At 67.8% G+C, this 114,883-nt stretch carries 96 protein-coding genes, 3 tRNA genes, 1 pseudogene and 1 riboswitch (2 of these 101 running past the window's edge); of the genes and pseudogenes, 31 read left to right on the plus strand and 69 right to left on the minus strand.

All coding sequences use genetic code 11. The annotated features are described in order from the left end of the window. Window positions 1-1,417, minus strand: the 5' portion of a protein-coding gene (gene dgt / locus D3226_RS09820) for a dGTP triphosphohydrolase (protein WP_202382366.1). It extends 197 nt beyond the left edge of the window; 1,417 of the gene's 1,614 nt are visible here — the first part of the coding sequence; it begins with the start codon at window positions 1,415-1,417; its stop codon lies off the left edge, out of view. Window positions 1,418-1,493: 76 nt separating this feature from the next. Here dgt and D3226_RS09825 point away from each other — a divergent pair, with 76 nt between their 5' ends. After that, window positions 1,494-2,066 carry a hypothetical protein gene (locus D3226_RS09825; RefSeq protein ID WP_202382367.1) on the plus strand — a complete coding sequence of 191 codons (573 nt, stop codon included), beginning with the start codon at window positions 1,494-1,496 and terminating at the stop codon, window positions 2,064-2,066. A 116-nt stretch (window positions 2,067-2,182) separates the two neighbouring features. Continuing rightward, window positions 2,183-2,896: a YceI family protein gene (locus D3226_RS09830; RefSeq protein WP_202382368.1), complete on the plus strand. Its 714-nt coding sequence runs from the start codon at window positions 2,183-2,185 to the stop codon at window positions 2,894-2,896. On the opposite strand, the gene D3226_RS09835 is transcribed toward D3226_RS09830, so the two are convergent. Further along, window positions 2,893-3,582, minus strand: a complete 690-nt coding sequence (locus tag D3226_RS09835; RefSeq protein ID WP_337248964.1) for a TetR/AcrR family transcriptional regulator — start codon at window positions 3,580-3,582, stop codon at window positions 2,893-2,895. The two genes, D3226_RS09830 and D3226_RS09835, sit on opposite strands and share 4 nt — an antisense overlap. A 143-nt stretch (window positions 3,583-3,725) precedes the next feature. Between D3226_RS09835 and D3226_RS09840 the strand changes: the two genes are divergently transcribed. Next, window positions 3,726-4,511, plus strand: coding sequence for an SDR family NAD(P)-dependent oxidoreductase (locus tag D3226_RS09840; RefSeq protein WP_202382369.1), 786 nt, complete (start codon window positions 3,726-3,728; stop codon window positions 4,509-4,511). A 75-nt stretch (window positions 4,512-4,586) separates the two neighbouring features. Here D3226_RS09840 and D3226_RS09845 read toward each other — a convergent pair whose 3' ends face one another. Then, window positions 4,587-5,783, minus strand: a complete 1,197-nt coding sequence (locus tag D3226_RS09845) for a RimK family alpha-L-glutamate ligase (protein WP_202382370.1) — start codon at window positions 5,781-5,783, stop codon at window positions 4,587-4,589. A 27-nt stretch (window positions 5,784-5,810) separates the two neighbouring features. Here D3226_RS09845 and D3226_RS09850 point away from each other — a divergent pair, with 27 nt between their 5' ends. The 3 genes from D3226_RS09850 (at window position 5,811) to D3226_RS09860 (ending at window position 8,078) form a co-directional block, all read left to right on the plus strand. After that, window positions 5,811-6,287 carry an ATP-dependent zinc protease family protein gene (locus D3226_RS09850; RefSeq protein ID WP_202382604.1) on the plus strand — a complete coding sequence of 159 codons (477 nt, stop codon included), beginning with the start codon at window positions 5,811-5,813 and terminating at the stop codon, window positions 6,285-6,287. Between the two features lie 71 nt (window positions 6,288-6,358). Beyond that, window positions 6,359-7,456 (plus strand): N-formylglutamate amidohydrolase, encoded by a 1,098-nt coding sequence (locus D3226_RS09855; RefSeq protein ID WP_202382371.1) that lies wholly within the window; start codon window positions 6,359-6,361, stop codon window positions 7,454-7,456. After that, a complete protein-coding gene (locus D3226_RS09860; RefSeq protein WP_202382372.1) occupies window positions 7,446-8,078 on the plus strand; it encodes a GNAT family N-acetyltransferase in 633 nt (210 codons plus the stop codon). Before D3226_RS09855 ends, D3226_RS09860 begins: the two co-directional genes overlap by 11 nt. Before the next feature lie 103 nt (window positions 8,079-8,181). Here the strand turns inward: D3226_RS09860 and D3226_RS09865 are convergent, their stop codons facing one another. After that, the gene (locus D3226_RS09865; protein ID WP_202382373.1) at window positions 8,182-9,525 is read right to left on the minus strand and encodes an anaerobic C4-dicarboxylate transporter; all 1,344 of its coding nucleotides are present in this window, start codon (window positions 9,523-9,525) and stop codon (window positions 8,182-8,184) included. A gap of 148 nt (window positions 9,526-9,673) precedes the next feature. On the opposite strand from D3226_RS09865, the gene D3226_RS09870 reads away from it, so the two are divergent. From D3226_RS09870 to D3226_RS09885, 4 genes are read left to right on the plus strand one after another with little or no spacing between them, the layout of a single operon-like run. Then, a complete protein-coding gene (locus tag D3226_RS09870; RefSeq protein ID WP_202382374.1) occupies window positions 9,674-11,317 on the plus strand; it encodes a SulP family inorganic anion transporter in 1,644 nt (547 codons plus the stop codon). A gap of 52 nt (window positions 11,318-11,369) precedes the next feature. Further along, complete coding sequence (locus D3226_RS09875; RefSeq protein WP_202382375.1) at window positions 11,370-12,641, plus strand: heparan-alpha-glucosaminide N-acetyltransferase domain-containing protein; 1,272 nt, start codon at window positions 11,370-11,372, stop codon at window positions 12,639-12,641. 54 nt (window positions 12,642-12,695) lie between these two features. Further along, on the plus strand, window positions 12,696-13,982 hold the full coding sequence (locus D3226_RS09880) for a MalY/PatB family protein (RefSeq protein WP_202382376.1): 1,287 nt from the start codon (window positions 12,696-12,698) through the stop codon (window positions 13,980-13,982). After that, the gene (locus tag D3226_RS09885) at window positions 13,979-15,394 is read left to right on the plus strand and encodes an O-acetylhomoserine aminocarboxypropyltransferase/cysteine synthase family protein (RefSeq protein WP_202382377.1); all 1,416 of its coding nucleotides are present in this window, start codon (window positions 13,979-13,981) and stop codon (window positions 15,392-15,394) included. The genes D3226_RS09880 and D3226_RS09885 overlap by 4 nt, the downstream gene beginning before the upstream one ends. Before the next feature lie 58 nt (window positions 15,395-15,452). Here the strand turns inward: D3226_RS09885 and D3226_RS09890 are convergent, their stop codons facing one another. Beyond that, on the minus strand, window positions 15,453-16,787 hold the full coding sequence (locus tag D3226_RS09890) for an MFS transporter (protein WP_202382378.1): 1,335 nt from the start codon (window positions 16,785-16,787) through the stop codon (window positions 15,453-15,455). 25 nt (window positions 16,788-16,812) lie between these two features. Then, complete coding sequence (gene speB / locus D3226_RS09895) at window positions 16,813-17,778, minus strand: agmatinase (RefSeq protein WP_202382379.1); 966 nt, start codon at window positions 17,776-17,778, stop codon at window positions 16,813-16,815. A gap of 129 nt (window positions 17,779-17,907) precedes the next feature. Between speB and D3226_RS09900 the strand changes: the two genes are divergently transcribed. Continuing rightward, window positions 17,908-19,257 carry a PucR family transcriptional regulator gene (locus D3226_RS09900; protein ID WP_202382380.1) on the plus strand — a complete coding sequence of 450 codons (1,350 nt, stop codon included), beginning with the start codon at window positions 17,908-17,910 and terminating at the stop codon, window positions 19,255-19,257. Window positions 19,258-19,351: 94 nt separating this feature from the next. On the opposite strand, the gene panB is transcribed toward D3226_RS09900, so the two are convergent. The 7 genes from panB to D3226_RS09935 all read right to left on the minus strand — a co-directional run bounded on the left by panB (window position 19,352) and on the right by D3226_RS09935 (window position 24,636). Further along, a complete protein-coding gene (panB, locus tag D3226_RS09905; protein ID WP_202382381.1) occupies window positions 19,352-20,203 on the minus strand; it encodes a 3-methyl-2-oxobutanoate hydroxymethyltransferase in 852 nt (283 codons plus the stop codon). A gap of 4 nt (window positions 20,204-20,207) precedes the next feature. Then, the gene (gene panC / locus D3226_RS09910; RefSeq protein ID WP_202382382.1) at window positions 20,208-21,086 is read right to left on the minus strand and encodes a pantoate--beta-alanine ligase; all 879 of its coding nucleotides are present in this window, start codon (window positions 21,084-21,086) and stop codon (window positions 20,208-20,210) included. Then, the gene (locus D3226_RS09915) at window positions 21,083-21,829 is read right to left on the minus strand and encodes a Rossmann-like and DUF2520 domain-containing protein (protein ID WP_202382383.1); all 747 of its coding nucleotides are present in this window, start codon (window positions 21,827-21,829) and stop codon (window positions 21,083-21,085) included. The genes panC and D3226_RS09915 overlap by 4 nt, the downstream gene beginning before the upstream one ends. Before the next feature lie 8 nt (window positions 21,830-21,837). Beyond that, window positions 21,838-22,980: a UDP-N-acetylmuramate dehydrogenase gene (locus D3226_RS09920; RefSeq protein WP_202382606.1), complete on the minus strand. Its 1,143-nt coding sequence runs from the start codon at window positions 22,978-22,980 to the stop codon at window positions 21,838-21,840. 65 nt (window positions 22,981-23,045) lie between these two features. Further along, window positions 23,046-23,474 (minus strand): MaoC/PaaZ C-terminal domain-containing protein, encoded by a 429-nt coding sequence (locus D3226_RS09925; RefSeq protein ID WP_202382384.1) that lies wholly within the window; start codon window positions 23,472-23,474, stop codon window positions 23,046-23,048. Continuing rightward, window positions 23,471-23,953 carry a MaoC family dehydratase N-terminal domain-containing protein gene (locus D3226_RS09930; RefSeq protein WP_337248966.1) on the minus strand — a complete coding sequence of 161 codons (483 nt, stop codon included), beginning with the start codon at window positions 23,951-23,953 and terminating at the stop codon, window positions 23,471-23,473. The genes D3226_RS09925 and D3226_RS09930 overlap by 4 nt, the downstream gene beginning before the upstream one ends. A gap of 56 nt (window positions 23,954-24,009) precedes the next feature. Beyond that, a complete protein-coding gene (locus D3226_RS09935) occupies window positions 24,010-24,636 on the minus strand; it encodes a DUF937 domain-containing protein (RefSeq protein ID WP_202382385.1) in 627 nt (208 codons plus the stop codon). A gap of 234 nt (window positions 24,637-24,870) precedes the next feature. Here D3226_RS09935 and D3226_RS09940 point away from each other — a divergent pair, with 234 nt between their 5' ends. Then, window positions 24,871-26,637 (plus strand): acetyl/propionyl/methylcrotonyl-CoA carboxylase subunit alpha, encoded by a 1,767-nt coding sequence (locus tag D3226_RS09940; protein ID WP_202382386.1) that lies wholly within the window; start codon window positions 24,871-24,873, stop codon window positions 26,635-26,637. A 159-nt stretch (window positions 26,638-26,796) separates the two neighbouring features. Here D3226_RS09940 and D3226_RS09945 read toward each other — a convergent pair whose 3' ends face one another. After that, complete coding sequence (locus tag D3226_RS09945; RefSeq protein ID WP_202382387.1) at window positions 26,797-28,065, minus strand: GNAT family N-acetyltransferase; 1,269 nt, start codon at window positions 28,063-28,065, stop codon at window positions 26,797-26,799. 130 nt (window positions 28,066-28,195) lie between these two features. Here D3226_RS09945 and D3226_RS09950 point away from each other — a divergent pair, with 130 nt between their 5' ends. Together D3226_RS09950 and D3226_RS09955 are read left to right on the plus strand one after the other, a co-directional pair. Beyond that, the gene (locus tag D3226_RS09950) at window positions 28,196-29,566 is read left to right on the plus strand and encodes an MFS transporter (protein WP_202382388.1); all 1,371 of its coding nucleotides are present in this window, start codon (window positions 28,196-28,198) and stop codon (window positions 29,564-29,566) included. A 101-nt stretch (window positions 29,567-29,667) separates the two neighbouring features. Beyond that, window positions 29,668-30,657 (plus strand): LLM class flavin-dependent oxidoreductase, encoded by a 990-nt coding sequence (locus D3226_RS09955; protein WP_202382389.1) that lies wholly within the window; start codon window positions 29,668-29,670, stop codon window positions 30,655-30,657. A 96-nt stretch (window positions 30,658-30,753) separates the two neighbouring features. Here the strand turns inward: D3226_RS09955 and D3226_RS09960 are convergent, their stop codons facing one another. The 8 genes from D3226_RS09960 to D3226_RS09995 form a co-directional block, all read right to left on the minus strand. Continuing rightward, complete coding sequence (locus tag D3226_RS09960; RefSeq protein WP_202382390.1) at window positions 30,754-33,420, minus strand: MucBP domain-containing protein; 2,667 nt, start codon at window positions 33,418-33,420, stop codon at window positions 30,754-30,756. 1,055 nt (window positions 33,421-34,475) lie between these two features. Beyond that, window positions 34,476-35,000 carry a hypothetical protein gene (locus D3226_RS09965; protein ID WP_202382391.1) on the minus strand — a complete coding sequence of 175 codons (525 nt, stop codon included), beginning with the start codon at window positions 34,998-35,000 and terminating at the stop codon, window positions 34,476-34,478. Window positions 35,001-35,007: 7 nt separating this feature from the next. Continuing rightward, the gene (locus tag D3226_RS09970) at window positions 35,008-35,967 is read right to left on the minus strand and encodes a class C sortase (RefSeq protein WP_237462675.1); all 960 of its coding nucleotides are present in this window, start codon (window positions 35,965-35,967) and stop codon (window positions 35,008-35,010) included. A 99-nt stretch (window positions 35,968-36,066) separates the two neighbouring features. After that, window positions 36,067-37,614 (minus strand): SpaH/EbpB family LPXTG-anchored major pilin, encoded by a 1,548-nt coding sequence (locus D3226_RS09975; RefSeq protein WP_202382392.1) that lies wholly within the window; start codon window positions 37,612-37,614, stop codon window positions 36,067-36,069. Window positions 37,615-37,705: 91 nt separating this feature from the next. Next, a complete protein-coding gene (locus D3226_RS09980) occupies window positions 37,706-41,560 on the minus strand; it encodes an MSCRAMM family protein (RefSeq protein ID WP_202382393.1) in 3,855 nt (1,284 codons plus the stop codon). An 87-nt stretch (window positions 41,561-41,647) separates the two neighbouring features. Then, on the minus strand, window positions 41,648-43,411 hold the full coding sequence (locus D3226_RS09985; RefSeq protein ID WP_202382394.1) for a sigma-70 family RNA polymerase sigma factor: 1,764 nt from the start codon (window positions 43,409-43,411) through the stop codon (window positions 41,648-41,650). Window positions 43,412-43,536: 125 nt separating this feature from the next. Further along, window positions 43,537-43,610: transfer RNA gene (locus D3226_RS09990), tRNA-Met, on the minus strand. Window positions 43,611-43,646: 36 nt separating this feature from the next. Further along, window positions 43,647-43,718 (minus strand) — tRNA-Thr (locus D3226_RS09995). Between the two features lie 123 nt (window positions 43,719-43,841). Between D3226_RS09995 and D3226_RS10000 the strand changes: the two genes are divergently transcribed. Next, window positions 43,842-44,315: a hypothetical protein gene (locus D3226_RS10000; RefSeq protein ID WP_337248967.1), complete on the plus strand. Its 474-nt coding sequence runs from the start codon at window positions 43,842-43,844 to the stop codon at window positions 44,313-44,315. A gap of 55 nt (window positions 44,316-44,370) precedes the next feature. Here D3226_RS10000 and D3226_RS10005 read toward each other — a convergent pair. The 3 genes from D3226_RS10005 to serS form a co-directional block, all read right to left on the minus strand. Further along, window positions 44,371-44,458, minus strand: a tRNA-Ser gene (locus D3226_RS10005). Window positions 44,459-44,504: 46 nt separating this feature from the next. After that, complete coding sequence (locus D3226_RS10010; RefSeq protein WP_202382395.1) at window positions 44,505-45,383, minus strand: HAD family hydrolase; 879 nt, start codon at window positions 45,381-45,383, stop codon at window positions 44,505-44,507. Next, window positions 45,380-46,660 carry a serine--tRNA ligase gene (gene serS / locus D3226_RS10015; protein WP_202382396.1) on the minus strand — a complete coding sequence of 427 codons (1,281 nt, stop codon included), beginning with the start codon at window positions 46,658-46,660 and terminating at the stop codon, window positions 45,380-45,382. The genes D3226_RS10010 and serS overlap by 4 nt, the downstream gene beginning before the upstream one ends. A gap of 59 nt (window positions 46,661-46,719) precedes the next feature. Here serS and D3226_RS10020 point away from each other — a divergent pair, with 59 nt between their 5' ends. Next, window positions 46,720-47,718, plus strand: coding sequence for a diacylglycerol/lipid kinase family protein (locus D3226_RS10020; RefSeq protein ID WP_202382397.1), 999 nt, complete (start codon window positions 46,720-46,722; stop codon window positions 47,716-47,718). Between the two features lie 30 nt (window positions 47,719-47,748). Here the strand turns inward: D3226_RS10020 and D3226_RS10025 are convergent, their stop codons facing one another. From D3226_RS10025 to pgm, 4 genes are all read right to left on the minus strand, one after another. Next, entirely contained in the window at window positions 47,749-48,957 is a 1,209-nt protein-coding gene (locus D3226_RS10025) for a hypothetical protein (RefSeq protein WP_202382398.1), read from the minus strand. Then, window positions 48,954-49,331 (minus strand): PadR family transcriptional regulator, encoded by a 378-nt coding sequence (locus D3226_RS10030; RefSeq protein ID WP_202382399.1) that lies wholly within the window; start codon window positions 49,329-49,331, stop codon window positions 48,954-48,956. Before D3226_RS10030 ends, D3226_RS10025 begins: the two co-directional genes overlap by 4 nt. 205 nt (window positions 49,332-49,536) lie before the next feature. Continuing rightward, window positions 49,537-50,496, minus strand: a complete 960-nt coding sequence (gene pheA, locus D3226_RS10035) for a prephenate dehydratase (RefSeq protein ID WP_202382400.1) — start codon at window positions 50,494-50,496, stop codon at window positions 49,537-49,539. Between the two features lie 69 nt (window positions 50,497-50,565). Beyond that, a complete protein-coding gene (gene pgm / locus D3226_RS10040; RefSeq protein WP_202382401.1) occupies window positions 50,566-52,206 on the minus strand; it encodes a phosphoglucomutase (alpha-D-glucose-1,6-bisphosphate-dependent) in 1,641 nt (546 codons plus the stop codon). Window positions 52,207-52,372: 166 nt separating this feature from the next. On the opposite strand from pgm, the gene D3226_RS10045 reads away from it, so the two are divergent. Beyond that, complete coding sequence (locus D3226_RS10045) at window positions 52,373-53,167, plus strand: HAD-IIA family hydrolase (RefSeq protein ID WP_202382402.1); 795 nt, start codon at window positions 52,373-52,375, stop codon at window positions 53,165-53,167. 5 nt (window positions 53,168-53,172) lie between these two features. On the opposite strand, the gene D3226_RS10050 is transcribed toward D3226_RS10045, so the two are convergent. The 4 genes from D3226_RS10050 to D3226_RS10065 all read right to left on the minus strand — a co-directional run bounded on the left by D3226_RS10050 (window position 53,173) and on the right by D3226_RS10065 (window position 58,732). Further along, window positions 53,173-54,504, minus strand: a complete 1,332-nt coding sequence (locus tag D3226_RS10050; protein WP_202382403.1) for a DegT/DnrJ/EryC1/StrS family aminotransferase — start codon at window positions 54,502-54,504, stop codon at window positions 53,173-53,175. A 186-nt stretch (window positions 54,505-54,690) separates the two neighbouring features. Then, window positions 54,691-56,175 carry a sodium:solute symporter family protein gene (locus D3226_RS10055; protein ID WP_202382404.1) on the minus strand — a complete coding sequence of 495 codons (1,485 nt, stop codon included), beginning with the start codon at window positions 56,173-56,175 and terminating at the stop codon, window positions 54,691-54,693. A 167-nt stretch (window positions 56,176-56,342) separates the two neighbouring features. Then, window positions 56,343-57,824, minus strand: a complete 1,482-nt coding sequence (locus tag D3226_RS10060) for an aldehyde dehydrogenase family protein (RefSeq protein WP_202382405.1) — start codon at window positions 57,822-57,824, stop codon at window positions 56,343-56,345. Then, window positions 57,821-58,732, minus strand: coding sequence for an NAD(P)-binding domain-containing protein (locus D3226_RS10065; RefSeq protein WP_202382406.1), 912 nt, complete (start codon window positions 58,730-58,732; stop codon window positions 57,821-57,823). Before D3226_RS10065 ends, D3226_RS10060 begins: the two co-directional genes overlap by 4 nt. Before the next feature lie 196 nt (window positions 58,733-58,928). On the opposite strand from D3226_RS10065, the gene D3226_RS15075 reads away from it, so the two are divergent. Beyond that, on the plus strand, window positions 58,929-60,176 hold the full coding sequence (locus tag D3226_RS15075; protein WP_202382407.1) for a helix-turn-helix domain-containing protein: 1,248 nt from the start codon (window positions 58,929-58,931) through the stop codon (window positions 60,174-60,176). A gap of 10 nt (window positions 60,177-60,186) precedes the next feature. Here the strand turns inward: D3226_RS15075 and D3226_RS10075 are convergent, their stop codons facing one another. From D3226_RS10075 to D3226_RS10095, 5 genes are read right to left on the minus strand one after another with little or no spacing between them, the layout of a single operon-like run. Beyond that, a complete protein-coding gene (locus D3226_RS10075) occupies window positions 60,187-61,695 on the minus strand; it encodes a carboxyl transferase domain-containing protein (RefSeq protein WP_202382408.1) in 1,509 nt (502 codons plus the stop codon). After that, window positions 61,692-62,912 carry a CaiB/BaiF CoA transferase family protein gene (locus D3226_RS10080; RefSeq protein ID WP_202382409.1) on the minus strand — a complete coding sequence of 407 codons (1,221 nt, stop codon included), beginning with the start codon at window positions 62,910-62,912 and terminating at the stop codon, window positions 61,692-61,694. The genes D3226_RS10075 and D3226_RS10080 overlap by 4 nt, the downstream gene beginning before the upstream one ends. Window positions 62,913-62,946: 34 nt before the next feature. Further along, a complete protein-coding gene (locus tag D3226_RS10085; RefSeq protein WP_202382410.1) occupies window positions 62,947-64,161 on the minus strand; it encodes an amidohydrolase in 1,215 nt (404 codons plus the stop codon). Between the two features lie 31 nt (window positions 64,162-64,192). Then, entirely contained in the window at window positions 64,193-64,936 is a 744-nt protein-coding gene (locus D3226_RS10090; protein WP_202382411.1) for a hypothetical protein, read from the minus strand. 18 nt (window positions 64,937-64,954) lie between these two features. After that, entirely contained in the window at window positions 64,955-65,710 is a 756-nt protein-coding gene (locus D3226_RS10095; RefSeq protein WP_025134435.1) for a DUF5058 family protein, read from the minus strand. Between the two features lie 215 nt (window positions 65,711-65,925). Between D3226_RS10095 and D3226_RS10100 the strand changes: the two genes are divergently transcribed. Together D3226_RS10100 and D3226_RS10105 are read left to right on the plus strand one after the other, a co-directional pair. Then, entirely contained in the window at window positions 65,926-67,341 is a 1,416-nt protein-coding gene (locus tag D3226_RS10100; protein WP_202382412.1) for an amidase, read from the plus strand. Window positions 67,342-67,389: 48 nt separating this feature from the next. After that, the gene (locus D3226_RS10105) at window positions 67,390-68,346 is read left to right on the plus strand and encodes an Lrp/AsnC family transcriptional regulator (protein ID WP_202382413.1); all 957 of its coding nucleotides are present in this window, start codon (window positions 67,390-67,392) and stop codon (window positions 68,344-68,346) included. A 21-nt stretch (window positions 68,347-68,367) separates the two neighbouring features. On the opposite strand, the gene D3226_RS10110 is transcribed toward D3226_RS10105, so the two are convergent. The 13 genes and pseudogenes from D3226_RS10110 to lysA all read right to left on the minus strand — a co-directional run bounded on the left by D3226_RS10110 (window position 68,368) and on the right by lysA (window position 81,788). Continuing rightward, complete coding sequence (locus D3226_RS10110; protein WP_025134438.1) at window positions 68,368-69,138, minus strand: sulfite exporter TauE/SafE family protein; 771 nt, start codon at window positions 69,136-69,138, stop codon at window positions 68,368-68,370. Between the two features lie 68 nt (window positions 69,139-69,206). After that, a complete protein-coding gene (locus D3226_RS10115) occupies window positions 69,207-70,751 on the minus strand; it encodes a gamma-glutamyltransferase family protein (protein ID WP_202382414.1) in 1,545 nt (514 codons plus the stop codon). 1 nt (window position 70,752) lies between these two features. Continuing rightward, window positions 70,753-71,457, minus strand: coding sequence for a FadR/GntR family transcriptional regulator (locus D3226_RS10120; protein WP_237462676.1), 705 nt, complete (start codon window positions 71,455-71,457; stop codon window positions 70,753-70,755). A 74-nt stretch (window positions 71,458-71,531) separates the two neighbouring features. Next, on the minus strand, window positions 71,532-72,254 hold the full coding sequence (locus D3226_RS10125) for an ABC transporter ATP-binding protein (RefSeq protein WP_202382415.1): 723 nt from the start codon (window positions 72,252-72,254) through the stop codon (window positions 71,532-71,534). Further along, window positions 72,251-74,110 (minus strand): branched-chain amino acid ABC transporter ATP-binding protein/permease, encoded by a 1,860-nt coding sequence (locus D3226_RS10130; RefSeq protein ID WP_202382416.1) that lies wholly within the window; start codon window positions 74,108-74,110, stop codon window positions 72,251-72,253. The genes D3226_RS10125 and D3226_RS10130 overlap by 4 nt, the downstream gene beginning before the upstream one ends. Window positions 74,111-74,112: 2 nt before the next feature. Continuing rightward, complete coding sequence (locus tag D3226_RS10135) at window positions 74,113-75,018, minus strand: branched-chain amino acid ABC transporter permease (RefSeq protein WP_202382417.1); 906 nt, start codon at window positions 75,016-75,018, stop codon at window positions 74,113-74,115. A 70-nt stretch (window positions 75,019-75,088) separates the two neighbouring features. Beyond that, window positions 75,089-76,243 carry an ABC transporter substrate-binding protein gene (locus D3226_RS10140; RefSeq protein ID WP_202382418.1) on the minus strand — a complete coding sequence of 385 codons (1,155 nt, stop codon included), beginning with the start codon at window positions 76,241-76,243 and terminating at the stop codon, window positions 75,089-75,091. 26 nt (window positions 76,244-76,269) lie between these two features. Further along, window positions 76,270-76,767, minus strand: a complete 498-nt coding sequence (locus D3226_RS10145; RefSeq protein ID WP_202382419.1) for an Atu1372/SO_1960 family protein — start codon at window positions 76,765-76,767, stop codon at window positions 76,270-76,272. Window positions 76,768-77,099: 332 nt separating this feature from the next. Then, on the minus strand, window positions 77,100-77,654 hold the full coding sequence (pyrE, locus tag D3226_RS10150) for an orotate phosphoribosyltransferase (RefSeq protein WP_202382420.1): 555 nt from the start codon (window positions 77,652-77,654) through the stop codon (window positions 77,100-77,102). A gap of 62 nt (window positions 77,655-77,716) precedes the next feature. Next, window positions 77,717-78,504: pseudogene (locus D3226_RS10155) on the minus strand (amino acid ABC transporter ATP-binding protein). 8 nt (window positions 78,505-78,512) lie between these two features. Next, the gene (locus D3226_RS10160) at window positions 78,513-79,496 is read right to left on the minus strand and encodes an ABC transporter permease subunit (RefSeq protein WP_202382421.1); all 984 of its coding nucleotides are present in this window, start codon (window positions 79,494-79,496) and stop codon (window positions 78,513-78,515) included. Window positions 79,497-79,500: 4 nt separating this feature from the next. Continuing rightward, window positions 79,501-80,427, minus strand: coding sequence for an ABC transporter substrate-binding protein (locus D3226_RS10165; RefSeq protein WP_202382422.1), 927 nt, complete (start codon window positions 80,425-80,427; stop codon window positions 79,501-79,503). A 50-nt stretch (window positions 80,428-80,477) separates the two neighbouring features. Further along, window positions 80,478-81,788, minus strand: coding sequence for a diaminopimelate decarboxylase (gene lysA, locus D3226_RS10170; RefSeq protein WP_202382423.1), 1,311 nt, complete (start codon window positions 81,786-81,788; stop codon window positions 80,478-80,480). An 82-nt stretch (window positions 81,789-81,870) separates the two neighbouring features. Between lysA and D3226_RS15080 the strand changes: the two genes are divergently transcribed. Further along, entirely contained in the window at window positions 81,871-83,496 is a 1,626-nt protein-coding gene (locus D3226_RS15080; protein WP_202382424.1) for a helix-turn-helix domain-containing protein, read from the plus strand. A 39-nt stretch (window positions 83,497-83,535) separates the two neighbouring features. Then, the gene (locus D3226_RS10180; RefSeq protein ID WP_202382425.1) at window positions 83,536-84,348 is read left to right on the plus strand and encodes a Sir2 family NAD-dependent protein deacetylase; all 813 of its coding nucleotides are present in this window, start codon (window positions 83,536-83,538) and stop codon (window positions 84,346-84,348) included. Between the two features lie 13 nt (window positions 84,349-84,361). Here the strand turns inward: D3226_RS10180 and D3226_RS10185 are convergent, their stop codons facing one another. Continuing rightward, window positions 84,362-85,399: a YeiH family protein gene (locus tag D3226_RS10185; protein ID WP_202382426.1), complete on the minus strand. Its 1,038-nt coding sequence runs from the start codon at window positions 85,397-85,399 to the stop codon at window positions 84,362-84,364. 82 nt (window positions 85,400-85,481) lie between these two features. On the opposite strand from D3226_RS10185, the gene D3226_RS10190 reads away from it, so the two are divergent. After that, window positions 85,482-86,405 carry a LysR substrate-binding domain-containing protein gene (locus D3226_RS10190; protein ID WP_202382427.1) on the plus strand — a complete coding sequence of 308 codons (924 nt, stop codon included), beginning with the start codon at window positions 85,482-85,484 and terminating at the stop codon, window positions 86,403-86,405. Here D3226_RS10190 and D3226_RS10195 read toward each other — a convergent pair. The 3 genes from D3226_RS10195 to ubiE form a co-directional block, all read right to left on the minus strand. Then, window positions 86,402-87,775 (minus strand): ferredoxin--NADP reductase domain-containing protein, encoded by a 1,374-nt coding sequence (locus D3226_RS10195; protein WP_202382428.1) that lies wholly within the window; start codon window positions 87,773-87,775, stop codon window positions 86,402-86,404. The genes D3226_RS10190 and D3226_RS10195 overlap by 4 nt on opposite strands. An 87-nt stretch (window positions 87,776-87,862) precedes the next feature. Further along, a complete protein-coding gene (locus D3226_RS10200; protein ID WP_202382613.1) occupies window positions 87,863-88,876 on the minus strand; it encodes a polyprenyl synthetase family protein in 1,014 nt (337 codons plus the stop codon). 41 nt (window positions 88,877-88,917) lie between these two features. Then, the gene (gene ubiE, locus D3226_RS10205) at window positions 88,918-89,877 is read right to left on the minus strand and encodes a bifunctional demethylmenaquinone methyltransferase/2-methoxy-6-polyprenyl-1,4-benzoquinol methylase UbiE (protein ID WP_337248968.1); all 960 of its coding nucleotides are present in this window, start codon (window positions 89,875-89,877) and stop codon (window positions 88,918-88,920) included. Window positions 89,878-89,968: 91 nt separating this feature from the next. Between ubiE and D3226_RS10210 the strand changes: the two genes are divergently transcribed. After that, entirely contained in the window at window positions 89,969-91,291 is a 1,323-nt protein-coding gene (locus D3226_RS10210) for an isochorismate synthase (RefSeq protein ID WP_202382429.1), read from the plus strand. A gap of 47 nt (window positions 91,292-91,338) precedes the next feature. Here D3226_RS10210 and D3226_RS10215 read toward each other — a convergent pair whose 3' ends face one another. Genes D3226_RS10215 through D3226_RS10225 form a run of 3 tightly spaced genes read right to left on the minus strand, consistent with a single transcriptional unit; the run spans window position 91,339 to window position 94,549 of the window. Beyond that, window positions 91,339-92,211 carry a PPK2 family polyphosphate kinase gene (locus tag D3226_RS10215; RefSeq protein ID WP_202382430.1) on the minus strand — a complete coding sequence of 291 codons (873 nt, stop codon included), beginning with the start codon at window positions 92,209-92,211 and terminating at the stop codon, window positions 91,339-91,341. 59 nt (window positions 92,212-92,270) lie between these two features. After that, a complete protein-coding gene (menD, locus tag D3226_RS10220; RefSeq protein WP_337248969.1) occupies window positions 92,271-94,115 on the minus strand; it encodes a 2-succinyl-5-enolpyruvyl-6-hydroxy-3-cyclohexene-1-carboxylic-acid synthase in 1,845 nt (614 codons plus the stop codon). Next, on the minus strand, window positions 94,112-94,549 hold the full coding sequence (locus D3226_RS10225) for a PLDc N-terminal domain-containing protein (protein ID WP_202382431.1): 438 nt from the start codon (window positions 94,547-94,549) through the stop codon (window positions 94,112-94,114). The genes menD and D3226_RS10225 overlap by 4 nt, the downstream gene beginning before the upstream one ends. Window positions 94,550-94,643: 94 nt before the next feature. Between D3226_RS10225 and D3226_RS10230 the strand changes: the two genes are divergently transcribed. Continuing rightward, window positions 94,644-94,994 (plus strand): DUF4229 domain-containing protein, encoded by a 351-nt coding sequence (locus tag D3226_RS10230; protein WP_337248970.1) that lies wholly within the window; start codon window positions 94,644-94,646, stop codon window positions 94,992-94,994. An 11-nt stretch (window positions 94,995-95,005) separates the two neighbouring features. Here the strand turns inward: D3226_RS10230 and D3226_RS10235 are convergent, their stop codons facing one another. The 3 genes from D3226_RS10235 to D3226_RS10245 are packed head-to-tail and all read right to left on the minus strand — an operon-like array spanning window position 95,006 to window position 97,685. Then, a complete protein-coding gene (locus D3226_RS10235) occupies window positions 95,006-95,779 on the minus strand; it encodes an ATP-binding cassette domain-containing protein (RefSeq protein ID WP_202382433.1) in 774 nt (257 codons plus the stop codon). Beyond that, window positions 95,776-96,618 carry an ABC transporter permease gene (locus tag D3226_RS10240; protein ID WP_337248971.1) on the minus strand — a complete coding sequence of 281 codons (843 nt, stop codon included), beginning with the start codon at window positions 96,616-96,618 and terminating at the stop codon, window positions 95,776-95,778. The genes D3226_RS10235 and D3226_RS10240 overlap by 4 nt, the downstream gene beginning before the upstream one ends. Beyond that, window positions 96,615-97,685 (minus strand): ABC transporter substrate-binding protein, encoded by a 1,071-nt coding sequence (locus D3226_RS10245; RefSeq protein WP_202382434.1) that lies wholly within the window; start codon window positions 97,683-97,685, stop codon window positions 96,615-96,617. The genes D3226_RS10240 and D3226_RS10245 overlap by 4 nt, the downstream gene beginning before the upstream one ends. A gap of 30 nt (window positions 97,686-97,715) precedes the next feature. Continuing rightward, window positions 97,716-97,826, minus strand: a riboswitch (TPP riboswitch). 55 nt (window positions 97,827-97,881) lie between these two features. Between D3226_RS10245 and D3226_RS10250 the strand changes: the two genes are divergently transcribed. After that, the gene (locus D3226_RS10250; RefSeq protein WP_337248972.1) at window positions 97,882-98,541 is read left to right on the plus strand and encodes a YkoF family thiamine/hydroxymethylpyrimidine-binding protein; all 660 of its coding nucleotides are present in this window, start codon (window positions 97,882-97,884) and stop codon (window positions 98,539-98,541) included. A gap of 27 nt (window positions 98,542-98,568) precedes the next feature. Here the strand turns inward: D3226_RS10250 and D3226_RS10255 are convergent, their stop codons facing one another. Beyond that, window positions 98,569-100,386 (minus strand): ABC transporter ATP-binding protein, encoded by a 1,818-nt coding sequence (locus D3226_RS10255; RefSeq protein WP_202382436.1) that lies wholly within the window; start codon window positions 100,384-100,386, stop codon window positions 98,569-98,571. Continuing rightward, a complete protein-coding gene (locus D3226_RS10260) occupies window positions 100,383-102,236 on the minus strand; it encodes an ABC transporter ATP-binding protein (protein ID WP_202382437.1) in 1,854 nt (617 codons plus the stop codon). Before D3226_RS10260 ends, D3226_RS10255 begins: the two co-directional genes overlap by 4 nt. Before the next feature lie 272 nt (window positions 102,237-102,508). On the opposite strand from D3226_RS10260, the gene D3226_RS10265 reads away from it, so the two are divergent. From D3226_RS10265 to D3226_RS10275, 3 genes are all read left to right on the plus strand, one after another. Next, window positions 102,509-103,741 (plus strand): sensor histidine kinase, encoded by a 1,233-nt coding sequence (locus tag D3226_RS10265; RefSeq protein WP_202382438.1) that lies wholly within the window; start codon window positions 102,509-102,511, stop codon window positions 103,739-103,741. After that, the gene (locus D3226_RS10270; RefSeq protein WP_202382439.1) at window positions 103,738-104,409 is read left to right on the plus strand and encodes a response regulator; all 672 of its coding nucleotides are present in this window, start codon (window positions 103,738-103,740) and stop codon (window positions 104,407-104,409) included. The genes D3226_RS10265 and D3226_RS10270 overlap by 4 nt, the downstream gene beginning before the upstream one ends. A gap of 104 nt (window positions 104,410-104,513) precedes the next feature. Continuing rightward, window positions 104,514-105,905: an acyltransferase family protein gene (locus D3226_RS10275; RefSeq protein WP_202382440.1), complete on the plus strand. Its 1,392-nt coding sequence runs from the start codon at window positions 104,514-104,516 to the stop codon at window positions 105,903-105,905. A 68-nt stretch (window positions 105,906-105,973) separates the two neighbouring features. On the opposite strand, the gene D3226_RS10280 is transcribed toward D3226_RS10275, so the two are convergent. From D3226_RS10280 to D3226_RS10290, 3 genes are read right to left on the minus strand one after another with little or no spacing between them, the layout of a single operon-like run. Next, window positions 105,974-106,930 (minus strand): 1,4-dihydroxy-2-naphthoate polyprenyltransferase, encoded by a 957-nt coding sequence (locus D3226_RS10280; protein ID WP_202382441.1) that lies wholly within the window; start codon window positions 106,928-106,930, stop codon window positions 105,974-105,976. Next, the gene (locus D3226_RS10285) at window positions 106,927-108,147 is read right to left on the minus strand and encodes an AMP-binding protein (RefSeq protein ID WP_337248973.1); all 1,221 of its coding nucleotides are present in this window, start codon (window positions 108,145-108,147) and stop codon (window positions 106,927-106,929) included. Before D3226_RS10285 ends, D3226_RS10280 begins: the two co-directional genes overlap by 4 nt. A 56-nt stretch (window positions 108,148-108,203) precedes the next feature. Beyond that, window positions 108,204-108,959 (minus strand): IclR family transcriptional regulator, encoded by a 756-nt coding sequence (locus D3226_RS10290; protein ID WP_202382442.1) that lies wholly within the window; start codon window positions 108,957-108,959, stop codon window positions 108,204-108,206. 100 nt (window positions 108,960-109,059) lie between these two features. On the opposite strand from D3226_RS10290, the gene D3226_RS10295 reads away from it, so the two are divergent. Further along, window positions 109,060-111,303 carry a malate synthase G gene (locus D3226_RS10295; RefSeq protein ID WP_202382443.1) on the plus strand — a complete coding sequence of 748 codons (2,244 nt, stop codon included), beginning with the start codon at window positions 109,060-109,062 and terminating at the stop codon, window positions 111,301-111,303. A 45-nt stretch (window positions 111,304-111,348) separates the two neighbouring features. Here D3226_RS10295 and D3226_RS10300 read toward each other — a convergent pair whose 3' ends face one another. Together D3226_RS10300 and D3226_RS10305 are read right to left on the minus strand one after the other, a co-directional pair. Beyond that, a complete protein-coding gene (locus tag D3226_RS10300; RefSeq protein ID WP_202382444.1) occupies window positions 111,349-112,263 on the minus strand; it encodes a 1,4-dihydroxy-2-naphthoyl-CoA synthase in 915 nt (304 codons plus the stop codon). 43 nt (window positions 112,264-112,306) lie between these two features. Next, a complete protein-coding gene (locus D3226_RS10305) occupies window positions 112,307-113,038 on the minus strand; it encodes a VIT1/CCC1 transporter family protein (protein ID WP_202382445.1) in 732 nt (243 codons plus the stop codon). A gap of 91 nt (window positions 113,039-113,129) precedes the next feature. Here D3226_RS10305 and D3226_RS10310 point away from each other — a divergent pair, with 91 nt between their 5' ends. Further along, window positions 113,130-114,152: an o-succinylbenzoate synthase gene (locus D3226_RS10310; RefSeq protein WP_202382446.1), complete on the plus strand. Its 1,023-nt coding sequence runs from the start codon at window positions 113,130-113,132 to the stop codon at window positions 114,150-114,152. Here D3226_RS10310 and D3226_RS10315 read toward each other — a convergent pair. Further along, window positions 114,149-114,883, minus strand: partial view of a cobalamin-independent methionine synthase II family protein gene (locus D3226_RS10315; protein WP_202382447.1) — the 3' portion only. Its footprint extends 468 nt past the window's final position; the window shows 735 of its 1,203 coding nt (coding positions 469-1,203); its start codon lies beyond the right edge, outside the window; the stop codon is at window positions 114,149-114,151. The genes D3226_RS10310 and D3226_RS10315 overlap by 4 nt on opposite strands.

A 114,883-nucleotide genomic window follows, 5' to 3' on the forward strand; every position in this document is an offset into this window, starting at 1 on the left:
GCGGCGCTCGCCCGGCGTCGACCGGGTCGGTGAGCCAGGCGTCGAAGCCGAGCGCGAGGTCGGCCATCACCCGCGCCTGCCCCCGTTGGGTTTGCCCCAGCTCGGGGCGTTCGAGCACGAAGTGCGCATGCACAAACTTCAGCACCATGACCTCGTGCCAGGCCCGGGTGTTCAACCGCACATGGCCGCTGCGCACGTGCGGTGCTTCTTCCACCACGATCGAGGTGCGGAGGTGCTCAATCCAGCGACGCGTGAAGCCGGACACGGCGCGCTCGCTGTCGATGCCGCCGTCATAGGGCGCGGCGAGCAGAGACTCTCCCACCTCCTCTGCCACGCGCGCGACCGCCTCCGTGAAGGCCGCGCGGTCCGCGATCCATGCATCCTTCAGCGCGAGCCTGCGCCACAAGAGCTCGAGCGAGTGGCCGGGTGCGCGCCAGCTACCGCCCAGTTCTTCGGGATCGGCTGCGGCGAGCGCGGCGGCGCGGCTCAACCAGGCGCGCAGTTCTCCCGTCACCGCGGACTGCTGCAGCACCCCTGCGCGCGCAAAGTCATCAAGATCGTGCACGGCGTAGGCGATGTCGTCGGCAAGGTCCATAACCGCGCACTCCACCGTCTGCATGCCAGGCGCAATGCTCGGGTATGCCGCTCGTGCAGCCGCCATCTCGATGGCATCGAGCGCGTAGGCGGAGAACTTCTCGGCCCCGTCGCGCTCATCAGCCCCCACGCCACGGGGGCGCTCGGCAACCGGACGCTCCGCGACCCCGATCCCAATCCATTCCGCGCGCGTCCACGGGTACTTGAGTGTCGCCGCCCGGGTCGCGGCGGTGAGGTTCAGGCCAGGGAAGTCGCGGCCCAGCGTGTCGAGCTGGGTGAGGATGCGGAAGCTCTGCGCGTTGCCCTCAAAGCCCTCCGGCAGCCCGAAGCGCTCGCGCGCCACACGGTCGAGCACGCGCTCGCCGAGGTGGCCGAACGGTGGGTGGCCGAGGTCGTGTGCATGGGCCGCCGCCTGCGCAACCACGGTGTCGCAGCCGCCGAGACGAGCGATGACTCCGCCCGCCGCGTCGTCGCGCGGCGCCTCCCCCCGCGTGAACGCGGCGTGCACCGCAGCCTGCCCGGCGAGCTGGGCCGCGATCACTCGCGCCACCGCGCTCACCTTGAGCGAGTGCGTGAGGCGGTTGTGCATCACCGGGCCGACGCCCGACTGCGGCACCACCTGAGTCACGTCGGAGAGGCGCGCGAAATACGAGGAGAAGCGGATCCGCTCAAGATCGATCCTGAACTCCTGTGCCGCGGGCGACTCTTCAAGCGGCCCGTCGGCGTCGTGAATCCCCGCGGATCGGTGCTGGGAGGACTCGTGTTCCACGTACCTCCGAGCACTGCGCGACACTGCACCTGCTGCAACCCCAGCCTCACTCATGTCCCCATTCAAGCAGCACCCGAGTAAATTTCAGGCCGCCGCTACACTGGGGCGCAGAACCGGGAAGGGGCGCATCGTGAGCAACGCCGCACAGGAGTCTGGAAATCGCACCCGTGGCGAGCGTGTGCGCGCCATTGAGCGGGCCTCCCGCAAGCCCTGGGACGAGTGGGTGACACTCTTCGAGGCCGCTGGGGCGGCACGGCTGCCCCACCCCGAGATTGTGCGGATCGCCCGCGCCGAGCTTCCCGCCGATCTGGAGAACCCGGATTGGTGGGCGCAGGGCGTGGCAATCGCCTACGAGCACCACGCTGGGGTGCGAGTGCCGGGCCAGTCGTCGACGGGCACGTTCCGCGTAAGCGCAAGCCGCACCGTGCCGCTCGACCGTGACGCGGCAATCGCGGCGTGGACCGCAGCCTACGGGGATCGCAGCGAACACCTCGGGCATGCGGCGGGTGAGCCCCGCCCGTCGCGCACGGAGAAGCGCAGTTTCTGGCGTTTCGACCTCGCCGACGCGGGCCGGGTCGAAGTGTCGGCCACCCCGAAGGGAGACGATCGCGCAACGCTCACCGTGAGTCTTGAGGGCCTCACGGATGGTGATCGTATCGAGGAGTGGCGTGCGCACTGGAAGTCGCTGCTCGCCGCCCTCTAATCGTCACTTCCAGGGTTTTCCCGAGAAGCTCGGAGGACGCTCATTGGCTGGGCTGCCACAGTAGTGATCAGTTCACCCACTCGAGGGTGTTCACCGGGTGGGAAAAAGGAGCCGCAGTGCAGAAATCGCAGAAGGTGCTCGTCGGAGTTGGAGCGAGCGTCCTCGCCCTCGCCGCGATAGCCGCGATCGCTGGCCCCATGGTGTACCGCGACTTCATCGCGGAGCCCGCGGCCGACGCGCCAGCGCTGTCCGGCAGCGAGCAGATCATGGGTGAGTCGAGCGGCGCACCACTCGATCCCGCCGTGCTTTCGGGGAAGTGGCAGGTCGCTGACGGTTCGGAGGCGGGTTACCGCGTCAACGAGGTGCTGAACGGCACCGATGTCACCGTCACCGGCCGCACGGCCGAGGTGAGCGGCACCTTCCAGATCAGCGCCGACGGCTTGACGCTCGAGCAGGCTGAGCTCACCGTCGACGTTGCCTCGATCGCCACCGACAGCGCCCCGCGCGACGCGTACTTCCGGGACGATGCGCTGCGCACGGATCAGTTCCCGGAGGCGAGCTTCTCCCTCACGGAGCCCGTCACCCTGCACGAGATTCCAAACTCGGGCGACACCGTGCGCACGGCAGCCGCTGGCGAACTCACCATTGCGGGCGAGACCCGCGCGGTGACCGCGACGGTCGAGGTGCGCAGCGACGGCGAGCGCACGGAGATCGCCGGCACGATCCCCATCACGTTTGCCGACTTCGGGGTCACCGCACCGAACCTCGGCTTCGTCTCCGTCGAACCCACCGGTCAGGTGGAGTTCCAGCTCGTGGCGAGCCGCGGCTAGCCCAGATCCCGCTCCGCGATCCCTAGCTCTTCGTCCTCAATCTCGATCCCCCGTGCGAGCTGGGCGAATGCGGAGCGAGCGAGTCGTGCGGGGGTCCCCGCCGAGCCATCGGGATCGGCGCCCAGCGATGCCCAGTGCTCAAGCCCCAGTCTGATCGAGTCAGTCGCGGCAGCGGCCAGTACTCGCACCCCAAAATTCGCCACGGGCGACTCCGTGAGCTCCGCGATGATTTCACGCAGCCGACGCTCGGACTCCGCGTTGACGCGCGCCCACACCGTGCGAAGCGCAGCGTCATCGTCCATCGCCCGCAAGACACCGCGCGACCAGCGGAGGCCCTCACGTTCTGCGTCGGTGGTGGGCAACAGGAGTGAGTCGATCAGCTCGGGCACCGCGCGACGCGGGTCTCCTTGCGCGGACGCGGCAAGCGCCCGCTGCCACTCCCCCGCGCCCACCGAGAGCAGCGGCGCGACCGCGTCCTCCTTCGTGCGGAAGTAGCGGTAGAACGTACGCAGCGAGACGCCGGCCGCAGCTGCGATCGACTCCACGGTCACCTGGCCAGCGCCGTGCTCTGCGAACAGCGTCGCCGCAGCTCGCGCGATGTCGAGCTGCGTCGCGGCTCGACGGCGCTCAGTCAGACTGAGGCTCGGGGCCGCCTCGGTCCCGGCAGGTTCTGGCACGTTTCCCACGTGTGAGAGCGTACTCGACCCAGACCAGCAGTGCACATCTTGACACACTGACACAACGTGCCACAATGGCACTGTATGCACAGACTCGCGCTGCGCCAGCCGCACCGCGGGCACCCAATCCACACCAGTGAAGGATGGACACTATGAACCGCTACGAAGGCCGCCGCGCGCTTGTGACCGGCGGTGGCTCCGGCATCGGCCAGGCCACGGTGCTTCGCATGCTTGCCGAGGGCGGACGCGTGGTCGCGGCCGATGTCTCGGACACCGGTCTCGCAGACACTGTCGCGAAGGCGGGCGCCGCAGCAGATCGACTCCACACCGTGATCGTCAACATCTCCGAGGAGGCGTCGGTGCGCGCTGGTGTCGCTGACGCGATCGCCTGGCTGGGCGGGCTCGACGTGCTCGTCAACGCCGCGGGCATTCTGCGCTCCTCGCACACGCACGAGACCAGCCTCGATTCCTTCGAGCAGGTACTCCGCGTCAACCTGGTGGGCACCTTCCTCATGATTCGCGAGACGATCCCCGCGCTCCTCGAGGGCACGGGCTCCGCCGTAGTGAACTTCAGCTCGACCTCAGCTACCTTTGCGCACCCGTACATGTCCGCCTATGCGGCTTCGAAGGGTGGCGTGCAGTCCATGACCCACGCGCTCGCGGCAGAGTATGCAAAGCAGGGGATCCGTTTCACCGCCGTGCAGCCGGGCTCCATCTCCTCGGGGATGACCGACGGCACAGGCGAAAGCAAGCAGAGCCAGGGCCCCGGCCTCCCGGAGGATGCCGACATGATGTTGTTCATGAAGCTGCAGCCAGCGCTGGGCGAGGGCTTCGCCGGCCCCGAGACGGTGGCGAGCGTCGTGGCGATGCTCGCGAGCGAGGACGGCAAATTCATCACCGGCACCGAGGTGCGCATCGACGGCGGCACGCACTTCTAAGCTGCCGCTCGCCGCGCCCTTGGCGGTGGGCCGGTCCACGCAGCGTGATGCGCGCACCGGCCTACGCCGTGGCGACTAGCCCTCCGCGAGCTCCTGCGCCTCTGGCGGGAGCTTCCGCACACGAGCGCGGCGCCGGCGGCGCTCCGGGATCATCGAGCGCATCTCCTCAAGCTTGCCGAAGCAGAGCAGCCGATCCTCCGCCTCAAGCACCACGTGCTTGCGCGGGTTGGGGATCACCTGCACGCCGCGATGCAGCGTCAGCACCGTGATGTCGCGGTCCCAGAGTCCGAGCTCCCCGAGCGGCTTGCCCACGTGCTCGGAGCCCGCGTGCATCGAGATCTCCGCAACGCCGTACCCGGTGGACACGCTGAGGCGCTGACGCACATCGATCTCGGGGAAGTTCACCTGGTTCGCGATGTAGTCGATGATCGCGCCCGCGACGTCGAGCCCCGTCGCTGCCTCAATGCCCTGCAGACCGGGCGAGGAGTTCACCTCCATGACGAGCGGGCCGTCGTCGCCCTCAAGCATGTCGACGCCGGCGACGCGGAGTCCCATGATCTGCGCGGCACGCACCGCGGCCTGCTCGTACGCGGGCTCGAGCTGCACGGGCTCAACCGTGCCGCCGCGGTGCACGTTCGAGCGGAACTCGTCGCCGCTCGCCACCCGGCGCATCGCCGCAACCACGCGGTCTCCCACCACGAGCGCGCGCACATCGCGGCCGCGGCTCTCCGAGATGAAGCGCTGGATCAGCACGTTCTGGCGGGTGGAGTGCAGCGTCTCAATGATCGCCTCGGCAACCTTCACCTGTGGGGCGAGGATTACTCCGATGCCCTGCGTTCCCTCAAGCAGCTTGATCACCACGGGGGCGCCGCCCACACTCTCGATCGCGGCGCGCACGTCGGCGCGGTTCCGCACGAACGCCGTTGCAGGCATCGCGATCGAGTGGCGCGACAGAATCTGAATCGCTCGCAGCTTGTCGCGCGAATTCGAGATGCCGTTCGCGGTGTTCGGCGTATACACGTCCATCTGCTCGAACTGGCGCACCACTGCCGTGCCGAAGTATGTGATCGAGTTCCCGATCCGGGGCAGGATCGCGTCGTAGTCGCTCAGCTGCTTGCCCCGGTACAGCAGGTCGGGTTCATCGCCGGCGAGGTCAATCCCAAAGCGCAACGTGTTGAGCACGCGCGCCTTGTGGCCGCGCTGCTCGCTCGCGGCCATGAGGCGCTGCGTCGAGTACGCCTGCGGGGCGCGCGAGAGAATCGCGAGTTTCACCGTAGTTCCTGCCAAGATAGAAGCGTGATCGGACAAGACCATTCAAGCACTCTCACGGGGTGGCGCGAGTGGGTGTCGCTGCCTGAAATCAATGTGCCCTGGATCAAGGCCAAGATCGACACGGGCGCGCAGACCTCTGCACTCCACGCGACGGGCATTTCCGAGTTTGAGCGTGACGGCGCGCCGTGGGTGCGCTTCACCGCACACCCCTGGCAGCTGAGTGATGAGGATGCGGCCGAGGTTGAGCTTCCCGTGCACGATCGTCGCACCGTGCGCAGCTCCTCGGGGCACGCGCAGGAGCGTCCCGTGGTGCTCATCGACGTGCAACTGGTGGGCCGCACGATTCGCGCCGAGTTCACCCTCACCGACCGCGAAGAGATGCTGTTTCGAGTACTCATCGGGCGCGAGGCGCTGCGGCAGGGGTACATCGTTGACTCCGACGCTTCGTTTCTGGGCGGCAAGCCGCCGCGACCCGTCCGTCGACGCAACCGCGGTCGCGCGTAGCCCTTCACGCCGCGCTTTCGCTACTTGTGTTCCCCCTAGTCAGCTTCCACGCAGCTCGCTAGTCTGAACCCATGAGCGCCAGCAACCTGGATCTGATCCCTCGCGGAACCGTGTTCACGCCCGAGCAAATCACCCACTACGCCGATCCCGATACGCGCAGTCTCGAGCAGGCCATCATTGACGCCGATCTGCTCGTCGCGACCCCGCACTCGGGTGCTGCGATCCCCGAGGAGCTCGCCGAGTTCCTCTCCCCCGCGCTCACCCGCCGACTGCAGTATGACTTCAGCGACGTGGCGACCGCATCGATCGTGCGCCGCTGGGCCGAGATCGACCCGCGCATCGTCGCGGTCATCAACCCGCACCCGCGCCTCATCCGAGACCCGAACCGACGCAAGCCCGACGATGTGCGCGCCGATCTCGCAGCCGCGATCGAGCGCGTCCGTGCCGCGGGCGCGTGGCAAAAGGTTGACCTCACGGGCGTCGATGCGATCCGCCCGGTCACCTTCTCCTTCTTCCCCATTCTCGAGATCCCCGAGACCGAGGAGGGGCTGCAGCGTCTCGTCGACGCGTTCGCCGAGACCGCCGAGGCCGGCCTGGGTGTCTACGAGCGCACACGCGAAGCGCTCACCGATGCATTCGTGGCGCACGGACTTGAGCACGGTGGCTCGTTCACCCGCCTCTCGTTCCACGACACGATGAACACCACGACGACCCGTGAGGGCGCAGTAAACGTTGCGCGGGCCGAGGCCGATCGGCTGCCCGCCGTCGTCGCGCTGTCCAACCGCGGTGACCACCAGGGCGAAGAGCGCGATCCCGAGGATCGACCGACGATGGACCCGGCAGCGTTGCGCGAGCTCGCGGAGGCGCATCGCGCAGGCTTCGAAGTGAACGATCCCGCTGCGGTGCTCCTCAACCAGCCGTACCTCGGCAGCGAAGAAATCCGTGCGGCGGGCGCACGCTTTGGCGCGATGCGCGCCGAGGCTGACGCGGCGGGCCTGCGGCTGGGCGCGGTGCAGGCGGAGTTCCTGCGCGAGTATCTGCTCGGGCCGGCCGCTGCCGCGGAGCTGCAGGAGCCTGGCACTGACTGGGTGACCGAGAACCCCGATCACATCGACGCCGTCGCCCACGCGTGCAAGCGTGCGTGGGACGCATTCCGCGATGCCCAGTAGCCCCGCACCCGAGTCTGCCTTCACCGTTCGCCCGCTCACCGCGGCCGACATCGAGGTGACGGCCCGCGTCCTCGCAGAGGGCTTCTGGGACGATCCGGTGTGGGGGCCCGCGTTCCCCGCGCACCCGGAGCGCATGGCGCACGCCCTCGCGCATTGGCGGTTCATGGCCGACCAGGCCGTGCGCTACGGTGAACCCCTCATCGCGGAGCTGCCGGACGGCACGGTCGCCGCGGTCTCAACCTGGTTCCCGCCGGGCCAGGACGAGATCCGTGAGGTTGATCTGCCGGCCTACGAAGCCATGCTGCGCAGCACGATCGGCGATGCCGCGGCAGAGGCGCTCCTCTCGGAGGGGGAGCTCTTCGCAGACGCACGTCCAAGCGAGCCGCACGCGTATCTCTCCATGCTCGCGGTGTCCCGCGAAGCGCGTGGGCTTGGGATCGGCATGCGCCTCGTCCAGGCTGCCCTCGAACGCTACGACGCTGCAGGGCTCCAGACCTATCTGGAATCGTCGAACCCCGCGAACGATGCGCGCTACGAGCGCCTCGGTTACCGCCCGGCGAAGCAGATTCACATTCCAGGTTCGCCGACTGTGCAGAGTTACCTGCGGCCCGCTGCCGCGTAGCCGCGCACCCCTCCAAACGGAGAAATCCGGGCTCTCGGTCGGCTTCCTGAGGAAGCGTCCGAGAGCCCGGATTTCTCCGTTGAACAGCGCGGGGCTTCGCGGTTTAGCCGCCCCAGAGAACGCCGAACAGGGCGCCCGCCGCAATCGTGGTCACCGCGAGGATCAGCGTCGGCAGGAAGAACGAGTGGTCAACCAGCTTCGTGCCGAGCTTCGTTGAGCCCGAGTGATCGAAGTTGGCCGCCGCAATCTGCGAGCCGTTGGTGGGCAGCAGGTAGATGCCCGCGAAAGCACCGGCCCACATGCCTGAGAGCAGTCCGAGCGGGATGCCCGCCGCGAGACCGATCGGCACAATTGTTCGCGTTGCCGTCGACTGGCTTGTCGTGAGCACGCAGACGAGGAACACACCGAGCGCGAAGATCCACGGTGCCGCGGTCACGAGACCACCCACGCCGTCAGCGATGAGCGTCGTGTGCGCGCCGAGGAACGTGTCGGTGAGCCAGGCGAGGCCGAAGAGGGCGATCGCGGAGACCATACCGGCCTTGAACACAGTCATCGTGGGGATCTCGGAGACCTTGGGGCGCGACACCACGAGGATGAGCGTGCCCACCACGAACATGACGATCTCGATGATCGGGGTCATCGCGATCGGGTCGCCCGCTGCGTCAAGCGGGCGGAGGCCCTTGAAGAGGCCGAAGGCCACGATCGCGGCCACACCGAGCAGGAAGATCACTGCTGCGTTGCGGCCGGCCGCGGTGACGGTCACCTCAGCGCGCACCTCGGCGGCGTTCGCCGAGGGAGCGGGGATCTCACCCTTCGCGATCTTCGCCTGGATCTCGGGATCGTCCGCGATCTCCTTGCCGAGGCGGTTCACGACGATGCCGGAAATGATGATGCCGACGATCGCGGCGGGGATCGTCACCTTCAAGATGTCGACGAGCTCGAAGTTCCAGGGGGCGGTGTCCGTGAGGGTCACCATGGCGGCCATCGCGGCGGAGACCGGGCTACACGCGAGCGCGACGCCTGTCGCGACAACTGACAGCGAGAGTGGCCGGGAGGGGCGCACACCGTTGCGGTAGGAGAGGTCCTGAATCACGGGGAGGAGCGGGTAGAGGATGTTCGACGTGCCCGCACCCACTGCGAACAGGAACGAAACGAGCGGCGCGACGAGCGTGATCTGCTTCGGGCTGCGCGCAATCAGCTTCGCGGCGATCGACACCATCCAGTCGATTCCGCCCGCCGACTGCATCATCGACGAGGCGAGCACCACCGAGAGCACGATGAGCAGTGCATCGACGGGTGGTGAGCCGGGGGCCAGGCGGAACACGAATACGAGGATCGCGACGCCAGCACCGCCCCAGAGACCCAGCCCCACGCCACTCGACCGTGTACCCATCACGATACAGCCGAGGACAACGAGGAGCTGCGTGATAAACAGCACGATATCCATAGGTTCCCCCTTGTTTCTTCTTGGGCTTCAGAGTAGCGCTGCACACCGCTCAGGCACAGCACATTTTTCTCTCGTTCACTCGGCTGCCTCCCGCGGCGCTACTTTTCAGCGATGAGGCATGATGGAGGGAGAGACGAGGGAGGCGAGGATGACCGCGATTCTGGCGGGCCTGCGCGGCCTGCTGCCCACGCGCGAGGACTATCGAGGGCTGCGCACGAGTTGGCGGGCGGACCTCATCGCCGGCCTCACGGTGGGAATTGTTGCGTTGCCACTCGCGCTCGCTTTCGGCGTGAGCTCAGGTGTGGGCGCAGAGGCTGGACTCATCACCGCGATCGTCGCCGGACTCGTCGCCGCAATCTTCGGCGGCTCGAATGTGCAGGTCTCGGGCCCCACCGGCGCGATGGTGGTGGTGCTTGCCCCAATCGTCGCGGTGCACGGCGTCGGCGCCGTCGCGGTGGTCAGCCTGCTCGCGGGCCTCATCGTGCTCGCAGCCGGGGTGCTGCGCCTCGGCCGCGCCGTGAGCTACATCCCGTGGCCGGTGATCGAGGGATTCACCGCGGGGATTGGGATCATCATTTTCCTGCAGCAGGTCCCCGCCGCCCTCGGCGTCGACGGCTCCGGCCGTTCGTCGAACGCGGTCGTTGCCGCATGGGAGGTCCTGCAGGATGCGAGCTGGCCGGCCGCTCTCTTCCCCCTCGCTGCGGTGGCGGGTGTCGCCGCCATCATGCTCCTCCTCGGTCGATTCGCGCCAGCGATCCCCGCGTCGTTCGTCGCGATCCTCGTCGTCTCCGTGATCGCAGCGCTCGCGGGATCGCCGCTGCCGACCATTGGCGCGCTGCCGCACACGCTCCCCGCACCGGCGCTCCCCGCATTTGACCCCGCGATGCTCTCGGCGCTCGCCGGGCCCGCCGTTGCCGTTGCCGCGCTCGCGGCAATCGAGTCACTCCTCTCCGCCCGTGTCGCCGCAACGATCGCCGACACGGGCCAGGTCAATGCGGACCGTGAACTGTTCGGCCAGGGGCTCGCCTCGATCGCCTCCGGTTTCTTCGGCGGCATGCCCGCCACCGGCGCCATCGCCCGCACCGCCGTCAACGTGCGCAGTGGCGCCCGCACGCGCATGTCCGCGGTGGTGCACGCGCTCGCGCTGCTCCTCGTGGTGCTCGTCGCCGCCGAGGTGGTGGGCGCGATCCCACTCGCCGCCCTCGCCGGTGTGCTGATGATGACGGCCGCGCGCATGGTGTCCCCTGGCACGATCGGTCGCGTGCTGCGCTCAAGCCGCTCGAGCGCAGCGGTGTTCACCGTGACCCTCTTTGTCACCGTGGCGTTCGACCTCGTGATCGCGGTGGGTATTGGGCTCGCCGCCGCCGCGTTCTTCGCGCTGCGCACACTGAGCAAGCTGAGTGATGCCGAGCGCGAGGAACTGCCCGGTGAGGCTGCGCCGGGCGACGAGCGGATCGCACTGTTCACCCTGCACGGCTCGCTGTTCTTCGGTGCGGCGGATCGCCTGGTCGAGCGGATCACGGCGGCTCCCAACGTCGAGGTGGTGATCCTGCGCCTGTCGGACGTGCAGATCATTGATGAGACGGGCGCACACGCGCTCGCCGAGCTCGTGTCGGCGCTCGAGCGTCGCGGCGCCACCGTGCTCATCAAGGGCATACGTCCCGAGCACCGTGTGTTGCTCGAGCGACTCGGTGTGGTCCGCTCGCTGCGCCACCCCAATCACCTGTTCCAGGAGCTCGACCCGGCACTCGCGCACGCGCGCGATCACATCCGGCGCGGCGCACCGAGCTGACGCGCCGCTGCCGCGCCGGGAGTTTCATAGGCGCAGCCGCGAGACTTGGGGCATGAGTCGCCCCGCCCTCCCCGCAGCCCGCATGATCGGCGTGGACATCGCGCGCTTCCTCGCGATCGTTGGCATGATCGCCGCGCACCTTGTGTCCATCGGCGGCATGCTCGCGGCACCCGGCAGTTTCGATGAGGTGGCCGGGGAGGTTGCCGACACGCTCACCGCGGGCATCGCGGCACCTCTCTTCGCGGTGCTGGGTGGCGTGAGCACCGTGTTTGCCACGCGAAAGCTGCTGCGCGCCGGCCGCGCGGGAGCCGCGATGGGGGCGGTCGCGGTGCGTGGTGTCCTCCTGATCCTGATCGGCCTCACACTCGGCATCATCGAAACCCCCGTCGCGATCGTGCTCGCCTACTACGGCCTCGCGATGCTGCTTATTGCTCCCCTCGTCGCCGCTCGGAGCTGGCTGCTCGGGCTCATCGCGCTCGTGCTCACCGCCGGCGGGGGCATCATGAATGCGGCCATCCGTGAAGCCAACCCCAGCTGGGGCGGCGCGGGCCAGGTGAACTTCGATTCGTTCGCGCAAGATCCATGGGCGGCGCTGCGCACTCTCCTGCTCACCGGCGAGTACCCCGCACTCACCTGGTGCGCGTATCTCCTCGTCGGCATGCTCATCGGGCGCCTGTTGACGGGCGCGGCCCAGCGCGGCGCACTCGGGCGCGCGGCAGCGCTCCTCACGACGGCCGGCGCCGCGCTCGCGGTCGTCGCACAGCTCGTCTCGAACGCCGTGGTGGCAACGCTCGGCGGCGTCTCCGATCCCGCGCTCGAAGGGTACCCCTCAGAGCTGCTCACTGAGTACGTGGCGCAATCGACCGGAGGTGCCCCGCTCTCCACGCAGCTCTGGGCGCAGTTCGTTGCGACACCCCACTCGGGATCGCTGATCGATATCCTCCGCACGGCAGGCATCGCCGCGGCGGTGATCGGCGTGCTCGTGCTCCTCTGCGATGTGCTGCGGACGCGAGGCGGCGCGGGTGCGCCAGGGCCAGTACTCGGCACGCTCCGCGCCGCAGGCGCTGCACCCCTCACGATCTACACGCTGCACATCATCGCCACGGGTGTGATCCTGGAACCTGCGCTCATGAGCCCGGCGGCGTTCTCAGGCGAGGGTCTCGACTGGTGGGTCGCCGGTCTCAGCGGCTTTGGGCTGCAGCTCACCGGGGTGCTGCTCATCGGTGCGGTGCTGGCGGCGCTTGGTCGACGCGGTCCGCTCGAGGCGCTCGTCTCCGGGGTCGTGAAGCTCGTCGTACGGGAGGGCCGCACCACCCGAGTGTGACGCCGCTTTACCGCCGGGCTCGCGCTCCACGCCCGCGCAGGGGAGCATGGGCGCATGACCGATGCCGACTGTTTCCGCTCCCCCAGCGTGGACCCCTCGGGCGTGCCCTTCACCGAGCTGACGCCCGCGCGGCTGCGCACCGAACGCACCAGCATCAAGTGGACGCGCTTCCCCGAGAATGTGTTGCCGCTCTTCGTCGCGGAGATGGACTTCGCGCTGGCGCCCGAGATCCGCGAAGCGCTCATCGCACGAGTCACCGCCTCGGACACCGGCTACCTCGACGGCCCGGGACCGCTCGCGCCCGCGTTCGCGGACTACGCCGCGCACGCGTGGGGCTGGGAGATCCCGCTCTCGCGCGTGTTCCTCGCCACGGATGTGGCGACCGGCGTGGTCGAGTCGCTGCGCGTCGAGGGCGAACTGCGCCGCAGGGCTGCCGCAGCGGGTGGGGCGTCCCCGAGCGGGCGGATCGTGGTCCCCACGCCCGTGTACCCCGGCTTCTTCGAGATGCTCGAGGAACTCCCCTACGAGATCGTCGAGGTGCCGCTCGTCGAGCACGGCGCAGCAGACGCCCACGCTCGGCCAGCGCATGAAAGCCCCGAGCTACGACTCGATCTCTCCGCGATCGAGCGAGAGTTCGTGGCGGGCGCCGATGCCTTCCTGCTGTGCAACCCGCACAACCCGCACGGGCTCGTGCATCGGGAAGAGGAGCTCGCCGAGCTCGCGCGTCTCGCCGCCGCGCACGATGTGTTCGTCGTGTCCGATGAAATTCACGCCCCGCTCACACACTCGGGCGAGATCTTCGTTCCGTTCGCCCCGCTCGCCGCGGCCGCTGGCGCCCTCTCGGTGACCGCGACGTCTGCGAGCAAGGGGTGGAACCTCGCGGGGGCGAAGTGCTCGGTCATCGTCGCTGCGGACGCGCGCGCCGAGGAGGCGCTGCAGCTCCTGCCACCCGAAACTGTCACGCGCGCGAGCATTCTCGGGCTGCACGCCGGGGTTGCCGCATTCACCTCCGGCCGCGACTGGCTCGCCCGCACGATCGCACAGGTCGAAGCGAACCAGGCGCTGCTCGCCGAGCTCGTGGCCGAGCAGTTGCCCGGCGTGCGCCTCACCCCCGGCCGGGCCGGCTACCTCGCCTGGCTCGACTTCCGCGAAACAGGGATTGGTGCCGACCCCTATGTGCGCATCCTGGGCGATGCCCGCGTCGCGCTCAACAACGGTGCCTTCTTCGGCGCGGGCGGGGCCGGGCACGTGCGCCTCAACCTTGCGTGCGCGCCAGACACCATTCGCGAAGCCATCGCGCGCATCGCGACACTGTTCCCCACGACGGAGGCATCGGCATGAGCACAACGCACGAGGCGGCCACTCCCATCACCGATTGGGACGGCTTCGATTTCGATACCCGGCAGGTGCACGCCGGGGCCTACCCGGATCGCAACTCGGGGCTGCGGGTGCCGCCCATCGCGCTCTCCGCCGGCTACGTGTTCGACAGCTTCGACGATCAGGTGGACCGCTTTGCCGGACGCGAGCTGTGGCGGGGCGGGATCGGGCTGACGCGCGGCACTGACCCCGATCCCGAGCTGTTCGATGGTCCCGGTGAGCCCGCGCCCATTTACTCCCGGCAGGGCAACCCCACGAACGCGGTGGCCGAGGATCGTCTCGCCTCGCTCGAGGGCGGCACCGCCGCGGTGGCCGTGTCAAGCGGGCAGGCGGCCATCTCCTCCGCACTCTTCGCCATCGCGCAGGCCGGCGATCACATCGTTTCGACCGCCTCGATCTACGGCGGCACCCGGATCCTGTTCGGGCGCAGCTTCAAGCGCTTCGGCATCGAGGTCGACTACGTGTGGGATGCCGCAGATGACGCCGAGTGGGATCGGGCCATCCGCCCGAACACGAAGGCGATCTACACCGAGACGATCCCCAATCCCCGCAACGACGTGACCGACCTGCGCCGCATCGCCGCAGTTGCTGCACGCCACAACTTGCCGCTCGTGGTCGACAACACGGTGGGCACGCCCGCGCTCATCCGGCCGTTCGAGCACGGCGCCAACATCGTTGTGCACTCCACAACGAAGTTCCTCACCGGGCACGGGGCCGCGGTGGGCGGCGCGATCGTTGACGGCGGCACCTTCGACTGGGAGGCCGCGGAGCGCGCCGGCCGCTCGTTTCCGCTCGTCACCGCTGCGCCGCGCGCCGGCCTGGCGTCCCTCTTCGATCGCTTCGGCGACCGCGCCTACGCGCGCGCGGTGCGCGAGGCCGTCGTGAACGATATCGGGCCCGCGCTCTCACCGTTCACCGGTTTCCTGCTGCACCAGGGAATGGAGACGCTGTCGCTGCGCATGGCGCGGCACGTCGATTCGTCGCTCGAGATCGCGGCGTGGTTGGAAGCGCAGCCCGAGGTTGAGTCGGTCGACTACGCGGGCCTGCCGTCGAATCCGCTGCACGATCTTGCGCAGCGGGACTACGCCGGCCGCACGGGCTCGGTGTTTGGCGTGACGGTGCGAGACGGGCTCGCAGGTGCACGCGCGTTCGTCGATGGGCTGCGTGTGTTCTCCCGGATGACCGGTATCGGCGATACACGCTCGATGATCATCCATCCGCTGAGCTCAACGCACGCGACGTTTGCGCCCGAGCTGAACGAGCGGCTCGGGATCACCCCAGGCCTGCTCCGTCTCTCCGTCGGGCTCGAATCGGTGGCCGATCTGAAGCGCGATCTGCGCGGCGGCCTCGACCGCCTGAACTCCCTGCGCGGGTAGTCGACCGACGCGGGAGGGCATTGCGCGCTTCCGCACGCCCCGCCCTCCCGCGGGATACCTACGCTGCGGCCTGGGCCGCGCTCGACTCCGTTCTGACTTCTGGGACACGACGGGTCAGCCTCACACACGCCACCGCCGCGAGACAGAGCACTGCGGTGTACGCAACCACGAGGCCCGGATTTCCGCCACCGGCGGCGAGCAACAGCGGCACGACGATCGGCGTCAGCGCGCCTGAGGTCAACGCGGCCGCCTGATAGCTCAGGGAGACACCGGTGTAGCGAACTTGAATCGGGAAGAGCCGGTACAGAATGTGCGGCATCGGCCCGTAGTTAAAAGCCGTGCACGCCGCAACAATCACGCACATGCCAATGATGAGCACTGGAGAGCCGCTGTGGGTCGACAGGAAGAGCGGATAGGCGATCACCGCGATCCCGACCAATCCAATCGTCGCGACAAATTGTGGTGAGATCTTGTCACCGAGCCAACCGGCCACTGGCATCAACAGCACCTCAGCGATCGCACCAATGGTCAGCGCATTGAGCAAGAGCTCCGTGCTCACTCCAGCCTCGTCCGCACCATAGGCCAGGAAGAATGATGAAGTGACGTAGTAGCCACCCGTCGCGACGAGCATCACCCCCGCACCGAGCAGCACGAGCTTTCGATGTTTGGTGAAGACGTCTTTCACGGGTGTCAGAGAGATCTGTCCCGTCTGCTTGGCCACTTGGAACTCCGGCGACTCCTGGACCGTGGAGCGCACGATGAGCGCGACGATCACCAATACTGCGGAGAACAGGAAGGGGAGGCGCCACCACCCCTCAAGCAACCCACCCATGCGTTCTGCGATCAGGAAGATCAGCGAGGAGAACAGTGCGCCCACAGACGAGCCCATTTGCGTGAAGGAGCCCAAGAAAGTGCGACGCCCCTCTGGCGCATGCTCAACAGAGAGCATTGCCGCCCCGCCCCACTCACCACCGACAGCGACGCCCTGCAGGAACCGAAGCGTCACCAGAAGCACCGGTGCGAGCGCTCCGACTGATGCGTAGGTGGGAAGCAAGCCCATGCAGAAGGTCGCAGCGCCCATCAGCAGCAAGGTGACAACCAGGGTGCGCTTGCGCCCGATCTTGTCGCCCAGGCTTCCAAACAACAGTGCCCCAACTGGGCGGCCGAGGTACCCGAACGAAGTGGTCCCGAATGCAACCACAAAGCCCACGACGGGCGGAAGTGAAGGGTCGAAAAACACCTCACGAAACACAAGAGCGGCGGCCGTTGCATAGATAAAGAAGTCGTACCACTCGATCGAGGTTCCAACGAGCGCGGCAGCCGCCGCACGCTTCGGAGTGCGCCGAAATTCGGCGGGGGCAGCCTCAGCCGAGGCCGTTCCAGATGACGTCATTGTCAGTGCTCCGTTTCCTAGTGTTTTACTGCGTGCGAGCGGCGCCGATGCGGCCGCCCATCATCGACACGAGTTCATATGCGCAGTTCGCTGCCGCAACTGCGGTGACGCTCGCGTGGTCGTACGCCGGGGCGACTTCCACAACATCTGCGCCAACGAGGTTCGCGTCTCTCAGCCCACGCAAGAGCTCAAGGAGCTCTCTGCTCGTCAAGCCACCCGCCTCAGGCGTACCGGTCCCCGGCGCATGTGCGGGATCGAGGACATCAATGTCGATCGAGACGTAGAGCGGGGCGTCTCCGACGCGAGCTCTCACCCGGTCGAGGATCTCGAGAAATGGAGTGGTCTGGAATTCTCGCGCATGCACAATGGTGAAGCCGAGCTCCTCGTCATCGCGCAGATCGTCGGCGCTGTAGAGCGACCCGCGGATCCCAACGTGCGCCGACCGCTCTTTGATGAGCAGCCCCTCCTCGATCGCCACCCGGAAGGGGGTGCCGTGGGTGATTGGGGTATCAAAGTACGGCCCCCACGTGTCAAGGTGCGCATCGAAGTGCACGAGCGCCATCGGGCCGTGCTCGCGGTGCAGCGCTCGCAGTGAGGCGAGTGCAATCGTGTGGTCGCCACCCAGCACCACAACGGGCCGTTGCCCAGCCGCGAGTTCTGAGATACCGGCTTCAATCTCGGCGAGTGCTGTCGGAATGCTAAACGGATTGCAGTCAATATCGCCTGCGTCAACAACCTGCGCATGGGTGAACGGCGCAACGTCGAGCGCTGGGTTGTATGGCTTCAGGAGACGAGATGCCTCACGGATCGCCCCTGGGCCGAACCGGGCCCCCGGACGAAAAGTCACCCCCGAGTCGAAGGGAACACCAACGACAGCCACATCATGTGTGGGGACATCGTCCACGCGCGGAAGCCGCGCGAAAGTGGTGAACCCTGCATATCGCGGCGACACCTGTCCGTCGATCGGCGGGACGGGAATGGAGTGGTCCATGTGAATATTCCTCTCTGAATGTACTGGCACCCGAGCCACCAATTATGGAAGCCAACAAAGGAAATTCGCGAAAACTCAGAGATGTCACCACCTTGCCACGATTCACTTAGATGAACATACAATCGATGCATGCACGAGATCCCTGACGTGACAATTGCTGACATCGCACGCGATGAGCTGCTTCCCATCACGATCATCACGCTCGCAGGCAAGGACGCCACCTCCCCGGTCACGTGGGTGCACACCACGGAACGCGCCGACCCCCGACCCCACCTCCGCGCAAATGAACTCATCTGCACCCTCGGAAGTGCCCTGGTTCACCCAGGGGCCGCCGGGGAGTTCGTGGGCGCTCTCGCAGCAAGCAAGGTTGCTGGGGTGGTGCTCGGGCTCGGCGAAGTGCACTTGTCCACGCCACCTTCGCTGATCGCTGCGTGCGAGGAGCACGGACTCCCGTTGCTCGCGATTCCGCACGATGTGCCATTCCGCGCGGTCGACGAGGCCATCTCACGGCGACGCGGCCAGATTGAAGACGAAGCTCGAAAGCGCGAGGTCGCGGCACTCACCGCACTCACCTCACTTGCGAGAGAGGGAGCCTCGGCGCAGCAAATGCTCGCGAGTGCGGGCAATGCCCTCGGTGGAACGCTGCAGAGCCCCGAGCCAACACTGGGCTCCCCTGAGGTGCAATGGGACGGGCCCGGCCTCCCACCCTCGGCTGAGTTTCTCCAACAGTTTGCTGCACTCCTCGATCTTGCCCAGCTGGAACGAACTCGGGGACGCGCTGAGCAGCACGCACGGCTGGGGCAGCTCATCGAACTTGTTTCCCGTGGCCTTGCGCATCCCGCAGCACTCGCACCTGAACTGACTGCACGTGGCCTTTCCGAAACTGCACTCCAAGTCTCATTGTGGCCAGCGGGCAGCGCGAGCACATTGGAGTCTCGATGGGACAGTGTGCTCGTGGGAGCATTTGAGCACTCCGTGGTGATGTTGTCTGCTCCACTCGAACGTGAGGCTCTGCACGCGCTCGGACTCGTCTGCGGATTCAGCGCGACAATTGACCTCCCGAATCTGCGACGTGGCGTGAACGAAGCCAAGTCAGCCTTCACGCTCTCACGGAATCGAGGAAGCGTTGCAGGCCCCCTCGATCTCGTGTCACTCGATGCTTTGCTCGAGCAGCAACCAGCCGACGCACTCGCGCCTTTTATTGAGGCGCTCATTGCACCGCTGATTGATAGCGATGGCGAGCAGAAAGGAGACCTCGTGAAGACACTCGAGGTGTTCATCGCGAACGATCGCCGCATCCAGGAGACCGCGAATCAGCTCTTCGTTCACGTCAACACGGTTCGCCACAGGCTCACGCGGGTGAGAGACCTGACGCTGCGGGATCCACTCACATTTGCTGGGCTCGCTGACCTCAGGATCGCACTCTGGGCATACGATCGTCGTCGGCTGATCGCTCACCGGCTGACTCGACCGCTCTAGGGTTGCACACACCCCTGCGCGGAGGGGTGGGCCAGCCGGAGCACGGGCAAGAGGGCCTGGGCGGGGATGGCAGGGCCGGTGGGCCGGCGCCGGACTACGCCGTTTGGGCGAGCGCCTCCCGTGCCGCCGCCACGGCCTCCGGGGTGGCGGCGTAGCCGTGCTCGGGCCCCGGGAACACCGCACCCCGCACCTCTGCCGCATACGCCGCGATCGCAGCCGTCGTGTCCGCACCGATCGTGCCGTACGACTTCACGAACTTCGCGGTGTGCCCCTCGGTGACGCCCAGCAGGTCGTGCAGCACGAGCACCTGGCCATCAGCGGGGCCGGCTCCAATGCCGATCAGTGGAATCGACACGGCCTCCCGCAGCACCTCCGTGATCTCGGACGGCACCGCCTCCACGACCAGGCAACACGCGCCCGCCGCGGCCACGCCGATCGCCTCGCGCACGAGTCGCGCAGCGCTCTCCGTCGTGCGACCCTGCGCGCGCAGCCCGCCGAGCGCCGTCGCGGTCTGCGGCGTCAGACCGATGTGCCCCACCACGGGGATGCCGGCCGCAACGATCGCGCGAATCCTGCTCAGCCGTTCGGGGCTGCCGCCCTCCAGCTTCACGGCGTCGGCGCCAGCCTCCTTCACGAAGCGGATCGCGGTCGCCACCGCCTGCTCATCCGACAGCTCGGTCGTGCCGAACGCGACGTCGCACACCACAAACGCAGTGTCCGTGCCGCGGCGCACCGCTCCCGCGAGCACGAGCAGCTCATCGGTGGTGATCGCGACGGTCGAGTCGTGGCCGAGCACCACCTGCGCGCCCGAATCGCCAACGAGCACCATGTCGACGCCGGCCCGCTCGGCGGCGCGCGCGCCCGGGTAGTCGTACGCGGTCACCATGACGATGGGCTCGCCCGCTGCGCGCATCTGCTGCAGGCGGGGAATCGTGATCTTGGTCATGTCGTCACTCCTTCGTGTCCGGAGCCGGCCCGGAAGGCGCAAGCTCCACGTTGTCGATGAGGCGCACGTCCCCCACGCGCGCCGCGATGGCGCAGAGCACGGGCCCGGCCACCTCGCGCACGGGGGTGAGATCGTCCGGGGTCACAAACGCGAGGTACTCCGGGCGGATACCGGCCGCCTCAAGCATCGCATCGGCGTCACGCGCAAGCACCGCCACCCGGCGCTCCCCGGTGGCCACAGCAGCTTCGACCGCCGCGAGCGCGCGCGGGATCGCACGCGCCTGATCCCGCTCCGCTTCCGAGAGCCGTACGTTGCGACTCGAGCGGGCGAGCCCATCCTCGTCGCGTGAGGTGGGGCAGGCGACGATGCGCGTGGGGATACCCAGGTCGGTCACCATGCGTCGCACAACCAGCAGCTGCTGTGCATCCTTCTGACCGAAGTACGCTGCGTCCGCGCGCACGGCGAGCAGCAGTTTCGACACCACGGTTGCCACACCGTCGAAGTGCGCGGCGCCCCGCTTCGCCCCCTCGAGCGTTTCCGTGAGCGGACCCGAGAGGTGCACGGTCGTGGCGAACCCGGCCGGGTACAGCTCAGCCGCCTCGGGCGCAAAGATCAGGTCGACACCCGCCCCCTCGGCAAGTGCCGCGTCGGCGCCCTCCTGCCGCGGGTACCCGTCGAGATCGGCCGCCTCGGTGAACTGCGTGGGGTTCACAAAGATGGACAGCACCACCACGTCGTTTTCGGCGCGGGCCGCTCGCACGAGCGACAGGTGCCCCTCGTGCAGCGCGCCCATCGTGGGCACGAATCCCACGCGGCGCTCACCCGCCGCAGCGCGCGCGTCGAGTTCGGCCCGGAGCTCGGGAATGGTGCGGACGATCCTCATCGGGTCTCCTCGGTGGGCTTCGGTGCGGGATCAGCGCTGTCGCGCCGCCCCGCAAGGGCACGCGTGGTCTCCGCAAGTGCGTCAAACAGCGCGAGTTCTTTGGGCAGCCGCTCCGCGACCGCGGCACGCTGCCGGGCGACCGTCGCCTCGTCGCCGCGGGCGATTGGCCCGGTCAGCGCGTCAGCAGCGCCGTGTCGCGCCCAGTTCTCAAGCGCCACGCGCGCAAGCGGCGCCAGTGCCTCGCGCGGGAGGCCGGCGGTCGCCGCGAGTCGTTCCGCGGTCCACTCGAGCGCCACGAGCGCGTTCGCGGCAAGGGACGCGGCGGCGTGATAGGCGGCGCGATCCGCATCGGCCACGCGAAACGTGCGCAGTCCCAGGGCCTTCGCGAGGCGCGCGGCATGATCCCGTGCCCGCTCACTCGTGCCGTCAAGCGCCGCGTGCGCACCGGCGAACACGGTTTCCGGCCCGGTCACGCTGAGCAGCGGGTGCAGGCTCAAACCCTCGTGCGGGGCGAGCACATCGAGCCCGGTGATCCCGGAGAGGTGCGCAACAATCGGGCCGGGCAAGATCGCCGCCGCCGCATCCGCGATCGCCGAATCAGGCACTGCGAGCAGCACAACATCCGCGCCTGCGCCAGTCGCGCCCCGCCCCAGCGGGGCAGACACACTCAGATCGGGATCGGCGCTGAGCGCAGCACTCAGTGCCGCGCCCATGCGGCCAGCCCCCACGATCTGAATCCGCATGCGGTTCGCTACAGCTCGAGCCCGTACAGGTTCGGTTCGGGAACCAGGATGATGCCGAACTCCTGCTGCACGCGCTGCACGATGAAACGCCCGAGCTCAGCAACGTCGGCGGCCGTCGCCGCACCGCGGTTCGTGATGGCGAGCGTGTGCTTCGAGGAGATCGCGGCGCCGGAACCCGGCAGGCGGAAGCCCCTGGGCACCCCGGCGTGCTCGATCAGCCACGCGGCGGACAGCTTCACCATGCGCTCGGGTGCCGCCTGCTGCGGCGCGATCGACGCTCCCGCCGCGAGGTCTTCGAGGCTCACCACCGTGTCCTCGGGCTCGGCGTCGCCGACCGGGAAGCGCGGGGCGTTCTCCGGCAGCGTGCGCGCGAAGCGCTCCGTGACAATCGGGTTCGTGAAGAAGGATCCCGAGCTCCAGGAGTCGTGATCAGCCTCGTTCAGCACCATGCCCTTTGCGGCGCGCAGGCGCAGCACGGAGTCACGCAGCACGCGGATCGGCACGTGCGCGCCAAGCTCCACCCCGAGTGCCGTGGCAAGCTGCCCGTAGCGCACGGGAGCCTCGGCGGCCGCGGTGTCCGCCGGGTCGCTGGCCGCGGCACCGTGCCGGCCACGTGACGCCCCGGCGCGCGTGAGCACCAGGTCGATCGACAGGACGACGCCCTCGAGCCCCTGCTTGATCACGGAGTCCCGGTACCCCAGCTCCAGCTCGGCGGCGCTCAGCGTGCGAGGCGTCGCCGATCCCGCATCGAGAAACTCGATCGAGTGCAGTACGTCGGAAAGCTCCTGGCCGTACGCCCCGATGTTCTGCACGGGGGCGGCCCCCGCGAGTCCCGGGATGCCCGAGAGCGCTTCAATGCCGGCCCAGCCGCGCGACACGGCGGTCTCGACGAGCCCATCCCAGTCTTCGCCCGCGGCGACGCGAATGCGCAGCTGCGATGCGGGCAGATCGGGATCGGGGACTTCCGCGATGCCGCGCGTGCGCACGAGCAGCACGGGGCCGGGGAAGCCGTCGTCGTGCACCACGGTGTTCGAGCCGCCGCCGAGCAGCAGCCACGGCTCGCCCTCGCGGCGGAGCTCGCGCGCGTGCGCAATCAGCTCGTCACGAGTCGTCGCGGTGAGCAGGCGTTCGGCCGGCCCGCCCACGCGCATGGTGGTGAGCTCGGCGAGGCGGGTGCCATCGCCGAACGTGGCGACCGGGTGCTCGCCGGCAGCGGTCACGCGAATGCCGCCACGAGCTGAGCTTTGCCCAGCACGGTTGCGCCGTCGAATACGACCTTGAGGTCAATGCGCGCGGTGCGGGCCTCGGCGTCGATCGCACCGATGGTCGCGGTGACCGTCACGGCTGCGCCGATCTCCGCGTCGACCGGAACCGGGCGGGTGAAGCGTGACTGGAAGTCCTGTACCCAGCCGGCAGCGCCGAGCCAGTCTGCGGCAACCGCGCCAGCGGAGCCCATGGTCAGCATGCCGTGGGCGAGCACGCCCGGCAGCCCCACCGACACTGCGATGTCGTCGCGATAGTGGATCGGGTTGAAGTCGCCCGAGGCGCCGGCGTAGCGCACCAGCCGGTCGCGGGTGAGTGTCAGCTCGCGCTCCGCGACGACGTCGCCGACGGTGAGCTGCTCGAACACGGGTGCGGCGCTCATGCGGCGGTCCCCTCTCCCGCGGCTGCGGCTTCGTCGGGCTCGGGCGCACGCACCACGAGCGTCGAGATCGCGGTGACGACGTGCTCGCCGGCGGCGTCGGTCATGGCGCTCGAGGCGGTGACCATTGAGTGGCCGCCGAGCTGCTTGACCGCCGCGATCGTGAGGGTGGCGGTGAGCTCATCGCCCGCAACGACGGGGCGCGAGTATGTGAAGCGCTGGTCGCCGTGCACCACGCGTGAGAAGTCGACTCCCGCTTCGGGGTCGGCGAGCAGCTGCGCAAGCGTCGCTTCCTGGACCACCACGGGGAAGGTGGGCGGTGCGACGATGTCTGCGTGCCCGGCTTCGCGAGCGGCCGCGGGGTCGAAGTGGACCGGGGACTCGCTCAGCACGGCGCGTGCGAACTCGCGGATCTTCTCGCGGCCCACGAGGTACGGCGCTGTCGGCGGGTAGACCCGCCCTTGAATTTCAGGATTCACCACCCCGCCAGTGTACCGAATCGTGTCCGGCTTGGCGGGGTGGTGTCCGATGAGGCGACTTACTTCTTGCCGCCGAGCAGGCCGCCGAGGAGATCGCCCAGGCCGCCGCCCGAGCTCTGCTGCTGACCACCGCCGAGCAGACCGCCGAGCAGATCACCCAGGCCGCCGCCCGATGCCTGCGCGTTCTGCTGCTGGCCACCGCCGACGAGGCCGCCGAGCAGGTTGCCGAGCACGCCGCCGAGTCCGCCCTGGTCGTTCGATGCGGCGACGGTGCCCTGCTGGCCGCCCACCTTGCCCGCGAGGAACTGCATCACGAGGGGCGCGAGCAAGGGGAGCAGCTGGGGCACGAGGCTCGCGATCGCATTGTCACCGGCCTGCTGGCCGAGCGCCTGCGCAACTTCGTCCTTTTTATCACCCAGCACGTGCTTGACGATCTTCTCGCCATCGGCGGTGTCGATCGCACCGAGGTCAACGGTGCCCTCGGTCGGCTGGTGCTTCTCGAGCGCGCTCTCGAGCTTTGCTGCGCCCTCGGCGTCGGTGGCGTTGACCGCCATGCCACCAATGAGGCCGGGAAGTGCCTGCTGCACTGCGGCACCAATGGTGTCCTGGTCGACGCCAAACTTGGCGGCCAGTTCACCGAGCGGGATGTTCTTGAGCAGGGATTCGAGATCGGCGTTCTGAGCCATGAGTGTCTCCGTCTGTTCGATGTGGGAGGGGTGCGGCGACGCAGCCGCGCCCCCACACGCCTTCAGCGTACTGGCTGTGCGTGCCGTGTGGAATACCCCAGAATCGAATGCCTCCGTGGGAGTGCCGTTCCCGACGCGCGACACGCGGCACTTATCGGCTTCAGCAACGGATCCCCGAAAGGTTTGTGCCTTATATCCAAGGAAGCGGGGGCCCACTCCAATAGGCTGGAGCCTATGTCCCGCATTCGTAAAGTGCTGATCGCCAACCGTGGCGAGATCGCCGTCCGCATCATCCGTGCCGCCGCTGACAGTGGCATCGCATCCGTCGCCGTCTACGCAGACCAGGATCGCGACGCCATGCACGCGCAGCTGGCCGACGAGGCGTACGCGCTGAACGGTGCGACGAGTGCCGATACCTACCTGGTGATCGACAAGATCCTCGGTGTTGCTCGCCGCTCGGGCGCCGACGCCGTGCACCCAGGCTACGGCTTCCTCGCCGAGAACGCTGACTTCGCGCGCGCCGTGATCGCAGCCGGCCTCACCTGGATCGGCCCGAGCCCCGACGCCATCGAGCGCCTGGGCGACAAGGTGTCCGCGCGCCACGTTGCCGAAAAGGTGGGCGCGCCGCTCGCCGCTGGCACGAGCGATCCCGTGCAGAACGCCGACGAGGTCATTGCGTTCGCCGACGAGGTGGGCCTGCCCATCGCGATCAAGGCGGCGTTTGGCGGCGGCGGCCGGGGCCTGAAGGTCGCGTACAAGCGCGAGGAGATCGCCGAGCTCTTCGAGTCCGCCACCCGCGAGGCCGTTGCCGCGTTCGGTCGCGGCGAGTGCTTCGTCGAGAAGTACCTCGAGAAGCCGCGCCACGTCGAGACGCAGTGCCTCGCCGACAGCCACGGCAACGTGGTGGTCGTGTCGACGCGCGACTGCTCGCTGCAGCGCCGCCACCAGAAACTTGTTGAGGAGGCGCCCGCGCCGTTCCTCACCGACGAGCAGAACGAGAAGCTCGTCTCCTCCTCGAAGGCCATCCTCAAGGAGGTCGGCTACGTGGGTGCGGGCACCTGCGAGTTCCTCGTCGCGAAGGATGGCACGGTGTCGTTCCTCGAGGTGAACACCCGCCTCCAGGTCGAGCACCCGGTGTCCGAAGAGGTCACGGGCATCGACCTCGTTCGCGAGCAGTTCCGCATCGCAGAGGGCGGCGAGATCGATTACGACGATCCCACCCCGCACGGCCACTCCTTCGAGTTCCGGCTGAACGGCGAGGATCCGGGCAACGGCTTCCTGCCCGCTCCCGGCCCGGTCACCCTGTTCAAGCCCGCCTCGGGTCCCGGCGTTCGCGTCGACACGGGCGTCACCTCGGGAGATGTTGTCTCTGGCGCGTTCGACTCGATGCTCGGCAAGCTCATCGTCACGGGCGCAACCCGCGAGGAGGCGCTCGAGCGTTCGCGCCGGGCGCTCGCTGAGTTCGAGGTGCAGGGACTCCCGACCGTACTGCCGTTCCACCGCAAGATCGTCAGCGATCCGGCGTTCACCGCACCGGACGGCAAGTTCGGCGTGTACACGCTGTGGATCGAGACCGAGTTCGAGAACGACATCGAGCCGTGGGAGGGCGAGGTTCCCCCGATCGCGCAGGATCCGAAGCGCCACACCGTGGTCGTCGAGGTGGAGGGCCGCCGCGTCGAGGTGACCATGCCTGCAACGCTGCTGCCGCTCGTGGATCAGGATGTCACGCGAGGCCCGGCCCCGAAGCGTGCGAAGGGCGCGGGCGTGGCCACTGCGGCCGGCACTGGCGTCTCCGCTCCGATGCAGGCCACCGTCGTGAAGATTGCGGTCGAGGAGGGCCAGACGGTCGCCGAGGGCGATCTCGTGGTGGTGCTCGAGGCGATGAAGATGGAGCAGTCGATCTACGCGCACCGCTCGGGCGTCGTCACCGGCGTGGATGCCCCGGTGGGGCAGACGGTGCCGAGCGGCCACATGCTGCTCTCAATCGTCGACGCCGAGTAGCCACCGGCCACCGGCCACCGGCCACCGGGAGGGCAGCTTCCCCGCCGCAGGGCAGGTTTCCACCGGGTTTTACCTACCCCGGTGCAGGAAACCTGCCCTGCGCGCTTTTGGGCGCTGGGTGTGACGAGCGTTGGGGCGCGGGGCGCGTGTCCGCTCGGCCTAGAACACCCAGCTGGCGCCCGCCGCAACCGGCCACGCCCACGCCGCAGCCGCACGCGCAACCACCTCCGGCGCACCGGCCACCAGCCCCGCCTGCGCCAGCGCAGCGAGCGAGGTGGACCCCAGGTGGGCCGCGCCGAGCTCGCGAATGTCGAGCGTCAGCTCCGCGGCAGCATCGGTGCGGGTCACTTCGGCGTGCTCGAACGCATTCGCCACGACGCGCCACCGCCCAGCGTTTTCGGGAATGTGCCCGTCCGTCACGTCGAGCACCACGTCGATCGGCGCGGCGTAGCGCCGCTCGGCAAGCGCGCGCTGCACATCAATGATGCGCACCCACTGCAGGTCTTCCGTCGTGGGCGCTGCCGCGCGCGCATTCACGAGCAGGCTCAGCACGGGATCATCGATCGGGATCGGCCCCGCGCTCACCCGTGCCATCAGGTCGAGGTCGAGCAGCACGGACCACAGGCGGTGCGTTGCCGCCGCATCAAGCCCCACGCAGTCGCGCAGCTGAACGGTGCCGTCGGGCACGTTGCGCTGCCAGTCGCCCTTCCGCCGGAATCGTGCGTAGCCGCGCGCCTCCCCGGACGCGTCGCGCACGATCAGCAGGCGCTGCGCCTCAAGCCCGCCACGCAGCGCCGGCGCGTCCTGATCGACATACCGACGCAGCTCGGGGGTCTCCCAGGTCACCCAACCGGGCCGCCCGACCCCCGCAGGTTGCGCAGCGTAGCCCGCGTGCAGCGCCGCGACCTCCGGCCCGTCGCGATCCGGATCCCACTCGCGCAATTCGACCGTCAGCTCAGCGCTCCCCGGCACCTCGCGCAGCTGCGCGCCGCGCGGCACCGTGAGAGACACTTGCGCACTCGCCTGCCCGTAGCCGAAGCGCCCGTAGATCGCAGCTTCGGCCGCGTTGAGCCCGGAGATCGCCTCGCCGCGGGCGCGGCAGTCCGCGAAGTGATGCCGCATGAAGCCGCTGAGAATCCCGCGCCGACGCCAGCCAGGATGCACCCCTACCCAGGTGAGCCAGGCGCCCGCAACGCGCGCGCCCGGCACAGGGAACTGCGCAAGCGAGTACGCGCCATACATCGCTGCAAGCTCTCCATCGCCCGTCTCGACCGCCCAGGTCCGCCCCCACGGAATCGGTGTGGCGAGCGGAAGCAGGTCGCTCACCGCCACATCGGTGGGGAACGCCCACGCGTCAAGCCGGAGTACTTCTTCGAGCCGGTCAGGGGTCGTGAGTTCGACGAGCTGGGTACCTAGGGGAAGCCGCATACTCCTCAGTATTGCCGAAACTACGCACTTTCGAACGGGTCTGAGCAGGCGCGGTTCGAAAAGCGGAACGGCGTGCCGTACACTTCTGAGCAACAGTGAAGTTTCTATAGTTGGACAAGGGCGTCAAATAATGGCACAGACCACGGCACCTCCCGTGAGCACCCCGAAGGAGCGACGCAAAGTCGTCGCCGCTTCGATCATCGGCACCACCATCGAGTGGTACGACTTCTTCATCTACGCGTTCGCGGCGAACCTCGTGCTCGCGAAGCTGTTCTTCGAGCCCGCCGGGCCGGGGATGATGCAGATCCTGTCCCTCGTGACGATCGGCCTCTCGTTCCTCTTCCGCCCGCTCGGCGCGTTCCTCGCCGGCCACTTCGGCGATCGCCTCGGCCGCCAGCCCATGCTCGTCATCACGCTGATGCTCATGGGCGTCGCGACGGTGGGCATCGGTCTGCTTCCCACGTACCAGTCGATTGGGATCGCGGCTCCCATCCTGCTCATCCTCTTCCGCATCCTGCAGGGCCTTTCCGCGGGCGGCGAGTGGGGCGGCGCCGTGCTCATGTCCGTTGAGCACGCCCCGAAGGGCAAGCGCGGCCTGTTCGGCATCTTCCCGCAGCTCGGCGTGCCCTTCGGCATGCTGCTCGCATCCGCCGTGCTCGCGCTCATGCGCGTGATCGCACCCGGCGACGCGTTTGAGGCGTGGGGCTGGCGTGTGCCGTTCCTGTTCTCCGTGGTGCTTATCATCGTGGGCTTTGTCATCCGTCGCACCGTCGACGAGTCGCCCGTTTTCGCCGAGATCGCCGAGTCGAAGCAGCAGGAGTCTGCCCCGATCGTGCAGATCTTCAAGCAGCACTTTCCCCTCGTCATTCTGAGCGCGCTGCTCTTCGCCGGCAACAACGCCGTGGGCTACATGCTCACCGGCGGCTACGTGCAGGGCCTTGCCTCGCGCCCGGAGGCGGACGGCGGCCTCGGCTACGACCCGGTACAGGTGCAGCTCGCGGTGCTGACCGCAGCAATCGTGTGGGCTATCTTCACGTACCTCTCCGGCCCGCTCTCCGACCGCTTCGGCCGCAAGCCGATCATGACGATCGGCTGGGTGGTGCAGGCCGCGGGCGTGATCCCACTCTTCCAGTTCGTGTTCAACGGCGGCGTCGGCGGCGTGCTCCTCGGCACGTGCCTGCTCGCGGTGGGCCTGGGCCTCACCTACGGCCCGGCAGCGGTGTGGTTCGCTGAGACGTTCCCCGCATCCATTCGCTACTCGGGCATCTCGATCAGCTACGCGCTCGGCGGCGTGATCGGTGGCGCGTTTGCGCCCACCATCGCGCAGCTGCTGCTCCAGTCGTTCGGCAGCACCTGGGCAATCGTCGTGTACCTCCTGATCATGACGAGCCTCGGCATGCTCGCAACGATCCTGCTTCGCGACCGCAGCAACATTCCGCTCGACCTCGAGTTCGAGCGCAGCGGTCAGTGGAAGACCTGGACCCCGGCGGGCCGAAAGTAGAGAACCCGCGCACGCGGCGGCGACCGGTTCCTCACGGTGAGGAACCGGTCGCCGTGGCATTTCACCGGAATACCCCGACCGCACGAAACGTTGCACTCGGTATGACTTCATCGCCGCTGCTTTCAATTCTGGATCTCGCAACGGTTGAGGCGGACGGCAGCATTGCTGACGCGTTCGCGCACTCCGCAGATGTCGCACGGCTTGCTGAGGCGAGTGGCTACGAGCGCATCTGGTACGCCGAGCACCACAACATGCCGTCCATCGCATCCAGCGCAACCGCGGTGCTCATCGCGCACATCGCGGCGCAGACGAGCACCATCGGGCTCGGCGCGGGTGGCGTCATGCTGCCCAACCATTCGCCGCTCGTCGTGGCGGAGCAGTTCGGCACGCTTGCCGAGCTGCACCCCGGCCGCATTCACCTCGGGCTCGGCCGCGCTCCCGGCACCGACGGGGCAACCTTCCGCGCGCTCCGCCGCACGCACGCCGCGGCCGAGAGCTTCCCCGCGGATGTGGTCGAGCTGCAGCGCTACCTCTCCGACGAGCTGCCGCGCACCGCGGTCAACGCGTACCCCGGCCGAGGAACCAACGTGCCGCTCACGATCCTTGGCTCGTCGCTCTTCGGCGCCCAGCTCGCCGCCCAGCTCGGACTCCCCTACTCCTTCGCATCGCACTTTGCGCCGCAGCTCCTCACCACCGCCGTGCAGCACTATCGCGCGAACTACACGCCGAGCGCGGCTCACCCCGAGCCGTATGTCAGCGCAGGCATCAACGTGGTAGCGGCGGAGAGCGACGCGGAAGCCGAGGCGCTCTTCGCCCGAACCGAGCTGCACCGGGTCCGCACCTTCCTGTCGCGCGGCCGAGAGGTTCCGCTCACGCTCGACGAGGCCGGACAGCTCATCGATACTCCCGCTGGGCGCGAGATCCGCGGGATGCTCCAGTACACCGCGGTGGGCGGCGCCGAACGCGTACGCGAGGAGCTCGCGCAATTCGCGAAGTTCGCCGACGTCGACGAGCTCGTCACCGTTCACGCTGCCCCGACACGGGCCGAACAGCTTGCCTCGGTGCGCATCGCTGCGCCAACCGCCGCGTAGAGTTCCTCCAGGGCCGTGCCGCATCTGCCGCGCGGCGCGAAAACGCCGCGGCGGGGATCCCAAGCTGCTGCTGAGATCCCCGCCGCCGGCGCCTGACTATTCGCTCAGCGAGCCGCCAAATTCGCTCTCCGCCGCACGGCGTCGCCCGTAGATGAGCACCCCGCCCGCGATGAGCAGCGCGCCGCCGGCCGCGCCGATCATTGGCCAGCCAAGCCCGAAACCCGTCTCCGCGAGCGAGCCGCCCGGCTTCGGGCTCACCGGAGGCTTCGGATCCTTCGGGTCAACCGGAGGCTTCGGGTCCACTCCGCCCGTCGCGCGGTAGGTGTAGGTGACCACGGTCGGGTCCTTCGCAACAACGCCCTGCGGAGAGCCGTCCACCTTCACAAATTCGTACCCGTCGAAGGCGAGTTGCTTGGTGACGTACGCGCTTCCCACCGCTCCCGACTGCACGATCGGGCTACGCAGCTCGACGCCCGTGTCGGTGACGTACTTCGCAACCACAGTTCCCGTCTCAGCGGGCGGGGCCCCCTTCTTCGCGTAGTGGTACGTGACCGTCTGCGGATCCGATGCGTACTCACCCGTCGGCGCACCGTCGACACGGACGAAATCGTAGCCGTCAAAGCTCTTCTGCTCCGTCTCGTACGCGCTACCGACGGGCCCAGTGAGGGGCACGTCCTCGATCAGCGGGTTGCCCTTCGCGTCGAGGTAGCGAACCGTCACCGTCCCATCTGGGACCGGTACGTCCTTCCACTGCGCGTAGAGGCGCAAGTTTCCGGCAGGGATGGTCACATCGCCTGAGGCGTATGCGTCCCCACTCCCATCGGCTTCCGTGTTCCATCCGTCGAAGATCTTGCCCGTGGGCACGGTCGTCGGCGCCGCCTCGAGCGGGATCTCGGTGCCGACAGAGCCCAGCTGCCAAACGCGCGTCACATCGTCCCGCTGCACGATGCGCTGCTTCCACTGCGCTGGGTCAAAGGCCGCTTCCGTTTCGTCAGGCCAATCGCCACCGTTCGGATCGAAGCGCACGAAGGCCTGCTGCAGCGCCCCGGCATCCTCATCAACGTCAAAGCCGCGCTGATCGGTGGTGATTCCTGCAGCCGCCGCGCCAACGTTGTCCGCGAGCCCCACGAGGTACGTATCGTCAGCTGGGCGGATCATGATCGTGCCGGGAACCTGCGCGAAGTCACCGTTCGGATCGCCGGCCTGAACACTGCTCCCGTTCGCACCGGCAGTCGGCGTGTCCGTTCCGAGGATGGCCTCACGGTTGATGACGGTCAGGTCGATGGCCGTGCCGTTGTCCACGCCAATATTGGTCTCTGTGCTCAGCGCCAGGAAGTCTTCGCCGTCGTCCGCAGGATTCGCGGCTCGGGGCGGATACTCGAGTTCAAGGTCATCTTGCGTCAGTTCCGGGAGCTCGGGGTGCTCCCCAACAGTGTCCGGCGCTTCAGTACCCTGCAACGTCTCGATGCCCGCTCGCGCCGAGACCTGACGATACGAGTTTGTCGCCGGCGAGCTCCCGTTCTTGGCGAGCACGTCGTTCCCAACAAACAGGTTGTGCGACATCACGATGGGCTGCGTCGGGAGGTAATTTGTGTCGCCGTAGGCGGAGACGGCGCCTCCGCGCTGTAGCCCGAGCAGCACGTTTCCGGCCTCAGCGATGTTGTTGACAAACGTGTTGTGGAGCAGCGTGAGCGGCGTACCGAACGCTTCGATCGCTCCGCCACCACTCGTGTCGTCATAGTTGGTCTGGAGACCCTGGGATCGGTTCCCCAGGAACGTGCTGTTCTCGATGTGCGCGGAGGAACCGTTTCCTGACTGGAGCAGCAGCGCGCCGCCTTCGTCACCCGCGACGTTGTTCGTGAACGTCGAACCGGAGATGACCGTCTTGCCCGTCTGGGGGCCGGTGATTGGTCGTTCCGACACCGCGATGGCGCCGCCATCGTTCAGGCTGTTGTTGTTGGCTGCGATCGGCACGGTGTTCGAGTCGAACACGCTGTCACGAACGGTAAGCACACCGTCCATCTGGTGGAAGGCAATCGCACCTCCGCGTGTGGTTGAGAGGTTCTCCGAGAACACCGACCGTTCGACCGTGAGGTCCGTCTTGCCGGTCAGACGAAGTGCACCGCCCGCGTAGCCCAGACCAGTGCCGGAATTCTTGTGAAACGTTGACTGGGAGATTGTCGCTACGACTCCGCTGGGCATACCAATCGCTGCGCTTGATCCCGCTCTGTTTCCGAGAAAGCTACTCGTGCTCACGTCGAGGCGAGTCACCCCGCTCAGGGCCAAGCCGTTCGAACCATCGATCCCCGCGAAGGTGGCGTTCGTCACCGTCACGTCACTCACATTGGAGATGCCGAGCCCACCACCAGTGACACCACCTGGATCACCCGCAGGCTCTGCGTCGTTCGGACCTTGGAAGGTGAGTCCCTCGACCGCAACGGTGACTCCCGCTGCCCCCGTGAAGTTCATGTGGCGCCCGGCGGCGCCATCCGCCATCGTGACGGTGGTGTCTGCTCCCGCTAGCGTGAGCTGCACGCCCGCAGGGATCGCCGTTGTGAGCGTGGTCGCAACCGGCGCAAAGTCAGGCGCAAGGGTGACTGTGGCAGGTCCGGCGCTCAAACCCTGTACCGCTGTCTGCAGCTCCCCCGCTGAATGTACCGTCATATCCGCCGCGAACGCGGGCGGTGCGAGGGCGAATGACCCCAAGATCACCGCAGCACCAAGCCCCCCAGCAAGTCCAGACTTCCATCGTGTGTGCTTCACTGCGCCCCCGTCATTTCGCCCCGATTTCCGCTCCGAACCCCTCGCAGCGACCCCGCCATCTCAGGCGTACCGGATGGCTGGCCATCTCGGCCAACTCTCGCCGCTCAGATATGACTTCGTCAAGTGTTTTCCGAAAAGCACCCTTGACAGTCCTGAGAGAGGGAACTTGAATGTGGGGAACTTGTTGTGATGGTGGGGCAGCGTGGGAGGGCGTGTGGCTGAGGAGACACCGGCGCAGAGGAGCGCAGCGCCGCTGCAGCATGCTGCCGAACTGTTGATCTGCGCCTACCGCGCACTCTGCCGTCACCCACAGGGATGCGGCTCAGAAGAGCAATCTCTCGGAGGATGCCCCGCGTGCAGCGCCATCGCGGAAGTGCGCGACATGGTCCGCGTCTTCGCGTCTTCCGTGTACGAGTCTACGGCGCTCTGCGCACACTTCGAACGAGAGCTCATCGAGCTCCGGAACGCGTACCCACCCCGCACCGCCGCATAGCGGTTTTGGACGTGCAGGGCCTCCCGGCTTCGCGACGGAATCCGTGGAGACCCAGCCCGGCACCTACATATATGCAGATCACGCCGGGGGGAAATTGGGGATCACGGCGCGGCTTCGGTGTCAGGCCTTGCACTGGCAAACTAACTCCGGCAGGACTCAAAGTCAACCCACAGGCGGCGAGCCCTGAGATGCACTCACAAGGCACACCGCTGTGGCCAACCGGGGATGGGGGATGGGGGTTCGGTTGACCACAACAGCGTGCCAGTTTTGCCTACTCCGTCGATTCGAAGACTCCACCAGCAGTGAGAAGCCACAAAAGACAGGACTGCCGTCTTGTCTCTCCCTTTCATCAGCCACTGAGTCCGAGGACGGGTCTCCTTGGCACGACGTGTAGCTCTCAGCATCAACAGTAAGACGCCCGCACGGGCCTTTCTAGCGACTAGGTGCTGCTCCGACCAGAGTGGAGTGGTTGCGGCCCAGAGGTGAGTGCTTTCGGCAGTCGGTCAAGTGCGCAGAACGAGCAGCATGACACGTCACGTATGAAAATCATTGGATGGCCGATTCAGTCTTCCTCACCCCTGGGCTCGGTCACGCGGCCGGAAACTGACTTTGCGCTCACCGCACGCTCCCGAAGATCGGCGAGAGATCGAGGTTCCTCGGTGGGTCGCAGCACCCCTGAACGCAGGTCACGCGGGACGTAACTGAACTCACCGCCGCCACGCCCGCCCCAGCGAACCGTGGCGTGCGCTGTGCCGCCCGTGCCACCCTTTGGCGCAGCAAAACGCACCTCGGAGATCTCAGAGATCGGAATCCGCCTCTGGCGCCAGCCGACGAGCAACGCATCACCGTCGTCACGCACCACCATGGTGTAGCCGAGCGGCTGGATCCCAATCCCGAAAGCGGCGACGAGGCAAATGAGCGCGAGGAGGACCGGGCCTGAGGCAAGACCGGTGATGGCACCACGCGCGAACCCACTGATCATCGCCGTGCCTGCGCCGAGCACACAGAGCAACGCCAAGACTCGGGGCACAAGCACAAACGCCATCCGCGAGATGCGTTGGTGCGAAGACTGTGTCGTTGTGTCCATTTGTCCCCTAAGCTGCCGCTGGCTGTCGACCCCCACGCGTCGTCCATCCAATGTATCCGCCTGCAAGAACAACAGCCCCACCAAGCGCGAGGCTCCACCACGGGAACCCAGGCACATCAGAAGCCGATCCCGCTGCAATTCGATCCGGATCCGGAGTGGGCAGTACGCGTTCTCCTGTCACCAAGATCCGATGAGTGTTCACACCGAGCGGTGTGCAAGTGATGAGCGTCACCAGGTCCTCCCCCGCTTCCTGATGCAACGTCTCAGTCTGGTCGGGCTCGACGACGAGCACATCACGCACGCGGTAGGTGGCAACCTCGCCGAAGGTCTCCAGCGTGAACGTATCCCCAGCCTTCACACGGTCGAGATCGGTAAACATCCGCGAGCTCGCCAACCCCCGGTGGCCTGTGATGACCGACCGAGTGCTCTCGCCGCCAACGGGCAACGAGGTGCCCTCAAGGTGCCCGAGTCCGCGAAGCAGCGTCTCTTCATCAGTGCCATGGAAGATCGGAAGGTCGAGGTCGATTGTTGGGATGCGCAGGCGCGCCATCACCCCGCTCGGGGTGACGAGCTGTTGCCGGTAGGCGCCACCTTCGCCTGTTGTCTCACCCGCACCAACGGCTACATTTGCTCCCGCCGCGACGAGGGCGCCGGAAGAAAGTGCCTCGTTGTATCGCTGAGCATCTCGCACCTGTGTTGCCGCATCGGGGTTAGCGTCTGCGACTTCTCGGTCGTACACGCCAATCAGCGATGACTGATTTTTCTGCGAGAACCAGGACGCTGTGCTCGGGTACAGCATGACGCTGACGCCAAGCAGCCAACATGCTACGGTGACCCAGGTCATCGCGCCCGGCCGGCGCCGCCGCAATGCGGTGTCGGCCGGGCGGCGGTCCTCTTTTCGCGGAGCGCTGCGCGCGCCGTCGAACCCGGCAGGGGAATCCGGACTCGGTGCGGCGTGTCGACTCATGTGCACTCCTTCGAGAAGAGGTGAGGTCGAAGCGCGAGGGGCGTGGGGGACGCTTGCCTCGCGCTTCAACCAGGGAAGGCGCGAACGCGCCGCTTTGTGTTACGCCTCGCTGCGCTGGCGGCGGCGTGCGATCAGCACGGAGCCCACCGCGACGCCGGCGAGCGCCAGCCCGCCCGCGATCATCAGGGTCTGGCCGGCCGCGCCCGTCAGGGGCAGCTCGGGCACGCCCTGCTGGCGGTTGGGGATCTCATTGCTGACGGGAACGGTGGTGACCTCACCCGGGGCAACAATGACCTGGGTCTTGGCGTCGTCTCCCTTCGGAAGGACGAACCCATTGGGCGCAGCGATCTCCTCGAGCACATAGCAGCGCTCAGTGAGACCGTTGTTCATCGTGCCACCCTTCAGCTCGTCATCACCAATCCAGAGGCCAGGGATCACAATCGAACCGTCAGCGCCCGAAGTTGCAACCAGTTCGCTGCCATCGGTGCCGTTGACAGCGACAAGATCAGTATCGAGGCGGCAGTCCGAGGCTTTCTGGCTCATCCACACACGGAATTTCGCGCCGGCGAGGCCGGTACCGGTGGCGTCGGCGTCGACCTTCTTCATCTTTACCTGACCCCAGCGGGTCCAAACCTGCTCGGTGGGGGTACCGGGGTTGCCGTCGCCATCCAGGTCCAGGTCGTTCACGTTGACGAGCCCCTGGTTGGCGATCTCACCGTTTCCCAGTCCCGTCACGGTGGCGTTGAAATCGACCTGCACAATGTCTCCCGCGACAAGCGTCGCCAGGGCGCCAGTCAGCTGAACGGTCAGCGTCGACTGAACGGGCGAACCTGAGGTGGTCCACTCAGTGGTGTAGTCGCCCGCCGCGAGCGGGGTGCCGTTCACGGAAACAATAGGCGCCTTCGAACCGGTCAGACGTGCGTCGAGCGTATCCGTGATGGTGAATTTCGTGTACGTGTCACCCGTCACCGCAGGAGCCTGCTGCGAAATCGAGTAGCTGACCTCCGAGCCGAGCACGTAGCCGTTGACCGGCTGGTCCTGGATCGTCTTGTGCGGCTTGTCGCCCACATCGTTCTTCGGGTACAGATTGACGTCGTACACCCAGGTGCCGTCGCCCTCGCCCTGATTAATACCAGGGGTCGGGATGGTCACGATGAACGGCTCGGACTTCTTCGTCACGCTCGCGGGAGCAGACTTCTCACGCACGACATATGCACCGAGAGGCATGCGCCCACTCTGCGCAATACCGCCGACGGTTGCGGGCAGTTCGGTGCACCCCGAGAGCGTGTGCGAGCCGAGCGAGGTTCCCGTGCGGGCCCCAACCAGCTGCGCCTCGGTAACCGCGCGGACGGTGTCCCAGCCCGCATTGGTGCCGTCGAAGAGGTCGATGCCTGTGATCGTGCAGTACTCGAAGACGACGCCATCGATGGGGGCGGACGAGGGGGCGGTGCCCGTGCCGTCCGGATTCATCGTGCCGCCGCCTGGATTCTCGAACTTATGCACGGTGAGCGAGCCGTCGACGGTGGTGTCGATGTTCTCCGCGTACGCGGCCGAACCACCGGCGAACAACCCCAGCGCACCCACGGCGAGTGCCGCTGTGGCTGCGAGCCCGCGGCGCAGGGCCCGGGGAGCAGTGTTCTGAGACATGGGTATTCCTTTCTGAGCTACCGATGTTCGGCAGGTTGGGATCGCGCTGCCACGGAAGTGCGGGGCGCGAAAGTGTATGAGTCTGGCTGAGTCAGTGCGCGTTCCGGGTGCGCACGGATCGCGCGACCAGAACTGCGGTGAGCGCGAGGAAGGCGCCGCCGCCGAGGAGGAAGAGGAATGACCCGAGACCGCCGGTGAGCGGAAGCGCGGGAACCGCGACCTGGTGGTTGGTGATCGGCCCGACGGAGACCGGGCCGTCGCTGCCGACAGTCACGGCGACCGGATCGGTGAGCTTCACGAAGCCCGCTGGCGCTTGAGTCTCGACAAGGTGATAAGTCCCCGGCGGGATGTTCGTTAGCCGGAACTTTCCCGCGACCGGGTCCGTGTCGTGCCCCGCGCAGTCTTCCGCGATCTCCGCGACGCAGTCCGTCACGGGGATCGTCGTGCCGCCCGGGATCGCGACGCCGGCCTCGTCGACAGGGATGAGCTCCCACGCGGAGCCCGCGAGCCGATCGCCCTCGGGGTCGACCTTCTCCCAGCTCACGTCGACGCCGGGGAGGAAGTTCACCACGTCGCCGAGCTCGTAGGTCCAGGTGGCGGGGTCAAGCTTGCCCGGGCCGATCACGACGCGGATCGGATCCTTCGCGATGACGTAGCCGTTCGGCGCCTTCGTCTCCGCGAGGTCGTAGCTCCCCCACGGGATGCCAGCCAGGGTGAAGCGCCCGGGCGCGGCGTCGCGGTCTTCGCCAGAACACGTGCCGGAGGTGCAGTCGGCGATCGTGCGGGGCCAGACGCCCGCGGGCATCGTGCCACCCGCGGGAACCACGGGGGTAAGGGTCCACTCGGAGCCCGCGAGCAGGTGCTGCGTGTTGGCGCCATCGACCTTGCGCCAGCTGAGGTCCGGGGCGAGCTGCAGCCCAACCTTCGCAGCCTCAGTCGGGAGAACCGGCGAACCATCGGAGTTGCGGTTCGCTGCGATCGCGACGTTGTTCCAAGCGATCCCAGTGAGGTCTCCGCCGTCTGCCTGCGCGGGGAACACTCCGGTGAAGGCGTCCCCCGGCTTCCAGACGCGGTCGCCGAAGTCGATCCGGATCCCGGTGACCTTCGACCAGTCGCTCGGCAGAGCCGCGTTCCAGTCGTTCGTGCACCCCGCGGGAGCGCTCGAGAGCGCGCCGCCGCCGTTGCCAGCCAGCTCACCCCGGCACGGGTTGTCCGAGGTCGAGTACTGCACCACCGCGTCAGCGGGGAGCCCCGTCACAGGACCGGTCGCATACACGTTGAACTCCGAGCCACGGGCGTCCGCCCCGGGACGCACTCCGTGATCGCCCACGCGGGGCAGGAGATCGTAGGCAACGAAGTTCCGCATGTCAACGTTGCCGCTGTTCCGAATTGCAATCCGGTAGTCCGCTGCACCGCCGAGGTCAGTTGAGCCGATGCCTGGCGCGGGCACGAAGTCCGTGTCGTTCGCGCCCTGAACGCTCTTCAGCGCTGACATACTCGGGCCCTCGAGCACGGAGTACATTTTCTCCGCACGACACCCGCTCGTCGCATCGGGGCCTTGCACTCCGGTGGTGAAGTTCACATCGCCCCAGGTGTTTGCGCCACCGAGGTTCGTGGAGTCCGCGTAACGGCTGGGCGACGCGCAGACGAGGAAACCATCAGCCGACTCGGCTGCCTGCACGAGGATGTTGTTCTTCGTCGTGGCCATGGGGCTGCTGTCCCGCACCCGAGCGTCGAAGCCCACGGTGATCTGCTCACCAATTGCGAGAGCGCCACCTTCAGGGACATTCGGGAAGTCGATGACGACCTCCGTACGGGTGACGCCGTCAACAACGACATCGCTCACGGTGAATCGCGGCTCGCCGAGCTTCGCGATGACCTGCGCTTCTGACCCCGGTTGCCCGGTGAAGCTCAGGTATACGGGGTGTGCGGGATCCTTCGTATCGAGCTCGAGGTTGGCAGGCAAGACCTCAGTCACGGTTGGGGTGAAGGTGTACCGCTTCCCGCTCCACCGCTGGCCGTCCCAGTCGTCGCGCTCCGTGAGAACCTCCACCCGGGCAGGATCGCCGGGGCGCAGCGCAGCCTGAGCGCTCTTCTGGCCCTCCGTAAGGGCGACTTCGGGGTTGTAGACGCGCTTCTCCGCGTAAACGTTGACGATGTCGCGGGCGATGCGGGTGTAGCCGCATCGGCCTTCGCGGTCGCTATCGACAAGCGCACCGTTCGTGGTCATCTGACCACCATTCCAACGCACCGTGTTGTTGCTCGTGCAGTTCTCAATAGTCACCCAGAGGGGATGCTCCGACGCCGGGGTCACGCCGACCATGGGGGTCGTCGCGCCCGTGCTCGTGTTCGTAAAGAAGTGAGGCTGGTACTCGCCGTTGGCGACCGCCTGCGAGTTGTCGAGCGGAATATCCGTGCTCACCGTGCCGAACAGGAAGAGCTTGCCCTTGGTGCCCGCCTTCATCGGGTTCTCGTCGAGCGTGAACTTCGTGATCCACTCGCCCGAACCCATCGGGATCGCTTCGTAGTTTTCAAGGCCCTCGCAAGTGCGCACGGTGGTGTCGCCCGCGGTGAACCCCTCGGGGATCGTGCAGACGCCGGTGCGTCCCTTGTTGGTAGTCCAGTGAACTTTCAGCTCTGACATACTGCCGTTCGCGCCGAACGCGATGTCCGTGTACGCCGGGGTCGCGCAGTCAGTGCGGTTAGGATCGCTCGGCGAAGTCCATCCGCAAGGCAGCGTATCCGCGAGTGACCACGTGCCCGTCGCATTGCCCGTGCCTTCAATACTGAACGTGTGAAGGTATCCGCGTACCCAATCGCCCCACGCTGACTGAGCGCCGCGCCAGAACTGGCGACTGTTGCCGTTCGACGCGGTGTAGGAGATGCCCTTCTGCACCGTGAACTCGCCGTCGGCACCGACCCGGAGCTGGACTGCAACGTCATCGCTCGCCCGCAGCAGCGTGTCGCGCAACCAGGGCTTCGCTGTCGTCGTGGCGTCGTTCGTAAACCACTCGTCCCGGTTCGCACCGTCGGTAAAGGTGTCCTCAGGGTAGTTGACGGTGACCAGCAGCTCCTTCGCGAACGTTGAAGCGTCGCACTTCGGCTGGCCATTGTCCATCTTGACGGAGTCGCCAAGTTGCCAGGTCACAGTGTGGTTCGCTGGGTCGTACACGCCGCCAGCGTTCGCGCTGCGGAACACAGTGCCCGGCGGGAGGGTATCAACCACCGTCTGGCCCTGGAACGCCCAGAGTCCATTGACGTTGCACACGTTGCCGTAGTAGTCATAGCCGCCCGCTGCGTTCCACTGCGAGGCGTAGCCCGTGCGAATGAGATAGGTAATGTCGCTGCCAACATACGGGCGCACATCCGACGGGGCGTACTTTGTCTTGACGAGTTTCAGGTCCTGCTGAGACGTGATCGTCACCGGCACTGAGGTCGCAGTAGCGTTTCGCTGACCCGCGAAGAATGTCGCAACCGGGGTGACCGTTGTGCCGTTCGGCGTGATGTAGTTCTGGGTCTTCAAGACAACTGACGCTGTACCCGACTGCCCGCTGGTCATCGTCGCGGGAAGGTCCCAGACGATCTTCCGGTCTGCACCGGTACCCTCGATGCGCGCGGGCGAGTCCACACCGTCGATCTTTGCCGCTGTGTAGCTCGAGACCTCGAACTCCAGCTGATCCGGCTGACCCAGCGGGATCGACATCTCCACGCGCCCGTTGTCACAGCTCGCGTTGTTCGTACTGCCGCACTGGAAGGAGACCTCAAACGAGACGGTCTCACCCGACAGGATCGTCGTGCGATCCGGCCGAATAGACACCGAGATATCGTCGGCCGCCGCCATCGCTGGAGTCCCCACCCCGGTGATCAGCACCAACGCGCACATGACCGCGGCAACGATGCCCGTCAGCACACTCTTGCGCCCTGTGGCGCGCCGCTTTGCGGCCATGTTCATTCCCCCAAGAAAACTGATGAAAAACCCCAGTGCAATCATTTCGGTGATTGCCTCTCACGGGAAGAGAGCAGAAAGAGAAACTTATGTGACGCGGTTCGTGAAAAATTCTTTTTCGGTTGTGGAAGCAGCGTTTGACACACGATTCCGACGCCGTTGACGCATCATCACGATGGATCCTGCCCCGGCGCCCGCGAGAGCTAGGCCCCCGCCTACGAGGACGGCCCAGCTTCCACCGGTCTGAGCAAGCCTGCCCCCTGCGAGTTTCGTGTTCGGCACCATCACGGGGCCTGAATCCTCGGGATCTGGAACGGACCTGGCGATCACCTCGGTGCGCGCCGAGGCGGAATCTGGGAGCGCATAGCCCGCGGGCGCCTCGATTTCCTCAAGCACGTAACAGCGCTGGCTCAGTCCATTGGACATCGTGCCGCCACCGTTTTCGTCGTCTCCGACCCACACACCGGGCACCCGGATGAGCCCTCCGGACCCCGACTCAACCTCGTACGGTCCCCCGTCGGGTGCCGTGACCTCGATGAGGTCGGGCGCATCAACGCAGTTGCTCGGCAGCTCACTCACCCACAAACGGAAGCGCGCACCGGCGAGCCCAAGCTCAGGAGCCGCTGCGTCGGTCTTCACCGCGAGGAGTTCACCCCAACGCGACCACACCTCCTGAGTGAGCGCACCCGGGGTCCCGTCGCCATCGAGATCGAGATCGTTGACGTTCACGTGAGCCTGGTTCGCGAACTCCGCCCCCTGGGGTACCAGCCCGGTGACCCGCGAAGCCTCCGCGTGTGCCCCGGACTCGGCGGTCTCCCCGCCGGGCCTGATCACGCCAGATCCGGGGGCACCCGGCAGCACCGGTGCGCCTTTCCCCGCCGCCGCTCCGGCACTCTCTCCCCGCTCGGAACCAGTGCTGTACGGCTCAGTTGGTGCGGCCTCGGCTGTGACCGGCAGCGGTGCGGGCGCATGCGCCGGCGCTGCCAACAACATGGGCGCCGCGACCCCAGCAGTCACCGCCACGAGGCCGATTGACGCGGCCGCGACCGCCGTGGTGGCCGTCGCGTGCCGCCGCCAGCTCGGACTGCTCGCTATCACACCCGCACTGACCATGCCGATCACAGCGGCCTGCTCAGTAAAGCGCTTCCATCGGGACCGACAAGCCTGGCAACCTTCAAGGTGTTTCTCGGCTTGGCCTCGGCTGCGGCCATTGCGCTTCCCCCACCGGATCTCGCTGAACTGGGCGACGCACGCTGCGCACTCTCCCGAGAGATCGCGGGTGGGGTGCATGCGCTTGAGCCACGATTTCTTCAGCCCCTCACGCGCACGTTTCAGAAGCACCGAGGTCGAGTTTGGAGAGAGGTCGAGCTCCGCAGCAACCTCCTGCACCGAGCGTCCTCCCACGTCGACCTCGAGAATCACCTGCTTCCAACGCAACGGTAAGTCTTCGAGTGCGGCCGCGGCGGCGGCCTGCTCCTCACGTTCGGCGATCAATTGCCCAACCGCGGGAATCGCCCCGTCAACCACTTCATCGAAATCATCGACGCCGAGCGTTCTGCTGGAATCAGTCCAGCCCCGGGAAAGTTGCCGGGAAACAGTTCGGAAGAGGTACGCGCGAAATGCATCAGTTGGCCCGCCCCCGGAGAGCAGCTGACGGTACACAGCGTCAAACGCCTCTGAGACCGCGTCTTCTGCCTGGTCTGGGTCTTTCCCTCGAGCCCAGGCCAGAGCGACGCTGTGATGCCTCTCCCACAACACGGCAAGAGGCCAAGCCTCACCCTCGCGAATCGCATCACAGAGCACGGCGTCGGAGATCGTCCCCTCGCCCTCGTCATCGCGAGTGCTGTTCACAGCTGCGGAGCTTAGCATTTGACGGCCCCATGTGAGCAGAGAGACGCCGACTCCGCCGCACGCGGGGCACCGTCCCGAAACAACAAAACCCCCGGTCGAACCGGGGGTTTTACTGTGACTCTCTGTAGCTGAGGCGGGGCTCGATCCCGCGACCTCACGATTATGAGTCGTGCGCTCTAACCAGCTGAGCTACTCAGCCAAACTGGCCCGCACAAGGTGCGAGCCAGAGAGTCAGAGCCCCGACCCAGGATTGAACTGGGGACCCCTTCCTTACCATGGAAGTGCTCTACCACTGAGCTATCGGGGCGAAGCCACCTTGCGGCGACAACCGTTTGAGAATAACACCTTTCGCATCCCGATGCGAAATCTGCTTGGCTAGTACGTGCGCGCCGGGCATGTCGGCGCAGAATTACAACAGAAAGAGGAGCGCGTGAACAGCCGCGTCGTTGCCATCGTCGGAATCATCCTGGCCCTGTGGATGTCGCTCGGGCGGTGGGTGTTTGGCATTGGCGGCACCCTCTCCTGGTGGTACGTGCCGGCGATTGGCCTCACCTTCGCGGCTCTGCAGCTCTGGCTCGCGCGCCGCCTCACCATCACCCGTGCGCGCGGCAAGCGCACCGGACGCAGCACGATCGTCTCGCTGATCCTCGCGTGGGTCTGCGCGATCGGCTTCGGCCTCACCGTGCCCGATCTGGCGGACGGCAAGCTCGAGTCGATCCTCAGCCTCGCGTCCGGATCCGCGTTCTCCGCGGAGATGTCGATCGCGCTCTGCAACCCGCTCGGGATCATCGCGTTCGCACTCGCCATCGCCGCGCTCGGCTTCGCGTACGCCGACGCCCGCGATCCCAAGCCCGAAGAGGACGAGATCGACGAGGGCGGCATGGTGCCGCACCCTCTCGGCTAACACCTCGACAAGCCACGAAAAAGCCCCCTACCGGAGTAGGGGGCTTTTTGCTGAGCGGAGGGTAGGGGATTTGAACCCCTGAGACGGGGTTACCGCCTGCTTGTTTTCAAGACAAGTTCCTTCGGCCGCTCGGACAACCCTCCACCGACGAGCCTAGCAAACGGCGGGGGTGTCGAGCGACGCGCAGGATCAGACCAGGCCGGGGAAACGCTGCTGCAGCGCTGTGAGCAGGCCATTCTCCTCGATGGTGCCCGTGACGCGCGCCGCGACCTTCTGCACCTCAGGAACCGCCTGCCCCATCGCTACCCCGTCGCCGCGGCGCGACGCCCAGGTGAGCATGTCGATGTCGTTGCGGCCGTCGCCCGCGGCGAACACCCGCGACGCGTCGATACCCACGCGCTCACGCACCACCTCGAGCGCGCTCGCCTTCGTCACGCCGTCGGGCGCAATGTCGAGCCACGACGTCGTGCCCACGGCATACGAGACGTGCGTGAGCCCCAGCGTGCGCACGGCGCCCACGAACTCCTCGAGCCGGTGGTCCGGGGACACGACGACCACGCGGGAGGCCTGCACCCCCAGCAGCTCGTCAAACGTCACCTGGCGCTGCTCCGCGGGGAGCGTACCGGTTGGGATCTGCTCGGTGTAGAGGAAACCACCATCGGCGAGCTCGACCGCGAAGCGGGCCGTGACCAGCTGCGTGCGGATCTTCTGCAGCGCGTCGCTCGGATCAAAGGCCTCGACCATCTCGCGTCGGTACGCGCGCGGGGCGAGCGCATCACGCTTCAGCGTGACGGCACCGTTCGCCGCAACCACCCACTGCGGGCGGATGCCGAGCCGCTCAACGATGGGCAACGTCGCATCGACCGAGCGCCCCGTGGCGATCACGACCTCGTGCCCCGCCGCCTCGAGCGCGCGAATGGCGGCGGCAAGATCCGGATCGATGCGACCACCGTTGGGATCGTCGCCCGCGCCCTCACCGAAACCGTGGCTCAGCACAGTCCCGTCCAGGTCGAGTGCGATGAGATGCCGCTCAGCGGCGGACACGGCCTGCAGCGAGGGAGTGGTCATCGTGTGTATCCCTCACCCATCGGGGTCAGCACCTCAAGGCCGCCGAGGTAGGGGCGCAGCGCCTCGGGCACCGTCACGCTGCCGTCAGCCTGCTGGTGCGTCTCGAGAATCGCGACGAGCCAGCGGGTGGTCGCGAGCGTACCGTTCAGCGTCGCGACCGGGGCGGTCTTGCCGCTCTCGGTGCGGAAGCGGGTGGCCAGACGGCGCGACTGGTACGTGGTGCAGTTACTCGTCGAGGTGAGCTCGCGGTACGCGTCCTGCGTCGGCACCCACGCCTCGATGTCGAACTTCCGCGCCGCGCTCGAGCCGAGATCGCCCGCCGCGACGTCGATCACGCGGTAGTGCAGACCGAGCGACTGGAGCATCTCCTCCTGCCACGCGACCAGGCGATCGTGCTCTGCCTCGGCGTCGGCCGGATCGGCGTACACGAACATTTCGAGCTTGTTGAACTGGTGCACGCGGAGGATGCCGCGGGTGTCCTTGCCGTGCGAGCCGGCCTCGCGGCGGTAGCAGGTCGACCAGCCGGCGTAGCGCATCGGACCAGCGGCAAGGTCGATGATCTCGTCCGAGTGGTACCCGGCGAGGGCAACCTCGCTCGTGCCCGTGAGGAACAGGTCGTCCGCGGGCAGGTGGTACACCTCGTCCGCGTGCTCACCGAGGAAGCCGGTGCCACGCATGACCTCAGGCTTCACAAGCGTCGGCGTGATGAGCGGCGTGAAGCCGTGCGACAGCGCGCGATCCAGCGCGAGGTTCATGAGTGCCAGCTCGAGGCGTGCACCCACCCCACGCAGGAAGTAGAAGCGGGCACCCGAGACCTTCGCGCCGCGCTCCATGTCGATCGCGCCGAGCATCTCGCCGAGCTCCAGGTGGTCGCGCGCGGGGAAATCGAACTCGGGCTTCACGCCCACCTCGCGCAGCGTGACGAAGTTCTCCTCGCCGCCAGCTGGCACGCCGTCAATCACGAGGTTCTCGATGCGCATCGAGATTGCGGAGAATTCAGCCTCGGCGGCCTTGGCGCGCGCGTCGGCGGCCTTTACCGCGGCGGCAAGCTCCTGCGCGCGGGCGATAAGTGCGGGCTTGTCCTCCTTGGAGGCGGCCTTCACTTGCTTGCCGAACTCGTTCTGCTCAGCGCGGAGCGACTCGAACTCGGTGAGCGCTGCGCGGCGGGACGCGTCTGCGGCGAGCGCTTCGTCGACCACCGCCTCGCTGTTTCCACGCGCGCGCTGCGAACGCTTGACGGCCTCAGGATCAGTGCGGAGGAGTACTGGATCGATCACATCGCCCAGCTTACCTGTGCTGAGCTGGGCGATGGCGGCCCGGGGACTACGCTTGTCCCATGATCGCCACCCCGGAGCGGCATCAGCCGAGCGCGGCTGTTGTGTACCACCCGCTGAAGACCGACATCGCAGCGCTGCGCTCGGCCGTGATGGTGCAGGAGCGCCGACTCGGCTGGTCCCCCACGCAGTGGCACGAGACCGAAGCGCACGACGCGGGCGTGGGTGCGACCCGGCGAGCAATCGCGAACGGAGCGAGCGTGGTGCTCGCGAGCGGGGGCGACGGCACGATCCGCGCGGTGTCTGAGGCGCTGCGGGGCACCGGGATCCCGATCGTCATCATTCCGCAGGGCACGGGGAACCTGCTGGCCCGCAACCTTGGGGTGCCACTGAACCGGATCGACGAGGCGGTGCGGGCCGCGTTCACGGGGAACAACCGCGCGGTGGACGTGGGCATTCTCACGATCACGCGGGAGGACGAGAGCGAGGACGAACACCTCTTCCTCGTGCTCGCCGGCATGGGCCTTGATGCACGGGCGATCTCTGCGACCCGCGCGACGCTCAAGAAGCGGCTGGGGTGGCTCGCCTACGTGGATGCGGGGGTACGCACGATGCTGCGCGACGGCCCGCTGCAGATTCACTATTCGATCGACAACTCGCCGCTGAAGCCACTCTCCGTGTACACCGTGATGATCGGCAATTGCGGGCTCATGCCGGGCGGCGTGCTCCTCATCCCCGACGCGAAGCTCGACGACGGCATGCTCGACATCGTGGCGCTGCGCCCACTCGGCGCGTTCTCGTGGCTGCGCATCTGGAACAAGATCGGCTGGGAGAACGGCGTGCTCCGGAAGACGCAGACCGGGCGTCGGATCATCGACCTCGTGCATGACAGGAGGTCGGTGAACTACTCGCAAGTGCGCCGCTACGCGCTGTCGGTGTCGAAGCCGGAGCCCGTGCAGCTTGACGGCGATGACTTCGGGCTCGCACTCGCGGTGAGCGGCGTGGTCGACCCGGGCGCGCTCATCGTCCGCGTGCTCCCGGAGTGGAAGGCGCAGGCCTAGCGCCCACCACCCCGGGAGCGGAGCGCGGGATCAGCCCTCGCTGTTGGGCGTCGCTTCAGCACCCTTTGCGTCGGCACTCTTCGCGTCGGCGCCCTGAGTTTCAGCATCATTCGCTTTGGGTTCCTTCGTTTCGGTGTCCGCCGCCGAGCCTGCCAGGGCATCGCAGTTGCCAAGGCTCGGCACGCGCTCGTACGGGAGAACCGAGGCCTCGCCCGTCGCGTCAGGATCCGGGTATACACCGTCAAGAACGCGCGCTTCTCTTAGCGGGAATACGTTCCATTCATCGGGCATCGTGGCGACCGCGTTGCGGCGGTAGTCGAGGAGTTCCCCGGTCTCGGGATCCGCGCCGGAGGCGGGAAGCCAGTCGGCATCACGGGGATCGCCTGCGCCTGTGTGGAGCGGGGTCCCATCCTGCGCGAAGAGCTGCACGCCGTCGAGGGGCTGCCCCGCGCAGTCGTACGCAAAGATGTTCGAGATCTCGGTGCCGTTGCTCGTGAGCCCCCAGCTGGTCTGCATGTCGGGTTCCTCCACGTACGGCGTCGTGGAGCCTCGGAGCAGACCGAGGGCCGCGGGCGAGAGCAGCACAATCGCCAGCACGGACACCGCGCTCGCGACGCGGCGCAGCCACACGCCCCAGCCGTCGGGCGCCCATCGACCACGCCCCCACTGCACACTAACGATCACCGTGGCCACGGAGACGAGTGCCCACACCGCAAGGCTCGGGATCCCCACCAGCATGCACAGCACCGCGGCGAGCGCCCCACCACGCGCCACCCACCACAGGGGGCGGAGGGCGAGCGCGAAATCGCGCACGGCGACCCGCGCGGGCGTGCCAGCCCACCAGGCGTGCCAGCCGCGGACAAGCGCGGCCCAGCTCTCCGCCACGCTGTGACGCGCGTCTGAGCGCGAGGCCCGCTGTGGGAGCCCCGCGGCCTGACGCAGCTCGGCGGCGTACTTTACGGGGTCACCCAGCGCGGGATCCTCGCCCAGCCGATCCGTGAGATCGGCGGCGAGCCCGTCAGTCAGCTCGTCAACCTCTTCTGGACCGAGGTCGGCGAGCTGCGAACGCACGGCGGCCACAAAGGTGCGAGCGCGGGCCTCGCGGCTGCCGGCTGCGCCCTGCCCGAATCCCAGCCCGGCGGTCGGCTCTGCACCCGGGAGCGGGGTGGTGGCGTTCCAGTCTTCGGGGGTGCGGCTCTCGGGGGCGTGGCCCTCGGGGGTGCGCGATGCGGTGTTCATGCGCGTGCTCCTTCCTGCGCGGCGGGGGTGGTCCCCGCGGCCGCAACGGCGTGCGAATCGTCTGCGATGAGCCGGGTCAGTGTCCCGGCGAAGCGGTTCCAGCCGGCCCGCTGCTCGGCAAGCAGCTCCTGCCCAGCTGGGGTGATGCTGTAGTACTTGCGGTGCGGGCCGCCCTCGGAGGGCACCACGTAGGTGGAGAGCGCACCGGCAGCGTACAGCCGACGCAGGGTGCCGTACACGGAGGCGTCGCCCACCTCGGCAAGACCCGCGTCGCGCAGGCGCCGCACCACGTCGTAGCCGTAGCCGTCCTCGCGCTGCACGACGGCAAGCACCGCAGCGTCGAGCACTCCCTTCAGGAGCTGAGTCGCGTCCATCCGTGTTCCTTTCCTGAGCCGCGCACGGGAGGACTGTGGCACGGCCGCGATCCCCATCAAGAAACTGCGTGGGATCGTGGCCGTGCTTGACTTCCCGCGTCCGCACTAGTGTGCATTACACAATAGTGCGGTGTCAAGAAGACTTCTCCGGCGCAGCGGAACGTCAGCCGCCGAGAACGCGGCCGCTCAGGCAGCGGCGCTGGCGCTACGCCTCGCCGTCGGCGGTGCCCTCGATCACGCCGCGCAGCCAGTCTCGAGCATCCCGGAACGAATCATCATCGTGCGCCGCGCGGGTGGTTGCCGCGATGCGATCCGCGCGCGGATACGAGCCGAGGAACACCACTTTCGGGCTGAAACGCTTCACACCGAGCAGTGCGTCAGCCACGCGCGCGTCCTTCACGTGCCCCTCCGCGTCGATCACGAAACGGTAGCGCCCCATTCGATCGCCGATCGGCCGCGAGGCGAGGAGCGTGAGGTTGACCCCGCGGGTGGCGAACTGTTCGAGCAGGTCAAGCAGCGCGCCCGAGCGGTCGTCCGGCAGTTCGATGATGAGGGAGGTCTTGTCGGCCCCCGTCGGCTCCCCCACGGGCACCGTGCGGCTGACCATCACGAACCGCGTCACCGCATCCGGGTTATCCGCAATGCCCTCCGCGAGCACCTCAACGTCGTAGTGCGCCTCAATGCCGGGCGGGGCAATCGCCGCGTCGATCCCCTTCTCGGGGTCGAACAGATCGGCGGCGGCCTGCACATTCGACGTGGCAATCAAGTGGCGGTGCTGCGGCGCGTTCGTGTCGAGCCAGGTGCGGCACTGACCGTAGGCCACCGGATGGCCCGACACCACGCTCACGTCTTCGAGGCGCGTGCCCGGCTTTGCCACGAGCACGAAGCGCACGGGCACGAGGTACTCCCCCACAATGCGCAGGCCCGGGATCGTCGCGAGGAGATCCTGCGCCACGGTCACGCCGCCGTCGATCGAGTTCTCGATGGCGATCATCGCGGCGTCGCTGCGCCCCGACACCACATCGCCGAGCGCCTCGCCCAGGTTGTCAACCGGGTGCCACTCCTGGCCGGCCGCCTCGGGAGCTTGCTTGAGCGCCGCCTCCGTAAACGTCCCGGCCGGCCCCAGGTAGGAGTAACGGCGGGCGGGGGCGGTGGTCTCAGACATGGTCCCTAGAGTATCGCCCGGCGCGCCCCGGTTGGCACGTGCCTTCGGGGCGCAAGCCTGGAAGCTCAGCTAGTCGAGTACGCGGGCGACGAGCGCCTGGGCCGCCTGCTGCACGAGCGCGAGATGCTCAGGCCCACGGAACGACTCTGCGTAGATCTTCATGACGTCCTCGGTGCCCGAGGGGCGCGCGGCGAACCAAGCGTGGTCCGTCTGCACTTTGAGCCCGCCGATCGCCGCGTCGTTCCCCGGTGCGCGCGTGAGGATCGCCGTGATGGGATCGCCTGCGAGCTCGGTGTCGGTCACATCGCTCGGTGCGAGCGCGCCGAGGGTCGCCTTCTGGGCGGGCGTCGCGGCGGCATCGATGCGCGCGTAGGCGGGCTCGCCATACTGCGCGACGAGCGCACGGTACCGCTCGGAGGGCGACTGCCCCGTGACCGCCTGAATCTCTGCGGCGAGCAGCGCGAGCAGAATGCCGTCCTTATCGGTGCTCCACGCGGTGCCGTCGAAGCGCTGGAATGAGGCTCCCGCACTCTCCTCGCCGCCGAACACCACCGTGCCGTCGAAGAGGCCAGGCACAAACCACTTGAAGCCGACCGGCACCTCGAGGAGCGTACGGCCGTGGCCCGCGACCACCCGGTCGATCATGCCGGAGGACACGAGCGTCTTCCCGATGCCCGCCGCGGCCGACCACTCGGGTCGATGGGTGAGCAGGTAGTCGATCGCGACCGCCAGGAAGTGGTTGGGGTTCATCAGACCGTCTGCGGTCACGATGCCGTGGCGATCCGCGTCCGCGTCATTGCCCGTGATCAGCGAGAACTCGTCACGGAACTCGTCCACCGTGCTCATCACGTGCGCGGAGGACGGGTCCATGCGAATCTTGCCGTCCCAGTCGAGGTGCATGAACCCCCACTGCGGGTCCACGCCCGGCCCCAGCACCGTGAGGTTCAGGGCGTGCTGATCCCGAATCGCGTCCCAGTAGGCAACGCTTGCGCCGCCGAGCGGGTGCGCTGCGGAGGCCACGCCCGCGTCACGGATGGCCGCGAGGTCAATCACCTCCGCAAGGGCGCCAACGTAGCCGGCGAGGAAGTCGAAGCGCGGTGCCGCAGCAACGGTGTCGGCATCCGCACGCGAGATCGCCGCGATCCCGCGCTCAAGCAGTTCGTTGGCGCGCGCCGCGATCCAGTTGGTTGCGTCGCTGTCGGCGGGACCGCCGTGCGGCGGGTTGTACTTGAAGCCGCCGTCGGCTGGCGGGTTGTGGCTCGGGGTGACAACGATGCCGTCGGCGCGGGCAGGGTCGTCCGCGTCTCGCCCGCGGTTGTAGGCAAGGATCGCGTGGCTGAGCGCCGGGGTGGGCACGAACCAGGCGTCGCCCTCGCCCGCGGAGGGGCGCACGTCCACGCCCGCAGCAAGCAGCACCTCGACCGCGGTGCGCTCGGCGGGAATCGAGAGCGGGTGGGTGTCCGCCCCGATGAAGAGGGGGCCGGTGATGCCCTGGGCGGCTCGATACTCGGCGATCGAAGCGCTGATCGCCGCGATGTGCGCGTCAGTAAATGCGCCGGAGAACGCCGAGCCGCGGTGACCCGAGGTGCCAAACACGACGCGCTGCGCGGGATTCGTGAGATCGGGCGTGGTGTCGACGTAGGCCTGGAGCAGCGCCTCGACGTCGACGAGGTCTTCGGTACGGGCGATGGTGCCGGCGCGTTCGTGCATCCCCCCAGTGTGCCACCCCACCACCCTCCCCCTCCGATTCGGGGTCACTTCGGCACCGTGTTGCGGGTGGGCGGGTCCGCAACACAGTGCCGAAGTGACCCCGATCTGTGGGTGGGCGTGGTGTGGGCTTTACCGGACGTTCATGGGGCCGGGCTATCCTGAAGCCATGATCGAGAGTGTGGTCCACCCCCGCCGAGACGACATCGAATGCTGGCTCACCGACATGGATGGGGTGCTGGTTCACGAAAACCGCGCGATCCCCGGTGCCGCCGAGTTGCTCGAGCACTGGCGCGAGGAGGAAATGCCCTACCTCGTGCTCACGAACAACTCGATCTTCACCGCGCGCGATCTCAGCGCGCGCCTCGCCTCGTCAGGCATCGATGTGCCGGAGGAGCGGATCTGGACGAGCGCGCTCGCCACCGCGGCGTTCCTGAAGCAGCAGAAGCCCGGCGGCTCGGCGTTCGTCATTGGCGAGGCCGGCATCCTCACCGCGCTGCACGACGCAGGGTACGTGATGACCGAGTCTGATCCCGACTTCGTGGTGGTGGGCGAAACCCGCAACTACTCGTTCGAGGCGATCACGAAGGCGATCCGCCTGATCAGCCGCGGTGCGCGCTTCATCTCGACGAACCCGGACGCCACCGGGCCGAGCCCCGAGGGCCCGCTGCCCGCCACCGGCGCGATCAACGCGCTGATCACGAAGGCGACGGGCATGGAGCCCTACGTCGTGGGAAAGCCGAACCCCATGATGTTCCGCTCTGCGCTCAACAAGATTGGCGCGCACTCGCACAACACGGGCATGATCGGCGACCGCATGGACACCGACGTGGTCGCGGGCATGGAGGCGGGCCTCCACACCGTGCTCGTGATGACCGGGATCTCGGATCGCGCAGAGATTGAGCGCTTCCCGTTCCGTCCGGACGAGGTGCTCGGCTCGGTCGCGGAGCTGCTCCCTCGCTAGCGCGTTCACGGTGCAGGCCTACCCCAGAGGTCCGCGCCAAAACTGCGGCGCAACGCTCGGCTGACCTCTTCTGTTCCGGCGTCGCCGCGGAGCAGCGCGGCGATCTGCTGCGCAATCGGTTCCGCATGTTCGAACCCTGCACCCAGCCGCACAATCTCCTGTGTTCCGATGCGGATGCCCTGCGGCGGGGCATCGGAGGCCTGCCCGACCAACCGGCACGCTCCCACGTACACGCCACCTGATTCAAGCGTTCGCATTGCCGCGGTGCCGCCGCCGAAAGCAGCGACGTCCACGACTACCTGGTGGGTTGCGGTCACCCCGCGCTCAATTGCCTGCACGCTCATGCCGTGCGCAGCCAGTCGCTCCCCCAGCGCAACTGCGAGCTCAATCGTTCGTTGCGCCCAAGCCGGACGTTGTTCCACTGCCTCAGCCGTTGCGATGGCGAGTGGCCCGAGCCGGGCAGGATCGTAGTTTGAGGAAAGCATCGGGTAGAGCGCATCGCTCAACCGTTCAGCAACCTCGGCGCTGTTCGTCGCGACCGCGCCACCCGCGGGCCCGGCAAGCGTCTTATACGTGGAGAACGTGAGCAGGTCAACGCCCTCGTCGAGCGGATTCGGGAAGGCTCCCGCAGCGATCAGCCCCGCCACGTGCGACGCGTCAAAGATCAGTATTGCCCCAACGCGGTCCGCAGCATCACGCAGCGGCGCGATCTGGGTGGCGAACTGAATGACGCTGCCGCCCACCAAGATGATTCGCGGCCGCCTCGCCACTACGAACGCGTCGAGCTCCGCTGCATCGATATCCCCTGTATGCGGGTTGCTCGGCAGATAGCTTCCTCGAAGGCCGCGCACCCCAGCGGTTCCGGCAGCCAGGTGGCTGGCATGGCTCCCCGCGCTGGGCGACAGTGTCGCGATCGTGTCGCCAGGTTCCGTGAAAGCCGCGTAGGCAGCAAGGTTCGCAAGGGTCGCAGTCACGAAACGGCCATCAGCGAACTTCGCGCTGAACGCGCGGCGCAGCTGTTGGGCAGCAATAACCTCAAGCTCTTCAACGTGTTCGAGGGCCGGCTGTATTTTCTCGCCCGGCCAGCCGAGCGCCGGCCGTGGAGCCAGATCCGATTCGTGCGCAGCCCGTACGCGGGGAGACAGCACGTTGCTCCCCGCGTACAAGTTGAGCCCGCGTGCACCACCAATGTCGAGCTGAGCGTTCTGCGCGGCATGCACCGCTGCAGTGACCGTGGCCGCGTCCTGCTGCTGGTTGGCTTTCAGCAACTGCGCGGTTCGTCGCTGCGCTGCCGGGGATCCCCAGGGGATCAGCGGAGTATCAAGCAGAGCGCTCATGACGTCACTCACCTTCGGTTGGTGTGAATAGGGGTGCCTGCGCCGCTCTGGCGCATGGGATGTTTACTTGCCCTTAAACGCATCGCGCAGGTCGCGCAGCGTGGGCGGCAAGCCCATTGCCGTCACGGCGAGGCCGACGATGATGGCGAGAATTACGCCGCCGTACAAGATCACTCCGTACATGCTCTATCCCTCCTTCGTTGCTGGTGCGGCGTCATCGCTGACTCCGCTCGTCTCGTCCCACACGGTTTCAACGGCCTGGGTGTTGGGTGCCACGATGTCGAAACCGTGCGGTTCCATACCCTTCTTCGGGGTGGCCGCGACCACGACGAAGAACACGATGAGGTTCGTCACGAGGCCGACCGCGAGGCCGAGGATGCCGAATGGTTCGCCAAGCGGGCCGTTCCACAGCCAGGTTGCGAGCAGACCCGCGACCATCGCGATCGGTCCAGCCAGGCGGTGGCGGATGTCGAAGAGAACGCCAAGCAGCAACGGCACGATGACCGTAGGCGCCCAGGTCGAGAAGTACACCATGAGGATGTCAATGATGTTGGGGAACGACAGCCCCACGATGAGTGCGACCACACCGATGATGAGGTTCATCACCCGCTGGAAACGGAGCCGTGTGTGATCCTCGATCTTGCGGCGCCCGCCGAGCGTCCAGAGGTCACGCACTACGACGACCGTGGTGGAGTTCAGGAACGAGGATGCGCTCGACATGATGATCGCGATGAATCCCGCGACGAGCAGCCCGGTGAATCCTGCGGGGATCACACGGTTGATCAGCTCTGGCATCGCTGCGTCAGAAGGAATCGTCGGGTCGAGAGCGCGTGCAAGAATGCCGCCGGACGAGGTCGTGAAGAGGAACACGATGCCGAAGATTCCGGCGTAGATAAATGCCTTGCGTACCGTCTTCGTGTTCGCGCCTGCGAACGCTCGCTGCGAGTACGGCTGGATGAGAGTCTCACCAAACACGAAGCCGATGAAGAGGCTGATGAAGAAGCCCAGAGACTTGTCGCCCGTGACGGTGAAGAACTCCGGCGGCACGCTTGCCACGATCTCTGCGGGTGTTCCCACCGCGCGAATCGCGACCAGAATCGCGACCGGGATCGCGACCGCGAGCACCGCGAAGTGGATCACGTCGGCGCGCACATCGGACCACAGACCGCCCGCCGTTGAGTAGACGATCACGATCAGCGTGAGGACAATCGCGCCGATCGTGAAGTCAATCCCGGTAAATACCTCGAGGATGGTGCCCAGCGCACGGATCTGCGCTCCGAGAATTGCCGCGCACACCACCATGGAGATCAGGCCGGTGAACACACGAGCGACGACACCGTAGTGATGCTCCATCACATCGCCCACGGTCTCCGCCGCGTATCGGCGGAGACGCGGCGCCACCCAAATACCGACCGCAATCGTGGCGAGCGGGAATCCGAGCAGCGCAAAGAAATAGGTGTATCCCTCACGGAACGTCGCTCCTGCCGCGCCGATGGCGAACGATCCGCCAATATAGCTCGCCGCGAGGGTGGCGGTGACGATGCCTACGGGCAGCGACGATCCGGCAACCGCGAAGTCGCGGCCGGTCTTCACCTTCTTCAAACCCGCGAGCCCGATGAGCACAATGATCACGAGGTAGCAGGCAACAATGACCCAGTCGATAACTGTCATGATGAGATTCTCCCCGTCGAGATCTCAGTGCAAATGTCTGCGAACACGTTTCCTCCTTGTAACGCCTTCTTGACTCTGGCAGAGCAGCGTCGCTCTGCCACTGCGGGCCACGGCCGATCAGCCGTGGCCCGCTCCGGTGGGCACGCGCGGGTGCAGCGTGCCGGTGACTACGCCGAAATGGCGACGGTGATGTTCTTCACGTTGGTGAAACTCTCGAGCGCGCCGTCGACGGAGTACTCCCGTCCAAGCCCGCTCTGCTTGTTCCCGCCGTAGGACATGCCGGGAAGCTGACCGCCACCGCGGTTCACTTGAATCCAGCCGGCCTCGAGCCGGTTCGCGGTGCGCAACGCAGTGGAGACATCCTTGGTAAAGATGTAGCCAGCGAGCCCGTAGTCGCTGTCGTTCGCCCACTCGAGCACTTCGTCCTCGTCGGACCAGGGGATCACGACGAGGACCGGCCCGAAGACCTCCTCACGCGTAACCGCCCAGTCAGCCTGGGCGCCCAGAATCACGGTCGGGGCGACATAGTAACCGTCACGATCGGCCGGATTCGAGACCCCGCCCGTTGCAAGCACGCCGCCAGATTCAACGGCGCCTGCGATGTAGGAGAGCACAGTGGCGTGCTGGTGCTCGTTGACAATGGCGCCAATATCGGACGCCTCATCGAGTGGATCCCCGACGCGCAACGTCCCGAGCGCGTCAACGAGCTGAAGGACGAACTCGTCGATGATGCTCTCGTGCACGTAGAGCCGCGACCCCGCGGTGCACGACTGCCCCTGCCGTGTGAAGCGCATCGCGTTGATCACGTTCTGCACTGTTTCCGCGTCGTTTGAATCCGGGAACACGATCGCCGGCGACTTGCCGCCCAGCTCAAGCGTGACGGGAGCAATCCGATCGGCCGCCGCCGCAATGATGTCCTTGCCCACGCCAGTGGATCCGGTGAAGGTGAGCTTCGAAACGCGGGGGTGGCGGGCCAGCGCGGCGCCCGCCACACTGCCCGAGCCGGTGAGTACGTTGAGCACGCCTGCGGGCAGGATCTCGTTGGCCCACTCCGCCACTTTCAGCACGGCGAGCGGCGCGAGATCGGCTGCCTTCAGCACAAGCGTATTGCCCGTCATCAGCGCCATCGCGATCTTCAGCGAGGACAGCGTCACCGGGGCGTTCCACGGCACGATACCGCCGACCACACCAATCGGCTCGCGCACCGTGTAGCTCAGCAGTCCATCACCAAAGGGCAGTGTCTCCCCCTTTTGCTGCGAGGCGACCTCGCCGTAGAAGCGGAAGATGTCCGCACCAGACGCAGCTTCGCCACGAGCCTGTGTGCGGAGCGCGTTCCCCGTCTCCGACGCGATCAGCCGAGCAAGCTCCTCATGGTGCTCAGCAATCTTGTCGCCAATGGCGAGGAGCAGTCTCCCGCGATTGCGGGCGGGCAGACGCCCCCAGGTGGCGAAGGCTGCGCGCGCTGCGGCAACGGCGTCATCGACGTCTCGCTCGTCCGATGCGGGAACGAAGGCGAGGGTCTGCTTTCGGCCGGGGTTTTCGACGGCCGTCCACTCACCACTCTGTGCGCCCTTCCACTCACCACCGATGAGCTGGGGAACCTCGGGGGCGGTCGCCTCGTCTGCGTCAAGCGCTGTCCGAACAATCATGCGTGTGCTGCTTCCTTCGTCTGGAGTCGTGTGCCGGTGAAGTCTTCGTAGAACTCGACCACGCTGGTGAAGTCCTTCCCGCCGCGACCATCACGGTGCCCAATGCGGAATAGGTCGCCCACCACGTTGGAAACCGGTGTGGGCAGCTCCGTGCGTGCGGCAGAGGTGAGGAACAGCTTGATGTCCTTGAGCATGAAATCGAGAGCAAAGCCGGTGGGGCGGTCTTCGGTGAAGAGTGTCCGCGGGAAGTAGCTCGACAGCACGTGGCTGTTCGCCGAGCTGGTCGTCAGTACACGCGCCGCCGTATCGAGGTCGACGCCCGCTGAGACGGCAGCGCTGAGTCCCTCACCGAGAGCCGCGATGTTGATGGCGGTGATGATGTTGTTTGCCAGCTTGATGGCCTGCCCGCTGCCCGATTCGCCGACCAGGAACACGTTGCTGGCGTAGGCCTCGATGACCGGACGGGCACGATCAAACGCTTCGGCGTCTCCGCCTGCCATAACCGCGAGCGTTCCTGCTTCGGCACCCTGGACGCCTCCGCTCACGGGAGCATCCAAGTAGGTCACCCCCACGTCTGCGGCGCGTGCAGCAAGCTCACGCGAGGTCTCTGGGTCGATCGTGCTGTGATCGATGATGATGGTGCCGGGCCGAGCGCCCTGCAGCACGCCGTCATCCCCAGCCACAACGGCACGAACGATCGCTGGCGATGGCAGGCTCAGAAATACAAGCTCCGCGTTCTGTGCGGCTTCGGAGGCCGAACCTGCAGCGGTGGCGCCCTGCGCGACGAGCGCCGCAACCGCTTCGGCGTTGAGGTCAGACACGGCCACGCCATGCCCCGCTGCGAGCAGGTGCGGAACCACCCGACTGCCGATATTTCCGAGGCCGATGAAGCCCAGCTGTCCTGCCACGATGTGCTCGCTTTCGTCTTTGAGAATGGGGCCTGCAGAGTCCTGTCTCGGCCGTTCGCCTCTGAGATTAGGGAAGTTGCCGCGGCGAAACGCACGAGAAGTGTTGACGATTCACTACCGGAAGTTCGACAATTGTCGAAGCGTGGGACGGGGCCCGCCTGTGCCCCACTGCCTCCCCGACGAAAGGGCCTCAGCCGTGCAGCAGCGGGAACTGGACGAAGTCGTCTCCCTCGTATCCGAAAGCACCGGCAGAAACGTCTCGCTCGACGACGTCGCCGGTCGCGTCGTGGCGTACAGCACGATCGTGCCGACCACGGATCGCGTGCGAATCGACGCTGTGCTCTCGAAGTCAGTGCCCTCCCACGCGAAGATCTGGGAATCGAAGCACGGCATCAGCACACGCACACGGCCCTTCACCGTGCCAGGCGATCCCGAGCACGGCCTGCTGCCCCGGATCTGCATCCCACTACTCGTGCGCGGGGTGCGCGTCGGCTACCTCTGGGTGCAGGCGAACAGCGCCGAGGACACGTTGGCTCCGCTGCTCGCCGAGCTGGAGCAGCGGCACAGCGAGACGGAGCGGCTCGCCGAACGGGTGCTCCTCGCGCTCGGCACACCGAGCGGAATCGCCTCGGCGGCGAATCGGGACTTCCAGGATCTGGTGAGCGGGCAGGGCGATGTCGTCCATGAGGAGCTCGCCGAGCGCATGCGCCCCGATCGCGATACGCACCTGATCGTGTTTTCGAGCGCTGCGGCGCAGAAGAACGCTGAGACCCTTCCCGCGCTGGCCTACGCGCATGCTCTGCAGGATGCTGCCCGGGCCGTCTATGCAGCGGCCTCTCCGCTCGAAAGCCCGGAGGTTGTCGGCTTCAGCACCGATCAGCACGGCGTGTTCCTCATTCCGAACCGGAGCCTCATCGGGCCGTTCGCCGAGCGACTGTCCATCGCCCTCGAACTGCGCACCTCAGCGCGGCAGGAACGCGAGGTCGCCTACGGTGTGAGCGCGCCCATCAGCGAGGCTTCGGAGCTGCGCCTGGCGTATCGCCAGGCCGTCACGGCGCTCCAGGCGTCCGTCGTCGACCCCGCGCTCACCACGCACCGCTTCGACAACGTGGGCATCTACCGGCTCCTCGCGCACGCGGCGACGGCGCATGTGCCCGAGCGGATCCAGCGCATCGCCAACGCACCCGAGGGTGAGGAACGGCTGCGGATCCTGGAACGGGTCTACGACTCTCCCGGCACCATGCAGCGGGTCGCGGACGCACTGCACATGCACCGCACCAGCATCTACAACCACCTCCAGCGCATCGCCGCGATCATCGACGCGGATCCGCTGGACCCGCTCGTGCGACTCGAGCTCCATGCGGGGCTCAAACTCCGCCGCTGGCTCGACCGGCCCCGCTTCGAAGCCCCGCTCGGCACCCGCTCAGCACCCCAGGTGTTCTGATCCCCCTCCCCTACGCCCCGAGGCGGCGATAGCGGTCGTGGCGGCGCAGCCGGCGGTGATCTTCGTTCTGCAGCTGCAGTCCCGAGAGCTCCTGCGCGATCGCGTCGCCCATCCGTCGGCTGAAGGCCTCCGGTTCGACCGCCGCGTCCGGGTGCTCCGCGATCACGCGGTCCACGATGCCGTGTGCGACGAGGTTTCCAGTCTCAACGCCCTGCTGCGCTGCGAGCTCCGGCGCGTGCGCCGTGTCCCGGTGCACGATGGCCGAGGCGCCCTCGGGCGGCAGCGGCGAGAGCCATGCGTGCTCCGCCGCGAGCGTGCGGTCCGCGGGGAGCAGCGCAAGCGCGCCGCCGCCCGTGCCCTCGCCGAGCAGGATCGAGAGCGTGGGCCCGCGGTGCTTCGCGAGGTCCGCGAGGCAGTGCGCGATCTCGGCGGCGAGCCCGCCCTCCTCGGCCGCCTGCGAGAGCGCAGCGCCGGGCGTATCGATCACGGTGATGAGCGGCAACTGGAGCTCGTCGGCGAGGCGCATCGCGCGGCGGGCGGCGCGCAGCGCCCCGGGGCCGAGCGGGGCGCGTGTGCGCTGGGAACGCCGGTCCTGGCCCACGACGACAGCGGGAACGCCGCCGAAGCGTGCGAGGCAGAGCGTGAGCCCGGGATCGCGTTCCCCCTGTCCCGTGCCGGAGAGCGGCACGACATCGGTCGCGGCCGTGCGGAGCAGTTCGCGGAGGCCCGGGCGGCGCGGGTCACGCGTCCTGATGATCGATGCCCACGCATCCGCGGATCCTGCCGGACGCTCGTGCGCGGACCCCGGCGTCTCCGCGAGTTCGACGAGCTCCTGATGCGTGGGACGCTCGAGGATTCGGAGTGTTCGTCCCACCACGTCGCGGAGCTCTCGCGCGGGGAGCACGCCATCGATGAGGCCAAGCCGCGCGAGATTTTCAGCGGCCTGAACGCCTGAAGGAAATGTCTCGCCCATGAGCGCCTCATAGACGCGCGGGCCGAGGAAACCAACGAGTGCCCCTGGCTCTGCGACCGTCACCTGCCCAAGGGATCCGAAGGAAGCGAGCGCGCCTCCTGTCGAAGGGTGACGTAAGTAGACGAGGTAGGGCAGGCACGCCGCCTTATGGGCAGCAACCGCCGCAGCGATCTTGACCATCGCTACGAAGGCGACCGTGCCCTCTTGCATCCGGGTTCCCCCAGACGCGGGCGAGGCCAGCACGGGAAGCCGCTCGGCCGTCGCCCGCTCCAGGGCACGCACGAAGCGCTCGGCGGCCGCGGTGCCCACGGAGCCTGCGAGGAAGCGGAACTCGCAGGCGATGAGTGCGACGCGGCGACCGTCGACGAGCGCCTCGCCCGTGAGGATCGACTCGTCGGCCCCGCTCCGCTCCGCCGCGGCCGCAAGCTCGGCGCGATACGCATCGCCGAGCTCCGGCTGCTCGGGCGGGGTGTCCCAGCTGACGTAGCTTCCCGGATCCGCGATGAGCTCGATCAGCTCGCGCGCGGAGCGCCGCTCGGCGCTCACGCGCTCGCCCCCGTCGCGGCGGGCACTCGGTCAGCGGTCTCCTCGAGCCAGGCGCGGATCTCGTCGCCGTGCTGGTCGAGCGTGGGCGGGGCGGTGTGCGCCGTGCGGGCGCGCTCCGTCTCACCGTCGCTGTCGACATCGAAGAAGCGCAGCGCCGGCCCTGGCAGCGAGATCGCGCCGAGTGCGGCGTGGTCCACCTCGACGACGAGCCCCTGCGAGCGCACCTGATCCCACGCGTACACCTCGGGCAGGCTCCGCACGCGGCCCGCGGGGATCCCCGCGGCCGCGAGCCTGGCGAGGAGCGGCTCCGTGTCGCTGTCCGCGAAAGCGGCCTCGACAGTACGGATCGTCTCCGCGCGCGCGGCGACCCGCTCGGCGTTCGAGCCGAAGCCCGGAGCGTCGGCGGCGATCCCGAACTCGGCGCAGAACGCCTGCCAGAGACGCTCGCTGCCGACGCTCATCTGCACCGCGCCGTCCCGGCAGCGGAAGAGCCCGTAGGGCGCGATCGAGGGGTGGTGGTTGCCCTGCGCGAGGGGCCGCTCGCCGGCGACCGTCGCGCGCGTGCCCTGGAACGCGTGGACGCCGACCACCGAGGAGAGCAGCGAGGTGCGCACCACGCGGCCGACGCCCGTGCAGGCACGCTCGACAAGGGCGGCGAGCACGCCGACGACGCCGTGGATCCCGCCGAGCAGGTCGGCGATCGGCGTGCCGACCCGCTGCGGGTCGTCGGGGCGGGAGCCCGTGAGCGACATAAGTCCAGCCTCCCCCTGCACGATCTGGTCGTACCCCGCGCGGCCGCCCTCGGGGCCGTCGTGCCCGAAGCCCGTGATGGAGAGCTGCACGAGGCGCGGGTTGAGCTCTGCGAGGCGGGCGGTGGAGAAGCCGAGGCGGTCCATCACCCCGGTGCGGAAGTTCTCGATGACTACGTCAGCGCGGGCGAGGAGCTCGGTGAGCACGGCGCGGCCATCGTCGCTCTTCAGGTCGAGGGCGATCGACTCCTTGTTGCGGTTGCAGGAGAGGAAGTAAGTGGAGTAGTCGGCGCCATCGGCGCCCGTCACGAAGGGCGGCCCCCAGGAGCGCGTATCGTCACCGCCGGCCGGCGCCTCCACCTTGATGACGCGCGCGCCGAGGTCCCCCAGCATCTGCCCGGCGTGCGGGCCCGCGAGTGCGCGCGACAGATCCACCACGAGCATCCCATCCAACGATCCCTGGTTCATAGCTCCGACCCTTCCTTCCTGCTGACGATGTCGCTCACGCGCGCGGCGCGAGGTAGTGCCCGATGGCGGCGACGGCCGCGCTCACTCCCGTGCTGAGCGTCGGCTCGAGATCGGGGAGAAAGTGGGGCGAGTGATTCACCGGCGGATCGACCGTGCCCGCCGCGAAGCCGCCGAAGAACCAGTAGACGCCGGGCACCCCGATGCTGTCGGGCAGGGTGCCGAAGTCCTCGGACCCCATGGCTGGCGGGATCCGCAGCACATTCCCCGCGCCGAGCTCGCGTTCGAGCACGGCGCGCACGGCCTCCGACTCCCGCTCGTCGTTCGTGAGCTGCGGGAAGCGGTAGATCTCCTCGATCGTGGGCCGCGGGGCGCCCGAGGCCTCGGCCTCGGCGTTGACGATCCGCGTGATCGCGCCGAGCACGTGGGCGCGGATGTCCGTGCCGAGGGTGCGGATGTTCAGGGTGAACTCGGCCGCCGCGGGGATGATGTTCTCCTTCAGCCCGGCGTGGAAGGTGCCGCACGTGACCACGGCGGGCGACTGCGGCGGCAGCTCGCGCGAGACGATCGTCTGCAGGCGGGTGACGATGTGGGCGCCGAGCACGATGGGATCAGTCGAGTCCTGCGGCTGCGATCCGTGCGACTGCCTGCCGTGTACGGTGACGCGCAGCGAGTCGGCCATCGCCATCGCCGGGCCCGTTGCGAGGGCAACGCTGCCCGCAGGGGCCGCAGGGAAGACGTGCTGCCCGAGCACGACGTTCGGGCGGGGCGCACGCTCCCAAATACCGTCAGCGACCATCGCAGCTGCACCGGCCGCGGTCTCTTCCCCGGGCTGGAACACCCAGACAACCGTGCCGCTCCACTCACCCGTCTGGCGGACGAGGAGCGCGGCAGCGGAGAGCGCCGCGGCGACGTGCGTGTCATGCCCGCAGCCGTGCATCACAGGTACGACGGTGCCGTCGTCGAGGGTGCCGGTGGCGGTTGAGCTGTAGTCGGCACCGGTGTCCTCCTGGATGGGCAGGCCGTCGGTGTCGGCACGGAAGCCGACGACGGGCCCGTCGCCGTTGCGGAGAATCCCGACGACGCCCGTGCCGCCACACCGAAAATGCTCGATACCGAGTTCGGAGAGCCGGGCTTCGATGAACTCAGCTGTGCGGTGCTCTTGCATCGACAGCTCGGGCGTGCGGTGCAGATGGCGGTAGCTCTCGTGGAGATGCTCCCTCTCGGAAGCGGTGAGGTGAGTGGTCAGCATGGTCTGGTCCTTTCGAAGGGGCGACGCCGCGCTAGTTGACGAGAGCTTCGTCCTCGGGATGCGTGGTGCTCGCACGGTCCCGGATGACGAGCGAGAGGACAATGGAGAGGAGCACCACGATCGCGGTCGCGAACATGCCGAGCGCGGGCGCGACGGGAACCACGACGAACTGCATGAGGAGCGCCAGGGCGATCGCAATAATCGTGGGGCGGAGCTGCTTCATCGAGACGATGGCCTGCACGAGCACGGCACCCATGAGCGAGGGAAGGATGTACAGCCGCGCCACCTCGATGAGGTCGGCAGGGATCACGGAGACGAGCCAGCTACCGAGGACACCGACAAAAACGAGCAGGCTCACGAGGTGGACGGTTGCCGCTCCACAGATCGCCATGACCGAGGCGAGGTCGCCGCGACGGGATCCGGGCTTCGCGCCGATGCTCGACTGCGCGACGATCGCGGCGGGCAGCAGCTTGTTCGAGATATTGCCAATCATGAAGGCCTGGTACATCGCCGCTGAGCCGAGGATCGGGTAATAGGTGACGGGCTCAACGATCCAGAACACGCCGAAGGTCGCGGCCACCGCGACGAACGCGGTGAGCACCATCGGCCAGCTGAGCCCGAGGTCGGTGAAGAAGAACAGGTAGAAGGGGCCGGCGAGCGAGAGCAGCAGGCCGAGGACCATCGTCGCCGAGCCGTAGCGGCTCGTCTGGCGATCGAATCGGTCCATCGCGGCGTCGGCGGTGGCGGATGCAGCGGGGGCAGTGGTGAGTTCCATGGCGATGCTCCTAAGCGCTTAGGCGGCGACGGGGGTGTGGAGGAGGAAGGCGACGAAGAGGGCGACGAGGATCGAGAAGCCGAGCGCCCACTCCTTCAGCCATTTGAGCTGCAGCAGCTTCGCGATGAGCAGGCAGAGCGCCATCACCCCGGCGGAGATGAGCACAAGAAGCAGGTGCAGGGACGACTTGCCCGTCTCCGCGACGGCGAGCATCGAGAAGGCGCCGAGCAGCGCGGCGGCGGGGATCAGAGCCATGACGGCGGGGTTGCGCTTGCCGAGGGTCTGCGAGCCGCGCTTCAGGATCGGGGTGAGGAGCAGCGTGCAGAGCATCCACATGCCGCCCGAGAGGCTCATCGCCATGAAGGCGACGGCGAACACCTGCTGGGTGTAGCTGTCCGCGCCGAGTTCAGCGCCCATGCTCGTCGCGGCGATCCCGGCGGAGGCCGTCTCGGTCGCGGCCGAGCCGATGAGCCCGATCCGCACGAGCACGGCGGGGGTGCCGAAGAGTGCGAGCAGCGCGATCGCAACGAGCACGACGGCAAGCGAGGGCCCGATTGAAGCGACCGCACCGGCTCGGTACGACTCGCGGATCTCCTTGAGCGGCATGTCGATCCCCGCGGCCGCTGTGCGGGCGGCGCGAATGTACAGGAAGGTCTGGACGAAGATCACCCCGAAGACCCCCAGGGCGAACACCCAGAGGATCGGCGAGTTCGCGATCGCCCAGATGTCGGTGGATCCGGGGTCCGCAAATCGGTACGGCGCAGCTGTCGGCATGTTGTGCTCCTTTGCATCTCATGCGATCAATACGAGAAATCTTCCGATCACCCTGCGGGAGAAGCCTGCCCGCCGACAAGGGCCTGGGCGAATCGGCCACGGATGTGGCGGGTCCCCCCGTTCCGGCACTTTCCAGACTTTCCGCTTCGTGCGCCGCGCGAGTTCCGGCAGGGTGGGGGCATCCGCATTTCAACGGCGAAAGGCACCCGATACTGATGGATATCCAGAACCTGAGCGCGGTCGAGGTCACTCACCTCATCCGCCGCCGCGAACTCTCGGCCCGCGAAGCGCTTGCGAGCCACATCACCGCGATCGAGCAGCGCAACGCTCCAGTGAACGCCGTGATCACGACCGATTTCGAGCGAGCCACCGCGCTCGCGGCCGAGGCCGACGAGCGCACCGCGCGTGGGGAGCCGACGGGCATCCTGCACGGCCTCCCGATGACGCACAAGGACACGTTCAACACGGCCGGCCTGCGCTCCACGCAGGGCTCCCTCGCGCTCGAGCACCACACCCCCGAGCACGACGACCTACAGATCGCGCGGCTCTCAGCGGCGGGGGCGATCCGCACGGGGAAAACGAACGTTCCCGAGTTCGGCGCGGGTTCCCACACCTTCAACGATCTGTTCGGCACAACCACGAACCCCTACGCCCCAGACCGCTCGGCCGGTGGCTCTTCAGGCGGCGTTGCCGCGGTCGTAGCGTCACGCATTCAGCCCTTCGGCGACGGCTCGGATATGGGCGGCTCCCTCCGCATTCCCGCGTCCTTCTGCAACGTCTACGGGCTGCGCCCCTCCTACGGGGTGATCCCGATGGAGGGCGCGACGAACGCGTTCACCTGGCTTGCACGCTCCGGTCCGATGGCACGAAGCGTGGAAGACCTGGCGCTCTTCATGCGCGCGAGCACGGGACCGACGGAGCTCCCGAATCCGAGCCCGCTCACGCCTGCTGATTTCGGCACGCCACTCCCGAATCTGCGCGGGGTGCGCATCGGCTACAGCTTCGACTTTGGGATCGGCATGCCCGTCGAAACCGAAATCGTCGACGTGCTCCGTGAGCAGCTGCGCGTCTTCGAGGAAGCAGGCGCGATCCTCGAAGAAGCGAGCATTGATTTCTCCGACGCTGATGAGGTCTTCCAAGTGACCCGCGCCTACGATTTCGCGACGGGGATCGGACCGCTCCTCGCCGAGCACCGTGACGTGATCAAGCCCGAGGTGATTTGGAACGTGGAGACCGGGCAGCGACTGAGCGCCGCCGAACTGATCTCAGCGCAGGCTGCCAGGACGCGCCTGGAGGCTGCAACGCAGGCGTTCTTCTCGCGATATGACGCCTTCCTCAGCCCCGCGGCGCAGGTGCTCCCATTCGATGCGAGCTGGCGCTGGCCCGCGACGATCGCGGGCGTCGCGGCCGAGACCTACCTCGACTGGATGCGCTCCGCGTGTGTTCTCTCCGCGACGAGCTTGCCCGTGATTGCGATGCCAGGCGGCTTCACCTCCGCTGGCCTTCCCGTCGGGTGGCAGCTCGCCGCGAATCACTACCGCGACCCGCAGCTGCTGCAGTGGGCGGCCGCGTACGAGCAGGCCACTGGATTCGCGAAGCTGAGCCCCGAGGAGGTCGCACAGCGTCGCTAGACTACAGCTGCTCGGTTCTGAGCACGACCGGTCAAGGAGGACTGCGAGATGGCCGCACCTGGGCTCAACCACCTGCAGCAGCGGATCGTAGCCGCACTCCAGGTGGACGGTCGGGCCTCCTGGCGGAAGATCGCGGAGGCGCTCGGCGAACCCGAGCGTACGGTCACGCGACACGGCTCAGACCTCCTGGAGAGCGGCCGTGTCGTCGTCGCCGCCGTGACGCACTACGAGCACCAGATGATCCTCGCGTGCGAGAGCACCGCGGGCACCGCGCTGCTCAGCAGCGAGGCGCTCGCGCAACGCCACGACGTGACGTTCTGCTACCTCACGACGGGGCGCGCGGAGGTCGTGGCAGAGATCGGGTACCACGACAATCTCAGGGAACTCCTCACGCTCCAGCTCCCCGCGACAGCCGGGCTGAGAAGTTTCGCGGCTTTTCCCGTGTTGAAGTACTTCAAGACGATCCGCGGCTGGCGGAGCGGAGCGCTCACACCAGCCGAAGAACAGACGCTCCTCGCGCGCACGGGGCATGACCGCACGGAGTGGACGCTCCCGGAGACCCGTGGGCCGAAGGACGACGAGATCCTGCGCACGCTGCGGGAGGACGGCCGTGTGAGCCTTGAGGCGCTCGCCCGCCGCACGAAAATGAGTGAGACCTCGGTGGCCCGCCGGCTCGAATGGCTGCTCGGATCAGGCCAGTGCTCGATTCGAGCGCTCGTCGAGCCCGCGCTCGTCGGCTACCCCGTCGAGTCAATGCTCTGGGTGCAGGTGCCCCCGCACCGCGTCGAGGCGCTCGGGCAGCAGCTCAGTGCGTGGCCCGAGGTGCGCTACGCCGCCGCGATCACGGGCGACTACCAGCTCGTGCTGAACCTCACGGCAGCCACGCACGCCGAGCTCTACGCCCTCCTCGCGCACCCTGTGTGGTCGAGCGACGTCACGCATCTGCGCACCGACCTCATCGTCGAGGCGCGCAAGCGCGGCGGCCGGCTCCTCAGCCGGGGCTGAGGAGCCGGCCGCCGCAGCCAACTACTTCTTGATCGTCTTCCAGAGCATCTGTCCGAGCACGAAGGCGAGGAGCAGGGAGAACGCGACATTCGACCAGAACGGCGGGATGTGCGTCGCGATCACGGAGCCGAGCGGCGAGAGCACGCTCGCCGCGATGCCGAGGATGGCGGCGGCGCGCAGGTCGACGTTGCGGCGGCGGGCATTGCCGATTGTGCCCGAGATCGAGCCGGGGATGAGCATAATGAGCGAGGTACCCTTCGCGATGAGGTCGCTCGCCCCGAAGAAGAACATGAGCACCGGGACGACCACCACACCGCCGCCGACGCCGAGCAGCCCGGAGAGCACGCCCGTGACGAGTCCAGTGACGACGAGCAGCACGATGATGAGCGTGCTCTTCTCGATCTCAGCGTCGCGCTGCGGCACGACGAACCACAGGCTCACCACGACGGCGGCGAGGAAGCCCATGAAGAGCCAGCGCAGGAAACCGGTGGGCACCCGCGAGAGCAGGTAACTGCCGATCTGCGCACCCACGATCACCCCGGCCGCGAGCGCGATTGCGGTGATCCAGTCGACATTTCCCTGCACCGCGTAGCCGATGCCGCCGACCACCGCGGCCGGCAAGATCGCGGCAACAGAGGTGCCTGCGGCGAGTCGCTGCTGGAAGCCGAGGAACATGACGAGCATCGGGACGAGCACCACGCCGCCGCCGATGCCGAAGACGCCGGAAAGGAGTCCGGTGAGGGCGCCGAGCAGGGCAAGGACGATAAAGCTGGAGCGGGGAGTCTGAGTCATGGAGCGTCGATTCTGGGAGAGCGTGTGCGGGGTGCGGTGGGGTGCTGCAGGCCTCACGGCCTGCTCGCTCAGCCCGGCGCCGGCACGACGATCGCGGAACCATCGGAGCGCGGATCGCTCGCGGCTTCGTACCCAGCATCGGTCACGCGAATCAGGTTCGAGTGGCCGAGGTCTTCCGTGTACGGTGCGACCTCGGTGATCAAGAAGCCCGCCGCAGCGATCGCGTCAAGTGCCTCCTGCGGCACGTCAGACTCGGCCATTACGCCCACGGGCCCGATGCCGCGCCACTCTTCCACCATCCATCGAGGGGCGTGCGTGGCCTCGTGGGGCGATGCACCCGCGAGGGATCGCAACAAGAGCTGCGTGTGGATCTGCGGTTGCGCCGCGCCACCCATCGTCGCGGGGACCCATGCAAGCTCGTCACCTCGCAGAATGAGCACGGGCATGAGCGTGTGGCGCGGCCGCTTTCCCGGTTCAAACGCGTTCGGTGAGGCCGCGTCCAACGAGAACGAGGTGCCCCGGTTCTGAAACAGGATTCCCGTCTCGGGCTCAAGGATGTGAGCACCAAAGCTCCAGTACACGGAGTTAATGAAGGAGACGGCCCAGCCGTCCTCACTCACCGCAGCAAAGCCGACCGTGTCGCCGCTCGCCTTCGCGGCTCCCGCTGCGGGGAACTCGGGAGCACGCATCGCGACGAGTTCCGCACCGGTGGCACCACCAAAGGTGGGGTCGGAGAGGTGGCTCGCTCGGATCGCGTTCGCGTCACGGAACGCGCGGGCGAGATCGCCTGCGCCGGCACCGAGCGGATCTTCGATCCCCGCAGCAACCTCGTTCAGGGCACGGAGCAGCATGAACCCTGAGGTATTCGGTGGGCCGGTGAGGACGCGCACATCGCCGAAGGTACCCTCGAGCGGCTCGGCCCAGAACCCTTGGTAATCGATTGCGTCCTGCTTCGTGATCTTCGAGCCGAGTTGCTGCAGGCCAGCGATCCAGCGATCCGCGGTTTCTCCCTCGTAGAATTCAGCTGAGCCACCCGCCGCGATGCGCCGCAGAGTCTCCGCGAGCGCAGGCTGCGCAAGGGTCTCGCCTTCGGCGATGGGGTCGCCGTTCGGGTAAAACACGGCACGCGCGCCGGGATCCTGCTCGAGCGTTGCCCGATCGTCGGTGAGCGCCGCAGCAACGGAGCGGGAGTTGGGAAATCCCTCCTCAGCATGCCGAATCGCGGCCTCAAAGTGCTCGGCCCAGGTCCGGGTCGCTCCGTACTCGTGCAGGGAGTTCCAGCCACAGACGCCACCGGGCACGGTGACCGTGTCGATTCCCCGCAGCGGCAATGCCTCGCCGTGCTTCTCGCGGAGCGCAGTGAGTGTCTGTGCGGCAGGCGCAGTGCCCGTGGCGTTGAGGAATCGAACTTCACCGTCCGGGCTACGCACGAGCGCGACGAGGTCACCACCCAGCGCCACGTTGTTCGGGTACACGACACACAGCGTCGCTGCCGCGGCAAGCGCGGCATCGACTGCATTGCCGCCGGCGGCGAGTGCCGCGGCCCCGGCTTCCGTTGCCAAGTGGTGAGAGGTGGAGATGGCGCCGCGTGGGCGCGCAGGGGTGGAAACCATCTTAGGAACCTCCTGGCTTGCCGACCGCCTTCGCGATCTCCTTACTGATGTCGAGTACGTGCGCGCGCGCTTCGTCTTCTGCACGCGCACCGTCGCCGGAGGCAATTGCCTCGTAGATGCGACGATGCGCCACGCTCGATGCCTGCCGCCGTGCCTTGGTCTGATATCGACTTGCACGGCTCGGTGCAATCTGGTTAGCGATCTGCTCATTGATCAACGAGAGCAGCGGGTTGTGCGTATATTGCGCGATGGCCTGATGGAACGCGCGGTCGAGCTCGGCGTACCGTTCTTTCGTCACATCGAGCTCCATCGCTTTCACGAGCTCCTCGAGCTGCGTGAGGTCTCGGGGCTGCGCACGCGCCGCGGTGATGCGCGCGATTGGGGGCTCCACGATAGCTCGCAGCTCCATGATGTCCGTGAGTTCGGTGCGTATCGCTGAGAATGCCTCGAATACCTCCTCGGAGGCGCTCGCCGCTTCTCCTGGGGCGAGGATGATCGTTCCTCTGCCGGGTTTCCGGTCAATCAACCCCCGGTTCTCAAGCTCGCGCAAGGCCTCGCGAATCGACACACGTGACACGTTGAGCAACTGCGCGAGTTCGCGCTCCGCGGGAAGCTTCTCGCCAGGCGTGAGATCCCCTTCAAGGATCAGCCGCTCAAGGTCGACCGAGAGCCGGTCGGGTACCGAGAGCGTTTCGCTCCGGCTCATCGAACCCCAGTCCATTTCGTCCACCAATCTCGTTCACATGCCGCCCGCGCACCACCGCGAAAACCGCAGCGGCACTACTCGCCTTCGGCCTCAGCGTTTTTGCCGAAGTAGGCCTCGTGCAACCGCTCGTCCTCAAGCATCACACGTGCATCCCCACCGCCGGAGAGCGTTGCCGTCTCCATCAGATACCCGCGATGGGCGATAGAGAGCGCCATCCGAGCATTTTGCTCGATGAGGAGCACGCTCGTGCCCGCGGCGTTGATCTCACTAATGATCTCAAACATTTGCGCCACGATCTTCGGGGCGAGACCCATCGAGGGCTCGTCGAGCATCAGAAGCCGCGGCTGCCGGATCAGCGCCCGCGAGAGCGCAAGCATCTGCTGCTCCCCACCGGAGAGGGTCGCCGCCACCTGGTGCTTCCGCTCCTCCAAACGGGGGAAGCGCGCGAACACGTCCGCGATGCCCGCCGGAAGGTTCGTCCGCGCGCCCCAGTGCGCCACCTGCAGGTTCTCGAGCACGCTCATGCGGCCAAAGATGTGCCGCCCCTCAGGCACGAGCGAGAGTCCGCGTTTCACGCGCTGCTCCGCCCGGAGCCCCGAGATCGAGTCGCCCGCGAAGCTGATCCCGCCGCGGTGCTTGTTCAGCCCCGCGACCGCGCGCAGCAGGCTACTCTTCCCCGCACCGTTCGCGCCGACCACGACCACGAGCTCGCCGTCGTCCACGTGCAGGCTCGCATCGAGCACCGCGCGGACCACGCCGTAGCGCACGTTGAGTTCGTCGACTTCGAGCATCTTCATGCTGCATCACTCCCCAGGTAGGCCTCGAGCACGGCAGGGTTTGTGCGGATCTCCGCAGGGGTGCCATCGGCGATGATGACCCCGTGGTCGAGCACCACGATCCGATCCGAGACCCCCATGAGGAGATCCATGTCGTGCTCGATGAGGATCACGTCGATGCCGTGCTCCCGGATCCGCGCAATGAGGGTCGCGAGGTCGCGCGTCTCGCTCTCGTTGAGACCGGCCGCCGGCTCATCGAGCAGCAACACACGCGGCCGGGTCATGAGCGCCCGCGCGATCTCGACGCGGCGCTGCTGATACGCGTCGAGGGAGGACGCCCGCCGATCCCGGAACTCCCAGGCGTCGACGAAGGCGAGCACCTCCTCCGCCTCGGCAACCGTGACCCGTTCCCCGCGCCGCACGAACGGGAAGGGAGACAGGAACTTCGGCACGAAGCCGGCGAGGCGCGAATGCCCGCCCACGAGCAAGTTCTCGAGCACCGTCATGTCCCAGAACAGACGCACCGTCTGGAACGTTCGGGCGATCCCGCGGGTTGCCACGGCGTTCGATTCGAGGCGCTCCGTGCGCTCTCCGCCGAACTCGATGGCCCCGGACGTGGCGCGCGTCACCCCCGAGATCGCGTTGAGGAGTGTGGACTTTCCGGCACCGTTCGGTCCCATAAGCCCGAGCACCTCGCCGTGGCGAAGATCGAAGGAGACGGATTCGAGGGCGGTGAGGCCGCCGAACACTTGCTTCACCTCGCGGATGCGCAGCACCGGCTCGCCCGCCGCCAGAGCAGGCCCCGCAGTCTCGGCGGGGGTGAGCGTCCCGGCGGGCGGCAGCTGGCCGCCCCGCGCTCGAGTGAGCTCGAGCCGCTTCGACACGATGCCGCCTGGACGGAGGATCATGAGCACCACGACGATGAGGGCGAGAATGCCCGTGCGGAACTCGGGGTGAGCCTGGATGAGCGGGATGTCTTTCGCGACCGCCTGGAAGAAGATCCAGAGCACCGCGCCCGTGATCGGACCCCAGAGCGTCCCGGCACCGCCGAGGATCACGAGGCTGAGCACGATGAAGTTGTCCTCGAGGGTGAAGCTGTCGGGATTCACGAACTGGTTCATGTGCGCGAAGAAGACCCCAATCACGCCCGCCGTCGCGGCGCCCACCACGTAGGCGAGGAGCTTGTAGCGGCGGGTGCGGATGCCCATCGAGGAGGCGACGAGCTCGTCCTCCCGGATCGCGACCCACGCGCGGCCCACCGGCGAGGCGATGAGCGAGGCGAGGGCCACAACCAGCAGCACCACGACCACGAGAATCACGTAGTAGGTGGTTGTCGGAGGCACGGCGCCGCCGCTCAGGCTGAGCGAGGGGATATTGCGGATGCCCACCGCGCCGCCCGTGAACTCGGTCCAGTTGATTGAGACGATTCTTACGATCTCACCGAACGCGAGCGTCATGATTGCGAGATAGTCGCCGCGGGCACGAAGCGTCGGGTAGCCGATAATCGACCCCGCAATTCCGGCAAAGACTATGGCCGCGACCACGCTGATGGGGAGCACCCAAGCCAAGGCAGCGGGGTTCTCTGCGAGAAGCGGCCCAAACGTGCTCACGGTGAATATCGCTGCGGTGTAAGCCCCAACGATGAAGAAAGCGATGAAACCCAGATCGAGCAGGCCGGTGAGGCCCACGAGGATGTTCAGGCCAGAGGCGAGCGCCACGTACACGAGCGCGAGCGCTGCGACGCGCACCCACTTGTCGCCCGGGAGGACGAACGGGGCGATGAGGCCCAGGATCAAGAAGATTCCCGGCCAGATCCAGCGGCTCAATCCAAGGTCTGGCTTGAGCACAACGATAGGTGTGGTGTGTGTGTTTGACATGGTTAGACCTTTTGCACCTCACGACGGCCGAGCAGGCCCTGCGGGCGGAGCCACAGGATGATCACGAGGATCCCAAACGCGATGACATCTCGGTACGCGGATCCCTGGGGAACGTATGCGGCGGCAAGCTCTTCGCTGACGCCGAGGACGAGGCCTCCGACAAAGGCACCTGGAATGCTCCCGATCCCACCCAGCACGGCCGCAACCAGTGCTTTCAGGCCAGGCAAGAACCCCATTGTTGCCGCGGCGAAGCCGTAGCGCTGCGAATACAGCAGACCCGCAATCGCGGCCATCGCGGAGCCCAGCACGAAGGTCGTGGAGATGACTCGGTCGACACCAATGCCCATCAGCCGAGCTGCGTCCTTGTCCTCGGCGGTGGCTCGAATCGCGCGTCCGATTGGCGTGAAGCGAATGACAGCCCAGAACGCCAGCGTAACGAGCACGGCAACCGCGAGCACAACGGCATCGATTGGTTGGACCCTCGCGCCCAAGATCGTAAGGGGCGGGCCCAAATCCGGTCGTTGGACCGGCACCTGAGCGGCTCCGAAAAGGAAGGTCGCAATCGCTCTGAGCAGCATTGATACCGCAATTGCCGTGATGAGCATCGACAAGATCGGCGCGCTTCTCAGCGGTCGATACGCGATCCGCTCGATCAGCCACCCGATGAGCGACCCCACAATCACGCCGATCAGGATCGCTAGCCACGCGGGCAGCGCTGCGCTCTCGACTGACTGTCCAGCAATCATGCTGTTCGTCTGACCCGCAACGAGAGCTCCAAAGGCCCCGAACATGAAGATCTCGCCGAAGGCGAAGTTCACCATGCCGAGCACACCGTATACAACGCTAAAGGCGACGGCAAGCAGGCCGTAGATGCCGCCGACGGCAAGTCCATTGATGATTTCCTGCATCACATGTCTCCGTATTCTGTGGTGAGGAGGAGCAGCGTCTGTGGGGCGCCGCCAGGCGCCCCACAGACAACTACTCCGTAATCACAACGAACTTTCCGTCCTCAACGCGCTGGAAGGTCAGCTCCCCGACACGGTTGCCTTCGTCATCGAAGCTGATCGTGCCTGACGCCCCCGCGTAGCCGTCGGTCTTGCGAATCGCGTCTGCGACCGCTGCTCGATCCGTGCTTCCCGCTTCAGTGATGCCCTCGGCCGCGATGTATGTCGCGTCGTATGCAAGGGCCGCCCATGAGCTCGGATCCTTGTTGTACTGAGCCTGGAACGCTTCGACGAACTTCGCCGACTCTGGCCGCGGGTCGCTCGCCGAGAATGCGGCGTAAACCTCGACGCCCTCGGCGTTCGCCCCTGCGAGGTCAAGGAAGAGCGGACTCGCCGCCCCGTCTGAGGCGAAAATGGGAAGGTCAGAGCCAGCGTCACGAACCTGGTTGACGATCTTGCCGGCCTCCGTATAGAAACCGCCAATGAACACCGCATCCGGCTGGTCCTTCAGGGCCGCATCAACCGTGCTCCCGAAGTTCACTGTACCCAGCTGGTAGGCCTGAGAACTGGTGACAGTTCCGCCGGCGGCTTCAAACGCTTCGGTGAAGGAGTCAGCCACTCCCTTGCCATAGTCATCCTGCTGGTACAGGATCGCGATCTTCTTCACTCCCCGGTGTTCGGAGATGAAGCTTGCGGCCTCAGCACCCTGGTAGGCGTCGGTGAACACGGTGCGGAAGAAAATGTCGCTCGCGCCGCTCAGTTCGGGTGACGTAACCGCCGCCGCCACGATCGGCAGCCCGCACTGCGTGTAGATCGGGAGCCCGGAGAGTGCGACGCTCGAGAAACTGAACCCCAGTACCGCCGGGATCTCAGAGTTGTCGCACATCTCCTGGGCGATCACCGGCCCATTTGCCGGCTTCCCTTCGTCATCAACGACCTCGGTCGTGAGGTCACGGCCCAGGACGCCCCCGTCGGCGTTGATCTCAGAGATGGCCAGGTCAATGCCCTCACGCATCTCGAGCCCGTAGCTCGCGAAGTCTCCAGACAGCGTTGCGGTGTACCCGATCGGGATCGCCCCGTCGGCGCCCCCTTCTCCCCCTGCGCCGGAATCTCCCGACGAGCAGGCGCTCAGCGCGATCAGCGCTGCGCCCGCGGTCAGCGCCAGTGCGGCGCGTCTCCTGTAGCTCATGATCCTCACGTCCTCTGGTCGAACGATCAGTCGATCGTCTCGATCGTCATCCAGTTCTCGAAGCAGTGGTTCGCAGCGAGAGACGTCACACCGATCGTGGCACGACCGCCGAGGCCAAACTCCTCGCCGAACACGTCGCGGAAGAGGTCCGTCGCTCCCGAGGAAACGAGGTTGACGTCAACGAAATCGGGGGCCGCCACCACGAAGTTCAGCGAGTTGACCAGGCACTTGACCTTGTCAAGCGAACCGAGTGCCAGGCGCATCGTGCCGAGGCAGTTGAGCGCGGTGCGGCGGGCAGCCTGGTACCCCTCCTCGATCGTCACGTCTGCGCCGAGCTTGCCAGCGTGAATTGGCTGGCCGTTCTTTCCCAGCGCGTCCTCGACGTGGCCGGACAGGAACAGCAGATTCCCTGTCTTGTGGAACGCCTTCATCGAGCCGTAGTAGGTCCCGTGGTAGCCGCCCTGGCTGTAGTCGGGAATATCGAGACCGAGCTCAGCGACACGGGCTTCAAACGAAACAGACACCATTATCTCCTTCATAAATCTCTTCAACTGTGGAGCCGGTCGTGGCGAGAACTTGGTCTGACCAAATGACCGACTGACGATGATGCTATCAGCGAAAGTTCGCCAGAGAGAAGCGTGGGATTGACACAAAGATCACGCAGTGAACTTGGAGCACAGCTACAAGCGGGCGCCACAAAACCCCTGATGGGGGCACACGTCCAGCGTTATGAACCATGTGCCATTGCAACGCTGCGAAAGTTTCGATGTTCCGAGGAGCAGAAACGGGTGTGGCCCGGACGAATTCGTCCGGGCCACACCCGTTTCTCTCGCTCCGCGCAGACGGAGCGATCACGTTACTGAGGCAGGAGCCCCAGGTCTTCGAGGCCGATCGCGTAGCGGTACTCGTAGCCCGCAGCCTCGATGCGCTCCTTGGCGGGCGCCTGGCGGTCGACCACCACGGCGACTGCAGCGATCTCCGCGCCGACCTTTTCGAGCGCCTCGATGGCCTGCAGCGGGGAGCCGCCCGTCGTGGACGTGTCCTCGACCACGATGACGCGCTTGCCCTGCAGGTCCGGGCCCTCAACCTGGCGGCCACGGCCGTGATCCTTCGGCGCCTTACGCACCACGAAGGAGTCGTACACCTCGCCGCGCGCGACACCCTGGTGCATGATCGCGGAGGCGATCGGATCGGCGCCCATCGTGAGACCACCAACCGCAACCACACCGTCAACATCGGCGATCAGATCCAGCATGACCTGGCCGATCAGCGGTGCCGCACGGTGATCCAGGCTCAGCTTCCGCAGATCGATGTAGTAGGTAGCCTTCTTGCCACTGGTCAGCGTGAAGTCGCCGTGAAACACGGCCTCGCTGGTGATGAGGTCGATGAGCTGTTCGCGCGCGGTCGTCATACCGCCAATTCTAGTGGGCGGTTGCCGGGACGGCTCCCCCTGAGCACGCCCCGGCCCCACCGCTACGCCACGCTCTCGAGGAAGCTGCGCGTACGCTGCCGTTCCGGATTTCCGATGACCTGCTCAGGCGGGCCAGCCTCAACGACGACGCCACCATCCATGAAGACGACCTGATCAGCCACTCCCCTGGCAAAGCCGATCTCGTGCGTCACCACGATCATTGTCATGCCGTCACGAGCAAGCTCTCGCATCACGTCAAGCACGTCGCCAACCAGCTCGGGATCGAGTGCCGAGGTCGGCTCGTCGAACAACATGAGCTTCGGTTCCATGGCGAGCGCCCGCGCGATCGCCACGCGCTGCTGCTGTCCACCTGAGAGCTGCGCTGGAAAGTGTCCGGCAAAGTCCGCGAGCCCAACGCGATCGAGCAGCTCCATCCCCCGTGCCTTCGAGGGGCCCTTGCCGCGGCGCATAACGCCGACCGGAGCCTCAGTAATGTTCTCGAGCGCGGTCATGTGCGGGAAGAGGTTGAAGCGCTGGACACCATGCCGATTCCTCGGCGCTGCTGCGCGATCTGCCGCGGCGTCATCTCGTGGGTCTTCCGCCCAGCCTGTCGGTAGCCGATGAGCTCACCGTCAACAATGATTCTGCCGCCGTCAATCGTTTCCAAATGATTGACGCATCGCAAGAGTGTCGATTTTCCTGAACCCGACGGCCCCAGCAACACGGTGACGGTTCCGGCGGGCACCGCGAGCGATACATCGCGAAGCACCTGATGGGCGCCGAAACTCTTGCGCACCCGCCGGATCTGCACCAAATCATCTGCGGTGGGCGTCGTGACTGCGTTCGTCATCTGCATGCTCATGCTCCGATCACCTCAGTTGCTCGTGTGGCGGGCGCCGGCTCGGGGCCCGGCTTGCGGCGATCCAGCGCAGCTCTCAGCCGCTGGAACGGAGTGGGCGGCAGCGATCGCGAACTCCCACGCCCGAAACGACGCTCCAGGTAGTACTGCGGGATCGAGAGCACGGTCGTCATGAAGAGGTACCACGCGCTCACCACGATGAGCAGCTCGACCTGCTTCAGGTTTGCGGCAGAGATCATCGAGGCCTGCGTATACAGCTCGAGCACCGCGATCACCGAGAGCAACGACGTGCTCTTGAGCATCGAGATCAGCTCGTTGCCCATCGGCGGAATGATCACCCGCATCGCCTGCGGCAAGAGCACCCGGCGGAAAGTGTAGAGCGGCGACATACCGAGGGAGTACGCGGCCTCACGCTGCCCCTCATCGACCGACATCATGCCGGCGCGGACGATCTCGGACGAGTACGCCGCTTGATTCAGCGTCAGTGCCAGGAGACCAGCGACGAGCGGCGTCACGAGCGTGTTCGTGTCGATCTGCCAGAAGACGATGTCGGTGAGCGGGATCCCCAAGCGAATCTGGTCGAACAACAGACCAAGGTATCCCCACAGGACAATCTGCACGAGCACCGGAGTGCCCCGGAACGCCCAGACATAGAACCATGCGACACCCGACAGCACGGGATTGCTCGACAGCCGCATGGCGGCGATGATGACGGAAAGCAGGGTCGAGACCACCATCGAGATCACCGTGATGAAGATCGTGAGGCCGACACCGTCAAGAATCCGGGGGTCGAACAGGAACTGCCCGACCGCCGCGAAATCAAGGTTCGGGTTCGTTGCGACGACAACCACAAACGAGGCGACAAGCGCGACCACCACCAGGGCACTGATCCAACGCCACGGCCTCCGGAGCGGGATCGCGACGACGTCGTCATCATTGCCGAGCTGCGAGTCGGTGCGCTCGGCGAGCACTGTGTCAGACACCGGGCTACTTCGCCGTCGCCTGGTTGACCTCTGCGGACTCTACGGCGTACGCGCCGATGTGATTCCGCTCGAGGACCTTGGCGTAGCTGCCGTCGTCAATCAGCGCCTGCAAGGCCTGCTTGACGGCTTCAACGAGCTCGGTGTCGCCCTTCAGGATCCCAATCCCTGAGTACACAGGGTTGAAACCGGCCGGGTTCTCCGGATCTCGCACGATGTCAAACGCCTTGCCGTCGTCTGTTGTCGCCACAACGTACTCGGTGACCACCGCATCCGCCGAGTAGGCGTCGCTCTTGCCTGCGCGGAGAGCAGTCTGAGCGTCCAGATCGCTCGGCAGCTCCATCACGGTAATGCCGCAGTCCATCGCGCGCAGCAGTTCACCCTGAATGGTCGCCTTCTGCACGGACACCGTCTTGCCACAGAGGTCTTGCTGGGTGGTGATCTTTTTCGGATTGCCCGACTTCACCGCGATCGCAAAGCCACCGTGCGTGTAGGCGACGAAGCTCAGTGTCGCCTCGCGCTCCTCGGTGTCGTTCATGCCGCTCATGATGATGTCGTTCTTGCCGGCCTGCAGCGAGGGAATCACGGAGTCAAAGGCCTGCTTGTTGAGAGACACGTCGATACCGAGCTTCTGACCGAGCAAGCGAGCGAGCTCAGGATCAAACCCGATCGCTCGGTTGTTGTCGTCGTACATCGCCATGGGCGGGAACGGGATATCGACGGCGACGTTGATCTTGCCCGCCTTCGTAATGTCCTCGGGGAGCAGTTCGGTCAGCTTGGGGTCGGCTGTCGTGCTGATCTCGTCGCCCTGCGGAAGCTCCGCCGGGCCAGCGGCAGCGGAGGAGTTGTCCCCGCCGCCGCTCCCCGCGCAGCCGCTCAGCGTGAGCGCGAACGCGGCTGCGACAGCCAGCAGAGTGATCGGTGCCTTTTTCATCTTGATTCCTTCGTCGTTGGAGGGTGATGTGTCAGAGCGGAGCGTGCACGCTAGCCGATGGCTGGCTCGTGCAGGCGGAGCAGGTCTTCGTACGTCTCACGGCGAGCGACCAGGCGGCTCTCGCCGTCCTTCACGAAGACGATCGCCGGGCGCAGCGCGCCGTTGTAGTTGTTCGAGAGGGTGTAGGAGTACGCGCCCGTCGTGGCCATGACTACGAGATCGCCGACGCGAGCGGCCGGCATCTCGGCGCCATCGATCAGCAGATCGCCCGACTCGCACTGACGACCCACCAGCTGCACGGTCTCCGTCCACGGCTCCGTTACGCGATTGGCGAGCACCGCTTCGAAGCGCTGATCGGTAAGCGCGACGTCAAGGGTGTCTGCCATGCCGCCGTTCACCGCAACAAACGTGTCGCCCGTGTGCTTGACCGAGAGCACGTCGTAGACGGTGACGCCTGCGCGGGCGACGATGGAGCGGCCGGGCTCAATGAGCAGCCGCGCCCCCTCTGGGAGGTGCTCGCGCGCCGCGGCAACAATCGCGTCCAGGTATTCGCCGACCTCAGGAGCTTGCTCGTCGTAGGTGTACTTCACCCCGAGGCCGCCGCCCACGTCGTAGGTCGCGAAGTCTCCGGCCGTCGAGATCTTCGCGACTGCCTCAGCGAACTGGCGGGTGTTGAGGATCTGGGAGCCAATGTGCAGGTGCACGCCCTCGAACTCCATGAGCGGGTGCGCGCGCATCCGCTCGATGGCGCGCAGCGCCTGGTCCATCGGCAGGCCGAACTTCGAACGGTCGCCGCCGGTGGCCTGCGATGCGTGGGTCTCCGCGTCCACACCGGGGATCACTCGAAGCAGGAGCGCCTGGGGGCGGGTGAGGAGGCGCTCGAGCCGGTCGAGCTCGTCTTCGTTGTCGACGATGATTGCGCCGATCCCAGCAGTGAGGGCCAGCTCGAGCTCGGCGTCGGACTTCGCATTTCCGTGGAAGTGGAGCTTCGCGGGATCAACGCCTGCGGCGAGCGCGAGCTGCAGTTCACCGCCACCGGCGATATCAACCGACAGTCCCTCTTCCGCTGCGACGCGATACATGCCAACGATCGGCAGCGACTTGGAGGCGAACAGCACCTCGGAGTTGGGCCAGCGCTCGGCCAGGCCGTCGATGAAGCGGCGGATCTGGCGGCGGAGGCCGGTCTCGTCGAACACGTGGAGCGGCGTGCCGTACTGCGCGGCGAGCTCCGTGATCGGCACCCCTCCGATAGCGAGCACCCCGTCGTCGGTGACGCTCGATTCCTCGGGCAGCACGTCCCACAATTCGCCGATCCGGGTGTTCTCCGGTGCCGGCTGGGCGCTCGTCGTGACCTTCTCCATCGCTGCTCCTTTGGTTCGTTGCTCACTCACCCTAGGGGAGTTTTTCTCCCCATTTTTTGGAGTAATACATTAGATTGAACATGTGACTGAAGCGATTTCTCCAAGTTCGATTCCAGTGAGCATGCCGATCGGTGAGCTCATTCGCGGCATTGGGCCTGATGCGGTCTCGGTGCTTGGCCCCCTCGACTCGGCACGCCCGGTGTCGGGCGCGGAGCTCTACGATGCGCTCGACGAGTCGCTCCCCGAGCCCGGGCTCCTGCTCCTGCTGCCCTCCGCGACCGGCCTCGCTCCCGCGGATGTTGAACGCCTGGCGCGCAGCGCGGCCGAGGGGAGGGCCGCCGGCCTCGCGCTCAAGTGCAAAGAAGAGGATGCGGAAGCGGTTGCCCAGGTGGCACGGTCCACCGGCCTGCCGATCCTGCGTGTGGAAGAACGGGTGAGCTGGCGGCTCTTCGACGCGCTGCTGTCTCGGCTGCTCGGTGAGCATCGCTACAGCGACAATGCCCAGGGCGACCGCGGACCTGAGCCGCTCTTCGCGTTGGCGAACGAGCTTGCCGAGTTCTTTGGCGGCTCCGCAGCCATAGAGGATCTCGAGCGCCGGATCGTGGCGTACTCCTCGGTGCCCGGCCAGGTGATCGACAGCCTACGCACCCAAGGAATCCTGACCCGGCGAGTGCCTGAGTCGCCATTCAATGAGGATCAGTACCGCTCGGTGCTTCGCGCGGACCACCCGATCGGGTACCCGCAACTCGATGATGAGGAGCCGCGCGCTGCGATCGCGGTCCGTGCCGGCGCGATGCCACTCGGCACTATCTGGGTCATCAATCCAACGGGTGACCCCGAGACGCTCTCACACGAGCAAGAGACCAAACTGCACGCCGCCGCCGCGGTCGCAGCCGCGCACATGCTCGACGATCTCCGCGCCCGAAATGCGACGCAGCTGCCGCGGGAGGACCGGCTGCGCACGCTACTCGACGGTACTGAGGTGACCGGTACCGAGCTTGCGGAGCTCGGGCTCTCCGAGGAGCGGGGCGCAGCCCTCGTGATTTTCGCCCCGCCCGGTGAACCACACCCCATGACGCTCGCCCAGCTTCGCTCGATCGTGCAGCGCCACTTCGCGCTCCACCGCCCCGAGGCCGTGACCGTGGTGCGCGGCGACCTCGTCTACGCACTCGTCACGTGCGACCCGCAGTACGGCGAGGAGCCGCTCGTTGCCCCGTTTCTCCCGCTCGTGGATCGACTCATCGGCGAGGGCACGCGGGTAGCCCTCCCCGGCGTCACGCACCGATCGAGCGAGATTGCGCAGCTGCGCCAGCTCGGTCGGCGACTCATCGAGGCGGCGGCTCGGCACTCGGACGCCGTGCCCGAGCGCGTCCTCACGGTTCCGCTGCTTCGCGCGATCCTCACGTTCGAGCAGGTGGCTGAGGTGTACGCCGTCGAACCCGAATTGCGCATCCCCGAGCTGGATCGCCTCTTCGCTGAGCAGCCCGCGTTCGCCGCAACGCTCCGTGCATGGTGTGCTGCGCTCGGCAATGTGGCGCGCACGGCGCGCGCGTTGGATGTGCACGAGAACACGGTGCGCCACCGACTGCACCAGATCGATGAGCGGTACGAGCTGCGGTTGGGATCCGACGATGATCTCCTCGCGGTCTGGCTGCAACTCCGTGCGCTGCACAGCGGGGAAGGAATACCCACGCGCCCATCGCGTTGACCTCATCGGACACGTAGGCTGCAGGAAAAGGGGGCGCTCATGCATCAGGTGGCAGATCTCGCGGGGCTTTTCGCCGACGGGCCAGTTGCGGTGCTCACGGGTGCCGGCATCAGCACGGACTCTGGGATTCCCGACTACCGGGGCGCAGGAACCCCGCCCCGCACGCCCATGAGTATCGCTCAGTTCACCGAGGACCCCGCCTACCGTCAGCGCTTCTGGGCGGGCGCCCGTGTCGGATCAGGGCCAATGAGCGCAATTGAGCCGAACGCGGGGCACCGCGTTCTCGCAGACCTCGAAGCGGCCGGCCGCGTCGACGGAGTCATCACCCAGAACGTGGATGGCCTGCACCGCCGTGCCGGATCCCGCACCGTTGTCGAGCTGCACGGCAGCGGCTCCACCATTCGCTGCACGGAATGCGGCGCGCGGTGGATGCGCTCGGAAGTGCTGCACTGGTTCGACGTGGCGAACCCCGGCTACGCCGAAGCACACGCGAACGCTCCCCTGCGCCCCGATGGCGACGCCGCGGTGGGCGACCTTGCCGGTGTGCGCGTGCCACAGTGCCCCGTGTGCGGCGGCCAGCTGCGCCCCGATGTCGTCTATTTTGGCGAGGTCGTGCCGGCGGAGGTCTTCGCGAACGCCGAGCGGCTCGTGAATGAGGCGAGCGCGCTCCTGCTCATTGGCACCTCGCTGGCGGTCAACACGGGCGTCCGCCTGCTGCACCGCGCCGAGCGCCGCGGAATCCCGGTTGGCGTGATCAACCGGGGTCCCACGGCTGCCGACTCACGGGCGAGCGTGCGCATTGAGGGCGGCACTTCGGAGACCCTCACCGATCTCGCGGGGCTGCTCGCATAGCTGCGCCGGGCCACTAGAACGCGCCGGTGAGCGCCATCACACCGAGCGTGGTGCTCGCCACGAGCAGCGACAGGATCCCGCCCAGGATGAGGGGCTTGAGCCCGGCCGCGCGGATTGCGCGCAGATCGGTCGACATTCCGATTCCGGCGAGCGCCATCGCTACGAGGAAGACACTCACTTGAGTAAGCGCGTCGGCCGCGGGCGCGGGCACCGCGCCGAGCGAGGTGAGCGTGGCCACCACGAGGAAGCCGACCAAGAACCAGGGCACTAGGCGCAGGATCCGGCCGAGCGTGAATCGCTCTCCCTGCCCCGTGCGACGGCCATCCATCACGGCGAGGCCGATGCTGATGGGGATGATCATGAGGGTACGGACGAGCTTCACCACAACTGCGAAGCCGAGCGCGGAGGCACTGAACACGCTCGCGGCTGCGACCACCGAGCTCGTGTCGTTCACCGCGGTTCCAGCGAAGAGGCCGAACGCATGCGGGGTCATACCGAGCGCGTGCCCGAGCGCTGGGAACAGCAGCACTGCGAGGATGTTGAAGAGGAAGACGGTGGAGATCGCATAGGCGATATCGGCGCTTTTCGCGCGGATCACGGGGGAGATCGCGGCAATCGCCGAGGCGCCACAGATCCCAGTGCCGACGCCGACGAGCACGCGGAGATCGCGATCGACCCCCATGGCACGGCCGATCAGCCACGCCCCCAGGAGACACACGGTCAGTGACGAGAGCATCACCGGCAGCGACTCGGCGCCCACCTCGATGATGCTCGCGAGCGAGAGCTGCGCGCCCAGCAGCACGACCGCGCACTGCAGCACGAACTTACTCGCGTAGCCGATGCCCGGTTGCAGGCGCGTGTGCGGCTTCCGCACGAGTGCGATGAGCACCCCGATCAGCACCGCGGGGATCGCAGAGCCCAGAATGGGCAGGAACCCTCCAATCACGGTGGCGACGGCGGCGACCGCGGCGCAGACAAGCGCGCCGGGAAGCACCTCGACGCCCCGCGCGGCGAGGCGCTGGGGCAGGGTAGGAAGCGGAGAAACCTTCATGGCTCTAGTGTTTCGAACCTCAGCGCGCAGCGGAACCTGGCAACTCGTTGGGGGATCCAAGCGGTGCTTGTATCATTGCCGCGTGGCCTCTCCCGATCTCATCGACATCCGCTGCTTCGAAGCGGCGCTCCGCACGGGCAGCATTTCCGCGGCCGGACGCGAGCTCGGCGTCACGCAACAGGCGGTGTCTGCGCGCTTGCGCAGCCTGGAACGGCGCGTCGGCGTCGACCTGGTGCAGCGCTCACCCGCTGGCGTCACCGCCACGCCCGCGGGCGACGCCGTCCTCGCTTGGGCACGCGAGGTGCTGACCGCCGCGGCTCGCCTGGACGAGGGCATCGCCAGCCTCGCCGGGGGCGCCGCACGCGCCCTCTCGGTCGGTGCCAGCCAGACGATCGCTGCGCACCTGCTACCGGCTTGGCTGATCGAACTGCGCGGAGCGCAGCTCGCGGCCGGGCGCGACGCCACCTCCGTCGCCCTGCGCACGGCAAACAGCGCCGAGATCATTGCGGCGGTGCGCGCGGGAGAGCTCGACCTCGGCTTCATTGAGACCCCCGCGCTCCCCCACGGGCTCGGGGTCGCCCCCATCGGCGTTGACCGCATGGTGCTCGCAGTGTGCGCCGAACACGAGTGGGCCACCCGCGACAGCGTTGCACTCGCCGAGGTCGCTGCCGTGCCCCTCGTCACGCGGGAGCCCGGCAGCGGCACTCGTGCCGCATTCGAGGCCGCGGTCTCACAGCAGCTCGGGATCACTGCGCCCACGCCCGCCCTTGAACTCGCCACCGAAGCCGCCGTGCGTTCAGCGGTGGCGCAGGGCGTGGCCCCGGCGGTGCTCAGCGAGCTGAGTGTGCGCGACGACGTGCGCCTCGGGCGAATCGTCGAGGTCAGCCTCGATCCCGAGCCGCTCGAGCGCCCCCTCACCGCGGTGTGGCGCGGAACCCGGCGGGACCTCACGGGCCCGCGCCGGGAGCTGGTCGCGATCGCCGCGCGGGCGACCGCACCCGCCTAGTCCGCGCGGGAGATGCGCGTCATGTCGTCGCGCGGCACCACCTTGATGCGGGTGCGACCGGCTTCCTCGCCCAGGGCGAGCTCGTGCTCGTCCAGGCGATGCCAGCCCTCGATCGTGGTGTACGGCACCTCGCGCTCGTGCAGCAGGGCAGGGATAGCCTCGCTATCGTCGACGGTGGGCTGCCACCAGGATGCCTGATCCTCGATCACGGACTCGAGCGTCTCCATGGCGTCCGACTTCGTGTGGCCGATGAGCCCGATCGGGCCGCGCTTGATCCAGCCGGTCGCGTACAGGCCGGGGATCTGCTGACCCTCGAGATCCTGCACACGCCCCTGGCTGTTCGGGATCACGCCCTTCGCGTCGTCGAAGGGGATCTCGTCGAGCGGCGAACCGAAGTAGCCGATCGCGCGGTAGAGCGACTGCATCGGGATCACCTCGAACTCGCCCGTGTCGAACGCGCCGCCCTCGCCGTCGGGCGCGGTCCGCTCAATCTTCAGCCCTGCAACGCGGCCGTCCTCGACAACCACCTCGACGGGCTTCGACCAGAAGTGCATGTGCAGCCGACGGGAAGCGCGCTCCCCGCTCTCCTCGCGCTCGCGCTGCTCCTGACGCCACTTGTCCATCACACGCGTCATCACGGTGACCTGCTTGTTCTTCGCGAGCACCTCATCGGCGTACGCGTCAGGCAGATCGAAATCGCGCTCGTCCACCACCATGTCGACGTCGCGCACCTCGCCGAGCTCGCGCAGCTCAAGCGGCGTGAACTTCACGTACTTGGGGCCGCGGCGGCCGAAGAGGTGCAGCTCCTCGATGGGGTTCTTCTTGAGGCCCTGGTACACATTGTCCGGGATCTCGGTGGGCAGCAGGTCGTCGGCGTGCTTGATCAGCATGCGCGAGATGTCGAGGGCGACGTTGCCGTTGCCAATCACACCCACCGATGCGGCCTCGAGCGGCCAGGTGCGCGGCACATCGGGGTGCCCATCGAACCAGCTCACGAAATCGGCGGCGCCGTACGATGCCTCCGCGTCGATACCCGGGATGTTCAGGCCGGCGTCGCGGATCGCGCCGGTCGAGAAGATCACCGCGTTGTAGTGCTGCTTGAGGTCGTCAAGCGTGATGTCCTGCCCATAGCGCACGTTACCGAAGTAGCGGATCTGGCCACTGTCGAGCACGTCGCGCAGCGCGTTGATGATGCCCTTGATGCGCGGGTGATCGGGGGAAACGCCGTAGCGGACCAGCCCGTACGGCGCGGGCAGCTGTTCGAAGAGGTCGATCTCCACCTCGAAGTCGCGCTCCGCTTTCAGCATCAGGTCCGCCGCGTAAATCCCGGCGGGTCCAGCCCCGACGATTGCCAACCGCATCTTGCTCATCGCATTCCTACTTCCGGTCTGCCGCGAACGGTATTATCCGCCGGGCGTCTCACTGAGTTATGGGTGCCCCGCACGGAGCGCTCCCTGCTATCCCTCTCGGGAAACGATCGAATCAGCCATCCGCTCGAGCGCGCGCTTCACCGGCGACTTCGGCAGCGGGTCGAGCGCGGTCACGGCCTCAGCCGCCCAACGGCGGGCCGTCGCCTCGGTCTCGCGGGTCACCTCGTGTGCGCGGAGCGCGACGACCGCGGAATCGAGCACCGACGCGTCGGCTCCCGCTTCAATGTCGCGCACCCCCGCCTCGATCTGAGCGAGCAGCTCGGCGTCTGCACCGCCGGACGCCGCCGCGCGCTGCTGCAGCAGCAAGAGCGGCAGGGTGGCCACGCCAGCGCGGAGGTCGGTGCCCGCGCGCTTGCCCGTCTGCTCCTTCTGCGGCGACAGGTCAATCACGTCATCGATGAGCTGGAACGCGACGCCGATGCGCTCGCCGTACTCGGTCACCGGATCCGCGTACTCCTTCGGCGCCTCGCCGAACATCACGCCCATGCGCGCGGCGGTCGCGATGAGGGCGCCCGTCTTGTCTGCAAGCACCTGAATGTAGTGCGCGATCGGCTCGTCCTCGGGCTGCGGGCCGACGGTCTCGTGCAGTTGGCCGAGGCACAGACGCTCGAACGTCTCCGCCTGCAGCAAGATCGCTTCCTCGCCCATGCCGGAGACGAGCGACGACGCGCGCGCAAACAGCAGATCGCCCGCGAGAATCGCCACCGAGTTCGACCACACCGTCTGCGCGGCGGGCACGCCCCGGCGCAGCTTCGCGTCGTCCATCACATCGTCGTGGTAGAGCGAGGCGAGATGGGTCATCTCGACCGCCTGCGCGGCACGGCGCACCAGCTCGTTGGGGCCGGTGCCCAGCTCGCTCGTGAGGAGCGTGAGCATCGGTCGGATCCGCTTACCGCCCGCGCTCATCAGGTAGCGGGCCGGCGCGTCCGCGACCGGGGAGGCGAAGCGCAGGTGTTCCATCAGCTCAGCCTCGATCAGCTCGAGCTGATCCTGCAGCTGCTTCGCGTGGCGGCGATCCTGCGCACCGCGGAACAACCGCATCGGCAGCGCCTGGGTGGCGGTGTCTTCTGCGATAGGACGGTTCACTGCTCGCCTCCGGAGGCCTCGGTCTTAGCGGATGTCGGTTTCGTCGCGGGCGCGGACTTTGCCGCGGGCGACGTTTTCGCTGCGGGTTTCTTGGCCGCCGGCTTCTTCGCCTCGGACTGCTTCGCGGTGGAGGCAGCCGCCGGCTTCTTGGCCGCAGCGGGTTTCTTCGCCGCTGCAGGCTTCTTCGCCGCGGGTTTCTTCGCGGCAGGCTTCTTCGCGGCAGCCGGCTTCGGCGCGGCTGGCGCCTCGCGCGGAACAAAGCCACGGTGCAGCGCGACGATGCCAAAGGTGAGGTTGCGGTAGGCGACTCGCTCAAAGCCGGCCTCGCGCAGCCACCCGGCCAGCGCTTCCTGATCCGGCCACTCTTCAATCGACTCGTTGAGGTACTGGTACGCGGCGGCGGCCTCGCGGTTGATCGCACCGGCGATGCGCGGCAGCACGTGGCGGCCGTAGAACGCGTACGGACCCCGGATCACGGCCGAGGGGGGCGTCGAGAACTCCGCAATGACCACGCGGCCACCCGGCTTCACGACGCGGCGCATCTCGGCGAGCGCGGCACGCGGATCGCTCACGTTGCGCAGCCCGTACGAGATCGTGGCGGCATCAAAGCTGTTGTCCTCGAACGGCAGCGCGGTGGCGTCAGCGTGTACGAACTCGATGAGCGCGTTGTCCGCGTGGCGCTTCCGGCCCTCGGCGAGCATGCCCTCCGAGAAGTCCGCGGCCACCACGTTGGCGCCGTGCGCAGCGAGCGCGGCGGACGACGTGCCGGTCCCGGCTGCAAGATCAAGGATGCGCATGCCCTTGCGCGGGCCAACGGCTTTCGTCGTCGCAATGCGCCAGAGCCGGTCGTTGCCCACGGTCAGGACGTCGTTAATGAGGTCATAGCGGGGCGAGACCTCGTCAAACATCGAGGAGACGTCGGCGGCGTGCTTGGTCGCGGTGTCGGGTCGAGTCACCCCACCATCGTATCTCCTTGTGCCTGAGCGCCGGATGGCACGCGCAGACCCGCTGAACGGCCTGCTCAGGGCGGAGGGGTAGATTGATGGGGTGACGAGTGAATCCGCTGTGCCCCGCCTCCGCGCGATCACCCGACCCCTTGCGGAGCGACCCGAACTGCTCGACCTCGCGGATCCCGATTCGCCGCTCGTGTGGCTGCGCGGCGACCGCGGCTGCGTCGGCCTGGGTGAGACCCTGCGCATCGGCTTCCACGGCCCGAACCGATTCCGTGCGGCGGCTGGCGCCTGGCGTGCGATCTCAGACAACGCCGTGATCGATGACCCCGTGCGCATGCCGGGCTCCGGCCTCGTGGCGCTCGGTACCTTCGCGTTCGACGACGAGAGCGACGCGGAGAGCGTGCTCATTGTGCCGGAGGTGCTCATTGCGCAGCACCGCGATCAGTGGTGGATCACGGAGACCTCGATCATCCGCGATCCCGCACCAGACGCAGGCACCGACGAGTCTCTCGATCGGGATCTCACGCTGCCGCCCGCAGCCCCTGCAGGCGCATGGCCCGGCCTGGAGCTCGCTCCGCGCACCGACGACTCCGCTCACGCGGTCGACCCCGTCGCGGCTTACCTCACCGGCGTCACCGAAGCCGTGCGTCGCATCGAGGCCGGCGACGCGGAAAAGATCGTCCTCGCCCGCCAGATCGAGGGGCAGCTACCCGCGGGAGCGGATCTCCGTGTGCCGCTCGCACGCCTCGCGGAACGGTACCTCGACTGCTGGACCTTCGCGGTCGACGGCATGGTGGGGGCGAGCCCAGAGACGCTCATCCGTTCCACCGCGGGCGCGGTGTCGGCGCGCGTGCTCGCGGGTACCCGTGCTCGGCACGCTGAGAACGGTGCGCGCGACGCCCAGGCTCGCGACGAACTCCTGACGAGCGCCAAGGAACAGCACGAGCACGCGTTCGCCGTGCAGAGCGTGGTCACCGCGCTCGCCCCGTTCGTCACCGAACTGCGCACCAGCGAGGAGCCGTTCCCGCTGCAGCTGCCCAATGTGTGGCACCTCGCCACCGACCTCGGCGCAAGCCTCGGCGAGCGCAGCTCCGCGATTGAGCTCGTGGGAGCCCTGCACCCCACCGCGGCGGTGGCCGGCACGCCCACCGCCGACGCGGTCGCCGCGATCGCCGAACTCGAGCCGTTCGACCGCGGGCGCTACTCAGGGGCCGTGGGCTGGATCGACGCCGCGGGCGACGGCGAGTGGGTCATCGCCCTGCGCTGCGCACAGCTCGGCGCGGCGGATCCTGAGACGGGCGAACGCACGCTCACCGCGAGCGCGGGCGGCGGCATCGTGGTGGGGTCCGATCCCGATCACGAGTTTGGTGAGACCGTATCGAAGTTCCGGCCGATCACCGAGGCCTTCGCGCGCTGAGCCCACCCGGCACGTCCCGCCCACCCGGCGAGCTCAGCTCCGTCAGTTCAGCTCGGCCAAGTCAGGCCGCGCGTCGCTTCGAGCCGCGCCTGCTCCTCCACAACGTCGAAGTCTGCCGCGGGCCACGCAGGCTGCAGCGCCGCAAGCTCGGAGATGACGATTCGCTGCACTGCCGCGCGGGCGTACCACTTCGCATTCGCCGGCACGACGTACCAGGGCGCGTGGGCCGCGTGCGTGCGGTCGATCGCGATCTGGAACGCGGACATGTACTCGTCCCACAGCACGCGCTCGTCGACGTCCCCGGGGTTGTACTTCCAGTGCTTCGCGGGGTCCGCAAGCCGATCGGCGAGACGCTCAGCCTGCTCCTCGGGTGACACGTGCAGCATGATCTTCACGATCCGCACCCCGTCGTCGGCAAGGCGCTGCTCGAAGTCGGCAATCGCACCGTAGCGGCGCTCGATCTCGGCGGGCGGCGCGAACTCGCGCACCCGCTGGATCAGCACGTCCTCGTAGTGCGAGCGGTCGAACACGCCAATCACGCCGGGCTCGGGCACGCGCGGCTCGATGCGCCAGAGGAAGTCGTGTGCGCGCTCCGTTTCGGTGGGCGCTTTGAACGCAGCGAGCGACAAACCGTAGGGCTCAATCTGCGAGAACACATGGTTCACGATTCCGCCCTTGCCCGCGGCGTCCATGGCCTGCAGCACGACGAGCACACGCTCGCGCGCGCCCACTCGGCTCTGCGCAAAGAGCTGCTCCTGCAGTTCACGGAACTCCTGGGCGGAGGCGGCGAGCTCGGTTTGACCGGCCTTCTTCGTCGCCGCCGTGCCCGGTGTTGCGGCGGGGTCGATCCCGCGCAGCTCGAAGCCCTCGCGCACTCGCAAGAGCTGCGCTACATCGTCGTTCCAGAACTGCGTGCCCATCGGCCCTCCCCCGTCAGTGTTCCCCACTGTAGGGCCTGAGCGCGCCGCGGCGCACTGGATTATTTCCGCGCGAGCGGCACCTCGACGATGCCGGGGCCGGTGACCGGCTCCGTGAGCAGGCGCTCGAGCTCGCTGCGCGTCTCCACCTGGCGATACTCCCAGCCGTACGCGGCGGCGAGGGCTTCGAGCGACACCGAGTGCGGCGTGAGCATCACACGGTCGAACGCGTCTGCGGCCGCGGCGTCCGCAACCTCAAGCCCATCAAAGATCGTCCCGCCGCCGTCGTTGCCCACGAACAGCTGAATGCGCACGGCGCGCTCCGTCTGCGGGAGGAGGAGCGACCCGGCGTCGTGCAGCAGGGCGAGATCGCCGATGAGTACGCGAGTCACTCCCGCGGCGGCCGAGCTCTCGGGGTCCGCCTGGCTCGCGGCGGCGATGCCGAGCGCGGTGGCGACGGTGCCGTCGATGCCCGCAAGCCCGCGGTTCGCGTGCACGCCGAGCTTGCGCCCCGGGGCGAGGCCGTCGAGCACACGCACCAGACGGGAGGCGGCGAGAACCAGACGATCGTGCGGCCAGGAGCCGCGCCACACGCTCTCGGCGAGGAGCTCGCGGCTCACCGCCTCGCGCATCGTTGCGACCTCCGAGCGCGCGTACGCGTTGCGTTCCTTGTACCCGGGCGCGGTGGCCGCGGACAGGTTCGGCGCGTGCACCGTGGTGCGCTCGCGCTGCAGCTCGCGGTCGGCCACCACCCACGCGCCCAGCCAGCGGTGCAGCAGCGCGGGATCGTGGTCGGCGGCGGCACGCGCCGCACGCACGACCGTTGCGCGGCGGCCAGGATTCACGTGCTCAACGCCGGGGCCCGCGTGCGGGTCGACGACAATCACCTCGACGGCGTCGCGTCGCAGCAGCGCGTTCGCCTGCCGCGTGAGCGTGGGGTGCCCGAACACCACGGCCCGCTCAACGAGCCCGCCGATTTCGGGGTGCTCAAGCAACGTGGCGTAGGCGGCAATTGCTTCCCGCCCGTAGCGCGCGCCGCTCACGACCTCCGCGAGGAGGGGAGCACCGATCGCGCGGGCGAACACCTCAGCGTCGGGGCCAGCGTCGGCACCAGCGAGAACGACCGTGTAGGCATCGCCGGAGTGGATGTACTGCTCGTCGTCGGTGAAGCCCGCGTGGCTGCGGAGCCCACCCGGAACCGCCTGCGCTGCCGTGCTCGCAATGCCGAGCGCGTCGTTCTCTCGAATCTCCGCTGCTTCGGCCGCGGCCGCCTCGAAGCCGCGGTCGATCATCGTCTCGAATCCGGCGACTCCTGAGAGCGGTTCGCGGAACGCCAGGTTGAGCTGTACGGGGCCCGCCGGCGCTGCGCCGAGGAAGCCGGTCGCCGCAGAGATCGCACGCGCGGCGAGCGTCTGCGGGTCGGTCGCATCCGTGCGCACGAGATCGCCGTCTGCTCCGAGCGCGGGCGCGGGCACATCCAGGCTGAGCCGAGCGGCCGGGCCAAACAATCCTGCCTGCTCGGTGGTCTGGTTGCTGCGAATGCCGCGCAGCTCAGTGGGGCGGTCCGCGGTGAGCAGCAGCATCGGCACTCGCCCGGCGTGCGCCTCAAGTGCCGCGGGCAAGAGGTTTGCGACGGCCGTTCCGCTCGTCACGATAACGGGAGCTGGCACGCCGGTCTCGCGCGCGATGCCGAGCGCGAAGAATGCCGCGGAGCGCTCGTCGACGCGCACGTGCAGGCGAATCGCACCGACGCGCTCGGCCGCCGCTGCGGCGAGCGCGAGCGCCTGCGAGCGGGAGCCGGGGCACACCACGACGTCGCGCACCCCGAGGCGAATCAGCTCGCCGAGCAGCTCAACCGCGAAGATCGAGGCCGGTGCGGGAGCCGCGGGAGCGTCAGCCTGGCTCACGGCTGCGACGCGTCGCCGTCGGCCTGCGTGCCGCCGTCGCGCCGATTCTCATCGCGCCGGTTCTCGTCGCGTGCTGGGCGCTCGGCCTCGCCTGCAGCGGAGCCCGGCTGCTCGCCGGGGAAGGTCTCTTCGTCGAGCTCTCGCAGGCGCGCCTCAAGATCACGCATGTGCGCATCGAGGTCGCCCGATGACATGTTGGTGCCGCTGAACCGGGGGTCATCATCTGGCGCGGCGGGCCGCACCGCGGGGGTGTCTCCCTTGCCGATGACAAACCAGAGGATGCCGCCGATCACGGGAAGCACGACGATGAGCACCACCCACACGGGTTTCGCAACGCCGCGGGCTCGCGCGCCGTCCGTCATCGCCGCGTCGACCAGCGAATACAGCGTGAAGGCCACCGCGATGACGATACCGATAATCCCGAATCGCACCATGCCCCTATGGTACTCGCACCACATCACACTGGGCTGGGCGCTCGCGGCCCCTCGGCTCAGGATCGCCGCAGTTACGCCGGGTAGACTCGTCGCCGTGAAGAACCCCCGGACCGCCTGGATTGTGTACATCGTGCTGCGACTGCTCTTTTTCGCAGCCCCGTTCGCGGTGTTCTTCCTGATGGGCATCAAGCCGTGGCTTGCGGCAATCTTCGCAGCCCTCATCGGGGTCTCGCTGTCCATCATTTTCCTCTCGAAGCCGCGTGACACCGCGTCCGAGAGTATTTACGACTGGCGCAACCGCGAGCGCACGGCAGACAGCATCGTCGAGGACGAGGCGATGGACGCCGAGACGCAGGGCACCGCGGCAGCAGCCGCTGAAACGGTGAGCGCCGAGGCAGTGGACGCTGAGACCGCACACACCGACGCGAAGCCCACGCAGCTGTAGCCAACCAAGCGCTACGCGCGGGCGGCCGCCATGTGCTCGTGCAGGCGAGCCTCAAGCCGGGGCACCCGCCCATCGAGCAGGAAGCCGTCGCCCCGCGGGATGTCGCGCGAGACCGACACCTCCCCCGCAATCGCCCCGGCGCGCTGTGGGAGCACGAGCACCCGGTCGCTCAGCCGCACAGCCTCGCGAATGTCGTGCGTGATGAGCAGGATGCTCCAGCCGTGCTCGGCCCAGATGTCGAGGAGCCAACGCTGCAGCTCATCCCGGGTGATCGCGTCGAGCGCACCAAACGGCTCGTCGAGCAACAGCACGGGCTTCCCCTGCACCACGGTGCGGAGAAACGAGACGCGCTGGCGCATGCCGCCGGAAAGCTGCCGCGGGTAGCGCTCCTCTGTACCGGCGAGCCCGAACGGCGCGAAGAGCGCGGCCGCACGATCGCGCGCCGCACGCTTCTGCGCCCCGGCGACCTCGAGCCCGATGCACGCGTTGTCGAGCACGCGCCGCCACGGCAGCAGCACATCGCGCTGCGGCATGAACGCGAAGGGACGATCGAGGCCCATCTCGGCGGGATCGATGCGAGCGCCGCCGTAGCGAATCTCGCCCGTGTCGGCGCGCAGCGCGCCCGTGAGCAGTGCGAGCAGCGTCGACTTCCCCGAGCCGCTCGCGCCCACGAGCGAGACGATCTCGCCGGCACTCACACGCAGCGAGATGTCTGCGAGCACGGGGTGCTCGCCAAACGCCTTCGCGATCCCAATCAGCTCGAGTGCGCTGCCCGCCCCGCTCACCGTGCGCGTCCCTGCTCGATGCGCAGCCAGGGCACCGAGACCCGCTCGATGAGGATCACGAGGCCGAACAGCGCGAGCGTGACGAGCGAGGACACCGTGACCGCCGCAAGCACGAGATCCGTGCGGAACACGTGCTTCGCCGACTGCATGTAGACCCCAAGCCCCGCGACCGCCCCCGCGTACTCGGCAAAGATGGTGCCCACCACGGCGTAGGTGATGGAAATGCGCAGGGCAGAGAAGAAGGATGGGATGCCCGCGGGGAGGCGCACGAAGCGAAACAGCTGCCAGCGGCCCGCCCCCATCGAGCGAAGCAGCACCTCCGCATCGGGATCGGCCTCAGCGAAGCCGCGCAGCAGCCCAACCACCATGGGGAAGAAGGTGACGAACGCGACAAGCAGCACCTTCGGGAGCAGACCGAAGCCGAACCAGAGCACCACGAGCGGCGCAAGGGCGATGAGTGGCAGGGTCTGGCTCACCACGAGGAGCGGGAGAATCGCACTGCGGAGGAGCGGGGAGAAGTCGAGCAGCGTCGCCGCGAGGAACGCCACCGCGACGGAGAGCGTGAAGCCCGTGAGCGTCGCCGTCACCGTGGTGAGGGTGTGGCGCAGCAGCGCGTCGCGTTCAGCGAGTCCGGATTCGAGAATGCGTGTGGGGGCCGGCAGCATGTCGGGTGGCACGAGACCCGCCGTCGTGGCGGTCTGCCAGATCACGAGCAGCAGCGCGAAGGCCGCGACGGGCGGCAGCACCCGCGCGAGCGCTCGGCCCACCGTGTGACTGGCGGCGTTCCCCGCACCGCCAGTCACCGCGGTGCGCGGCGCTGCGGCCCCCACGCCGCTCACCCGCGGAGCTCGGTGTAGTACTCGGTCCAGTCGGGTTCCTCGGTGACGGGTTTGCCCTCGGAGTCCGTGAGGAAGCCGCCGTCGAAGAGGAAGGCGCCGAACTCTGCCCAGGCTTCCGGGTTCACCTCGCCGATCTCATGCCCCTTCGCCACGAGGTAGCCATCCTCCGCCATGAGTTTCGCGCTGCGGCGCACGAGCTCCTCGGCGGTGCCGAGGGTGTCTGGATTCGCCGCGATCAGGATGTCGGCGGCCTCCTCCGGGTGCTCTGCGGCAAACGCGTAGCCGCGCGCAACCGCCTCAACGAACGCGCGCGCCTCCGTCGGGTGCGCTGCGAGGTACGCGTCGCTCGAGATGATGCCGGTGGACTGCTGCTCGGGCACGCCGAAGTCCTGGTAGCGCCAGGCGCGATACGGGTGGCCGTCGATCTCCATCTGGAGGTTTTCCCACGTTGAGACAGAGAGAGTGAAGTCGATGCGCCCCTGCGAGAGCGCCTCATACGCGCCGGTGTCGAGCACGACCTCCTCAAAGTTGCCTGCCCCGCCGTCACCCTGGATCGTGGTCTTCGCGAGCGCGCCGAAGAGCGGGGCGCCAAAGCCACCGAACACGAGGCCGTCGAGATCCTTCGGACGGGTGAGGTCATCGCGAGAGCCGAGCACCACGAGGCGGCCAGTGTCGGTCTGCGTGACGCGGTAGACGGACACCACGTCAAGGCCTGAAGTGCGCGCCATCTGCACGCCTGACTGCCCACCGATGCCAAAGTCGGCCTCGCCGGCGGAGACGAGCTGGCTCGAGGGGGTCGACCCGTAGGGCAGAATTTCGACGTCGAGGCCGGCGTCGGCGAAGAAGCCCTCCGCCTCGGCCACGTACACGCCAATGTGGTTCGTGTTCGGCGCCCAATCGAGCGCGAAGCTCACGTGCGCGGTGCCCTGCCCCGCTGCCGTGGAGTCGGCGCTCTGCAATCCCGCGGGAGCGGCACAGCCAACGAGCGCGAGCGCGCAAGTCGCGAGGACCGCAGCGGCGGCGAAGAGACGACGTGCGGGTGGACGTGAGTGGGTATGGTGACGCAAAAGCGTGCCCTTTCATTCATTGATGGGCACGGGTGTGAAAAGAGTGTCTCCCTGCGCTGGCATGATCCAGATCAGGTTCGACGGTCGAAGGTTGATGACCTTCCTCTCAGCCCGGCCTACCGGACTCCCGTGTGCTCAACACCGTAGCAGAATTCCGGATCGCGGAATTGGGCCGGAATCTTCTATGGTGGGTGCCGTGACCCACGCAAGCGACACCGCAGACTCCGCATCCCCTCAGACCCCGGCCGTCGGGCCCGACATGACCCCGCAGCAGTACGGGGTGGGCGCCCGCTTCACGCTCTCCGTGTACGACTCCGACTACGTGCGGATCATCCTCGGCGCGCTCGAGCAGGCCGACCGCACGGGCCTCACACTCGAGACGAACGACATCTCGACCTTCGTCGGTGGCACCGAGCAGCGCGTGCTCGAGTTTCTGCGCGACGTGATCGGCGCTGCGGCGGCGAGCGGTGCGCACATCTCCGCCGCGATCCTGCTCTCACGCGGCTGCCCGGGGGAACTCGCCTGCGCGCTCCCCGCCGGCGTGCCCGCGCTCGGCGCGGCCCCCGTATCGCTCGCCCCGGCTGGGGTGCGCGCCCGCGCACACTGGTCGCTCTATCCCCTGCTCGACGGGGGCAGCGAGGGTGACCACATGTCACCGATATACGCCGCCATCGAGGACGCGAAGACCGCAGGAATCTACTCGGGATCGGACCACTTCGCCACCCGCCTCGACGGCGATCTCGCCGCCGTGCTGCAAACCGCGGCGAACGGCTGGATCGGGGTGGGTGGTGTCGTGCAGCACGTCACCACCCACCTCACCGTGTCACTGAACAGCCCCACGCAGATCGCCGACTGAGCCGGCGCCGGGCGGGGGGCCGGGCGGCTACGCCTGCGAGGCTTCCCACCCGGCGTTCAGCGCCGCATAGCGCCCACCCGCTGCGATGAGCTCGGCCGGGCTCCCATCCTCGACCACTCGACCGTGCTCCATGACGAGCACGCGATCGGCGATCGCGACGGTCGAGAGGCGGTGCGCAATGATGATCGCGGTGCGATCGGCGAGGAGCCGCTGCAGCGCGTCTTGTACGAGCCGCTCGCTCGGCAGATCGAGCGAGGCGGTGGCCTCGTCGAGGATAAGCACCCGCGGATCAGCGAGGAAGGCGCGCGCGAACGAGATCAGCTGCCGCTGCCCCGCCGAGACGCGGCCGCCGCGCTTGTTCACGTCAGTGTCGTAGCCGTCGGGCAGCGCCTCGATGAAGGCGTCAGCCCCGACGGCGCGCGCCGCGGCGCGAATCTCCTCGGCGCTCGCGTCCGGTCGGCCGAGCGCGATGTTGTCGGCGACCGTACCGCTGAAGAGGTACGCCTCCTGCGTCACCATGACGATCGCGCGGCGCAGGTCCGCGGGGTCAAGCTCCCGCAGATCCACCCCGTCGAGCGACACCACACCGGTCGTCGGGTCGTAGAAGCGCGCCACAAGCTTCGCGAGCGTGGACTTGCCAGCGCCCGTCGTGCCCACAAGCGCAACGGTCTGCCCCGCAGGAATCACGAGGTCGCAGTCGGCGAGCACGGTGCGCCCGCCGCCGTAGCCGAAGCTCACGCCGTCAAACTCAAGCTCACCGCGCGCGGCGGGGAGCGGGGTGGGGGCCTCCGGATCCCGCACTGTTGGATCTTCCTCGAGCACGCCCGACACCTTCTCGAGCGCCGCGGTGGCCGACTGATACGAGTTCAAGAACATCGCCACCTCCTCGATCGGACCGAAGAAGTTGCGCACGTAGAGCACAGCTGCGAGCAGCACGCCGATGGCGAGCGCCCCGTCGGCAACGCGCAGCGCACCCCACAGCAGCACCACGCCGATGGTCACGTTGGCGAGCAGAATGAGGCCCGGATCGAGCACCCCGAAGAGGCGGAACACGCGCAGGTTCGCCTGGCGGTAGTTCTCCGCTACGGTGCCGAACTCCTTGCGGTTGCGCGGCTCGCGGCGGAACGCCTGCACCGCCCGGATGCCCGTCATCGTCTCAACAAACTGCACGATGAGGCGGGCGCTCACCACACGGGTGGCGCGGAACCCCTTTTGCGACTCGACCACGAACCAGCGCATCAGGATAACGAGCGGGATCCCCATGCCGAGCAGGATCAGGCCGCTGCGCCAATCGATGAGGAACAGCATGATGAGCGTGAAACTGCCGATGAGGATCGCGTCGATCAGCTCATTCAGACTGCCATCGAGCAGCTCCTGGATCGACTCGAGGTCGCTCGTCTGGCGCGCAATGATGCGACCCGAGGTGTATCCCTCGTGGAATTCGAGGCTGAGGCGCTGCGTGTGCCGGAAGATCCGGATCCGCAGCTCCATCATCACGGCCTGCGTGAGCCGCGCGATGAGCACGATGTACCAACCGACCAACAGGGAGCCGAGCGTCCCCGTCACGAGGAAGGCGAGCCCGATGCCGACCGCCGGCATCCAGTCGCCATCGTTCACCGCGCGCGGGAGTGCCTCGTCGATGCCGAAGGCGATGAGGGTGGGTCCCACGGCGCGCGCCGCCGTCGAGATGACAATGACGATCGCGGTGAGAGCGATCAGGCCCTTGAGCGGGCGCAGGATCGAGCCGAGCAGGCGGAGCGAGCGGCGGCGGATCGCGCGGCTCTCCTCGCGGGTGTACTGGTCGCGGTCTTCGCCGCTCGTGCCGTGCACGCTTGCGGGGCTCATGCGCGGTCCTCCTCTCGGGGCTCCGGGGTTGTGGCAATCAAGTGTCTGTAGTGGGCGCTCTCGCGCAAGAGCTCGGTGTGCGTGCCGATCGCGATGATCTTGCCGTCACGCAACACGGCAACCCGGTCGGCCATCGATACGGTCGAGGGGCGGTGCGCGACGATAAGCGCGGTGGTGCCCTCGAGCACGCGACGAAGCGCGGCCTCAACGAGGGCCTCCGTGTCGACATCGAGCGCCGAGAGCGGGTCGTCGAGCACGAGCACATCGGGGGCGGCGGCCACCACGCGGGCGAGCGCGAGGCGCTGCCGCTGACCACCGGAGAGCGAAAGCCCTTCCTCGCCCACCTCGGTGTCGAGCCCCTCCGGGAGCTCGTAGGCAAAGCCGGCCTGCGCGACCTCGAGCGCTTCGGTGAGCACCGCGTCAGCCTCGGGGCTGGCGGGGTCGAGGTCGTCTCGGCCGAGCAGCACATTCTCGCGCACGGAGGCGGAGAACAGGATCGGTTCTTCGAACGCGACCCCGATGCGGCGGCGCAGTTCTTCAAGCCGCAGTTCGCGCACATCGACCCCGTCGAGGGTCACCGCGCCGCCCGTCACGTCGAACAGGCGCGTCGGGAGCGTGGTCATGGTCGTCTTGCCCGAGCCCGTCGCGCCGACGAGTGCGAGGGTCTCCCCCGGGCGCAGCGCGAGGTCCACGCCGTCGAGCAGCGCAGGTTCCGATGCGGCGGCGTCCGGGTAGCGGAAGGTCACGTCGTGGAACACGAGTTCGCCGCGCGGCTCGGAGATGGTGCGGGGCGTCTCGGGATCCTGCACCGTGATCGGCGCGTCGAACACCTCGAAGATGCGATCGGTCGCCGTGCGCGTGTCAACGAGGAACGAGTAGAGGTACCCGAGCGACGACATCGGCCACTGGAGCGCAGCGGCCATCGCGAAGAACGCGACGAGCTCACCGACCGTGAGCAGGCCGTGCGCGGCAAGCCACACTCCCGTAATGAAGCAGGCGCCGAGCGCGAGAATCGGCACAAGTTCGTGCCAGAACCAAAGCGCGCCCACCTCTTTCGCCTTACGCATCTCTGTCTCGCGCAGCGTCTCCGCGCGGCTGCGGAACTGGCCGAGCGCGTGGCCGCCGCGGCCGAACGCCTTCAGCACGCGGATGCCGTGCACGCTCTCTTCGACCGCGGTCGCGAGGTCGCCCGCCTGGTCCTGGCTGCGCCGAGACAGCACACCGTAGCGCTGCTCGAAGCTGAACCCCACGATCCAGACCGGGATCGAGCAGATCACAAACACGGTGCCGAGCGCCCAGTGCCAGCGGAATAGCAGCGCCGCGCCGATCACAATGGTGAGCAGGTTGATGAGCAGCAGGATCAGGCCGAAGGCGAGCCACCGGCGAATGGTGCCGATGTCCTGCATCATGCGGCTGAGCAGCTGCCCCGACTGCCACCGGTCGTGGAACGCGACCGGGAGACGCTGCAGGCGATCGTAGAACGACTGGCGAATGCGGTACTCGATGCCCGTCGAGGGGGCGAGCACGAAGCGGCGACGCAGGAAGACCATCAGGGCTTCCAGCACGCCGAGGGCGAGCACGGCGAGCGTCGCCCACACGATTTGGCGGCGATCGCCGGTGGTGATGGGGCCGTCAACAGCCCACTGCAGCACGAGCGGAATGAGCAGGCTGGCAACTGCAGCGCCGAGCCCCACGAGCGCGCCGCCAATGAGGCGGGGCAGTGCGGGGCGGGCAAAGGGAAGGAGGCGCGCGAGGGCGCGAGCCGTCGACAGGCGAGGCGCCTGAACGGCTGCGTCGTCAGTGCCGGGGGTGGCGTCGTCTGCGGGCGACGCGGAAGCGTGAGAAGTCATGATCCCTGATCGAAGAGTGCGCGCGAGTGCGGCGCGAAAGAAGCTGGAAGCGGGAGGGGCGGCAGCGCGCGAAGCGGCGGGCCGCGGGAAACCTAATGTCCGGTCAGCAGGGTGCCCGGACGAGCGAGATCTGCTGCGGTGATGATTGACGCCATGATCTGCTCCTTTCCGGGTCTTCGGGGATACCGAGAATTACCCTATCCGGGTGAGCGCGCGCCGCGCAAGCACCAATTCTGTGTGGTTCGGCGTGGTGTGCGCAGTAGCCTGGGCGCATGACCGCCCGCCGATCCCCCTGGCTGTGGGGCGCCGCGACCCTGCTCGCGGTCGCGCTGCTTGCCGTCTCCGCCGCGCTCGGCGTCACCGTCTACGGCATGCCGGTGGTGGAGAGTCTCATGATTGCGGCCACGCAGTCGGCCGGGTTGCTCATCGCGCTACGCTTCCCCCGCTGGGGCCTCGCGGTGCTGACGATTGCGGTGATCTCGGGGCTCACGCTCGCGCAGCCCACCGCCACGGCGCCCTGGCCTGTGCAGGTCACCTCCCTCCTCGCGCTCCTCGCGACGTACGTACTCGTCGCGCTCCACGGGCGGTGGCTGGCCGCGGTCGCGAGCGCCGCGCTCATCGGTATCACGGCGAGCGGTGTCGCCTCGGGCGCGGGGAACACCGTCCCGGGTGGCCCGATGGTGGCGAACCTCATCGTGCTGCTCGCGCTCTCCACGATCACGATCGGGATCACGACGCTGGTGCGCGCCGTCCGCGCGGCACGGGGTGAGCTCGCCGAGGCGCGCGAAGTCTCCGAACTCGAACTCGCGCGCCGCCAGATCGCCGAGGAGCGCACGCGCATCGCCCGCGAGATGCACGACGTGGTGGCGCACGGCATGTCGGTGATCCAGGTGCAGGCGGCGAGCGCGCGCTACCGCTTCCCGGAGATCGACGAGGCGGTAGCCGACGAATTCGACGAGCTCGCGGCAACCGCCCGCACCGCGCTCGGCGAGATGCGCGCCCTGCTCGGCGTGCTGCGGGCCGACGACGGCGCCGAGCACGCGCCGCAGCCGGGCCTCGGCGACCTCCCCGAGCTCGTCGCCCGGTCGCGGGCGACGCTCACCGACCAGCTTCCCGGCTCCCTCGCCGCACGCATGGACCCCGTGTGCCAGCTCGCGGTCTACCGGGTGGTGCAGGAGTCGCTCGGCAACGCAGCCCGGCACGCCGCCGGAGCATCCGCCACGGTGTCGCTTGCCCCCGAGCCGCCGGCACCCGCAGTGCCCGCGGGCGTGCGGGTCATCGTGCAGAACGGAGCGCCGCCGGCCGACCGCACGGTGCGGGCCGCCCCCGACCCGAGTGGCCACGGCATCCGCGGCATGCGCGAGCGGGTCACCGCGCTCGGCGGTGCACTCTCCGCGGATCCCTCCCCCGGCGGCGGGTTCCAGGTCACCGCCCTGCTGCCCATCGTTCCGGGCACGCAGCTCACACTCCGCCATCCCGTTTCTCCCGAGGAGCCCTCCGCATGACCATCTCCGTTCTCATCGTCGACGACCAGGCGATGGTGCGCGCGGGCTTCGCCGCGATCCTCGATGCGCAGCCCGACCTCACCGTGGTGGGCCAGGCCGCAGACGGCGCCGAGGGGGTGGCGCTGTCGCACCGCCTCCGACCCGACGTCGTGCTGATGGACGTGCGCATGCCGGAGATGAACGGCCTCGAGGCAACGCGGGCACTCATGTCGCCGCCGGCGCGCGTCGACCATGTGCCGCGCGTCGTGATCCTCACCACCTTCGACATTGACGAGTACGTGCACGAAGCCCTGGGTGCGGGAGCGAGCGGCTTCCTCCTCAAGGACGCACCCCCAGCCGACCTGGTGAACGCCGTGCGGGTGGTCGCCGCGGGCGATGCGCTGCTCGCCCCGAGCGTCACCCGTCGCCTCCTGGAGCGCTTCGCCGAGCAGCGCCCGCCGCGCGACACGCACGCGCTCCGACTCGCCGAGCTCACCGAACGCGAGCGCGAAATCCTGGTGCTCATTGGCGCGGGGCGTTCGAACACCGAGATCGCCGGCGAGCTGTTCATCGCCGAGCAGACGGTGAAGTCGCATGTCACGCGGATCTTCACGAAGTTGGGGCTGCGCGATCGTGTGCAGGCGGTGATCCTCGCTTACGACGCGGGCCTCGTCGAACCGGATCGCTAGGCCGCACCCATACCCCGGTAGGGGGTCGAAAGCGCACCTCGGGGTGATGCCTGCGCGAGTTTCCTCGCGGGACTGTTCTTCCAGCACGTTGGAAGGACCCTCGCATGACCCTCGTATCGCCCGCGCCTCGTCGCGCGTCAGCCCCGCCCGCAGCGCCCCACGCTCCGCAGCCGGGCACCGCTCCCCTGACCGCCTCGCGCAGCGCGGCGCCCGGCCGCGATCGCGCGGTCGACCTGGTGCGCGCGGCCTGTCTCATCGCGGTCGTCGTGATGCACAGCCTCATGGTGGGCATCGGTATCCGGGATGGTGAGGTGGTGCTCGAGAACGCGCTCGAATCATGGAGTGGCTTCACGGTGTTCTCGTGGTTCACGCAGATGATGCCACTGTTCTTCATCATGGGCGGTTTCGCCTCCGCGACACACTTCCGTCGGGTGCGGGGTCGGGGCGTCGGAACCGCGCCGTACCTCGCGACCCGCATGCGCCGCCTCCTCCCCGTGCCACTCGCCGCCGCCGTGGCCGTCACCGCCACGCTCGCCGCATTGAGCGCCGCCGGTCTGTCCCCCGAACTCGTCGCCACCGCCGGTTGGCGCATCAGCCAGCCGCTGTGGTTCCTCGGGGTCTACGTGCTCTGCACGGCGTTCGTGCCGCTCGGGCTCCGCCTGCACGAACGCGCCCCCGTCGCCACACTTATTTCGATCGGGATCGGGATCGCGGCCGTCGACGCCGTCCGATTCCTCAGCGGGGTGGACGCGATTGGCTTCGCGAACCTGCTCTTCGTGTGGCTGTTCGTGCAGCAACTGGGGTTCTGGCTCGCGGACGGCCGGGTGCCTTCACTCCGCGTTGCCGGCTGGGCAGTTGTTGGGCTCGCCGCGCTCATGCTCACGGGGCTCAGCCCGGCGAACCTGTACGAGGCGCTCAACCCACCCACCGCCGCCCTCGCGCTCCTCGGGGTGGTGCAGCTGGCACTCTTCGCGCGTTTCCGCCCGGCGCTCGCGGCGTGGGCTGAGTCGCCACGCGTGCAGCGCTGCTCTGATGCACTGAACGGCGCCTCAATGACCGTGTACGCCTGGCACATGCCCGTCGTGGTGCTGCTCGCCGGGGCCACGCTTGCAGCCGGCTCACTCGGAGGTGCTGCCGCGCTGATCCCCGATCCGCTCTCCGCAGCATGGTGGCTCGGCCGCCCGGCGTGGCTGCTCGCCGCAGCGCTCGCGGTCGCCGCGGTGATGCCGCTCGTGCACCGCTGGGAGCGCCGCCCGTCTGCCGCACCGGTCAGCGCACAGCCGATCCGAGTGGCGGCCGCGGTGCTGTGCGGCGCGGGTGGCGTGCTCGTGGTGCTCGCCACCGGCGGCGCACTCTGGGCCTGGGCTGCCGGCGCGATCCTGCTCGCCCTGGGCACCCGTGCGGTGACGGCCCGGGCGGCGACCAGGCCCCCGGCTTCTCCCCGTCCCCCTGCCCACCCCCACTCGATCGGGGTCACTTCGGCAGGGTGTCGCTGAGCGCATCCGCACGACACCCTGCCGAAGTGACCCCGATTCAGGAGGAACGGGGCGGAGGGCGGGACGGGTTAGAAGGCGAACGCCAGGCCGAGCAGCACGCCGTAGACGAGGCCCGCGAGGCTCGTGAGCTGCAGCACGAGGATGAGCTCCTTCGGCGTCTTCGCGGTGAGCACGATCAGGATGCACGGGGCGACGATGAGCAGCACCAGCCACACAAGCACCATGCCCGGGTGCGCGAAGCCGAACACCGCGGGCACCACAAACGGCAGCAGGAGGCACACGACGAAGAGGATCCGCGAGGCGCGGTCCCCCATGCGCACCGCGAGCGTCTTCTTGCCGGCAAGCTTGTCCGTAGGGATGTCGCGAACGTTGTTCACGATGAGCACCGCCACCGCGAAGAAGCCCACGCCGGCGCCCGCAAACCACGCCTCCTGCGTCTGCACGTCCGTCTGCAACCACACCGTGCCGACCGTGGCGACGAGGCCGAAGAAGATGAACACGACCACCTCGCCGAGGCCCGCGTAACCATACGGACGCTTGCCGCCCGTGTAAAACCACGCGGCGACAATGGCGACCGCGCCGAGCGCGAGGAACCACCAGCGACCGCTCAGCGCGACCGCGACGAGGCCGGCCACCGCGGCGAGGCCGAAGAAGGTGAGTGCCGTGACGAGTACGTGCTTCGGGTTGACGAGCCCGGAGCCGGTCAACCGGGCGGGGCCCACGCGGAACTCATCGGTGCCGCGCACGCCATCTGAGTAGTCGTTCGCGTAGTTCACGCCGATCTGCAGGAACACGGCCACCACGAGCGCGAGGAGCGTGAGCGGCCAGGAGAAACCCTGCACCATGTGCGCGATACCGGCACCGGCCGCAACGGGCGCGACGGCCAACGGGAGCGTGCGCAGGCGCGCACCGCCCACCCAGTTGCGCCACGTGATGCGCGGCTCAGCTCCCGCAGCAACGCGCTGCTCCGCCGCCGCGCGCACCGCCGGGTTGCCCGACTTCCGTCGATCCTTCGCCTGGTTCACGCCTGATCCTCCCCTGCTGCGCGCCGCGTCTCACGGAAGCTGTCGCGCACACGCCCAATCCACTCGCCGAGTGCGGCGAGATCCGGTTTTCCCCCCGCGAGCCGCGGGATCGAGTCTGTTTCGGTGACCCACTCGGGTACCGCGGCGACGCCCAATTGGGCGCGCACGGCCTCACGCACCGCGGCGAACTCCAGCCGCTCGGTCTCCCCGGCAAGCTCTACCACGAGGGTGACGCGCTCCCCCCACTCGGGGTGCGGTGCGGCGAACGCGACGGCAGAGGCCCAACCGGTGAGCTCGCGCACCACGCGCTCCACCTCGTCGAGCGACACGTTGATGCCGCCGGAAATGAGTACACGATCGAGGCGTCCAGTGACGGTCAGCATGCCGCCCAAGAGTTCCCCGGCGTCGCCGGTGCGATACCACCGGGCGGGCACGCCATCGCGCCCGACCTCGGTAATGAATTTCTCTGCAGTGAGCTGCGGATCCCCCAGGTAGCCGAGCGCGAGCGCCGAGCCCGCGAGCTGCACCTCGCCCGCGCGAATGCGCACCCGGGTGTCGCCGATCTCGACGCCGTCGTAGACGCAGCCGCCCGCGGTCTCCGTCATGCCGTAGCTGCGCTTCAGCGCGACGCCGAGCTCGTGGCAGCGCTGCCGCAGCGCCACGGATACCGCTTGCCCTCCGACGAGCACGGCGTCAAAGCGGCGCAGCGTCTCGGCCGCAGCCGGGTCTGCCGCCGCAAGGTCGAGCAGCCGCGTGAGCTGCACCGGCACCAGCGACACGTAGCGTCGCTCAGCGCTCATCGTGTCCGCGGCTGCGAGCAGCGCCGCGGGATCGAACGGGCCGTCGAAGAACACCGGGTCGATGCCGCTGCGCGCGCTGCGCACGAGCATCTGGATGCCCGAGATCAGGTGGCTCGGCAGGGCGACGAGCCACTGCCCCGGGCCGCCGAATCGCTCGTGCGTGGCGTCGGCGCTCGCGATGAGGGACGCCGCGGAGAGGGCAACCGCCTTCGGGATCCCACTCGAGCCAGAGGTGCGCACCACAAGCGCCGTGCCCTCGAGGAGTGGGGTGTCGAGCAGTTCAGCCACCACTGCGTCATCCGTCCCCGGAGGCACGGGGAACACGGGGGCGCCGCCCGCAAGCGCGTCCTGCAGGGCGGCCAGCAGCCAGGCGCGATCATCGGTTGGGATGGCGCGAAGTCCGGAGTGCGAAGTCACCCCTCCAGGGTACTCGCTGCACCGCGGCGCTCGCGCGCTCGACGGACGGTTGCGCCTTACGCGAGCTCGTTCGCAGCGCGCGTGAGCTCGGTCACCGCACGCTCCACAATCGCGTCGGTCATGCGCGCGTTCGGTCCGGAGATGGAAAGCGCTGCCGGGGGCACCGCACCGGGCACCGCAACCGCGATGCACCGCACCCCCACCTCCTGCTCTCCGTCGTCGATCGCGAAACCGCGACGGCGAGTCTCGCGCAGGTCGGCAAGCAGCGCCTCCTCGCTCGTGATACTCGTCGGCGTGTAGGCCGGCATGCCGGTGCGGGCGAGGATCTCGCGGACGCGCCGCTCGGGCAGGGTGGCGAGCATCGCCTTTCCCACGCCGCTCGCGTGCGGCAGCACACGTCGCCCCACTTCAGTGAACATGCGCATGCGGTGCCGAGAGGGCACCTGCGCAACATAGGCCACCAGGTCACCATCGAGCACCGCAAGGTTCGCGGTCTCCTGCGCGGCCTCCTCGAGCTGGATCAGTGCCCCGCGCGCCGACTCCGCGAGCGGCGGTGTGGCACGCTCGCCGAGGCCGATGAGCCGCGGGCCGAGCGCGTAGTCGCGCGTTTCGAGCTGACGCGCCACCCCGAGATCGAGCAGGGTGCGCAGCAACCGGTGCGCGGTGGGCACTGCGAGGCCCGTGCGCGCGGCGATCTCGGCGAGCGGGAGCGGGGTGTCGGCCGTCGCAAGCGCTTCGAGCAGGCTGAACGCGCGCGCAACCGACTGCACCTGTCCGCCGCCAGAGGCGGGGACCGAGGGTTCGGATCTCATGATTCCATCATACGGAGTGAATACTCCAAAACAGCAATCGGCCTCCTATCGTGGGCTGTGGCGCGAAGCAGCGCCCACCGCCCCCAGCATTGGAGCTCGCATGACCGCATACGCGTCCCGCGCCGACCTTTCTGTCGCCGAACCGATCCTCGCTTTCGCCGAGGAGAGCCTGTCGCGGCACCAGATCGACCCCGACACGTTTTGGGCGGGGGTGAGCGCGATCGTCCACGAACTTGCGCCACGCAACGCCGAGCTGCTGCGCACCCGCGATGAGCTGCAGGCCCGCATCGATGCGTTTCACCAGGCCCAGCCCGGCATCCCCGAGCCCGCCGCCTACCGCGCGTTCCTCACGGAGATCGGCTACCTTGCACCCGAGCCCGGCGAGGTGCGCGCGACAACCACCAACGTCGCACCCGAGATCGCCAGCATGGCGGGCCCGCAGCTTGTCGTGCCGATCCTCAACGCACGCTTTGCGCTCAACGCGGTGAATGCACGCTGGGGCTCGCTCTACGACGCGCTCTACGGCACCGACGCCATCTCGCAGGAGGGCGAGCTCGCCCCCGGCGCGAGCTACAACCCTGCGCGCGGCGCCGCGGTAATCGCGCACGGCCGAGAGCTGCTCGACACGATTGCGCCGCTTGTCGTGCACTCCGCCAGCTCGCTCGCCTCCGATCCCGAGCGAGGCGACGCCCCCTCGCACGCCGCGGCAACGGCGTACTCGGTTGTCGACGGCGAACTCCGCGTGGCGCTCGACGAATCCACCACTGCGGTTCTCGCCGATCCCGCAACGTTTGTTGGCTACACGGGCGAGCCCGCGGCCCCGACCTCGATCATGCTCGTGCACCACGGCCTCCACGCCGAGATCGTCATCGACCGGACCGGGCAGATCGGCGCGGGCGACGCAGCGGGCGTGCAGGACATCGTGCTTGAGGCCGCCCTCACCACCATCATGGATCTCGAGGACTCCGTTGCCGCCGTCGACGCCGAGGACAAGGCGCTCGGGTACCGCAACTGGCGCGGCCTCATGGATGGCTCGCTCACCGAGGAGGTCGCGAAGGGTGGCAAGACCTTCACCCGCCGTATGAACCCCGACCGGGTCATCACGTCACCCCAGGGCGAGGAACTCACGCTGGCCGGCCGCTCCGTGCTGTTCGTGCGCAACGTCGGCCACCTCATGCTCGGCGATTCGATCCTCGACCAGACGGGCGCGTGGACTCCCGAGGGGATCATTGACGCGATCATGACGGCGCTCGGCTCGCTCGATGACCTGCGCGGCGCGCAGGCGAACTCGCGCACGGCGTCCATGTACATCGTGAAGCCCAAGATGCACGGCCCCGCCGAGGCCGCGTTCACGGCCGAGCTGTTCGCTCGCGTCGAGCAGCTGCTTGGCCTGCCCGCCCTCACGCTGAAGGTCGGAATCATGGACGAGGAGCGTCGCACCTCCGCGAACCTCGCCGCCACGATCGCTGCGGCGGCCGACCGCGTCGCCTTCATCAACACGGGCTTCCTCGACCGCACGGGCGACGAGATCCACACCTCCATGCACGCCGGGCCATTCCTCCCGAAGGCCGCCATCCGCACGGAGCCGTGGCTGCCGGCCTACGAAGCGCGGAACGTGACGATCGGTGTCGCTTGCGGGCTCGACGAGCACGCACAGATCGGCAAGGGGATGTGGGCAATGCCCGACCTCATGGCCGCCATGCTCGAGCAGAAGATCGGGCACGTGCGCGCGGGGGCCTCGACCGCCTGGGTGCCCTCCCCCACCGCGGCAACGCTGCACGCCACCCATTACCACCGGGTGGACGCGTTCGCGGCGCGCGCTGAGCTGGTTGCCGCCGCCGCCGCGGACCCCGCGAACGCGGAGCGCGCGCTCGCAGACCTGCTCACCGTGCCGCTCGCGGGGCCGGGGGACCTCGACGCAGAGACCGTCGCAGCGGAGCTCGAGAACAGTTCGCAGTCGATCCTCGGCTACGTGGTGCGCTGGATCGACCAGGGCGTTGGCTGCTCGAAGGTGCCCGACATTCACGACATCGGGCTCATGGAAGATCGGGCCACCCTGCGCATCTCCGCCCAGTTGCTCGCCAACTGGTTGCTGCACGGCGTGATCAGTGAGGCTGAGGTCGATGCGGCACTGACCCGCTGCGCGGCCGTAGTGGACCGCCAGAACGCCGCCGATCCGGAGTACGAGCAGCTGCTCGGCGCCGACGGCGAGACGCCCGGCATCGCATTCACGGCCGCACGCCGCCTCATCGTCGAGGGCGGGGCGCAGCCGAGTGGCTACACGGAGCCCCTGCTGCACGAGCTGCGCCGCGCGAAGAAGGCCGAGCAGGCCGCACTCGTGTAGTGAGCGTGGGTGGGCGGCCGGGCCGCCCACCCACGCTCCCGCGCCCTAGAAGTGGTACGGGAACGGGCTCCAGTCGGGCTCGCGCTTCTCGAGGAACGAGTCGCGCCCCTCGACGGCCTCATCGGTGCCGTAGGCGAGGCGCGTAGTCTCGCCGGCGAAGAGCTGCTGGCCCACGATCCCGTCGTCCACCGCGTTCATCGCGTACTTCAGCATGCGGATCGCGGTGGGCGACTTTCCGAGAATGGTGCGCGCCCACGCAATGCCCGTGCGCTCCAATTCCGCGTGCGGCACGACCTCGTTCACCGCACCGATCTCGCGCGCCCGCTCGGCGTCGTAGGTCTCCGCGAGGAAGAAGATCTCGCGCGCGAACTTCTGCCCGACCTGACGGGCAAAGTAGGCGCTGCCGTAGCCGGCGTCGAACGACCCCACATCGGCGTCCGTCTGCTTGAACTTCGCGTGCTCGCGGCTCGCGATCGTCAGGTCGCACACCACGTTGAGTGAGTGTCCGCCGCCCGCCGCCCACCCGGGCACCAGCGCGATGACCACCTTCGGCATGAACCGGATGAGGCGCTGCACCTCGAGAATGTGCAGGCGGCCTGCGCGTGCCCGCTCTTCGGGCCCAACCGCCGTCTCCGAGTCGGCGTACTTGTAGCCGTCGCGCCCGCGGATGCGCTGGTCGCCGCCGGAGCAGAACGCCCAGCCGCCGTCGCGCTCCGACGGCCCGTTGCCGGTGAGCAGCACGACGCCCACGCGCGGGTTCACCCGCACCCGATCGAGCGCATCGTAGAGCTCGTCGACGGTGTGCGGGCGGAACGCGTTGCGCACCTCCGGGCGGTCGAACGCGATGCGCGCGATCCGACCGTCAAGGCTCAGGTGCGCGGTGATGTCGGTGTAGCCGGCCGCGCCGGGGGCGAGCTCCCACTCGGCGGGGTCGAAGAGTTCGGAAACCTGCTGCGTCATGCCCCCAGCCTATTCCGCGCGGCCCCACATGAGCGGCCTGCCCCTACGAGACGGCGACGCCGAACAGCAAGCCAATCGCGTACGTTGCGATCATCGTCGCACCGCCCATCACGATGTTGCGCAGGATCGCGGGGCCCCGCGGCGCCTTCCCCAGCACCGCGCTGATCCATCCGGTGAGCAGCAGCCCGATCAGCACGGCGACCGCGGCGACCCACACCCGGGACTCGCCAACGGGCAGCAGGATGACCGCGAGCGGGATCAGGGCCCCCACGCTGAACGCAACGAACGAGGACACCGCGGCCACCCATGGGCTCGTGTACTCGTCGGGGTCGATCCCCAGCTCGACTTCGGCGTGCGCGGCAAGCGCGTCGTGCGCGGTCAGCTCTTCGGCGACCTGCTGCGCGAGCTCGGGCGAGAGCCCCCGCTGCTCGTACAGCCCCGCGAGCTCACGCAGTTCCTCCTCGGGCATTTCGGCGAGCTCGCGCTTCTCCTTCGCGATCATCGCCCGCTCGGTATCCCGCTGGGTACTCACGGACACGTACTCGCCCCCGGCCATCGAGAACGCGCCGGCGACGAGCGCCGCAAGCCCGGCCGTTGCGATCGCCAGCACGTTTCCCGGCGTCGCCCCTGCCACACCGATGACCACGCCCGCGGTCGACACGATGCCATCGTTCGCGCCGAGTACCCCGGCACGCAACCAGTTGAGCCGCTGCCCCAGGTTCTCGTGCGGTTCGTGCGGGTGCTGGCCCGGTGCGGTGACTGCCTTCTCGCTCATGCTCTGATTGTTGCCCTGAACCAGGCGACGCACAAGCGCCCCCGGGCGTCGGCTGCTCAGTGCGGCGGCCGGCCGCGGCTACCCTGGGGGCATGAGCGCCAATCAGATTGGGATCCCGCCCCTCGACGAGGTACTGAGCGCCGTCCGCGTGGTCGCGATCCCCACGCGCACGCGGTTCCGCGGGATCACCGTGCGCGAAGCGGCGATCTTCGCGGCACCGGAGGGGGCGAGCGAGTTCTCCCCGTTCACCGAGTACGGCGACGCGGAGGCAAGCGCGTGGCTCGCGGCGGCGCTCGACTTTGGGTGGCAGCCGCAGCCCAAGGCGCATCGCGAACGCATTGAGGTGAACGCGACGGTGCCCGCGGTGACACCCGCCGAGGTGCCCGGCATCCTCGCGCGCTTCCCCGGCTGCCGCACCGCGAAGGTGAAGGTGGCCGAGCGCGGGCAGAGCCTCGCGGACGACATTGCGCGCGTGCGGGCGGTGCGCGCGGCGATGGGCCCGGCGGCGCGCGTGCGCGTGGATGCGAACACGGGCTGGTCGGTTGCCGAGGCGGTGACCGCGCTGGCTGCGCTCGCCGAGTTCGGGCTCGACTATGCGGAGCAGCCCTGCGTGTCCGTCGGCGAGCTCGCCGAGGTGCGCACCCGGCTCGCCGCCGCGGGCGTGCCCGTGCGCATCGCCGCAGACGAGAGCGTGCGCAAGGCCGCCGACCCCCTCGCGGTGGCGCGGGCGGGCGCGGCAGACCTCATCATTGTGAAGGCGCAGCCCCTCGGCGGTGTCGCCCGCGCGCTGGAGATCGTTGCCGAGGCGGGCCTGCCCGTGGTGGTATCGAGTGCGCTCGACACCTCGGTCGGCATCGCGATGGGCACCCAGCTCGCCGCGGCGCTGCCCGACGGCATGCTCGCGGGCGCGTGCGGGCTCGGCACGGTCGCGCTGCTCGACGGGGATGTCACCCGGGCGTCACTCGTGCCGGAGGAGGGCTCGATTCCGGTCGGCCGCCCACCCCTCGATCCCGATCTGCTGGATCGCTATGCGGCAGCGCCCGAGCGCATCGCCTGGTGGCGGGAGCGCGTGGCGCGGTGCCACGCACTCCTCACCGACCCGCGCGAGCGTTAGACGCGCACGCGGCGGGCGCCCTCACCGAGCGCCTCAAGCTTCGCCCACGCGATCTGCGGGTGCACTCGGCCGCCCAGGCCGCAGTCCGTCGCGGCAATGACGCGCTCGGGGCCGACGATCTTCGCGAAGCGCTCAATGCGCTGCGCAACGAGGTCCGGGTGCTCAACGAGGTTGGTCGAGTGGCCGACGACACCGGGAACCAGGATCAGGTCGTCCGGGATCAGGTCCTTCTGGTCTTCCCAGACCGCCCATTCGTGCTCGTGGCGCGCGTTCGCGGCCTCGAAGGAGATCTGGCCGACCTTCGCGCCGAGCACCGTCTTCAGGATGTGCTTCAGCTCGATATCGGTGGTGTGCGGCCCGTGCCACGAGCCCCAGCACAGGTGCAGTCGGATCTGTTCCTTCGGCAGCCCCTCGATGGCCTGGTTGATCGCGTCGATGCGGATCTGCGTGAACGCGAGGTAGTCAGCCACGCTCGGCTCGGGGTTGATCTGATCCCAGTTCTCGGCGAGCGAGGGATCATCGAGCTGCAGGATCAGGCCGGCGTCGGTCACCGCGCGGTACTCCTCGCGCAGCGCCGCGGCCCAGGCGTCGATGTGCTCCTGCTCGCTGCCGTAGAACTCGTTCTCGATGCGTGCTGCCGAACCCGGCGCGATCGCGGTGAGGAAGCCACGCTCGCCGGGCTGGAGGGCTGCCGCGAGGTTGCGGGTGTCCGCTGCGATCGCCTCCTGCCC

Source organism: Leucobacter chromiireducens subsp. chromiireducens, assembly GCF_016758255.1.
GTDB classification, from domain to species: Bacteria; Actinomycetota; Actinomycetes; order Actinomycetales; family Microbacteriaceae; genus Leucobacter; species Leucobacter chromiireducens.

Excerpts from the sequence above, each read along its gene's own strand:
- D3226_RS09885 (WP_202382377.1), top strand. The coding sequence starts at position 13,979 with ATGAGCACAACGCACGAGGCGGCCACTCCCATCACCGATTGGGACGGC.
- panC (WP_202382382.1), bottom strand. The coding sequence starts at position 21,086 with ATGAGGATCGTCCGCACCATTCCCGAGCTCCGGGCCGAACTCGACGCG.
- D3226_RS10200 (WP_202382613.1), bottom strand. The coding sequence starts at position 88,876 with ATGCGGTTGTTCCGCGGTGCGCAGGATCGCCGCCACGCGAAGCAGCTG.
- D3226_RS09870 (WP_202382374.1), top strand. The coding sequence starts at position 9,674 with ATGACCGCGATTCTGGCGGGCCTGCGCGGCCTGCTGCCCACGCGCGAG.
- D3226_RS09920 (WP_202382606.1), bottom strand. The coding sequence starts at position 22,980 with ATGCGCGTGGGCGGGCCGGCCGAACGCCTGCTCACCGCGACGACTCGT.
- D3226_RS10030 (WP_202382399.1), bottom strand. The coding sequence starts at position 49,331 with ATGGACGCGACTCAGCTCCTGAAGGGAGTGCTCGACGCTGCGGTGCTT.
- D3226_RS09980 (WP_202382393.1), bottom strand. The coding sequence starts at position 41,560 with ATGGCCGCAAAGCGGCGCGCCACAGGGCGCAAGAGTGTGCTGACGGGC.
- D3226_RS10305 (WP_202382445.1), bottom strand. The coding sequence starts at position 113,038 with ATGAGCGAGAAGGCAGTCACCGCACCGGGCCAGCACCCGCACGAACCG.
- D3226_RS10105 (WP_202382413.1), top strand. The coding sequence starts at position 67,390 with ATGGCCGCACCTGGGCTCAACCACCTGCAGCAGCGGATCGTAGCCGCA.
- D3226_RS10185 (WP_202382426.1), bottom strand. The coding sequence starts at position 85,399 with ATGAAGGTTTCTCCGCTTCCTACCCTGCCCCAGCGCCTCGCCGCGCGG.
- D3226_RS09855 (WP_202382371.1), top strand. The coding sequence starts at position 6,359 with ATGAGCGCCAGCAACCTGGATCTGATCCCTCGCGGAACCGTGTTCACG.
- D3226_RS10060 (WP_202382405.1), bottom strand. The coding sequence starts at position 57,824 with ATGATTGTTCGGACAGCGCTTGACGCAGACGAGGCGACCGCCCCCGAG.
- D3226_RS09965 (WP_202382391.1), bottom strand. The coding sequence starts at position 35,000 with ATGGACACAACGACACAGTCTTCGCACCAACGCATCTCGCGGATGGCG.
- D3226_RS09880 (WP_202382376.1), top strand. The coding sequence starts at position 12,696 with ATGACCGATGCCGACTGTTTCCGCTCCCCCAGCGTGGACCCCTCGGGC.
- D3226_RS10125 (WP_202382415.1), bottom strand. The coding sequence starts at position 72,254 with ATGAAGATGCTCGAAGTCGACGAACTCAACGTGCGCTACGGCGTGGTC.
- D3226_RS10020 (WP_202382397.1), top strand. The coding sequence starts at position 46,720 with ATGATCGCCACCCCGGAGCGGCATCAGCCGAGCGCGGCTGTTGTGTAC.
- pheA (WP_202382400.1), bottom strand. The coding sequence starts at position 50,496 with ATGTCTGAGACCACCGCCCCCGCCCGCCGTTACTCCTACCTGGGGCCG.
- D3226_RS10110 (WP_025134438.1), bottom strand. The coding sequence starts at position 69,138 with ATGACTCAGACTCCCCGCTCCAGCTTTATCGTCCTTGCCCTGCTCGGC.
- D3226_RS10095 (WP_025134435.1), bottom strand. The coding sequence starts at position 65,710 with ATGCCGACAGCTGCGCCGTACCGATTTGCGGACCCCGGATCCACCGAC.
- D3226_RS10180 (WP_202382425.1), top strand. The coding sequence starts at position 83,536 with ATGCATCAGGTGGCAGATCTCGCGGGGCTTTTCGCCGACGGGCCAGTT.
- D3226_RS09840 (WP_202382369.1), top strand. The coding sequence starts at position 3,726 with ATGAACCGCTACGAAGGCCGCCGCGCGCTTGTGACCGGCGGTGGCTCC.
- D3226_RS09900 (WP_202382380.1), top strand. The coding sequence starts at position 17,908 with ATGCACGAGATCCCTGACGTGACAATTGCTGACATCGCACGCGATGAG.
- D3226_RS10055 (WP_202382404.1), bottom strand. The coding sequence starts at position 56,175 with ATGACAGTTATCGACTGGGTCATTGTTGCCTGCTACCTCGTGATCATT.
- D3226_RS10010 (WP_202382395.1), bottom strand. The coding sequence starts at position 45,383 with ATGACCACTCCCTCGCTGCAGGCCGTGTCCGCCGCTGAGCGGCATCTC.
- D3226_RS09955 (WP_202382389.1), top strand. The coding sequence starts at position 29,668 with ATGACTTCATCGCCGCTGCTTTCAATTCTGGATCTCGCAACGGTTGAG.
- D3226_RS10090 (WP_202382411.1), bottom strand. The coding sequence starts at position 64,936 with ATGGAACTCACCACTGCCCCCGCTGCATCCGCCACCGCCGACGCCGCG.
- D3226_RS10025 (WP_202382398.1), bottom strand. The coding sequence starts at position 48,957 with ATGAACACCGCATCGCGCACCCCCGAGGGCCACGCCCCCGAGAGCCGC.
- D3226_RS10265 (WP_202382438.1), top strand. The coding sequence starts at position 102,509 with ATGACCGCCCGCCGATCCCCCTGGCTGTGGGGCGCCGCGACCCTGCTC.
- D3226_RS10100 (WP_202382412.1), top strand. The coding sequence starts at position 65,926 with ATGGATATCCAGAACCTGAGCGCGGTCGAGGTCACTCACCTCATCCGC.
- D3226_RS10120 (WP_237462676.1), bottom strand. The coding sequence starts at position 71,457 with ATGAGCCGGAGCGAAACGCTCTCGGTACCCGACCGGCTCTCGGTCGAC.
- D3226_RS10045 (WP_202382402.1), top strand. The coding sequence starts at position 52,373 with ATGATCGAGAGTGTGGTCCACCCCCGCCGAGACGACATCGAATGCTGG.
- D3226_RS09890 (WP_202382378.1), bottom strand. The coding sequence starts at position 16,787 with ATGACGTCATCTGGAACGGCCTCGGCTGAGGCTGCCCCCGCCGAATTT.
- D3226_RS10050 (WP_202382403.1), bottom strand. The coding sequence starts at position 54,504 with ATGAGCGCTCTGCTTGATACTCCGCTGATCCCCTGGGGATCCCCGGCA.
- pyrE (WP_202382420.1), bottom strand. The coding sequence starts at position 77,654 with ATGACGACCGCGCGCGAACAGCTCATCGACCTCATCACCAGCGAGGCC.
- speB (WP_202382379.1), bottom strand. The coding sequence starts at position 17,778 with ATGGACCACTCCATTCCCGTCCCGCCGATCGACGGACAGGTGTCGCCG.
- D3226_RS09875 (WP_202382375.1), top strand. The coding sequence starts at position 11,370 with ATGAGTCGCCCCGCCCTCCCCGCAGCCCGCATGATCGGCGTGGACATC.
- D3226_RS10260 (WP_202382437.1), bottom strand. The coding sequence starts at position 102,236 with ATGACTTCTCACGCTTCCGCGTCGCCCGCAGACGACGCCACCCCCGGC.
- lysA (WP_202382423.1), bottom strand. The coding sequence starts at position 81,788 with ATGGAGAAGGTCACGACGAGCGCCCAGCCGGCACCGGAGAACACCCGG.
- D3226_RS09975 (WP_202382392.1), bottom strand. The coding sequence starts at position 37,614 with ATGTCTCAGAACACTGCTCCCCGGGCCCTGCGCCGCGGGCTCGCAGCC.
- D3226_RS10165 (WP_202382422.1), bottom strand. The coding sequence starts at position 80,427 with ATGAAAAAGGCACCGATCACTCTGCTGGCTGTCGCAGCCGCGTTCGCG.
- D3226_RS10270 (WP_202382439.1), top strand. The coding sequence starts at position 103,738 with ATGACCATCTCCGTTCTCATCGTCGACGACCAGGCGATGGTGCGCGCG.
- D3226_RS09945 (WP_202382387.1), bottom strand. The coding sequence starts at position 28,065 with ATGCGGCTTCCCCTAGGTACCCAGCTCGTCGAACTCACGACCCCTGAC.
- D3226_RS10140 (WP_202382418.1), bottom strand. The coding sequence starts at position 76,243 with ATGAGCTACAGGAGACGCGCCGCACTGGCGCTGACCGCGGGCGCAGCG.
- D3226_RS09860 (WP_202382372.1), top strand. The coding sequence starts at position 7,446 with ATGCCCAGTAGCCCCGCACCCGAGTCTGCCTTCACCGTTCGCCCGCTC.
- D3226_RS10275 (WP_202382440.1), top strand. The coding sequence starts at position 104,514 with ATGACCCTCGTATCGCCCGCGCCTCGTCGCGCGTCAGCCCCGCCCGCA.
- D3226_RS09915 (WP_202382383.1), bottom strand. The coding sequence starts at position 21,829 with ATGCGGATTCAGATCGTGGGGGCTGGCCGCATGGGCGCGGCACTGAGT.
- D3226_RS10255 (WP_202382436.1), bottom strand. The coding sequence starts at position 100,386 with ATGAGCCCCGCAAGCGTGCACGGCACGAGCGGCGAAGACCGCGACCAG.
- D3226_RS09940 (WP_202382386.1), top strand. The coding sequence starts at position 24,871 with ATGTCCCGCATTCGTAAAGTGCTGATCGCCAACCGTGGCGAGATCGCC.
- D3226_RS09925 (WP_202382384.1), bottom strand. The coding sequence starts at position 23,474 with ATGAGCGCCGCACCCGTGTTCGAGCAGCTCACCGTCGGCGACGTCGTC.
- D3226_RS10080 (WP_202382409.1), bottom strand. The coding sequence starts at position 62,912 with ATGAACCAGGGATCGTTGGATGGGATGCTCGTGGTGGATCTGTCGCGC.
- D3226_RS10300 (WP_202382444.1), bottom strand. The coding sequence starts at position 112,263 with ATGACGCAGCAGGTTTCCGAACTCTTCGACCCCGCCGAGTGGGAGCTC.
- D3226_RS10195 (WP_202382428.1), bottom strand. The coding sequence starts at position 87,775 with ATGAGCAAGATGCGGTTGGCAATCGTCGGGGCTGGACCCGCCGGGATT.
- D3226_RS09970 (WP_237462675.1), bottom strand. The coding sequence starts at position 35,967 with ATGAGTCGACACGCCGCACCGAGTCCGGATTCCCCTGCCGGGTTCGAC.
- D3226_RS10295 (WP_202382443.1), top strand. The coding sequence starts at position 109,060 with ATGACCGCATACGCGTCCCGCGCCGACCTTTCTGTCGCCGAACCGATC.
- D3226_RS09935 (WP_202382385.1), bottom strand. The coding sequence starts at position 24,636 with ATGGCTCAGAACGCCGATCTCGAATCCCTGCTCAAGAACATCCCGCTC.
- pgm (WP_202382401.1), bottom strand. The coding sequence starts at position 52,206 with ATGCACGAACGCGCCGGCACCATCGCCCGTACCGAAGACCTCGTCGAC.
- D3226_RS10135 (WP_202382417.1), bottom strand. The coding sequence starts at position 75,018 with ATGCAGGAAATCATCAATGGACTTGCCGTCGGCGGCATCTACGGCCTG.
- D3226_RS10115 (WP_202382414.1), bottom strand. The coding sequence starts at position 70,751 with ATGGTTTCCACCCCTGCGCGCCCACGCGGCGCCATCTCCACCTCTCAC.
- D3226_RS10085 (WP_202382410.1), bottom strand. The coding sequence starts at position 64,161 with ATGCTGACCACTCACCTCACCGCTTCCGAGAGGGAGCATCTCCACGAG.
- D3226_RS10130 (WP_202382416.1), bottom strand. The coding sequence starts at position 74,110 with ATGTCAAACACACACACCACACCTATCGTTGTGCTCAAGCCAGACCTT.
- D3226_RS10310 (WP_202382446.1), top strand. The coding sequence starts at position 113,130 with ATGAGCGCCAATCAGATTGGGATCCCGCCCCTCGACGAGGTACTGAGC.
- D3226_RS10290 (WP_202382442.1), bottom strand. The coding sequence starts at position 108,959 with ATGAGATCCGAACCCTCGGTCCCCGCCTCTGGCGGCGGACAGGTGCAG.
- D3226_RS09865 (WP_202382373.1), bottom strand. The coding sequence starts at position 9,525 with ATGGATATCGTGCTGTTTATCACGCAGCTCCTCGTTGTCCTCGGCTGT.
- D3226_RS10225 (WP_202382431.1), bottom strand. The coding sequence starts at position 94,549 with ATGGTGCGATTCGGGATTATCGGTATCGTCATCGCGGTGGCCTTCACG.
- panB (WP_202382381.1), bottom strand. The coding sequence starts at position 20,203 with ATGACCAAGATCACGATTCCCCGCCTGCAGCAGATGCGCGCAGCGGGC.
- D3226_RS09950 (WP_202382388.1), top strand. The coding sequence starts at position 28,196 with ATGGCACAGACCACGGCACCTCCCGTGAGCACCCCGAAGGAGCGACGC.
- D3226_RS10215 (WP_202382430.1), bottom strand. The coding sequence starts at position 92,211 with ATGGGCACGCAGTTCTGGAACGACGATGTAGCGCAGCTCTTGCGAGTG.